The sequence below is a fragment of the Acidiphilium sp. 34-64-41 genome (assembly GCF_002282635.1).
Classification (GTDB): domain Bacteria; phylum Pseudomonadota; class Alphaproteobacteria; order Acetobacterales; family Acetobacteraceae; genus Acidiphilium; species Acidiphilium rubrum.
Genome location: NZ_NCJX01000001.1, coordinates 1 through 115343, shown reverse-complemented (window position 1 = coordinate 115343; position 115343 = coordinate 1). Strand labels below are relative to the sequence as shown.

The following is a 115343-nucleotide window of genomic DNA, read 5'->3' as shown; positions in this document are numbered from 1 at the left end:
CAGTTTTTTGCCGGTTCTACGCCGGCCGCGGCGGGCATGGCGGGATTATTCGACTTCGACCTCAGCGCGCTGCGGGCGTTGGCGGGGCTCGGTCTGGCGGCGGGTGAAATCGCCGGCGATGTCGGATAGTTCAACAAATTGGTCTGCCTGCCGACGCAGTTCATCGGCGATCATCGGCGGTGCGGTCTTGATAGTCGAGACCACCGATACGCGCACGCCGCGCCGTTGGACCGCTTCGACCAGGCGGCGGAAGTCGGAATCGCCGGAAAACAGGATCGCGTGGTCGATGTGCGGCGCCATTTCGAGCATATCGATCGCGAGTTCGATATCCATGTTGCCTTTGACCCGGCGCCGGCCTGCACCATCGGTGAATTCCTTGGCGGGCTTGGTCACCAATGTATAGCCGTTATAGGCTAGCCAGTCGGTCAAAGGTTTGAGCGGCGAATATTCTTCGGTGTCGAGCAGTGCGGAGTAGTAATACGCACGAATCAGGTTGACGTTACCAAAAAAATCGAGAAGTCGACGGTAATCGACGTCAAATCCCACGGCACGAGAGGCTGCGTAAAGATTGGCACCATCGATAAACAGAGCGGTCTTTTCGTGAGGGAGTAGACGCATGGGCGGAACCTTCCGAATCGCAGAAAATTTAAATATTCAAGTTGAATATCGATATGGTGGTCATTCGTTTACGCGAAACTGTCTTGAAGGTACAGGGTAGAAATAATGCTGCTGATCGCCATCGGTGCGAACCTGCCGGGCGCTGAGGGCGGTTCGCCGCGCACGACCTGCGATCAGGCGGTGCATGCGCTGCGAAACCTGCCGGACATTCGGTTCGTCGCTCTCTCGGGGTGGTACCGCAGCGCGCCGGTGCCACGCGACGATGGCCAGCCTGATTATTGCAACGGCGTCGTTCGGTTTGAGGGCGAGCCCGACCCCGCCTGGCTGCTGGCATCGCTTCATAAAATCGAGGCCGAATTCGGCCGCACGCGCAGTGTTGCCAATGCGGCCCGCACGCTCGATCTGGACTTGATCGACTGCAATGGCATCATTTGCACCGAGGCGTCCCTGGTGTTGCCCCACCCGCGTGCTCATTTGCGGCCGTTTGTGCTGCAACCTATTCTTGATATCGCGCCCGATTGGGTGCATCCTGACCTCGATTTGACGGCGGCCGCGCTGCTAGCGGCGCTGCCCCAGCCCGCTGCGGGGTCCATGATGCCGTGGTGATTGTTGCTGCGCATGAACTTCGGTTGCGCTGCAGCGTGCCGTCTGCTAGATATTTTGGTTGAAGTATTGGGTTATGCGCCGCTGAGCGCATGATAAATGGAGTTAGTTGTCATGGCACGCGTTACCGTCGAAGATTGCATCGAGCAGATCCCGAACCGGTTCGAATTGGTTTTGCTGGCCGCCCAGCGCGCCCGCAACCTCGCGCGCGGTGCCGCCATTACGATCGATCGTGACAACGATAAAAACCCTGTGGTCGCGCTGCGCGAGATTGCCGATGTTTCGGTCGATTTCGGCGGGCTGGAGCAGGATTTGATCAAATCGCTCTCGCGCGTGCCCGATCCGGAACCGATCGACGAGGAAGTGCAGGATCTTATTCCGACCGATCAGAATATTTTTGGCTTGCAGGACGTCTCCGCCGAGGAGGAAGCCGCAGCGCTTGCCGCCGAATCCGAGGAGATGACGTCCGAGGATATCGCGGCCGCGATCGAAGCGGAGCTTGGCGGCGGGCGTCCGCGCCGCTGATCCGAGCCCGCACTCAATGGCCGTGCGGCGCGCCGGGATGGGGTTGAACCAGCCCGCCGCCGCGCCGGATGGCATTGCGACCGGACCGGGCGTGTTTCACGACGCCGTCCTGCCCCTGCTGAGCCGGATTGGCAGTTATGATGCCAAGATCGATCCCGGCTTGATCGATCAGGCCTATACGATCGCCGCCGAGGCGCACGCCGCCCAGACCCGGGAAAACGGCGATCCTTATATTACCCATCCGCTCGCCGTCGCCGATATTCTGGCCGGCTACCGACTCGATGGCGACAGCATTATCACCGCCCTGCTGCACGATGTGATCGAGGATACCAAGGTCACGCTGCCGGCGCTGCAATCGCGGTTCGGTGCCGAGGTGGCCGGGCTGGTCGATGGCGTGACCAAGCTGACGCGCCTGGAACTGCAATCGGACCGCACGAAGCAGGCGGAAAATTTCCGCAAGCTGGTGCTTGCGATGAGCAAGGACATCAGGGTCCTGCTCGTCAAACTGGCGGATCGGCTGCACAATATGCGCACCATCCATTTCATGCGCGAGCCGGAGCGCCGGGCGCGCATTGCGCGCGAGACCATGGAAATCTATGCGCCGCTCGCCGAACGCATCGGCATGGACCGTGTGAAGACCGAACTGCAGAACCTGTCGTTCGCCGTGCTCGACCCGGAGGCTTATGATTCGATCCAGGCGCGGATGAATTTCCTCCGCGGTCAGGGTGCGGACGTGATCGACGAGGTGCGTGCCGAATTGCTGCGGATTTTTGCGGCCGCCGGTGTCGAGGTGATCGATATTTCCGGCCGTGAGAAATCGATCTTTTCGATCTGGGAGAAGATGCAGCGGCGCAATGTCGCGTTCGAGCAATTGTCCGACATCATGGCGTTCCGCATTCTGGTGCCGTCGCGCGAGCAATGTTATGTGGCGCTCGGTGCGATTCACGCCGCGTTCCCGGTGATCGCGGGCCGGTTCAAGGACTATATCTCGACGCCCAAGGCGAACCATTACCAGTCGCTGCATACCGGCGTCACCTTGCGCCACCCGCGCAATCAGAAGATCGAATTGCAGATCCGCACGCCGGACATGCACGCCATTGCGGAAAACGGCGTCGCTGCGCATTGGGTCTATAAGCAGGAAGACGCATCACCCGCCGACGTGAAGCAATTCCGCTGGGTGCAGGATTTGCTCGAGATTCTGGAGAACTCGGCGGCCCCCGATGAATTCCTGGAAAACACCAAGCTCGAACTCTATCAGGACCAGGTCTTCTGCTTCACGCCGAAGGGCCAGCTGATCCAGTTGCCGCGCGGGGCCACCGCGGTTGATTTTGCTTACGCGGTTCACTCGCAGATCGGCGATACCTGCGTCGGCGCGCGGATCAACGGAAGGTTGATGCCGCTGCGCTATGAATTGCAGAACGGCGATCAGGTCGAGATTCTCACCGCGCGCGGCGGCACGCCTTCGCCATCGTGGGAGCGCTTCGTCGTCACCGGCAAGGCGCGCGCGCGCATCCGCCGCTTTCTGGCCAGCCAGGTCCGCGAACAGAACCGCGATCAGGGCAAGGCGGCGCTGGCCAAGGCGTTTCGCCAGGATGGGGTGGATGGTTCGGAAAAAGTGCTGGACGGCGCTTTGAAAGCGCTGAAACAGGTCAGCCTCGATGATTTGTATGTCGCGGTCGGCACCGGCAATCTGGGCGCGAAGGACGTGGTGCAGGCGATCTACCCCGAACTGCGGGAAACCCGGCCCTCGCGCATCGTTCCTGGCATGCTCGCGCGCCCCGCCCGGCCGCCGGCACGCTCGAACGAACTGCCGCTGACCGGGTTGATCTCCGGCATGGAGGTTCACTACGCCGGCTGCTGCCATCCGCTGCCGGGCGATAAGATCGTTGGCATCATCGCGACCGGCAAGGGTGTGACGATCCACGCCCGCGACTGCATGACGCTGGAAACTTTCGCCACCACGCCGGAACGCTTCATCGATGTCGATTGGGATTACGCGCAGCTCGGCCAGGCGAAGGACGGCGGCAAGGATGGCGCTGGGCGCGACCGGCCGTTCACCGGGCGGATCAGCGTGATTGCCGCCAACGCCGCCAATGCGGTCGCCAACCTCGCCAATGCCGTCTCCAAGCAGGATGGCGCCATCGCGAATTTGAAGATCGTTCATCGCCAGCAGGACTTTTTCGAATGCCTCATGGATGTCGAAGTGCGCGACCTGCGGCACCTCTCGCAGGTGATTGCGGGGTTGCGGGCGGCGGGCGGGGTGGCGCAGGTGGATCGGGCGCGGACGTGAAGGGAAGGCGGGAAGACGTCTTTTTTGTAAAAAAGACGCAAAAAACTTTTGTTTGTTTGGTGTCGGGCTTTGCGGCGTTGTTGCCATGATTGTCGGCATTGGTTCCGACCTTTGTGATATCCGCCGGATCGAGGAGACGCTGGCTCGCTTCGGCGATCGGTTCACCGGGCGTATCTTCACCGCAATCGAGCAACGGCGCGCCGAACGCCGGCCGCATCAGCGCGCATCGAGCTACGCCAAGCGGTTTGCCGCCAAGGAAGCCTGCGCGAAGGCGCTTGGCACCGGGTTTCGGCGCGGCGTGTTTTTCTCCGACCTCGGCGTGATCAATCTGCCCTCCGGCCAACCCACCATGGCGCTCACCGGCGGGGCTGCGGTGCAGCTGGCGCGCTTGATTTTGCCGGGAAAGACGCCGTTTATCCATGTGTCGCTGACCGATGAATATCCCTACGCCTATGCGCATGTGATCATCGAGGCACGGGAAGGTACCTGAACCTATGATCGAGTATGAAACGGTGCCGGCGGTTTGCCGGCATTTCGACGTTTGCGGCGGCTGTACCGAGCAGGATGTGCCACCGGAGCGCTACGCCGCGGCCAAGCGGGCGGCGCTGGTGGAGGCGCTGGCGCATGCCGGCTACCCTGATGCGCCGATTGCACCGCTCCTGCTCATTCCGATGGGCACGCGCCGCCGAGTCGATTTCGCGGCGATGCGGGTTGCCGGCGCGGTTCGGCTCGGGTTTCACGCGGCGCGCTCGCGCGACGTGGTCGATATCACCGAATGCCCCCTGGCGCGGCCGGAGATTGCGGCCCTGATCGGCCCGCTGCGCGAGTTGCTTGGCAAGCTCGCCGGATTTCGCAAGACCGGCAGTGTGCTGATCAACGCGATCGATACCGGGCTCGATGTGTCGGTGGTGCTGGATGGCGAGGCGACGGCGGCGGATCGCTCCTGGCTGGTCGCTTTCGCCCGCGCCCACGGCCTTGCGCGCATCAGCCTGGGCGATGAACCCGTGCTCGTGGTGCATGCGATTACGCTGGATGTGGGCGGGTTGACCGTGGCACCGCCGCCGGGCGCTTTTCTGCAACCGACCCGCGAGGGTGAGGCTGCGATCCGCGCCGCCGTGATCGCCGGTCTGCCGGGCAGGCTGACCCGTAAATCCCGCATCGTGGAACTCTATGCCGGCATCGGCACGCTGACCGGTGCGATCGCCGCGCACGCGCGGGTTCATGGGGTCGAGGGCAGCAAACCGGCCTGCGCGGCCCTTGAAGCCGGCGCGCGGCTTGCCGGGCTGAGCGGTAAAATCACCGTCGAAACCCGCGATCTGGCGCGCCGGCCGGTGACCGCCAAGGAATTCGCCGGCGCCGCCGGGATTGTGCTCGACCCGCCGTTCGATGGCGCGGGGCCGCAGATGCGCGCGATCATCGAAGCGAAAATTCCGCGGGTGATCTATGTCAGTTGCAATCCCGAAGCGCTGGCGCGTGAGGCGAAATGGCTGCGCCAGGCTGGGTATGAGGTGCTGGCGGCCAGCCCGATCGATCAGTTTGCGGGGTCGGTGCATCTGGAGGCTGTGGTGGTGTTCGCGCTGGCGTGAGGAAGACTCTTCTTTTTTGTGAACAAAAAAGAAGCAAAAAAAACTTTGTTCATCTGGGCCGGTGGCGGTGAAAACGCCCGAGCCCCAGAGTCAAAAAGTTTTTTGCTTCTTTTTTACAAAAAAGAAGGACTTCCTTCCTACTGCCCAACCCCCAAGTTGCACCCGCCCGGTAACGGTGTTATCGCTGGATCATGAGCGAAACGGTCTTCCGTTCCGAGATTTGCATCCGCCACGCGGCTTTGTCGCTGCGTGCCGCGCTCGCGCTTCGACTTATTCACCCCTGGGCGTAATTCCGGGCTGAAACCCGGCGCGCACAGGGGAGCCAGAGTTCGAACGCCTGAAAACCAGCACCGAAGCGAGACCCGCCATGAGCATCAACCATCCTAATTTCGGCATGATTGCCGACGATCGCGTCATCATATTCGACACCACTTTGCGTGATGGCGAGCAATCGCCCGGTTTTTCGATGAATCTCGACGAAAAACTGCGCATGGCCGAGGCTTTGGCCGAGCTTGGGGTCGATGTCATTGAAGCCGGCTTTCCGATTGCGAGCATTGGCGATTTCGAGAGCGTGCAGCGCATTGCGCAGAGCATTCGCGGCCCGGTGATTACCGGCCTCGCGCGCTCCGGCCGCGATGATATCCTGCGCGCGGCCGAGGCGGTGAAGCCTGCGGAGCGCAAGCGCATCCATACCTTCATTTCCACCTCGCCGCTGCATATGAAGTATAAGCTGCGGATGGAACCGGACGCGGTGCTCGAAGCGGTCGGCCGATCGGTTGCGCTGGCGCGGGACTTTACCGACGATGTCGAATGGTCGGCCGAGGACGGCAGCCGGACCGAGCCCGATTTTCTGTGCCGCTGCGTCGAAGCCGCCATCAAGGCGGGGGCGACCACGATCAATATTCCCGATACTGTCGGGTATTCGGTGCCCGAGGATATCGCGCGCATTTTCACCATGCTGCGTACGCGCGTGCCGGGCGCCGATGACGTGATTTTTTCGACGCATAATCATAACGATCTTGGCCTCGCTGTTGCTAACACATTGGCCGCGGTGGGCGCCGGTGCCCGGCAGATTGAATGCACGATCAACGGGATCGGCGAGCGCGCCGGCAACGCAGCACTCGAAGAAGTGGTCATGGCGATCCGCACCCGGCATGACGCGGTGCCGTTCAACAACGGGATCGATAGTCCTAAAATTCTGCGGACGTCGAAGCTGCTTGCTGCAATCACCGGGTTCGATGTGCAGCCGAACAAGGCGATCGTGGGGCGCAACGCCTTCGCGCATGAAAGCGGCATTCACCAGGACGGCGTGCTGAAAAACGCCGCGACCTATGAAATCATGACGCCGGAATCGGTCGGTTGGCAAAAGACCAGCCTGGTGCTGGGCAAACACTCCGGCCGCGCCGCGTTCCGCGACAAGTTGCGCAGCCTTGGCTATGGCGAAGTTGGCGACAATGCGCTGAACGATGCGTTCCGCCGGTTCAAGGATCTCGCGGATCGCAAGAAGCTGGTTTATGACGAAGACATCACGGCGCTGTTCGATGAAACCGTGGTGCGCGAGCAGAGCCGGATCAAATTCATTTCGTTGCAGGTGTGGTCAGGCTCGAAGGCTCAGCCGCGCGCGGTGCTCGAACTCGAGGTCGATGGCGTGCTGCATGAACACGAGTCGCTGGGGGACGGGCCGGTCGATGCCACGTTTAACGCGATCCGCGCGATTGCGCCGCACGAGGCGGAGTTGCGCCTGTTCACGGTGGGCGCGGTGACCGAGGGCACCGATGCGCAGGCGCGCTGCGGTGTGCGGCTTGAGGAGGGCGGCAAGCTGGTTGACGGCCAGGGTGCGGATACCGACACGATCGTGGCGGCCGCGCGCGCCTATGTGCATGCGTTGAACAAGCTCATGGTCAAGCGCGCGCGGACCGAGCCCGCGGCGCTATCCGCCTGACAAAAACGCTTGCAGGGCGGCCAATGTTTCCTCCGGCGCTTCCTCGGCAAGGTAGTGGCCGGAGGGCATGGCGGCACCGCTGAGCGAGCCTGCGCAGTAGTCGCGCCAGATCGCCAGCGGCTCGTACAGTGCCCCGACCAACCCGCGCTCTCCCCAAAGAACCAGCGTGGGGCAGGCGATTTTCAAACCATTCGCGCGGCTGCCCCGATCGTGCTCCAGATCGATCGTGGCGGCGGCGCGATAATCCTCGCAGATCGCCACCACCGTCGCCGGGTTGGCGATGCAGTGCTGATAATCCGCCATGGCCGGTGGAGCGAATACCGCACCTGCCGTTTTGTGCCGGGCGCTCTGCGCCAGCAGCCAGGCGCCGGCATCGAGGTTGATCAACTCCTCCGGAAACGGATGGGGCTGGGCGAGAAAAAACCAGTGATAATACCCCATCGCGAAGCGCATGTCGGTGCGCTCGAAATGTTCTATGGTCGGAATGATATCCAGCATGGCCAGATGCCGCACCCGGGCCGGATGATCGAGTGTGAGCCGATGCGCGACGCGCGCGCCGCGATCGTGCCCGACCAGCGCGAAATCGCTGACTCCCAGATGATCGAGCAGGGCGATGATATCGCCGGCCATCGCCCGCTTCGCGTAGGGCGCATGATCGGTGGTGGCCGGCGGCTTGAAGGTCTCGCCGTAGCCGGTGATGTCTGGGCAGATCACGGTGAAATGCTCGGCCAGAGCCGGCGCGATCTTGTGCCAGATATAATGGGTCTGCGGCATGCCGTGCAGCATGACCAGGGCCGGTCCGCTGCCGTGGGTTCGCAGGCGGAAGGTTCGGCCATCATCGAGCGTGATGTGGCGGAGCGTGAAGGCATCGAACGGATCGGTCATTGCGGCCCCTGGCAGTTATTGTCGAACACGATGACATCGGCCGGAGAGTCCTGCAACGTGCGGCAGGGGGCGGCGGTGAACAGCGCGACCAGCCGTGGAACGAGGGCGCGGCTTGCGGCATCCACTTCGATATTCGCGATGATGACGCGATGGAATCGCGCGCTGTCGGCGGGCAGGGTAGGGGTGGCTGCGCGCACGATCTGCACCATGAGGCTCGAAGGGGCGGCGGCGATGAAGGGGCCGGGAATCCCGACCCCGTCGTTGCCGAACGGCACCAGAACCAGCGTGCCGGCACCCGCCAGCGCCGCCGCATCGCGTGCGGTGCGCGCTGCCGGCTGCATCGTCTGCGGCGCGATCGCCAGCCCGATGATCGCGGCGGCTTGGACCGCGATGACCAATGAAGCGAGCCGGGGCCGCTTGTGCAAACCCGCCGCCAGGGCGAGGCCGATATAGGGCAGGCCGAGCCAGACGTAGCGCACCTCGATCGGCGTGTTATCGAAGGCGGCGCCGAGTGCCAGCAGGCCCAGGGGCGGTGCGAGGATCAGGCTCACTACCAATTCACGATGGCGCGGTGCCAGCCGTGGCAGGCCATCGCGGATCACGATGATCGATAGCAGCAAGGTAAGCGAGCCGAGCGCCGCCGCGAGCGCGACCGACCACGGCGGCGGGGCATAGCGTGGTAACGCACCGAGCACGGCGCCTGCCTGATCACGACCAAGATCGATCAGCGCGCGTAACGGTTTGAATGCGTGAAACTGCCCCTTGCGGCTCTCCGCCTGCGCCAGAAAGAACCACGCACCGGCGGGGATGAACAAGCCGGCGCCGAGTGCTGGCAGCAGCGCCATGCCGGGACGGCGGCGGTTGATGATGGCGAACCATCCGAGGGCCGCAATCGTTGTGAAACTGGCGAGATAATTCGAGAAACAGGCGGCGCCGAGCGCGATTCCGCCGAGCAGCGCGATCGGGCGGGTTGGCTGTGCCGCGGCTTCCACCAGCAGCATGACGCCGGTGAGTGACAGCGCATCGGTCAGCGCGAAATTGCGCGCAACCACGCCGGTATAGGCAAAACCGTAGCACAGCACGGTCAGAACGATTACGAGGGATGGCGCCACGCCGAGGCGGCGGGCGACCCGCGCCAGAGTTGCCAGGGCCAGCAGCGTCAGGAGCACTGATAAGATGCGAAGTCGGAACAAATTGATTCCAACCAGATCGCGCCAGAACGACAAAAGCCAGAAATAGAGCGGTGGATGAACGTCGCCTCGGCGCAGTGCGCGGACGATTTCGAGCAGACTAGCATGGCCGTGATACCATCCGCGCAGTGCCGCAACGCGCACCGGCGCAATCGGCCAGTCCGGCCTGGCATGACCCGCGATGAGAAAGATGCTGTAATATTCGTCGTACTCGCCGCCACGGCACCAGGCGACGACCAGGAGAATGATTGCAGAAATGCCGATCGCCGTGGCGAGCGGAACCCGCGCATCGGATCGGGCGGCTTTCATAGCATGTCGCGCAGACGAAACCAGCTGGTGGCGAGCACTAGGCTCGGCATTCGCAGCATCGGGCCGCCTGGAAAGCGCGCGTGGGGGATTTGTGCGAATACGTCGAACCGCTCGGCCTGGCCTGCCACGGCCTCGCCGAGCAGCTTGCCGGCCAGCCCGGTCAAGGCGACGCCGTGGCCGGAAAATCCTTGCGCGAAGAGAATGTTTCGTCCGAGCCGCCCGAAATGCGGCAGCCGGTTGCGCGTGATCGCGACATTGCCGCCCCACACGTAATCGACCCGCGCATCGGCGAGTTGCGGAAATGCCCGCCTCGCGCGGCCCAGCATCGAGGCGGCGAGATTGGGGGGCGGCAGCGTCGAATACGATACACGGCCGCCGAACAGCATCCGGTCATCCGTACTGCGGCGAAAATAATCGAGCACGAAATTCAGATCGGCCACGGCTTCGTTGTTCGGGATCAGCGACTTTATGTCCGGCCGTGATTCGGTTGCAATGATGTAGGTGCCCACCGGCATCACATGGCCCGCGATCGGCCGCGAGAGCGTGCCCAGATAGGCATTGCCGCACAGCAGCAGGTAATCGGCACTCACCACGCCTTGCGGTGTAGTCAGCGTCACGCGCTCACCTTGACCGATTGCGCTGACGCGTGTGCCGGTGAAAATCTGCGCCCCCGCCGCCATCGCCGCATGGCCAAGCCCGAGGGTGTAGTTCAGCGGATGGATGTGTCCGGCGATCGGGTCGTGCAACGCGGCCTTGTAGCGCGGGCTGGCGAGCCGGGCCTGCAACGCTGACCCTTGCAGCAGGGTGAAACCCTCGGCGCCGAGTTCGTGAAGTTCTTGCTGCCAGTCTTGAAGTTCGCGGATCTGGCGCGGTTTGACGGCGGCATGCAGGTAGCCGCGCTGCGGCTCGCACGGGATGGCGAAGCGCGCGATCTGCGCGTGCAGCAGATCGACCGCATCCACCGTCATGTCCCACAGCGATCGTGCGGCACCCGCGCCCATCAGCCGGCGCACGGTGGTCTGGCCGGCGGCGAAGCCCGGCAGCGCCTGCCCGCCGTTGCGCCCGGAGGCACCAAATCCGATGTGCTGCGCTTCGAGCACCGCGACGCGGTAGCCGCGCTCGGCGAGATGCAGCGCTGCCGAACATCCCGTCATGCCGGCGCCGATGATTGCGACGTCGCAACGCAGATCGCCGGATAATGGCGCGGTCGTGGTTGGAAAGCGAGCCGTCGCCTCGTAGTAATTCGCCAGCGCCATGGCGTTCAGACGTTCAGCAGCAGATGTTCACGCTCCCAAGAGCTGATAACCCGCAAATATGTTTCGTATTCAAGACGTTTAACCGCAACGAATACCTGTACCAGCTTTTCGCCCAGAATATCGTTCAACGGGCGGGACTGCTCCATCATTTCCAGCGCGTGCGAAAGTTCGCGCGGCAGGCTGTACGGTTGCGAATAGGCCGATCCCTTGAACGGCGGTGTCGCACCCAATCCCTCGGTCATGCCGAGAAAGCCGCAGGCGAGCGAGGCGGCGAATGCGAGATAGGGGTTGGCATCCGCGCCGGGTACCCGGTTTTCGACCCGCATGGCTGAGGGTTCGCCGAACGGCACGCGCAAGCCGCAGGTGCGGTTGTCGTGCCCCCATTGCAGATTGATCGGTGCGTTGGAAAACCGCGTAAGCCGGCGGTAGGAATTCACGTTCGGTGCAAAAATCGGCATGATTGCTGGAATATATCTCTGCAATCCGCCGATGAAGGACAAGAACAGCGCGCTCGGTTTGCCATCGCGGTCGGCGAACAGGTTCTCACCGGTTTCGGCATCGACCACGCTTTGATGCACATGCATGGCACTGCCGGGCTCCTGGCCCATCGGCTTGGCCATGAACGTCGCGTAGATATCGTGGCGCAGCGCCACTTCGCGCACCGTGCGCTTGAACAGAAATACCTGATCGGCGCGGTTCAACGGGTCGCCATGCAGAAAATTGATCTCGACCTGTGCGGCACCTTCCTCGTGGATCAGCGTATCGAGGTCGAGTTCCTGGATCTCGCAGAAATCATACATCTCTTCGAACAGCGGATCGAATTCATTGACGGCATCGATCGAATAGGCCTGCCGGCCGGTTTCCTGGCGGCCGGACCGCCCGATCGGCGGCACCAACGGATAGTCGGGGTCGGTGTTGCGCCCGACCAGATAGAATTCAAGCTCCGGTGCCAGCACCGGTTTCCAGCCGCGCTCGGCGTAGAGCGACATCACTTGACGTAGGACTTGGCGTGGCGCGATCGGCACCGGTTTGCCGTTGGCATAATGGCAATCATGGATGATCTGCGCGGTCGGCTCATGCGCCCAGGGCACCAGGCGAACCGTCGAAGGATCGGCGATCAGTTTGATGTCGATGATCGCGGGATCGCTCAGAATATCATCCGGATCGTCGGGATATTCGCCGGTGACCGACTGGATGAAAACACTCTCGGGCAGGCGCGGTGCGCCGCCCTGGTGGAATTTCTGGGCCGGCATGATCTTGCCACGCGGAATGCCCGTGATATCGGGCACCAGGCACTCGACCTCGGTAATGCGATGTTCGTTGAACCATTCGATCAGATCGATCATATCAGCCTCGGATAGAAGCGACGCGCCCGGAATGGGCGCGCCGTCGTAATCGCTGTCAGTGTTGGCGCACCGCGGTCCAGATTGCGTTGAACGTCTGCAATTTCGTCCCTGCCAGCGCCGGCAGGAAATGCAGATACTTCATTTGCATGGCGTTCGGCTTGATCAGCGGTTTCTTGAGTTCATCGCTCAGCATCGGGCCGGCCGCAGCGTTCGGACTGCCATAGAGATTGTAGTTGGAAAGTTCGGCGCCCGCCTTGGCAGAGAGAATGAAGTTGATGAAATCATAGGCCAGTTTCGGGTCCGGCGCACTCTTTGGAATCGCCATGGTATCGACCCAGATCTCGCTGCCCTGTTTTGGCAGCAGATAGCCCGAATTCAGGCATGATTTGTCATCGTAACATTCAGCGACCGCACCATTGAACGTCATGCCGATTGCGATCGTACCCTTCTTGATCTGGCCCATCGCGGGGTCGCCGTCGACAAAGCCGGTGAAGTTCTTGCGCTTTTCGGTCTTTTCGATCAGCTTGGCTGCCTTGATCCACTCGCTTTTCTTGTTGCAGGTAAACCGGTAGCCCAGATAGGCGCAGGCGGCGCCGATGGTATCACGACCGGACCCACCCATCAGCGCGAACGGATAGCTCGGGTTCAGCTTCGGGTCGAACAGGACCGCCCAGCTTTCCGGCAGCGAGGTCACCTTGGTTTTCAGATAGCCGATGCCGGTCGTGCCCCATTGATAGGGCATTGTGTATTCATCGTTCGGGTCATAGGAAGGGTTCTGAAATTTCGCAGCGAGGTTGCGGAAGTTCGGGAGTTCCTTCTTGTCGAGTTTGGCGATCAGACCTTCATGGATCAGCTGCGGCACGTAATAGCTCGACGGCACGATGACATCGTATTGCGAATCACCACCCGCCTTCAGCTTCGCCGCCAGCGCCGAATTGGAATCGTAATAGGTCTGCACCACGGTGCAGCCGCAATGCGCCTCGTATTTTTTGATCAGCCCCTTGCCGATATAGTCCTGCCAGTTGAACAGGTAGAGCGTCTTGCCCGCCGCCTGTGCCGGCGGGGCCATTGCCATCGTGCCGGCGATCACACTGCCGATCAGGGCCACCGACCCTACGATTCTTTTGATGATGTCGCTACGGTATTTCATTGTTAGCCTCCTGTTGATCTGGTCGCTCAGTCGCCGGTGCGTGGCACGGTCTGCCGATCTTTTTGCCGGGTGAAACCATATTGCAATAGGCCGATGCCGATCACCGTGGCAATCATCAGCGTTGCGAGCGCATTGATGTCGGGCGAGATGCCTTTGCGGGCCACGGCGCTGTAGATATAGATCGGCAGCGTCGTGCTGCCCGGCCCCGCGGTGAAGTAGCTGATGGTGAAATCATCGATCGACAATGTGAACGCGAGCAGGAAGCCGCCGATGATCGCGGGGCGGATCACCGGCACCGTCAGATACAGGAACGATTGCCGGCCGTTGGCGTAGAGATCTTGCGACGCCTCGAACAAATTCGGGTCCAGCCCCGCCATGCGCGCGAATACGACGAGTGCGACATAGGGGGCCTGGAACGTCACATGGGCGATGCCCATGGTCAGTAGCCCTGCCGCGAACAGCCCGGTCGCCTTATGCATCAAATTGAAAAAGATCAGCTCCGATATGCCGAAAACCAGACTGGGCATGATGATCGGCGTATAGATGATCAGGCTCGGCAATGCCGCGGCAAACCCCGATCGGGCGCGGCTGCGAAAGCGGCTGAGGCCGAACCCCATCAATGTTCCGAGCGCGGTACCCAGGATCGATGATCCCAACGCCAGCGTCAGTGACCGGCGCAGTGCCGCCAGCACATCGGGCGCGTGCAGCAGATCGTTGTACCAGTGCAGACCCGCCGTGGTGCTGCCCGGTGCTGGCGCAAAGGAAAAGACCGCGATGAGCGCGAGCGGCGCATATAACAGTCCGTACACGGGCAGGCTGGTCAGCAATAGCGCGCGGCGGATCGGCGGCGCCAGGTTCTGGCTCATATCATGCTGCCTTCGGAACTGCCGAGGCGCTTGCTCATCACGCGGAATACGATCAGCCCCGCACAGGTGAAAATGAGCATGAAAATCGTCAGCGCCGCGCCGTAGGGCCAGTTTGGTGTGTCGAGAAACTGCGAGGCGATCAGCGAGCCGATCATCATCGATTTGCCGCCGCCCAGCAGCGTCGGCACGACGTAATCGCCGAACGCTGGAATCGCGACCAGGATGATCCCCGACAGCAGTCCGGGGATCGTCTGCGGGAATACAGCACTCCAGAACAATCGCCGCCCCGAGGCGTAGAGATCCCGCCCGGCCTCGACCAGGCTCCAATCGAGTTTTTCTGCCGCGGCATAGAGCGGCACGACCATGTAGGGCAGATAATTGTAGGTCAGGCCGATCTGCATTGCCAAAATCCCGGGCATCAGGCCGAGATGCGGCGGAATCAGCCCCGCGCCTTGCGCCAGATGCGACAGCGTGGAACCCGGCCCGAGCAACTCCATCCACGCATAGGTGCGCACGACCTGATTGGTCCATGACGGCAGGATGACGAACAGCAGCAGCAGCGGACGCAGCGCCGGCGGCCGCGTGATGATGAAGAACACCACCGGATAGGCCAGCAGAATCGTCAACCCCGCCGCCGATATCGCCTGCAACAGCGAGCGCAGGATCGTTGCGAGGTTATCCGGGCTCCACCCCAGAATCGAATACCCGGCGACTTCGCGCATTGGCTCGAGCGACAGCGGCAGATGCGGATTGCCGTAATTGCCGATCGAGAAAAACCCGATCCCGAGCAGGATCAGGCTCGGCAGCAGCAAGAATACCACGATCCAGAACAATCCGGGCCCGGCGGTCATCCAGAGTCGCCAGGCCCGTGCCAGCCGTTCCGCCCGCTCGGCGCTGCCCTGGATCGATGCGCCGCCGGTTATCGCGGACATGGCCAGCCTTGCTTCATCCGTCGATCAGCATGATGTTGGCGGGCTTGAGTTCCAGCACCACCCGCTCCCCCGGTCCCCAACTGCGCTCGGCGGCCTGGTTATTGGTGTCGAGCGCCAGAACGATCGCGCCGCCGGCCAGAGCGACATTGTATTGCGTGGACGCGCCCATGTAGATCGCCTCGCGCACGACGCCGGCAAACATGTTCGGGCGGTCGCGCGGCGCGTCGGCCTCGGGGTAGAGCCAGATTTTCTCGGGCCGGATCATCGCCGTCCGCTGCGTGGTGATCGGTGTTGCGATCGAGAGTGCGCCGATCGCGGTTTCGGCCATGTTGCCGGGCCGCGGCGTGAATTTCCAGATGTTCGACAGGCCGAGGAACTCCGCAACGAATACCGAGCGTGGCTGCTCGTAGACATCGAGCACGGGGCCGACCTGCAACATGCGGCCTTGTTCCATGACGGCAATGCGGTCGCTCATCACCAGCGCCTCATGCTGGTCGTGCGTGACGAAAATGAACGTCATGCCCAGGCGCTTTTGCATCCGCATCAGTTCGACCTGCAATTCCGCCCGCAATTTCGCATCGAGTGCCGAGAGCGGCTCATCGAGCAGGACGACCTCGGGCTCGTTCACCAGCGCGCGCGCCAGTGCTACGCGTTGGCGCTGGCCGCCGGACAGCTGTGCCGGGTTGCGCCGGGCGAACGCATCGATCTGCAACAGCGCCATGATCTGCTCGGTGCGCGCCAGGCGTTCTGGCTTTGCCACGCCGCGCATTCGCAGCCCAAATCCGATGTTCTCGGCGACCGACAGATGCGGAAACAGCGCGTAGGACTGAAACACCGTGTTCACCGGCCGCTTGTGCGGCGGAACGCTTTGCATCTCGCGCCCGGAGATCAGAATGCGTCCGGCATCCGGGGTTTCGAACCCGGCGATCATGCGAAGCAGGGTCGTCTTGCCGCAACCGGATGGCCCCAGCAGTGTGAAAAATTCACCCGCCTGAATGTCCAGATCGATCCGATCCACCGCGACCACGCCGCCGCCGAATACCCGACTGATGCTTTCGAGCCGGATCGCGCCGCGCGGCGCGATACCTGACGTTGGGGCCGATGACGTTGCGGCATCGGCCTGTCCTGCGATTCGCGGAAGCATGGCGGGCTCAGCCATGCGGGCTTCCGGGGGGCTGCCGGGGCGGCTCGGGCCGGTTCGGATCAGGTGGCACGCGCATCAAATCTCCCTGGCCACGTGCCGCGTCTCGCGGGTAGGTGGCGCTGTTCTCGTGCTGAGGTCGCTCCCTAGCGCGAAGCATCGCCAAAGTTTTCCGCATCGTCAAGAATAATCAACAATGCGCGAATGACCGTTTCGTGATCGCCGTCTTATCGCGCCTGACGCCCCCTGGCCGGCGAAATGATATTGCGCCGCCGCGTCAGCCTTAGTAAAGCTGTTGATTATTCTAAACGGCATCCTGGTGACGAGGAGAGTTCTGCATGCTGATCGGCGTTCCGAAGGAAATCAAGAATCATGAATACCGGGTTGGCCTGACGCCTGCCTCGGTGCGCGAACTCCGCACCCATGGTCATCAAATCCTGATCGAAACCGGTGCGGGCGAGGGCATCGGCATGGACGATGCCGCTTACGCCAAGGCTGGTGCTGAAATCGTGCCCGACGCCGCGAGCGTTTTCGCCCGCGCCGAAATGATCGTGAAGGTCAAGGAACCCCAGCCGGCCGAATGCAGACAATTGCGCCCCGGCCAGATCCTGTTCACCTATCTCCACCTCGCGCCGGACCCCGAGCAGGCTAAGCTGCTGATGCAGTCCGGTGTCATTGCGATCGCCTATGAAACCGTGACGGATGAACGCGGCCGCCTGCCGCTGCTGGCGCCGATGAGTGAAGTTGCCGGCCGCATGGCCGTGCAGGTTGGAGCGGTGTCGCTTCAAAAGGCCAACGGTGGCCTCGGCGTGCTGCTCGCCGGCGTGCCCGGTGTGCCGCCCGCGCGCGTGACAGTGCTGGGCGGCGGCGTGGTCGGCACCAACGCTGCGCGCATCGCTTTGGGCATGGGGGCGGATGTCACCATCATCGATAAATCGATCGGCCGCCTCGCCCAACTCGACGATCTGTATGGCCCGCATCTGAAAACTCTGTTCGCCACGGCCGAGGCGATCGAGGATGCGGTGTTCCACGCCGATCTCGTCATCGGCGCCGTGCTCGTACCCGGTGCTTCCGCGCCGAAGCTGGTGACGCGCGACATGCTCGGCCAGATGCGCCGGGGTGCCGTGCTGGTCGATGTCGCGATCGACCAAGGCGGCTGTTTCGAGACCAGCAAGCCCACCACGCATGATGATCCGACCTATATCGTTGATGGAATCGTGCATTATTGCGTCGCCAACATGCCAGGCGCGGTGCCCCGCACCTCCACTTTCGCCCTCGCGCAGGCGACCCTGCCGTACACGCTGAAACTGGCCGATCACGGCTGGAAAGCGGCGCTGCGCAGCGATCCGCATCTTCGCGCGGGGCTTAACGTGGCGGAAGGCCGTATCGTGCATCCGGCCGTTGCCACAGCACTGGGTGAAGTGGTTCTGACGGCGGATCTCGTGCTCGCGGCGGCCTGATCGGGCCGTGGACGAACGCATCGCGGGGTCCATGGAAGCCGGTCCCGAGGAAGTGGGGGTGGGCGCGCGGTTGAAACGGATGCGTCAGGTGTTCGGCTTGACGCAGCGCGAACTCGCACGGCGCGCCGGCGTCACCAACGGCGCCATCTCGCTGATCGAACAGGCGCGGGTCAGCCCTTCGATCTCTTCGCTCAAGAAAATCCTCGACGGTATTCCGATGTCGCTCGCGGAATTTTTCACGATCGATCTCGCAGCGCCCGAAGACGTGTTTTTCCGGGCGTCGGACCTTACTGAAATTGCGTTCGAGGATCAGATCTCGTTCCGGATGGTGGGCCGCCGCCTGAAGGAGCGCGCGCTGCAGATGCTGCACGAAACCTACCGCCCCGGTGCCGACACCGGCGAAGTGATGCTTCGCCACGATGGCGAGGAAGCGGGCGTGATCGTGCGTGGCCGCTTGTTGGTCACCGTGGGGGATCAGGAACAAGCGCTTGGCGCGGGCGATGCCTATTACTTCAAAAGCCGCATTCCGCACCGGTTTCGCAACCCGTTCGATGAATTATGTGAAGTCATCAGCGCGAATACGCCGCCCAGCTTTTGAAAAGGGAAGGGTAGAGAGGGCAAGCACTTCTTTTTTGTGAACAAAAAAGAAGCAAACAAAACTTTGTTGATCTGGGCCTGTGCCGGTTCAAACGCCCGTGCCCCAGATCACAGAAAGGTTTTTGCTGGTTTTTTTCAAAAAAGAAGCGCTTGCTTTGCCTTAAATACGAAATTGCTTGAACCAGAACCGATATGTTGATAAAACAGTAATAATGCTGTGTTTTCCGAACAAATATGACCGCGACGCGCATGCTGAGCTTCTGCGGCTTTGCGCGCGCATCGGCTACAGCCCGCACCGCTCCTGATCGTTTCAGCCCGGCGGCCGTTGTGCCGCTTGTTCAGCTCTAACATCGGAGTTATTTCATGCTCGATCATCTCGTTTCTACCGTCTCGGACAGTGATTTCAACTGGCAGGCGGCCGATGCCGCGCATCATCTTCACCCGTTTTCCGACCATAAATCCCTCCACCAGGGTAGAGTTCGGATCATCACGAGCGCTGAGGGCGTTTATCTGACCGATGATGTGGGTAACCGCATTCTCGATGGCATGGCCGGCCTCTGGTGTGTTGCAATCGGCTACGGCCGACAGGAACTGGTCGATGCCGCGGCCGCGCAGATGAAAACTCTGCCGTTTTACAATACGTTTTTCAAAACCGCGACCCGCCCGGTCATCAGCCTTGCCGAACGCCTTACGGCGATGGCCCCCGGCGATCTCAACCACGCTTTTTTTGCGTGTTCGGGGTCTGAAGCGGTCGATACCGCGCTGCGCATGGCCCGCACCTTCTGGATCACCAAGGGCCAGCCGTCCAAGCGCGTCATCATCGGCCGCGAATTCGGCTACCACGGTTCGACCACGCTGGGTGCCGCGGCGGGTGGTATGGTCGACATGCATCGCCAGGGCGCGGCCTTGCCGGATTTTGCTCATGTCATGCCGCCCTATTGGTATGGTTATGGCGGTCAGATGAGTCCGGAGGAATTCGGCCTCTATGCCGCACGCCAGGTCGAGGACAAAATCCGCGAAATCGGTGCCGAGAATGTTGCCGCCTTCATCGGCGAGCCGATCCAGGGGGCCGGCGGCGTCATCATCCCGCCCGAGACCTACTGGCCGGAAATTCAGCGGATCTGCCGCGCGCACGATATTCTGCTGATCGCCGATGAGGTCATCTGCGGGTTCGGGCGCACCGGGCGCATGTTCGGCAGCGAAACCTTCGGCATTACGCCCGACCTCATGACCCTCGCGAAAGGGATCACCTCGGGTTACATTCCGCTCTCCGCGGTCCTCGTGGGGGACCGCGTGGCGGATGTGCTGATCAATGATACGGGTGAATTCTATCACGGCTTCACGTATTCGGGCCATCCGGTCGCCTGCGCGGTTGCGCTTGCCAATCTTGATATTCTGGAATCCGAGCACCTTGCCGCTCGCGCCGAGGCCAGCGGCATCAAGCTGCGTGCCAAACTTATCGCGGCGCTGGGCGACCAGCCGATCATCGGCGAAATTCGTGGCACCGGGTTGATCGGCGCGATCGAACTCACCGCTGATCGGCGCACACGGCGGTTCTTCGAGAAGCGCGGTCGTGTCGGCGCGCTGTGCCGCGATCATTGTTTTTCTAACAATCTGGTGATGCGTGCGGTGCGCGATACCATGGTGTTCTCACCGCCGCTGACCATCACGGATGCCGAGATAGATGATCTGGTCGATCGGGCGACGACCGCCATCATGGCGACCCAGGCCGATGTCCGTTCCGAAATCCTTTGACGGACGCAATGGATATCGTGTCATCGCATGAAGACAGGCTCGCGCTGCTGGGGCAGAGCGAGCTGATCGAAGCCTTTATCATCGATGTCAACGGCGTGCCGCGCGGCAAATGGCTGCAACGCGACAAGGCTGCCGCGCTGTTAGGCGAGGGCATTGCGATCCCGCGTTCGGCCTATCTGCTCGACATCTGGGGCCGGGATATTGTCGAAGGCGGCATCGCGTTCGATACCGGCGACCCCGATGGCACCTGTATCGCCGTGCCGCACAGCGTCACCCGCATGCAATGGGCCGAAGGTCACGCGACCCAGGCGCTGCTGACCATGCGTGAAGCCAATGGCTCGCTGTTCTATGCGGACCCGCGCGGCGTTCTGGCCCGTGTGCTCGACCGTTACGCCGCCCAGGGGCTGACGCCGTCGGTTGGGGTCGAGCTCGAATTCTATCTGGTCGATCCCAACCGCACCGGCGGCCAGCGCATCGCTCCGCGCGGCGCCGATGAAAGTGCTTGGCGCGGCTGGCAGACCGATACGATGGGCCTGTGGGAAATCCACGATTATGAGCCGATCCTGCGCGACCTGCTGCGTGCCGCCTCTAGTCAGAGTATCGCGCTCGACACGTTGATCAGTGAAAACGGCCCGGGCCAGTTCGAAGTCACCCTGCGTTACGCACCGGATGCCATGCGCATCGCCGACGATGCGGTGCTGTTCAAGCGCGCGGTCAAGCAGATTGCCCGCAAGCACGGGCTCGCCGCCACCTTCATGGCCAAACCGTTCGGCAACTGGGCGGGCAGCGGTATGCATGTGCATATGTCGGTGCTTGATCGAAAGGATTTGAACATCTTTACCGGCGATGCCGAGAAGCCCAGCCCTGTTCTGTATCATGCGCTCGGCGGGCTGGTCGCTGCGATGCCCGATACCATGCTGGTGCTTGCCCCCCACGCCAACTCGTTCCGCCGCTTCGCGCCGGGCACGCACGCCCCCGTATTCGGTGACTGGGGGCACGACAACCGGCTTTCGGCCGTTCGCGTGATCAATGCTGAGCCGCGCGCCGCCCGGATTGAGCACCGCGTGGCCGGTGCCGATTGCAACCCTTACCTTGCCTTCGCCGGGATGCTTGGGGCCATGCTCGATGGAATTGCTGACCAAGCCGACCCCGGACCGGAATCGATCGGCGATAAAACCGGTGCGGCCGCGCCGAGGCTGCCGATTGCCTGGAGTGCCGCCACCGATCGCTTTGCCGGATCGGCCCGCAGCGCCGCCATTTTCGGCGCCGCGTTCCAGGGCATTTTTGCTGCCTGCAAACGCCAGGAAATCGATGAGTTCCGCCGGCGTATATCGGATGTCGAGTACGATGCCTATCTGAAAAATGCCTGACAATGCCAGCCATTGTCACGACATGACATAATAAGAAACCAAAACGACGCCAGGGACTTCAACCGTACAGGAGAGCAACGATGCGAACGGAGTTGAGAGCGAATTCACTGTCGTTTATCGAGTCGATCGTCATGGGTATCGCCGGCAGTGCGCCTGGCTATACCATCGCCGTGACCACCGCGGCGCTGATCGGCACCGCCGGATTTTTATCGCCGGGCAGCCTGATCATCTTCGCGGTGCCCATGCTGGGCATCGCCGTCGCCTACAAGGCGCTGACCAAGCGAATGGCCAACGCCGGGGCCGCCTATGAATGGACCACCCGCGTGTTCGGTCGGCTGTTCGGCTTCTTCTCGGGGTGGGCACTGCTGGTCGCCTCGATGGTGTTCATGGTCACCGGCAGCCTGCCGATTGCGACCTCCACCTTGAATTTCATTGCTCCCGCGCTGACCAAAAGCGTGCTCGCTACCACCAGCGTCGCAACGCTCTGGTTTCTGCTGATCGCCGTCGTGCTGATCGCCGGCATCAAACTGACCAGCAAAATCCAGCTGGTGATGAGCACGATCGAACTGGTCATCCTTGCGGTCGTGGCGATCGCTGCGTTCGTCCACGTTGCTGCGCACGGCGCGGTCAATCCGTTTTCATGGTCGTGGTTCGGCTTTCACTACACCGCCGGTGGGTTCGCCGCGACGGCTCTGGTCGTGGTGTTTTTCTACTGGGGGTGGGACGTGACAGCCAACCTCGCCGAAGAGACCAAGGACGCCGAAATCAACGCCGGCAACGGCGGCTTTGGCAGCGTGTTCGTTACCATTACCTACTATGTCGCCTTCACCCTCGCCGCGCTGCTGCTGTTCACGACCAAGGCGGCGCAAGGGTACAGCGACAACATCATCTACAACATCGCGGTGGCCTCGGGCCTCGGGCGTACCGGCGGTCTGATTGCCTCGATTGCCGTCATCCTCTCGTCGATTGCAACACTCGAGACGACGATGCTGCAATTCTCGCGCACCCTGTTCGCCATGGGCCGGGACGGCGCCCTCTCGCGCCACTTCGGCATGGTCGACGAACGTACCGAAACTCCGGTTCGTGCCATGTATCTGCTGATCGGCGTCGGCCTCGTTGTGCTGTGGGTCTCTTCGCTGATGCCCTCGATCAACGCGATCATCACCGACTCGGTCAATGCCATCGGAATCCAGGTGGCCTACTATTACGGTCTTGCCGGGCTCGTGGCGGCCTGGGTGATGCGCGATATTTACCGTGAATCGATCCCGTTATGGATCGGCCTGTGTCTGTTCCCCGCCCTCAGCGCCATTTTTCTGTTCGCCATGGGCCTCTACGCCATCACCACGTTCAATCTGGTGACCAATCTGGTCGGCATTGGTGGGCTCGTCGCGGGTATCATTTTCTTTCGCCCGACCCGCACCACGGCGGCCCCCGCCACAGCGTCGTAGAGTTGTGTCGGTGCTCGAGCAAAGCCAGGGGCCGCGACGCCCTTGGCCTTTTTCGACATCGGCGCGATCCGCCCGATCAGAACAGCGACATCTGCGTGCCTGGGCCTTGCGCGGGGAGGGGGCGGGCGAAGCGCGCGCAGTCGAGTGGGGGTGGTGTTTCGCTGAGGTTGAACTGTCGGGCGGCGCGCTTGAATCGTGCGGTGAGCAAATTGGCGTAGGGGCCGGTTCCCTTGAAACGGCTGGTGAAATTGGGGTCATTGAGCGCGCCGCCGCGGGTCTGGCGGATCAGGCTCAGGATGCGTGCGGCCCGATCCGGCATGGTGCGGTTCAGCCACTCTTCAAATAGCGCGCCGACTTCGTGAGGCAGGCGCAGCAGGATCGCGTTGGCGGAGGTGGCGCCGGCGCCGGCGGATGCTTCGAGGATGGCTTCAAGTTCGGCGTCGTTCAATCCGGGGATCATCGGTGCGGCGAGAACGCCGACGGGAATGCCGGCGCCCGCCAATCCGGTAACGGCGTCCAGCCGCCGGGCCGGGCTGGCGGCGCGGGGTTCCATGGCGCGGGCGAGGCGCGGATCGAGTGTGGTGATCGAAAGATGCACGCGGGCCAGATTGCGTGATGCCATGCGTTGTAGAATATCGACATCGCGCAGCACGCCGGCGGATTTGGTGATCACGCTCACCGGGTGATTGAACCGGTCCAGGACTTCGAGCACCGCGCGGGTCAGTTTCAACTGGCGTTCGACCGGCTGATACGGGTCGGTGTTGGAGCCGAGCACGATGGGGGAGGGGATATAGGATTTGCGCGACAACTCCCGTTCCAGCAGCGATGCGGCATCCGGCTTGAAAATCAGCTTGGTTTCGAAATCGAGGCCCGGCGAGAAGCCGAGATAGGCGTGGGTCGGCCTTGCGTAACAATAGATGCAGCCGTGTTCGCAGCCTCGGTACGGGTTGAGCCCGCGGTCGAAGCCCAGATCCGGGCTGTCGTTACGGCTGATGATCGACCGGGTGGCGTCGCGGATCAAAACGGTCGGTGCGGCGGGTTCCGCCTCGGCCAGGGTTTCCCACCCGTCATCGAATGAATCGCGATGGCTGGACTCAAACCGGTTGGCCGGGTCCTGCGTTGTGCCGCGTTTCTCGAATGCGGTATTCCGGGGAATGACTGTGGGTGCGTTCATGATATGTTCGGATCATACCATTGGAACAGTATCGAAAGTCAAGAACAAAATACGAACAAATCTGTTTCGCGGCTATCGAACTCCGGACGGCCAGAGCACCACGCGCAATGTCTGTAGAATGATCAGCAGATCCAATGGGATCGAGGCATTTTTCGCATAATACAGATCATAGCTCAGCTTGGAGCGCGCGTCGTCGAGCGAGGCACCATACGGGTAATTGATCTGCGCCCAGCCGGTCAGCCCGGCTTTCACAATGTGCCGTTCGTTGTACAGCGGCAGTTGGGCAGCCAGTTTGGCCGTGAATTCCGGCCGTTCCGGCCGCGGCCCGACGAAGGACATGTCGCCCCGCAGAATATTGAATAATTGCGGAATCTCATCGATCCTGGTGCGGCGCAGAAAATTGCCGACCCGGGTGATCCTTGGGTCTTTGGCGTCCGCCCATACCGCGCCCGCCGACTCAGCGTTCAACAGCATGGTCCGCAGTTTGAGAATCTTGAAATGCCGCATCCCCTTGGTCACTCTTGTTTGCGAATAGAACGGCGACCCCCGATCCTGCAGCCACACCGCCAGGATGCCGCCCAGCAGGAACGGCGAGGCGCAGACCAGGAGGACCAGGCTCACGGAAACATCGAGCCCGCGCTTCAGAACGCGGTCGAACATGGTGTAGGTGAAACCGTCCGAATATAGCAGCCAGGACAGATCGAGCCGCTTGATATCGATCCGGCGGATCTCGGTCTCTAGAAAACTCATGTATTGATAGATCGGATAACCGGCCATTTTGCAGTCGATCAATCGGTCCAGCGCCATGCCGCGCCGCTCGTCCGGCGCGATCACGATCTGATCCGCCCGTGTCCGCCGCGCCGCATCCAGGAACCCGCCGGGGGCCTGGATCACCCTTACCGCGCCGTCGTGTTCCAGCCGTGGATCGATAGCGCCGAACCCGGCATCGTGCACGAAGGTGACCTCGTAATGAAGATTGCGACCTTCGCTCTGCAGCATCCACCTCAAATCCCAGGCGCGCTTGCCCGCGCCGATTACCAGCAACCGGCGCTTCAGCAGCCCGGATTTGCGCAGTCGCAGAAACGCGAGCCGCGCTGCCACGCCGCAGCCGGTAAAGCAGATCGATGAAGCAACGAACAGCGGATCGGGCAGCGGCCGCGGCCAGTTGTGCTGGTTCACGCCCAGCAGCGTCGGCAGCATCAGAACCAGCGCGGACGTCACCAGCGTGCCGATTCCCACGACCAGCGGCAATCGCCGGATCGAGCGCCGGACCGCCAGGATCACGTCGCGTCGATACAGTCCCAGCGCATAGAGCGAAACCAGGTTGACAGCCGGATACAGCGCTAGGATCAGCCCGATTTGCAGTCCGGCGTGCGGCATCATCCCCGACACCGCGAACCATGCGGCGAAGGGCCAGACGAGCACGATGAGCCCGGCATCCAAGCAGAACATGATGGCGGCGGCGTTCATCGGCGCATGATCGCGTCGATCCCGGCATAAAAATGTCGAACGGGGGAAATCATCAACTGGGGCACAGTTCCAACCTTGCTGCGGACCAAACTCACTGATCCGCACCATGCCCGGATTTCGCTAACAAACAACTCAATTATCGCTGAAATCCCAGTTTCAACGCGCGATCCCAATTTCCGACCTTCAATTTCGTCCGTACGTATCCTCGAACCGCACGATGTCATCCTCGCCGAGATACGAACCCGACTGCACCTCGATCAGGGTCAGCGGAATCTTGCCTGGATTCTCCATCCGGTGAATACAGCCGAGGGGCAGATACAGGCTCTCGTTCTCGCGGATCAGATGCACCTCGGCATCACGCGTCACCAGCGCCGAACCGGCCACCACGACCCAGTGTTCCGCCCGATGAAAATGCTTCTGCAACGATAGTTTCGCCCCCGGCAGCACCACGATCCGCTTGACCTGAAACCGCTCGCCCAAAATCAGCGTCTCGTAGAAACCCCAGGGTCGATAGACCCTGGTGTGCGCCTCGGCTTCGGGCCGCTTGTCGCGTTTCAACCGCTCGACCACGCGCTTGACGTTCTGCGTCTGGCTGCGATGCGTCACCAGCACCGCATCGTTGGTGGTCACCACCACCACATCCTGCAAGCCCAGCACCGCCGTTACCGCCCCTTCGCTGCGGACGTAGCACCCGTCGGAATCCTCGATCACAGCATCGCCCATTGTCGCGTTGCCGCGCGCATCCTTGTCCGCAACCTCCCAGATCGCGGCCCATGATCCTACATCCGACCAGCCGAGCGCGGCCGGTACCACCGCCGCGTGATCGGTCTTCTCGGCGATCGCGTAATCGATGCTGATATCCGGCGCCGCGCTGAAACCCGCCGCATCCAGCCTGATGAAATCCAGATCGGGCTTGCGCGCGTCGAACGCTACCCGCACGGCGCGCGCTACCTCGGGCGCGTGTCGTTCGATCTCGGACAGCAGCGTGCGGGCGGTGGCCACGAACATCCCCGAATTCCAGAAATGCCGGCCATCCGCGAGCAGGTTCGCCGCCGTTGTCGCGTCCGGCTTCTCGACGAACCGCGCGATCCGGAATGCGCCCTGATGCCCGGCAAGCGCCTCGCCCTGCTCGATATAGCCATAGCCGGTTTCCGGCGCGCTCGGATGCATGCCGAACGTCAGGATGAATCCCTCGCGCGCGGCCTTCGCCGCGATCGCCAGCGCGTCCTGCAATGCCGCCAGATCCGCAATCGCGGCATCCGCCGCCATGATCCACAGCACTTGATCGGGATCGGCCTCGGCAATCAGCAGTGCCGCGGCGGTGATCGCCGGCACCGGTTCAAGCAGAATCCGCGCCCCGGCCGCGCCGGCTTCCCGCAATTGTTCCGCAACAATGAAGCGATGCTCCTCGTTCGCGACAACCACCGGCGGCGCAAACCCAGGCCCGGCAGCGCGCCCGGCGGTTTCCTGCAACATGGTCCTCAACCCCACCAGGGACCAGAACTGCTTGGGGTAGGCCTTGCGTGACACCGGCCATAACCGCGTGCCGGTTCCACCCGAGAGAATCACCGGTACGATCGTTTCGTTGTGCGTCACAGTCCCATCAGCCATGCAAATCCCCATCCATCACGAGCGCTTCATTGCCAGCGGACGTGCTTTGCGTCCAGCATGACGCGGGAGATTTCATGACCGCATCACAACAACCGCTGCATCTTGACGCATTGACCAGCGCCGCCCTGCGCGGCCTGCTCGACCAACGCCCGCTCGTGCTGCTGCCGCTCGGCAGCCAGGAAGATCAGGGTGCCCACGCGCCGATGGGGGATTTCCGGCTCGCTGCCATCATCGCCGGCCATACCGCGCGCCGCGCGACCGATACCGGTACGCTCACCCTGGTCGCCCCCACCCTGCCGTTCGGCGCAGCCGACCATTTCGGCGCCATCCCCGGCGGCCTCGCGCTCGCGCCTGCGACGTTTCGTGCGGTCCTGGCCGATCTGCTGGCGGATCTCCGCCGCAACGGGCTTACCCGCATCGTTATCCTCAACGGCCACGGCGGCAACGTGCCGCTGATCCACGAAGTCACCCTCGCCATCCGCCGCGCTGGCGGGCCGATCATCCCTTCGGTCTATCTCTGGAAAATCGCCCGCCGCCTGATGGAACGCCGCATCGGTCCGGCTGGCGAAAGGTTCGGGCACGGCGGCGAGCCCCTGGCCTCGATCACCCTGGCGTTGCGTCCCGATCACGCGAGGCCGGACCACGCTGTGCCGCCCGCCGCCGCGGCACGGGCGTTCGGTTGCCCGGTTGCCGGGTTCGGTGCCATCGCCTTCGAAGATATCGAGATCGACACGCCGCTCGAATACCCTGAAATCGCACCCAATTCGGCCACCGCCGACGCCACAAGGGCGACCGCCGCGCTCGGTGCCGCCGTGGTTGAAGATCTCGTCGCCCTGGTCGCGCGCTTTTGCGCCCACGCCGCCGCCCAGCCATGAGCCTCATACCCGCCTGGATTCCAGTCACGATTGCAGCCGCGCTGTTTCAGGTCTGGCGCACCGCCTTGCAAGCCCGGTTGCGCGGCACGCTCAGCCCCGGCGGTGCCGGCTTCGTGCGGTACCTGTATGCGCTGCCGGTCGATTACGCCCTGCTCGCAGCAACCCTCGCCGCGCTGGGAGCCGGCTTGCCATCGTTCGGTTGGAGCTTTGCCGCTCTCTGCCTGGTCGGCGGGATCGCTCAGATTTTTGGCACCAACCTGCTCATCATGGCTTTCGCGCACCGGAACTTCGTGGTCGGCACCGCCTACGCGAAGACCGAGGCTGCTCAGCTCGTCATCGTCTCGGTGCTGCTGTTCGGTGCCCACATCCCGGCTATCGCCATCATCGGCATCATGCTTGCGGTGGCCGGGGTTCTCGCGCTCTCGCTCGCCGGTCAGTCGATGGCGCCGCGCGCGCTGCTGCGCGCCTCCGTCCAACCCGCCGCCCTCTGTGGTCTTGGGTCCGGCTTCGCCTTCGCCATTACGGCCATCGTGCTGCGCAATGCGACCCTGGTGCTGCCCCCGACCACGCCCATCCTGCTGAAAGCCATGCTCGTCCTTGCCTTGGCCAACACGCTGCAAACCCTGGCCCAGGGCAGTTTCATGGCGATCCGCAGCCCTGTGGAGCTGCGCAAGACCCTGCTCATCTGGCGCCGCGCTGCGCCGATCGGCGTGCTATCGGCGCTTGGTTCCGGCTTCTGGTTCATCGGCTTCGCGCTCACCAACGTCGCTCTCGTGCGCGGCTTCGGCCAGATCGAAATCCTGTTCACCCTGGCGGTCGGCCATTTCTATTTGAAAGAGCGCACCAAACCCGGCGAAATCACCGGACTTGTCATGGTCGGCCTCGGCGTCATCATGATCGCCGCCGCCGGCATCGGGTGAGGTGCGGCCGGTCGGATCGCTGATCCCGGAAGGCGCTGTTCGTTATGGAATTTGCGTCCGTTCCGGGCGTGTATTTGCCGTCAACATGTCCTGTAGCGTGGTCGTCAGGTCGATGGTCGGCCGCCATCCGAGGATCCGGTCCGCTGCCGTGGCGTCGCCGAAGGCGCTGGGGATGTCGACGGGGCGTAGGCGGGCGGGGTCGATCTCGACCGTGATCGGGCGGTCGGCAGCACTGATCATGGTGTGCAGGATATCGCCGATCCGGCGGGGGGTGCCGGAGGCGAGGTTGAAGATGGCACCGGGCATGAGGTCGTTCGCATGTGCGATGGCCAGGGTGTAGGCGCGAACGATATCGCGCACGTCGAGGAAATCGCGCGCCGCATCCAGATTGCCGACCTTGATGACCGGCGGCTGCCTGCCGGCCATGATCGCCGCGATCTGGGCGGCGAAGGCGGCGATGACGAAGGCATCGGACTGGCCCGGACCGGTGTGGTTGAACGGGCGAAACCGGACCAGCCGCAGGCCGGATTCCGCCGCCATTGCACCCAGGGCGAGGTCGGCGGCGGCCTTGGTCGCGGCGTAGGTGTTCAGCGGTGCCAAGGCGGCGCTCTCATCGAGCGCGGTGCCGGCGCGGAAACTGCCGCCGTAGCATTCGGCACTGCCGACATGCACCATCAGGCAGTTCGGCGCCGTTTCGATGATTGCGCGGGCGACCGCGATGCTGCCGCCCAGATTGACGGCGAACGCCCGATCCGGTGCGAGGCGCGCGGCCGGCACTGAGGCGATGCCGGCCAGATGCACCACGGCATCCGGCCGCGCCTGCTCGATCATGCGGCGAACCGCGGCGGCATCGGTCACGTCCGCATCGCCCGGGATCAGGGCCGCAGCCGGCCACTTTGCCGCCAGCGCCGTGCGGAGATAGCCGCCGACGAAGCCGGTGCTGCCGGTGATCAGGATGCGATCGGGCGTCATGCCCGTGTCAGCGCGACAGGCGGGCGAGGTCTGCCTCGACCATTTCGGCGGCGAGTTGCTCGAGCGTGACGGTCGCTTTCCAGCCGAGTTTGCGCTCGGCCTTGGACGGGTCGCCCAGTAGCAGTTCGACCTCGGCCGGCCGCATCAGGGCCTGATCGGTACGGATATGATCGGCCATCGAAAGCCCGGCCGCAGCAAACGCCATTTCGCAGAAATCGGCGACGCGCATGGTGCGGCCTGTTGCGATGACGTAATCGTCCGCCTCGTCCTGCTGCAGCATCATCCACATCGCCTGTACATAATCGCGCGCGTGGCCCCAGTCGCGCTTTGCTTCGACATTGCCGAGCGTGAGGTGGTCCGTGAGGCCGAGCTTAATGCGGGCGACGGCGTCGGTGATGCGGCGGGTGACGAATTCAATGCCGCGCAGCGGGCTCTCGTGGTTGAATAGTATCCCTGAAGACGCATGCATCCCGAAGCTCTCGCGGTAGTTCACCGTCATCCAATGGGCATAGAGCTTGGCGGCGGCGTAGGGGCTGCGGGGATAGAACGGCGTGGTCTCGGACTGCGGGATCGCCTGGACCTTGCCGAACATTTCCGAGGAGGATGCCTGATAGAAGCGGGCTTGCGGCCGCGCGATGCGCACAGCTTCGAGCATGGTGACGGCGCCGAGGCCGGTCACCAGACCGGTGAGGGAGGGTTGCTGCCAGGAGGTGGCGACGAAACTCTGGGCGGCGAGATGATAGACCTCATCAGGCTCATAAGTCTGAACCGTGCGGATAAGGCTGCCAAGATCGGTCAGGTTGCCTTCGACCAGTTGAACGCGGTCGATGACGCCCAGCCAGCGTAGCCGCTCGCCGATCACATCGGATGACGCTGAGCGGCGCATCAGGCCAATCACTCGATAGCCCTTGCCGAGCAGAAATTCACTCAGGTAGGCGCCGTCCTGGCCTGTGATGCCGGTAATCAAGGCTGTCTTCATATTGGCTCCACTCGATCCTATGTATTGAACTCAGGTTAAAATCCGGTGCCGTTCTGGACGGAATTGGTCACGCTGGCTAGAGGGATGTGCTAGGGTAGGGTACCGTAACGCATAGTTAACAACTGAGGGCTTAATTTGAGTGAATCGAAACTATTGAAATGACAATTTGGATCGACATCGAAGATTTGCTGGTTCACTTCTACTCTACCAGCAGGCCGAGTGGCATTCAGCGTCTGTGTTTTGAGATTTATCGCGAGTTGTCGCGGAGTTATACCGAGGACCAACCGATCCGGTTCATCCGCCACTTGCCGAACGGGCGTGACTTCGAGGAAATTTACTGGCCGGACGTCGAACAGCATATTTCGAGCGCGGTGGCGAGCCAGCATGCCGCGGTTGAGCCAGCTCCGCCGCCAGTGGCGAGCGACACTTCGGCACCGGAACCTCCCAGCACCCCGCCGGTGTCATCCTTGCGGCAATGGGGCAGGCAATTGCCGGCCGATGTGCGTGCGCCGGTTGCCGCCTTCGTGCGGGCGCAGACCAACAGTGGTCAGGCGCTGCGGGCCAGCGTGCGGATGGCGCGTATGGCGCTGCGCGCCCAGCGGCATGCGGCGCGCGCATTACTTGATATTCTAAAGGGCGGGCGCCGTTGCGCCGGGCTCGGTGGCGGGGGCGCGCTGATGCCGGCGGCCGCACCTGTGCCATCGCCCATGCTGCAGCCTGCCAACGATGATCAATCGGCGGCAGTCATGGCACCTTCGAAGATCGTGAACGGGAGGCCGATCCAGCCCGAACCGGGGGATGTCATTCTGTCGATCGGCGCATCCTGGCCCGGCGGCTATTACGCGGCGATGATCGCGGCGGCGAAAGAGCAGTACGGCGTGCGGTTCGCGGTCATGATCTATGATCTGATCCCGCTGAACTGGCCGGAGTGGGCAGTAAAGGAGTTGCGGCGCCAGTTTATCGATTGGCTTGGCCCGATCATCGGGCTCGCGGATAATTTGTTCACTATTTCCAACGCTACGGCGGTCGATATCATCGCATTTGCCGAGCGGGAGGGAATAACGATCAATGTGCCGCAGATCGTACCGATCGGCGTGACGTTCCCCGATCGTACGCAGCTGCCCCCGATTCAGTTCCAGCCCTACGTGTTGTTCGTCTCCACCATCGAGACGCGCAAGAACCACATCCTGATGTTTCGCCTGTGGCGCCGCATGCTGAACAGCCTGCCGCGCGAACAGGTGCCGAATCTGGTGTTTGCCGGCAAGATTGGCTGGCTGACTCAGGATTTGATGGCGCAGATCGAGAATTCATCTTATCTCGAGGGGAAGCTCAAGATTGTCGAAAGCCCGAGCGATCGGGATCTGGCCTCGCTGTATCAGCATTGCCTGTTCACGGTGTTTCCCTCGTTTTATGAGGGTTGGGGCCTGCCGGTCACCGAGAGCCTAACTTTTGGCAAGACGGTGGCGGCATCGAACCGGGCATCGGTTCCGGAAGCGGGCAGTGATTTCTGCGTCTATTTCGATCCCGAGGACATGAGCGATGCGTATCGTGTGATCACGCAGCTCATTCTGGAACCCGAGCGGGTTGCGGTGCTGGAAGCCAGGATCGCCCGCGAATTTTATCCGCCGTCATGGGCCGATAGTGCTGCGGCGATTATCGCAGCGATGGAGTCAGGCGTAGCCCAGCCGGTTGATGCTATGGTGCCGTCGCGCGTAGCGTCACTGTCGCGGACAGATTGATCCGCTGGGTTATCGGGCCTGATTGCATTTGCGGTGCGGCGACCTTCATGCGTGCCGCCATCATGACCGGGCGGAATGGCGATTGCGTGGTTAAGGCAAGTTTGGTGATCGCGATCACGTGATCACCGAGCGACCCTGCCGTTGCATCGGCTTCGGCGCGCATTTGGGTTACTGCATCCGTGATCGCTGCGGCGCGGGTTTCGCGGGCGGCGCTTTGGCTCAATGTCGCCCCGATCGACTCGAGAGCTATGCCTTTGTCCTGCAACATGCCGATCATGTGGCGTAGTTCCTTCGCCTGATCGGAGCCGGGTGGCGCGGCGAGACGCAGATCGATTGTCTGGCTGGCATGCCAGGCGGCCTGTTTCGGATCAGCGGGATAGACCTCGTATGCGCCGGTGGTGGCGTGCAGCGCCTTGATCGGTGTCGTCGCGGCCAGTGCGGCGGCCACGGTGCGGTTGACCGCCGATTGTGCGGCGGCGGCGGTTTTCGCGGTTGTCTGCGCGGCCATTGTGGCCACAATGACATCCGGCGCATGGCTGGCCTCACCGGTGACGGACAGGGTGAGTTCAGTGGTGGCGCGGGTGCCTGCGGCCTGAGCACGCGGGATCTGGCCGCACGCCGCGGCACCTGCCGCGATGAGTGCTGCGATGGCGGATGGGGACATCAAGGTTCGCAATGACATGGCAAGAGAATTACCGATCCTGCCGTGGAATGCCATAGGCCGCGCGCTGATCTTGCAAATTAGACATCCGGTACAAAAAGCGTAGTCGAACGGATTGGGTCAATCTGCTTGGTTCATCGGCGCGGTTTGGCGAATAACGATGGGGAGTCATGGACGGACCAGGGATCACGGCCGGTGCCTTCGGGCGCTTCGAAGCAGATGCGCTCGCGCCAACGCCGGGATTCGCAGCGTTTCGGCGCTGAACCCTACGAGGTCAGCACGTGTATCGCCATGCTGGCCTCGCCGGATCGCACCCGGTTTGGCAGGGTCAATCAAGGCAGTCTGCACGCTTGGCTGCGGGCGCAGTCGTTCGGCCTGCTGGATGCCTGGGCGATGACGCTGGGCGCGGACCAACTGGGTCTCGCTGATCTGATTGCGGTGTTGGCGGCGGCGCGGATCATCGTGATCGATGATCCGGCGCAGGCGGCGTCGCTCGGTTTCTGCGATCCGGGCGCATTGGTGCTTGAGCTTGGGATCGATGGCTGGACCGACTCCGCGATCGGCGCGGTTGCCCGCCTGTTCGGCCTGGAATGGCGATTGATTGCCGCCGGCCCGCCGCGGTATCCGGTAAAAGCGAGGTTGCCGCTCGGGACGCCTCAAATGCTGCGGACCGAGGTGGATATCGGCGCGCTGGATATGGCACTGTCGGACAGTGGAGCGATCGGCTGACGGACACGCTGTTTTTTGCGCGTAGCAAAGGGTACATGCTTTCCGCTTTGCCTCGTCACCGTCCTTCCGAGCGCCCGGCACGGGCCGCGATCTCTTGACTTTTTCATGATTTATCGAGATATGAGTAAACGTTGGCGAGGCAAAACGCGCCGACTCATTCATGCCTGATCCGGTCGTTTCATGAGGCCGGTCGCAGCCCTCTTATCCGAACTGGTCGTCCATTTGCCCGAATCTGAACATTTCGAAGCCTCGATTTCGCAGCCTGCGGATGCTGATGAGCATGCGGCAGCACCCGATGATGCGAACGAAACGCCTGAGAGCGACGCTGTTGTTGAGGCGGCCGGTTTCGCAGCACTCGGCCTGTCCGAGCCGGTTCTGAAGGCGCTGGTCGAGAAAGGCTATCTCTCGCCGACGCCGATCCAGGCACAGGCGATTCCCATGGTGCTGATGGGGCGCGATGTGCTGGGCTGCGCGCAGACCGGCACCGGCAAGACGGCGAGTTTCACTTTGCCGATGCTCGATATTTTATCGGGTTCGCGGGCACGGGCGCGGATGCCCCGGTCGTTGATCCTGGAGCCGACGCGCGAGCTTGCCCTGCAGGTTGCCGAGAACTTCGTTCAGTATGGGAAACACCTGAAGTTGACCCATGCCTTGCTGATCGGCGGCGAGAGCATGGGTGAGCAGCGCGATGTGCTGACCCGCGGCGTCGATGTGCTGATCGCGACACCGGGGCGGCTGATTGATATTTTTGATCGCGGCGGCCTGCTGCTCTCCGATGTGCGGGTGCTGGTGATCGACGAGGCGGACCGGATGCTCGACATGGGCTTTATCCCGGATGTCGAGCGGATCGTGTCGCTTCTGCCCAAGCCGCGCCAGACGCTGTTTTTCTCGGCGACGATGGCGCCCGAAATCAAGCGGCTGGCTGACGCGTTTTTGTGGAACCCAAAGGAAATCACGGTCTCGAAACCGGCGTCGGTTGCGACCACGATTACCGAGGGGCTGTTTCTGGTAGCGACCCAGGACAAGCGCGAGGCATTGCGCCGCCTGGTGGCGACCGAGGATGTGCAGAACGCCCTGGTGTTCTGTAATCGGAAGCGCGATGTCGATATCCTTTATAAGTCATTGACTCGGCACAAGTTTTCTGCCGGCCAGCTGCATGGCGACATGCCGCAATCGGCGCGGTTCGCTACACTCGAGGCGTTCAAGGCCGGCGACATCCGGTTGCTGGTCTGTTCGGATGTGGCGGCGCGCGGTATCGACATCGGTGGTTTGTCGCATGTGTTCAACTTCGACGTACCGCATCATGCCGAGGATTATGTTCATCGTATCGGCCGTACCGGCCGCGCCGGACTTGAGGGGCGCGCCCTGACGCTGGCGACACCGGAAGACCGTCTGGCGGTCGAGGCGATCGAGAAACTGACGGGGCATGCGATACCGCCGCTGGTGGTGGAGGGGCTCGACCCTGTTGAATGGGCGGAGTCGGACAAGCGTGGCCGCCGTCGTGGCCGCACTGCGCCGCCGGCGCCGCCGAAATCTTCGTCGCGTCGGACGGCCTCGGTACCCGCGCCAGAGTCTCGGGCCGCGCCGGAGCGCGACGAAGCACGTCCTGTGGCGCGTGAGAATGTTCGGTCGGCCCGTGGGGCGGGTCGCGATGCGGCGCGTGACGCGCCGCGCGACTTTGGCCGAAACGTCCGGCGTGGGCGGGATGGCGAGACGGGCGAGGAGCGGGGCGTCGTCGTGGGATTTGGCGACGATATTCCCGCTTTCATGCAGATCCGGCGGCGTGCCGGCGCCCCAACGCCCGATCCGATCGAGCCCACCGGTTTCGATGACGACGGCACCGATAATGACGATACGGAGATCGCAGCGTGAACGAGATGCGCAAGCCGGCGGGGCCAGAACCGAAAAATTTGGTGAAAAAGGGTGGATTCACCACGTTTGACTGGTCCGACCCGTTTCACCTCGACACGCAGCTGACCGAGGATGAACGTGCGATTCGCGATGCCGCACACGAATATTGTCAGGAAAAACTGTTCCCGCGCGTGCTGCGTGCGTTTCGCGATGAACAATTCGATCGGGCGATGGTGTCCGAAATGGGCGAGATGGGGTTTCTGGGAGCAACGCTCGCGAGCCATGGCTGCGCTGATGTCTCCTATGTCGCTTACGGTTTGATTTCGCGCGAGGTTGAGCGCGTCGACAGCGGCTATCGCTCGGTGTTTTCGGTGCAGTCTTCGCTGGTGATGTATCCGATCGCGGCGTTCGGGTCGGAGTCGCAGAAAGACAAATACCTGCCGAAACTGCGCAGCGGCGAATGGGTTGGCTGTTTCGGCCTGACTGAGCCGGACGCCGGCTCTGACCCCGGTTCGATGCGGACACGGGCTAGAAAAGTCGACGGCGGCTATTTGCTCAACGGTTCGAAGACCTGGATCAGCAACGCGCCGATTGCGGATGTGGCGTTGGTCTGGGCGAAGGACGACGCGGGGATCATCCGCGGCTTTCTGGTGGACCGGGGTAGCAAAGGGTTCGAGACGCCGAAAATCGAGGGCAAGTTTTCGCTGCGCGCCTCGGTGACCGGCATGCTCATGATGGCCGATGTGTTCGTGCCGGATGACCATATGCTGCCAGGCGTGAAGGGGTTGCGCGGCCCGTTTTCGTGCCTGAACAACGCGCGCTACGGCATTGCGTGGGGCTCGCTGGGGGCTGCCGAGTTCTGCTGGCACGCGGCCCGGCAATATACGCTCGATCGCCAGATGTTCGGCCGACCACTGGCTGGTACGCAACTGGTTCAGAAGAAACTCGCCGATATGCAGACCGAGATTACGCTGGGTTTGCAAGGCGCGCTGCGGCTGGGCCGGTTGCTCGATGCCGGCGAGGCGGCGCCCGAGATGATATCGCTGATGAAGCGCAACAACTGCGGCAAGGCGCTCGATATCGCCAGGCTGTCACGCGACATGCATGGCGGCAATGGCATCGTCGATGAGTATCACGTTATCCGCCACATGATGAATTTGGAGACCGTGAACACCTATGAGGGCGCGCACGACGTGCACGCCCTGATCCTCGGCCGCGCGCAGACCGGATTGTCGGCGTTTTAGCTACCTGCGTGCCGCTGGTTGGCGGCTTTGCATCGGGCGGCCTCGTCGCGGCGTCATGAGCTGAGACGGTGGTCTGATTCGGTCCGTTTGCGGTTGACGACCAGATCCGGGGCCGACGTCGCGTCGCCGTCAAACACTGGTACGCGCTCGCCGGCAATGAGGCCAAGGTAGGTGTCATCCGACAGGGACATTTCTTTCAGCGCCAGCGTCCGGCCGGGGATCCCGCGATGCTCTTCGAGCAGGCACCCCATCAGGACGGTCTGGACATCAAGGCCCGGATAATCCTTCGGCTGCGCGATCTCGCGGAATCCCATGCGCTTGTAAAAGGTGGTGTGGTTTTTGGTTACAGCGGCAAAGATCACATCGGCTTGGAAATGCAGGATCAAGTAACCGGCGACATGGTATAAACCAAGAACAAGAGCGAGGTTTTTAGCGTGGACCGGGCTGCGTGCCAAGCGCGTGATCTCGACGGCATTGGTCCCGTAACCTTGATTGGCCCGCTGCTTGAGGAATGTTTCGATTTCAGTTTTGAACATGGCTGAGGCGGGGAGCTGGCCGCACTCTTCGTCGGAGTTCGAATGGTCCAGCAAGCAAACCCGGACGGAGGCGGCCGGTTGCCCGCCGAGATATATGACCAGTGACCGACTCGATGCCCGGGAATCATGCGAATCGGCAAACAGTTTGACCTCGCGTGGTTGAAGGTAGCCCGCCGCCAGATAGGCGTCGTAACGAAGCCGTTGGGCCTCGTGATAGCCATTTTCGTTGACCACCAGCCGAGCTGTGATACCATCGGATGCTTTGTTATTTTTGACGAGCGGTGCAGCTTCACTCTGCCAGCCAAGCCCGACAATCGATCCGTCCATCGGTAACCTCCGTTTGAAAGATTGGGAAATGAGCAATAAAAAGCGCAGATTAATCAAATGTAAAGAAGGTAAAGTGCTCAATGTCCTGGTTATTTGAATCGAGACTTTTTGTAAGAGATCCCTTTGGAAGAATAAGTTTTTGCGTAAATTATTATATTTTTTTGTACTTTTAAGTAGACGGATGTCGTCCAAGATTTTTTCTTTGGACGTCGTTCCGTCCGAGCTTAGATTGTTGATTTCGCGAGAAAATTTCGGCGTCCGCATCCGATTGACTCGCGGTGCTTGTATACTCGGTGCGACGGTCGCAACTGCGATTGAACTTGAATTTAACAATAAAATTCATCTCCAATATGCTGGATACTATTTTATTGCTTTAATTCTAAATTATTTCATTTTGTTCTTGTTTACAACAATCTGGGTAAATAAAAATACCAGCGATAACTCCTTCATAAAACTAAAATATATTTTCAATCTCTTTATATTTACATTGGGTAGCTTCTGGTCATTCTATTTGGTTTCAATTATCCAAATATCCCCAGCTGCTCAGCAATCGCTGATACTGAGTATCATGATCGGTTTGATATCAACAACGATATCATCGGGACCATTATCATCAACGCTGATGTTTTGGTTGCCGCTGACGATCGGCTTGTTCTGCGCCATCTATGTTTCAGGGCACCTCGATAGTGTGGCATTCGTTGTTTCAATCTCGTGCTACACGTCGCTCGTATTTTTCACGATGGTCTTTTTAAATCGCAAAATGCTCGAGCGGAGCGTGAACGAAATCAATCTGGCGCAGACAGGTGAGACCATTCGCATTCTCCTGCGCGATTTCGAGGAAAATGCCAGCGACTGGCTTTGGGAAACTGATACCAAAGGTGAGATCAAGCATGTCTCGCCCCGGTTCGCCGAAGTGGCGCGCCAGCCTCAATCCGCCATACGGGGCGATTTACTCGCTTTCATGGCGGGCACCGATCAGACTTTACAGCAGGTGCGTCCTGCCGAAGGTGATGTGTTCGAGCCGCTGCGCCGGCGCATGATCACGCGCAAACCGTTCCGCGATATGGTCATGCCGGTCAATATGGGCGGCGAACGCCGCTGGTGGTCGATGACCGGCAAGCCGATCGAGGACTCCAGCGGTCGTTTCATCGGTTATCGTGGCGTCGGCTCGGATGTAACCGCTGTGCATCGCTCGCGCGAGCGAATCGCGTATCTTGCGCGGCACGATAGCCTGACCGATCTCGCCAACCGCACCGAGTTCAACAGCGCGCTAAGTCTGCTGTTGTCCGAGGGCGCTGAGCCGAACGTGGCGCTGCTGTGCCTCGATCTCGATCAGTTCAAGGCGGTGAATGACAGTTATGGCCACGGCCTCGGTGATTCGGTGCTGCGCGCTGTTGCGCATCGCATCCGCGGGGCGATCCGGGATCGCGATGTCGCGGCGCGGCTCGGCGGCGATGAATTCTCGATCCTGCTGCCCGCGGATGATGAGTTCGAGGCGACCGCAATCGCCGACCGGGTCATCGATCGTGTCTCCCGACCCTATAAATTCGACGGCGTTACCGTCGAAATCGGGGTCAGCATCGGCATCGCCCTGGCGCCGCGCGACGGTCGGACGCCGGAAGTGCTCTATCGGAATGCGGACCTCGCCTTGTACCGCGCGAAGGATGCCGGGCGCGGCACTTGGCGATTGTTCGACCCGACGATGGATCGCCAGTTGCAGGACCGCCGTGGGCTGCAACGCGACATCAAGAGTGCGCTGCGCGACGATCAGCTTTTCGTCGAGTTCCAGCCGGTTGTTGCGCTGTCGACTCGGTCGATCGTCGGGCTCGAGGCGCTGGTGCGGTGGAAGCACCCCGATCGGGGGATCATTCCCCCGGGTGAGTTCATCGAAATCGCCGAGCGCACCGGGCTGATCGGCGCGATCACTGCATTCGTGCTGGCCGAATCCGCTGCGCTGGCGGCACAGTTGCCAGGTTTCATGGCAATCGCTGTCAATCTGTCGCCTTTGCACCTGCGCGAAGCGTGGCTCGTTGATCAGGTGTCCGAGATCATCCAACAGGCCGGCGTGGCACCCGACCGGATTGAATTCGAGGTTACCGAGACAGCCGTGCTCGAGACCGAAGGCCGCACGATCGATAATCTGCATCGCTTGCGCGCGCTCGGTTGCCGCATCGCGATTGACGATTTCGGTACCGGCTATTCCTCGCTTGCCACGCTGTCGCGCTTTCCGTTCGACCGGTTGAAGATCGATCGTAGTTTTATCAACGATCTGGAACACAACGCCGCCGATGCACCGATCGTCAAGGCGATCATCGACCTCAGCCAGACCATGGGTCTACGCGTGACCGCCGAAGGCGTAGAAACTGAACGGCAGGCAGCCATTTTGACGCTGTATCAGTGCAACGAAATCCAGGGGTTCCTCTATTCGCCCCCCGTCCTCAAGGCGCAGGTGTTGCAGCTATTCGAATCAGGCCGCACGGTTACCGGTCTGGGCATTGGATGCGTCGAGCCTGAGCCGATTGTGCGGCAAGCAATGCGATCCAGGCGAGCAGAGCAGCCAATGCCGCAGCACAGCTCACTCGAATGAACGGCGGGCGGTAGAAGAACCGTACGCGGCTCGACCCTTCGGGAAGCGGAATCGACTGAAACATTGTCTGGGCTGGCGTGATCGCCACCGAGTGGCCAGCAACGGTGGCGCGCCAACCCGGATAGAACGCTTCCAGCCGCGTTAGCCGCGATGCCGTGGTGCAATCGGCATCCACCGCATCGATACCCAACGGCGTCAGGTGGCAGGCTGGGCCTGCCGTGAACAGGGGGTGCGGATCGGCGAGCCGGTAGATGCGCATCACCCGGTTGTGGAACACGAGGGGCGGCCGGTCGGGCGGTTCCGTCACCAGGCGCAGCAACGGCGCATGCGGCGGCGTGATGCCGCCGATCGCGAGCGCGGGTGGTGCATCGATCCGGAACGAACCCAACCAGAGCGCTACGGCAGACCCGCTCGCATGCGTGAAATGGTATGTCAGCGGCGTATCGTGCGGCACGGCCAGCGGCCGATCGAGCGGGATCGGCAGGTAGTGGTTGTCGCGCGCCGTCGCCAGATCGGCGTGGCCTGTCGCGCAGACTGTGCCGGCGCAGAGTTTTAACCGGAGTACGCCGCGCGCAGCCCCCTGATAGGTGCCGATCAGCGCATCCACCCGATCGATCTGATGCACGGCGACGGTCCCCGCCGGGATGACGCCGTCGAGCACGCCGCCGGCCGCGAGTTGGAACGGCACCTGGCCAACGGTCGTTACCGGCAGGGGTGCCTGCTCGATGAACGGATCCTGACCGGGCGGTGTGAGCACGTATTTGACCCCGATCGCTTGATATGCTGCCAGATGCCGCCGCAGTTCCGCGCTCTGATCGGGTGGGATGACCGAGCGTTGCGGCCGGATGAACACGCCGTTCCGCAATGCGGCGGCGGCGCGCGGTAGCAGAACACAGCCGATGCTGCGGGCTTGCGAGCCGGTGAACATCACGACATCGGCATACGGATCGAGATGGCGGTGTATATAGTCGTTCCAGGCGGCCGGCACGGGCAGCTCGTTCTCATCGATCGCGGCGAGCCCGTAGGCCGCCGGGTAGTTCGGACCGAACGGTTGCAGCGAGTAGAACCGTGCGAGCCCAAGATGGCGCTGCAGATAGGTCACGCCGCGCAGGTCGATCGTGCCGTGGACCGGTGCGGCGAGCTGGCTGAGGCCGGCCGTCGCGAAACCGTCGGTGCCGATGATCGCAGCGAGCATCAGCGCCGCGACTCGGCTGGGGCGGCGGGTCAGCATGAAGCCGGCGCCGATCGCGAGGATCAGCTCAGCGCCGGTGGCCCCGATCGCGAAGCCGGGCATGGCCGTGCCCGGGGCAAACCAGGCGTACAGACTGACCAAGGCCGGCGCCACCGCGATCACCACGATCGCAAGGCTGAGCGCGATCAGGCATCGGATCGCGCGCCGATCCATCGCGCCGCAGGTCTGCCAGGTGTCGACCGTGATCGCGAGCAGCGTGAAACACGCGAGTTCCATCGCGGGGCCGCAGAACCGGACGGCATTGGTTTGGCCCATCAGCGGGATCTGATCGATCAGCCACACCGCCGGCGGAAAACCCCAGATCCGCAGTTGCCAGATCAGGATATAGCCCGCGAGCAGGCGCACCAGACCCTGTCGCCTTCCGGGACGCACGATGGCGGCCAACGCCATACAACTCGCCAGCGGACCGAACCAGCCGCCAAGCTGATTCCAGCAAGACGTGATCAAATTCGACAGGACCGGCGAGACGCCCGCGGGGACGGGTGCGCCGACCGGCCCGTAGATGAAAGGAAACAATTGCAGCGGTGCACCGGGCGGCAGCAGCCAGAGCCAGCTGTATAAATCGGCGTGCTGACCCAGATACGACAGCCGCACATATTGAAAGAACGGCACCACCAAGGGCAGGGTCAGCGCCAGCCCGATCCCGCCGCCGAGCGCAACCTTGCCGGCGAACCGCGCGCGCGCCGCGCCAAGCGTGGCGAACCGCCAGATCGTCCACACCGCTGCAAGCGTCCCGTCGGCATAGGCGACTTCTGGGTAGCCTCCGTAAATCGAATAGGCGAGCGCAAGCGGAATCAGGCCCCAACCCAGGGCGCGACCATCGCGTGCGGCGCGCTGCGCCCGCTCGATGCCGAGCAACAGCAGCGGTGCGAACGGCAGCGGACCCATCACGTGCGGCACCAGAAAGAAGGTTGCCGAGAGCGCGTAGGCGCTTCCGGCGAGGTATGCCGCCAGACGCGTGAACCGGAGTTCAATCAGCAGCGCGTAGAAGAATAGCCCGCACAGGATCTGGATCACGAGTTTGAGAACGAGCCAGCCCTGCCAAAATTTGAGCAAAAGAACGAAGGGCAAGAAAAACGAGAGGGTCTGCATTTCGGCGGCGAGGGGCATACCGACCCCGCTAAAGGGGTTCCACCAGGGTATGCTGCCCGATAGCCAGTCCTTGGCGCTGAGCATGCCGAGCGGTTGCGTGATCAGTCCGATCGTCGGGTCAAGCCATCCCGGTGCGGCGAGCAAGAGCCGGTGGCCCATCGACCGGGTCAGGAACATTGCGAATAGGGCGGGATCATTGTTGATCACGCCAAACAGCACGGGCGCGTTGACCAGGAATGGCAGGATCACCAGGAACGCGACAGGCAAGCGATGCCGACCGAAACACAACCCTCCAGACATTTTAAAGCCCCTCATCGCGCCGTTGTGCCCTGGCGCTCCGTTGCGGGCAATCCGGCTTCGCAGCGCAACCGGCGTCGGCTAGGATGATGTATGATTTCAGATCGCGCCGCGGGCGCAACCCCCGCCATGGCGCAATGGTTCGCGGCGAAGGCCGAATACCCGGACGCGCTGATTTTTTTCCGGATGGGCGATTTTTACGAATTATTCTTCGACGATGCCGAAGCGGCATCCGCGGCGCTCGATATTGCGCTCACCGCCCGCGGCACCCACCAGGGCGAGCCGATCCGGATGTGCGGCGTGCCGGCGGCGCAACGCGATGTCTATCTGACCCGTCTGGTCCGGCGCGGCTTTCGTGTGGCGATTGCCGAGCAGATCGAGGCACCGGCGGCAGCCCGCGCGCGCGCCGCCAAATCATCCGGCGGCAAGGCGCTGATCGAGCGCGCCGTGGTCCGGCTGATCACGCCCGGTACCATCACCGAAGAGGCATTGCTCGAGTCCGGCCGGTCCAGCCTGCTGGTCTCGTTGGCGCATGACGCCAGACAGATCGGTCTCGCATGGATCGACGTCTCGACGGCTTCGTTCGAAACCGCGCTGATCGAGCGCAGTGAGCTGCCGGCATTGCTCGCGCGGCTCGACCCCGCCGAGATTTTGAGCGCGGAGTTGGACGGTCTGGGCGCGCTGGCCGGGCGGCGTGCCGAGGCGGAGGGCTTGCCCGGGCCGGATGCGGCCCGCCGCTACATCGCGCGGCTGTTCGGCGTTGCCTCGCTCGATGCGTTCGGGGCGTTCTCGGATCTCGAGGCGCAGGCGGCGGCGGTGGCGCTGCGCTATGTCGAGCGCAGCCAGGGCGGCAGCCTGCCGCGGATCGGGCATCCGGTCCGCCAGAGCGAGGCCGGGCTGCTGGTGATGGACGCAGCGACGCGCGCCAGCCTCGATCTGTTGCGTACCCGCGATGGCAGCGAGGCGGGCAGCCTGTTCGGCGCGATCCGGCGCACCGTCAGCGCGGCCGGCGCGCGGCATCTGGCCCAATGGATCGCCGGGCCGCTCGATGCGATCGAACCGTTGCGCGCGCGGCAAGCCGGCTGGCAAAGCCTGCTGGTGGTGCCGGATGGCCTGAGCGCGATCCGCACCGCGCTGCGCGGCGTGCCCGATCTGGCCCGCGCCCTCGCGCGGCTCAGCCTGGCCGCCGGCAAATCCGGCCGCCTGGCCCCGCGCGATCTGGCGCAGGTGCGCGATGCGATGGCGGCGGCAGCCGACTTGCGCGCGGCATTGCCGGCCGCCTGTGGCGAAGCGGCGCATCCGCTTGCGGCCGATGCGGCGGCGCTCGATCCATCGGCCGATCTTGCGCAGTTGCTGCGCCGCGCCTTGGTGGACGCCCCGCCGCAACGTGTGGGCGAGGCGCCGTCGATCGCCAGCGGTTTCGATGGCGAACTCGATGCCGAGCGCCGCCTGCGCGACGATACCAGGCAGGTCATCGCCGCCCTGCAGACCGAGCTCGCGATGCGGTATGGCGTTGCCAGCCTGAAAGTGCGGCACCATCATCAACTCGGCTATGTGCTCGAAGCACCGTCGAGCGCGGTCGAAGCGCTGCGCGCCTTTCCCGAACTGGTGCTGCGCCAGGGGCTGGCCGCGGCGGCGCGGTTCACCCAACCCGAACTCTCCGATCTCGATCGTCGGATCGCCGAGGCGCATGATCGCGCGGCGGCGCGTGAGGCGTTGATACTCGATCATCTGCTGCGCCAGGTCATTGCACGCGAGGATGCTCTGGCCGCCTGTGCCGCCGCGTTGGCCCGGCTCGATGCGCTGCAATCGGCCGCCAGCCTGGCGCAATCCGGACGCTGGAACGCGCCCAGCCTGACCACGGATCATGATTTCATGATCGAAGCCGGCCGCCATCCGGTCGTAGAGGCGGCGCTGCCGCCCGGGGCGCGCTACATCGCCAACGATGCGGATTTATCGCCCGACCGCCGGCTGATGCTGCTCACCGGGCCCAATATGGCCGGGAAATCGACATTCCTGCGCCAGAACGCCCTGATGATCGTGCTCGCCCAGGCCGGCTTGCCCGTACCGGCGGCCTCAGCGCGGATCGGGTTGGTCGATCGTCTGTTCTCACGCGTCGGCGCGGCGGATGATCTGGCGGCCGGGCGCTCGACCTTCATGGTCGAAATGATCGAAACCGCCGCCATTTTGCATCAGGCCGGCCCGCGCAGCTTCGTGATCATCGATGAGATCGGCCGGGGTACCGGCACGCGCGATGGTCTCGCGATCGCGCAGGCGGTGCTGGAGGCGTTGCACGGCCAGATCCGGTGCCGAACCATTTTCGCGACACATTTTCATGATCTGGTTCAGCTGGGTGCGGCGCTGCCACGGCTGCGCCCCTGCACAATGCGGGTGAAATCATGGCGCGGCGAGGTGGTGTTTTTGCATGAGGTAATCGAAGGTGCTGCGGAGCGCAGCTGGGGTGTGCATGTCGCGAAGCTCGCCGGTGTGCCGGACGGCGTGGTGCGCAGGGCCGATATGCTGTTGCGCGCGGCCGAGCGCTCACGCCCTGGCGATCAGGCGCTGCCGCTGTTTGTGGGGCTCGAACCGGCACCGCCCCCTGTGGTTGAGGAGGCTTCGATCTGGCGTGACGCGCTGGCCGCCGCGGCGCCCGATCAACTGACGCCGCGCCAGGCGCTCGACCTGATTTATGCGTGGCGACGAAAGTTTCTTGGCGATGGCCCGCAAGGCGCGGTAGAGAATGAATGACATGTCAGATCTCATCAACCAGCCCCGCTTCGCCTCGGGTGGCCTGCCGCACTCTCAAAGCGACACGAACGGCGCTGCGCGCGATGACGCACCAGTTGACCGACCCGATATCGCTGCCGCCCTGCAGTCGCTGATCCCGCAGGGGACGACGCCGCCGCGCGATGCGGCGCTCGGCCTGTTTCGCCGCCAACTCGGCCGGTTGCAGGCCCATGTGCAGACCCGGTTCGAGCGCGGTGACCTTGGCGGCCTCGTCGCGGCAAGGCTGCTTTCCGGCTTGATGGACGAGTTTATTGCGGCGCTGATCGGGTATGCGCTGGCGTTGCTGCCGATCGAGCCGGACGACCGGCTCGCCGTCGCCGCAACCGGCGGCTACGGTCGCGCCACGCTTGCGCCGTTCAGCGACATCGATCTGCTGTTCCTGACCGACCATGAGCCTTCGGCGCGGGTCGAACGCGCGGTCGAGTTCATCCTGTACTTCCTGTGGGATCTGGGCCTCAAGGTCGGTCACGCCACGCGCTCCACCGCCGATTGCCTGACCGAGGCGCAAGGCGACATCACGATCCGCACCTCGCTGCTCGATGCCCGCTGCATCGCCGGCGATCGCGCCCTGTTCGCGCATTTCCAGATCGCCTTCCGCGCCGATTGCGCCGAGGGCAGCCCGGCCGGCTATATCGCCGCGAAGCAGGAAGAGCGCGCGGCAAGGCACAAGCGGTTCGGCGACACGCCCTTCATGGTCGAGCCCAACATCAAGGAAGGCAAGGGCGGCCTGCGCGACCTTCAGACGCTGTACTGGGTTGCCCGCTACGTGTTCGGCACCTTCGCAATGACCGAGCTGGTGGGCCCGACCGCGCCCGGCGGCGGTATTCTCAGCGAAACCGAGGCGCGGGCCTGCAAACGGGCGTGGGATTATCTGTGGACCGTGCGGTTTCACCTTCATTACGTCGCGGGCCGCGCCGAGGAGCGCCTCACCTTCGATCTGCAGCCGGTGATCGGCGCGCGCATGGGCTACACGCGTCACGGCCGGCAGGACGGCGTGGAACGTTTCATGCGCCACTATTTCCTGGTGGTTCGCGAGGTTGCGCGTGTTACCGGCGTGCTGGAACCCGCGGTCATCCGCGCAGCCCTTGGGCCACCCGCAATTGCGGCGGCGACCGATTCGGAACTGGCCGATGCCGGCTTCGTCCTCGCCGACGGCAGGATTTTGTTCGCGCCGGGCCGCGAGCCGATGGCCGAGCCGCTGCAATTGTTCCGTATTCTGCGCTTTGCGCGCGACCGCGCGCTGGCGCTGCACCCGCTGGCTTTGCGCGCAATGATCCGCGGTGCGCGACGAACCGCCGAGTTGCGCGGCAATCCGGCCGCGGCGGCGTTGTTTCTTGATCTGCTGTGCGGCGCGACCGAACCCGCCTCCGATGGTGCGACCTGGCTGACCATCCTCAACGAAACCGGCGCCCTGGGGCGCTATCTGCCCGACTGGCGCCGCATCGTCGGCCAGATGCAGTTCGATTCCTATCATGTCTACACGGTCGACATGCATACGATCCACGCGATCAGCGTGCTCAACGCGGTTGAGCGGGGGGATCTGTCGGAAACGCTGCCGGTCGCCAGCGGCATCGCGCAGCATCTGCAATCCCGCCGCGCCTTGTATGTCGCGCTGCTCATCCACGATATCGCGAAGGGCAGGGGGGGCGACCATTCCGAAATCGGCGCCGAACTCGCCCTGAGCATCGGCCCGGCGCTGGGTCTCGAGCCTGAGGAGACCGAAATGGTCTCCTGGTTGGTGCTGCATCACCTGCTGCTGAGCCAGACCGCGTTTTCCCGCGATATCGATGACCCGAAGACCATTCTCGATGTGGCGGATGTGGTGCAGTCGCCCGAACGCCTCCGCCTGCTCCTGATCCTGACCTGCGCAGATATCCGCGCCGTGTCGCCCAAGGTGTGGAACGGTTGGAAGGCCACCTTGCTGCGCGAAATTTACGCCCGTGTCGCCGAGGTGCTCGAAGGCGGGCTGGCCACCACCGAGCGGGATGTTCGGGTCGCTCGCGTCAAGCAAATGGTCGGTGAATCGCTCGCCGATTGGTCGGCCGCCGATCGCGAGCAGTTTCTGGGCATGGGCTATCCCGGCTATTGGCTGGGCTTCGACCCTGACAGCATCGCCCGCCATGGCCGCCTGATCCGCGATGCCCGCATTCGCAACCTGCCGCTGGTGGTGGCAACGATCCCCCTGCCAGCCCGTGCCGTGACCGAGGTCGTGGTCTATACCGCCGATCATGCAGGTCTATTCAGCCGGATCGCCGGGGCGCTCGCGGTCGCCGGCGCTTCGATCGTCGATGCGCGTATCCACACGATGACCGATGGCATGGCACTCGATACGTTCTGGATCCAGGATGCCGGGGGCGGACCGCTCGATGCGCCACACCGGCTAGCGCGCGTCTCCGCTCTGATTGAACAGGTGCTGTCCGGCCGGTTGCGGCTTTCAGCCGAAATTCGCAAGGCCGGCCGCACCGTGGTGGGCGGGCGGATGCGTGCGATCCATGTGCCGCCGCGTGTGGTGGTCGATAACAGCGCATCGAATCGCCATACCGTGATTGAGGTAAACGGCCGCGACCGGCCTGGACTGCTGCACGATGTCACGGCGGCGATCAGCGGGCAGGGGCTGCAGATCGCCTCGGCCCACATCACTACATACGGCGTTCGCGCGGTCGACGTGTTCTACGTCAAGGACGTGTTTGGCCTGAAGGTGGAAAACGAACGCAAACTGGCCCAGTTGCGCAGCGCGCTGATTGCCTCGCTGGCCGACCGGCCGGAGGATGCAGCGCGCGATCGCGCAGCAGTTTAAACGGAGCGAACGAAGGTGGCGCGGCTCTGTTTCGCGTCACACCAACGAACCGCCCGCTTGCCTCATGCGCGCGGGCGCTCGCTCGGTCATCCCCTGCTTGTCGAATGTGCCAATCCGCGCTAGGTGCCGCCGCTGTACTCCTGCGTCCGTCTGGGCGCGGGGCGATGAGTTTGGCTAGGCGCGGGCGTGGTGGAATTGGTAGACACGCCAGATTTAGGTTCTGGTGGCGTGAGCTGTGGGGGTTCAAATCCCTCCGCCCGTATGAATGAAGGCTCCGCAAGGTGCTGCGATACCGAGGCCGTGGTTCATCGCGGCGATCACAAGATGGCGTAACGTAAGGATTTTGTTGGACATGCAGGTTACCGAAACGCTGACCGATGGGCTGAAGCGCAACTTCACCGTGGTCATTCCCGGCAGCGATTTGAGCGAAAAGCGCGACAAGCGCCTCGCCGAATTGTCAAAGACGATGCAGATGCCGGGGTTTCGTCCGGGCAAGGTGCCGCTGTCGATGGTGCGCAAGCGCTTCGGCGAGGCCGTCGCCGCCGAGGTGCTCGAAGCCTCGGTGAACGATGCCACCGATAAAATGATGGCCGAGCGCAGTCTGCGCCCCGCGGTGTCGCCCAAGGTTGAAGTCGTCAACGCTGGCACCGAGGCCGATCTTGAGTTCAAGATCGAAATGGAAGTACTGCCGGACGTGACGCTGCCCGACCTCAAATCGCTGACGCTGACCCGTCCGGTCGCGCCGGTTACCGATGCCGAAGTCGACGAGGCGATTGCCAAATTCGCCGATCAGCGCGCGACTCTGGTGCCCGTTGAAGAGGTTCGCCCGGCAGTGAGCGGAGATGTCGTGACGGTCGATTTCCTGGGCAAGCTCGAGGGCACGCCGTTCGACGGCGGGGCCGCGCAGGATTCTGACGTTGAAATCGGTGGTTCCGGCTTCATTCCCGGATTCGCCGAGCAGATCGAGGGCATGTCGGTCGGCGAGGAGAAAGTCATCAATGTGACGTTCCCGACCGAATATCATGCCGCCAATTTGGCGGGCAAAGATGTCACGTTCGACATCACGGTGAAGGCGTTGAAACAGAAGACCCCGGTCGTGATCGACGATGCGTTCGCCGAGACCAACGGCTTTGAAACTCTCGAGGAATTCCGTAAATTCTTCAAGGATCGGCTCGAACAGCAGCGCTCCGGCGCCAGCCGCATGAAGGTGAAGCGCGCCCTGCTCGATGAACTTGCCAAGCAGGCCGATTTTGCCGCGCCGGAAACCTTGGTTGAGGCGGAATTCGCCGAAATCTGGCGCCAGGTCGAGGCCGAACGGGCCGGCGGACGGCTCGATGCGGAAGATGCCGCCAAGGACGAAGAGACATTGCGCGCCGAATATCGCGCCATCGCGGATCGACGGGTACGACTCGGCCTTCTCGTTGCCGAGATCGGCCGCAGCACCAATGTTCAGGTAACAGAGCAGGACCTGCGTCGCGCGATGATTAACGAAATGCAGCAATTCCCTGGCCAGGAAAAGATGATCATCGATTTCTACCAGAAAAATCCCCGCGCGATGGATCGTCTGCGCGGGCCGATTTTTGAGGATAAAGTGGTGGATCACGCGCTCGAACTCGCCACCGTGACCGACCAGGAAGTCACGACCGAGGTGTTGTTCGCCGACGACGAAGAGTGATCCGCCCCAGCATGGGGGGTTTACGACAGCCCGATCTCGGCTCATCTTAAAAACCTGCGATCATGGTTCCGGCCTCGGTGAGGCGGAACCACGACCGGCAGGAGTGGATTTTCATGCGGGCGCGGTCATCCCGGCCCGCGACCAGGAGACAGACGCCGATGGACCGCGATCCGACCGAATACTACATGAACAGCCTGGTGCCGATGGTCGTCGAACAGACCGCCCGCGGTGAACGCTCCTACGATATTTTCTCGCGCCTGCTCAAAGAGCGTATCATTTTCCTCACCGGCACCGTCTACGACCAGGTCGGCTCACTGATCTCGGCGCAGTTGCTGTTTCTGGAGAGTGAAAACCCGTCGAAGGATATTTCCTTCTATATCAATAGTCCGGGCGGCGTTGTTTCGGCCGGCCTCGCGATTTATGACACGATGCAATACATCAAATCGCCGGTTTCGACGGTGTGTATCGGTCAGGCGGCATCGATGGGCAGCCTGCTGCTCGCCGCAGGCGAGAAGGGCAAGCGCTACGCTCTGCCGAATTCACGCATCATGGTGCATCAGCCCTCGGGTGGCGCCCAGGGGCAGGCCGCCGATATCGAAATTCAGGCCCGCGAGATCCTGACGCTGCGCCGGCGCCTGAACGATATCTATGTGACGCACACGGGTCAGACGCTCGAGGATATCGAGAGCGCGCTGGAGCGTGACCGCTTCATGTCGGCCGATGAGGCGAAGGTTTTCGGCCTGGTGGATGAGGTGATGGCGCATAAACCCACCGGCCCGTCCGACTCCGCAAGCAAGGATGCCAAGAAAGAGGCGGCCTGATCGCGCATTGCTGACGCGGCTGTGTTGCATTCCTGCGACACGCCGCATCAGAATGCTTGTATGATCCCGAGTTGGGGTCTAGTCTTCCCGCGATGATTAAAGCGCCACACTTCCTGGGGCGCTGCTGGAGCGTCGATGAGCACTAAGTCCGGAGATTCGAAGAACACATTATATTGCTCGTTCTGCGGCAAGTCGCAGCATGAAGTGATCAAGCTGATCGCGGGACCGACCGTATTCATCTGCAATGAATGCGTCGAACTGTGCATGGATATCATTCGCGAGGACAACCGGACGCACCTGGTCAAAACCCGCGACGGCGTCCCGACGCCGCGCGAGATCTGCAAGGTGCTCGATGACTATGTGATCGGCCAGGACCAGGCGAAGAAGGTTCTGAGCGTCGCGGTCCACAACCATTACAAGCGTCTGGCCCACGCCCAGAAGAACAACGACATCGAGATCGCCAAGTCGAACATTCTGCTGCTCGGCCCGACCGGTTCCGGCAAAACCCTGCTGGCACAGACTCTGGCGCGGATTCTCGATGTTCCGTTCACCATGGCGGATGCGACCACGCTGACCGAAGCGGGTTACGTGGGTGAGGATGTCGAGAACATCATCCTCAAGCTGCTGCAGGCGGCGGACTACAATGTCGAGCGGGCGCAGCGCGGCATCGTCTATATTGATGAAGTCGACAAGATCAGCCGCAAATCGGACAATCCCTCAATTACCCGGGATGTATCGGGCGAGGGTGTGCAACAGGCCCTGTTGAAAATCATGGAAGGCACCGTTGCCTCGGTGCCGCCGCAGGGCGGGCGCAAGCACCCGCAGCAGGAATTCCTCCAGGTCGATACCACCAACATCCTGTTCATCTGCGGCGGTGCCTTTTCCGGCCTCGAAAAGATCATTTCCCAGCGCGGCAAGGGGTCGGGCATCGGCTTCGGTGCCGATGTGCGCGATCCGAGTGAGCGGCGCACGGGGGCGGTGCTGCGCGAGGTTGAGCCTGAGGATCTGCTCAAGTTCGGCCTGATCCCCGAGTTCATCGGTCGTCTACCGGTCGTCGCCACGCTCGAGGATCTGGACGAGGTGGCGTTGATCGAGATTTTGAGCAAGCCGAAGAATGCGTTGGTCAAGCAATATGGCCGGTTGTTCGAGATGGAAGGCGTCAAGCTCAATTTCACCGAAGACGCGCTCCGCGTCGTCGCCTCACGCGCCATTCAGCGCAAGACCGGCGCCCGCGGTCTGCGGTCGATCATGGAGCAGATCTTGCTGGCCACCATGTTCGATCTTCCGGGGCTCGACAGTGTCGAAGAGGTGGTGATCAATGGCGAGGTGGCCGAAGGTCGGGCCGAGCCACTGTTCATCCACGGCAAAGAACGGGCCGAGACCGCTTCTTGATCGGTAAGCCGGCTGTCCAGCACCGGTACGTCGACGGCAATGGGCCGGCATGCGGGGCCCGGCGAGGTGAATGCTGTTGCGTTAACGAAAACCTAACCCCATATCGCCTATGTGGCCGGATCAACCGGCACCGTTCCCTGTGCCGCAGTCGGGCAGGGATCGTGGCTTACGAAAGGTAGTCTGATGTCAGAGACCAATCCCAAGAAAACCAAGCCTGCGGGTGCGAAAGCAAAGCTGCCCGTGGTGATCGCCGGTGAAGCGCTGTCGGTGTTGCCGTTGCGCGATATCGTTGTGTTTCCTCATATGATCGTGCCGCTGTTCGTCGGCCGTGAAAAATCGGTCCGCGCTCTCGAGGGCGTGATGAAGGAGGACAAGCAGATCCTCCTGGTTGCCCAGCGTAATGCGCAGCAGGACGATCCCGCTGCGTCCGACATCTACGACGTCGGCACTGTGTCCACAGTGTTGCAATTGCTGAAACTGCCGGACGGCACGGTCAAGGTGCTGGTCGAGGGTGTGCGTCGGGCTCGGATCACCGGCTACAACGAAATCGACAGCCATTTCGAGGTTCTGGCCGAGACGCTCGACGATATCGTCGATCACTCCAAGGAAACTGAGGGGCTGGCGCGCGGCGTGGTGACCCAGTTCGAGCAATATATCAAGCTGAACAAAAAGATCGCGCCGGAGGTGCTGGTATCGATCAACCAGATCGACGATTCCTCGAAGCTGGCCGATACGATTGCGAGCCATCTCGGCCTGAAGATTTCCGACAAGCAGGAATTGCTGGAAACCGCCTCGGTCGCCGAGCGGCTTGAGCGCGTGTTCGCCCATATGGAAGCCGAAATCGGTGTTCTGCAGGTCGAAAAGCGCATCCGCAACCGGGTCAAGCGCCAGATGGAGAAGACCCAGCGCGAATATTACCTCAACGAGCAACTCAAGGCGATCCAGAAGGAATTGGGCGAGGGCGAGGAAGGCAAGGACGAAACCGCCGAGCTCGAGGAAAAGATCAAGACGCTCAAGCTGACCAAGGAAGCCCGTGAAAAGGCGACCGCCGAGCTGAAAAAACTCAAGACGATGAGCCCGATGAGCGCGGAAGCGACCGTCGTGCGCAACTATCTCGACTGGTTGCTGGACATCCCGTGGAAAAAGCGTGCGAAGATCAAGAACGACGTGATCGAGGCCGAGCGGGTGCTCGACGGCGATCATTACGGGCTTGAGAAGGTCAAGGAACGCATCATCGAGTATCTGGCCGTGCAGTCGCGCAGTCCGAAGCTGCGCGGGCCGATTCTGTGCCTGGTCGGGCCTCCTGGTGTCGGCAAAACCTCGCTCGGCAAGTCGATCGCGAAAGCGACGGGGCGTAATTTCGTGCGGATGTCGCTGGGCGGCATGCGCGATGAGGCGGAAATCCGCGGTCATCGCCGGACCTATATCGGCTCGATGCCCGGTAAGGTCATTCAGGGCATGAAGAAGGCAAAAACTTCCAACCCGTTGTTCCTGCTCGATGAAATCGACAAGCTCGGCGCAGATTGGCGGGGCGATCCGACCTCGGCCTTGCTCGAAGTACTCGATCCCGAACAGAACGCGACGTTCAATGATCACTATCTGGAGGTCGATTACGATCTGTCGGACGTGATGTTCGTGACCACGGCCAATTCCCTGCGGATGCCGCAACCGCTGCTCGACCGCATGGAGATCATTCGCATCCCCGGCTATACCGAGGATGAAAAGGTCGAGATCGCGAAGCGCCATCTGGTCGAAAAACAGGCCGAAGCGCATGGGCTGAAGCAAGGCGAGTGGTCGGTCTCGGATGACGCGATACGCGAATTGATCCGCGCGCAAATCGGTCAAGGAAATCGTCACCAAGAAAGTGACCAAGGTAGCTGTGACCGCGAAGAATCTCGAAGCGTTTGCCGGTGTGCCGCGATTCCGCTTCGGCGAGACCGAGGCGGAGGATATGGTGGGTGTCGTGACCGGCCTTGCCTGGACCGAAGTGGGCGGCGAAATTCTGACGATCGAAAGCGTGCTGCTGCCCGGCAAGGGCAATGTCAAGCAGACCGGCAAGCTCGGCGATGTGATGCAGGAGAGTGTTTCGGCCGCGATTTCCTACATCCGGTCACGCTCGATCAGCTTCGGCATCAAGCCGCCACTGTTCGAGAAACGTGACATTCATGTGCATGTTCCGGAAGGTGCCACCCCCAAGGATGGTCCGTCCGCCGGCATTGCCATGGCCGTGTCGATTATTTCTGCCTTGACCGGCGTGCCGGTGCGCAAGGATATCGCCATGACCGGCGAAATCACGCTGCGCGGCAGGGTTTTGCCGATCGGCGGGTTGAAGGAGAAGCTGCTGGCTGCCCTGCGTGCTGGCATCACCACGGTCCTGATTCCGAAGGACAACGAGAAAGATCTTGCCGAGATTCCAGACAATGTCAAAAAATCGTTGAAAATCATCCCTGTATCCCATGTGGATGACGTGATTGCGCAAGCGTTGGTGCGGAAGCTCGAACCGATCGAGTGGGAAGAGCCGGTCGAGCCGATCGCGCAGCGCCCAGCCGAGACTGTCGGGACCGCATTGCCACATTGAGCTAGGCGCATGAAAGCCAGCAAAAAAAGCTGGCTTAAATGACTGTCATGGGGCCGGTTTCTGCTTCGTCTTCGTTGACGAGTGTGAACCGGCCCTTCTAGTGTGCGACCACCGAATCGGACGCAGTACATCATGGGCAGGGCTACTCCTGCCCGGTCAGAGTGCTGTTTAATTTTACAACTGGGAGACCACCCCGTGAATAAAATGGATCTAGTCGCCGACGTGGCGGAACAGACCGATCTTTCCAAAGCCAAGGCGACCGAGGTCGTCGACGCTGTGTTCGCCGCTATCGAATCTGCATTGAAGCAGAAGCAGGAAGTGCGCCTGGTGGGCTTTGGAACGTTCGGCACTGCTGAGCGCAAGGCCGGCATCGGCCGTAATCCGCGCACCGGCGAAGAAATCAAAATCCCAGCGTCGACATCCGTGCGGTTTAAGCCCGGCAAGACCCTGAAAGACGCTGTCAACTAATCGGATAACTTCTGGCTGGATAAGCCGGCAGTCCTAATTCTATGCTCACGAAGTCAAAACGGCGGCGCTGCACTCAGCAGGCCGTCTTTTCGGGCGGTTAGCTCAGCGGTAGAGCGTCTCGTTTACACCGAGAGGGTCGGCGGTTCGATCCCGTCACCGCCCATACGATTATTGTTACTCCTTGACATATCTGGACTCAGCCTGACGCATCGTTCATCTTCCGGATGGATGCGAGAAAGGTTGCATCCCCATCTCTCCATCGTGATCAACTCAATGGAGGATTCCATATGCTGAAAACCATCAAACCGCTGCTGGCCCTGGGACTCGTTCTCGGGTTGGCCGCTTGCGGCAACACGCCCGGTAGCCGCGCGTTAAGCGGGGGTGTGCTCGGTGCCGGTGCAGGCGCGGGCATTTCCGCCCTTACTGGCGGTAAGCCTGCTACCGGTGCTCTGATCGGCGGCGGTGCCGGCGCCATCGGTGGTGCGGTCACCGCGCCGTAAGTTTCCGGTCCCGCTTGACGCCTCCAGGTCGGCGCGTTACGAGCACGCCAACGACGCGGGTGTAGCTCAGTTGGTTAGAGCGCCGGCCTGTCACGCCGGAGGTCGCGGGTTCGAGCCCCGTCACTCGCGCCAGTTTTTGGTTTAGTGACAACTATCTTTTGCTTAATGCTGATGGATCACGTTCGGAGGAAGGACGTATCGATGCGCGCAAGCGGGCTTGACCTGTTGCATGCGCGATACGACAAGTGGAAAGCAGACGATGCTGGGCGTCGGTAATCGCGCGTTAGGCGATACGGGCGTAATCTTGGGGCATGACAAAGGCGGACCGCGATGCAGCCGAGCTTGATGAACTATTTTCCGATCCTGGTTTTCCTCGGCATTGCGGGCTTGATTGGCGCGGCGTTCGTGATCGGCTCCCTGCTGGTGGCCCGGCAGAATCCCTACGGCGAAAAACTCAGCGCTTACGAATGCGGGTTCGAGCCGTTCGGCGATGCCCGCCGCAAATTCGACGTTCGCTATTACCTGGTCGCCATCCTGTTCATTATTTTCGATGTCGAGGTTGCGTTCCTGTTTCCCTGGGCCGTGAGCCTGTCGCATATCGGCATGCTCGGCTTCTGGTCGATGACGGGGTTCCTCGCAATTCTCGTGGTCGGGTTTATCTATGAATGGCGCAAGGGCGCTCTCGACTGGGAATAGACGGTCGGCAATAAGCCCAGACGCTCCACGCCACGCGGCGCCGGGAGATCACGCAGGATTATGGTTATTGGCCGGATAGCGGTCTGATCGGAAAGCATGAGATGAACGCCGTGCAGCAACCCGAAATCGCCTGGAACCGCGAAGCGCTCGCGCCCGGTGCCGAACAGGACGCGGTGATCCGCGGTATCACCGGTGAAATCGCCGGCAAAGGGTTTGTAGTCGCCAATCTCGATAAATTGGTGAACTGGGCCCGCACCGGCAGCCTATGGCCGATGACGTTCGGTCTCGCCTGCTGCGCCGTTGAGATGATCCATGCCTATATGCCGCGCTGGGACCTCGACCGATTCGGCATCATCCCGCGCAATTCGCCGCGGCAGAGCGATGTCATGATCGTCGCCGGCACGCTGACCAACAAAATGGCGCCCGCCCTGCGCAAAGTGTACGATCAGATGCCCGAGCCAAGGTGGGTCATCTCGATGGGCAGCTGCGCCAATGGCGGCGGCTACTATCATTTTTCCTACTCGGTGGTGCGCGGCTGCGACCGGATCGTGCCGGTCGATATTTACGTGCCCGGCTGCCCGCCGACCGCCGAGGCGCTGGTCTACGGCATCATGCAGCTCCAGAAAAAAATCCGCCGCACCGGGACGATTTTCCGTGAGTGACGCCACCACACCAGAGGTATCCGCACCCGACGCCCCGGCGCTTGATCCGTTCGCGGTGGCGCTTGGCACCCTGCCGGGCGTGACGTCGGTGATCATGGAGCGTGACGAGCGAATCCTGCACGCGAATCGCGGCGATCTGGCAGCCTTGATGACCGTACTGCGCCATGATGCCCGATTCGCCTTCGAGCAATGCATGGATGTGTGCGGCGTCGACTGGCCGCAGCGCGAAGAGCGGTTCGATGTTGTCTATAATTTGTTGTCGGTGACGCGGAACGACCGGCTGCGGGTGATCGTCAGCACCGATGAAACCGCCTCGGTCCCCAGCGTCACCGGAATCTGGCCGGGTACCGCCTGGTGGGAGCGCGAAGTGTTCGATCTGTTCGGCGTCACTTTCGATGGTCTGGCCGATCATCGGCGGATCGTGTCGGACTATGGGTTCGAAGGCCATCCGCTCCGCAAGGATTTCCCGCTTACCGGTCATGTCGAACTCCGCTACGATGAAGAGCAGAAGCGCGTGGTCTATGAAAAAGTCGCGTTGACCCAGGAGTTCCGCAATTTCGACTTCCTCTCGCCCTGGGAAGCCATGACCACGCTGCCCGGCGATGAAAAAGCGCATCGGCCGGCAACGAGCGCGCCGGCGGTGAAGCCATGAGCGGCGGATTGCACGAGGCGGCCCCCGGCCGGGCGTTGCGGACGCTCGATCTCGAACGCCATACCGTCAATGTCGGGCCGCAGCATCCGGCGACGCACGGCGTGCTGCGGCTGATCATGGAACTCGAGGGCGAAACGGTCACCCGCGCCGATCCGCACATCGGCCTGCTGCATCGCGGCACCGAGAAATTGATCGAGTACAAATCCTACCTCCAGGCGGTGCCGTATTTCGACCGGCTCGATTACGTCTCGCCGATGTGCTGCGAACATGCCTTTGCGCTGGCCACCGAAAAACTGCTGGGCATCACTGTGCCGGATCGGGGGCAGTGGATTCGGGTATTATTCTCCGAAATTACCCGCGTCTTGAACCATCTGCTCACGATCGTGCATCTGGCGCTCGATATCGGTGCCCAGTCACCCAGTCTGTGGGGCTACGAAGAGCGCGAGAAGCTGCTGACCTTCCACGAGGCGGTCTCAGGCGCGCGGTTCCACGCCAATTACTTCCGCCCTGGCGGCGTTTCGAAGGATCTGCCGGCCGGACTCGCCGACGAAATCTGGGCTTGGAGCGAAACCTTCCCGAAATTCCTCGCCGATCTGCAGAATTTGCTGAACGATAACCGCATCTTTCGCCAGCGCCTGGTCGATATCGGCATCATCTCCGCCGAGGACGCGCTAGGCATGGGGTTCTCCGGACCCAACCTCCGCGCCGCCGGCATCGCGTGGGATCTGCGCCGCGCGCAGCCATACGATAAATATGGCGAGGTCGAGTTCGATATTCCGGTCGGCCGCCATGGCGATTGTTTCGATCGGTATCTCGTCCGCATCAATGAAATGGGCGAGAGCCTCAAAATCATTCGCCAGGCGTTACAGAAAATGCCGCAGGGCCCCGTGAAGGTGCAGGACAACAAGATCACCCCGCCAAAGCGCGCTGAAATGAAGCGCTCGATGGAGGCGCTGATCCATCATTTCAAACTCTATACCGAAGGCTACCATGTGCCGGCGGGCACCACCTATACGGCGGTGGAAGCTCCCAAGGGCGAGTTCGGCGTGTATCTGATCGCGGATGGTACGAACCACCCCTACCGCTGCAAGATCCGCGCGACCGGGTTTTCGCATTTGCAGGCGCTTGAAATGATGTCGAAAGGCCATTTGCTGGCCGATGCCATCGCGGTACTCGGTTCGATCGATATCGTGTTCGGCGAAGTGGACCGCTAAGCGATGAACGACATGACGACCGAAACCTTCAGCTTCGACGATGTGAGCGAGGCAAAAATTCCGGGCATCATCGCCAAATACCCAGCCGGACGGCAGGCGAGCGCGGTGATGCCGCTGCTTGATCTGGTACAGCGGCAGATGGCCCGCCTGACTGATCACGCCTGGGTGCCGCGCGCGGCGATGGACGTTGTCGCCGATCGCCTCGCGATGCCGCGGATGCGCGTGTATGAGGTCGCGACCTTCTACACCATGTTCCACCTCAAGCCGGTGCAGAAATTCCACCTCCAGGTCTGCACCACCACGCCGTGCTGGCTGCGCGGGTCGGATGCGGTGCTCGATGCCTGCCGGCACGCCGTCGCCACCCATGGCGACATGTTCAGCATGGAAGAGCTTGAATGCGTTGGCGCCTGCGTCAACGCGCCGGTGCTGGTGATCAACGATGATTACTATGAAGACCTCGACGGCGCGCGCACCGAAGCCCTGCTCGAAGCCTTCCGGCGCGGCGACGCGCCGAAACCCGGCTCGACCATCGGCCGGCAGAATTCGGCGCCGGAAGGCGGCCGCACCACCCTGTTCGCCGATGTGACCAAGCACGACACCGGAGCAGATTCCTGATGCTGAGCGACAAGGACCGGATTTTCACCAATCTCTACGGCATCCATGATTGGCGCCTCGCCGGTGCCCGGGCCCGCGGCGACTGGGATGGCACGGCGGATATTCTGGCGCGCGGTCGCGATGCGATCATCGAAGAGGTCGGGCTGAAATGGTCGTTCATGCCGAAAGCGAGCGATGGCCGGCCGAGCTATCTGGTGGTCAACGCCGATGAGAGCGAGCCCGGTACCTGCAAGGATCGCGATATCATCCGCCATGATCCCCACAAGCTGGTCGAAGGCTGCCTGATCGCGAGTTTCGCAATGGGCGCGCACCAGGCGTTCATTTATATTCGGGGCGAATATTACAACGAATACCTGCACCTGCAGGCAGCCGTCGATGAAGCGCGCGAGGCCGGGCTGATCGGGCCTGATGCCTGCGGTTCGGGATGGGCGTTCGACATCACGATCCATCGTGGCGGCGGTGCTTACATCTGCGGCGAGGAGTCGGCTTTGCTTGAGAGCCTGGAGGGCAAGAAAGGCCTGCCGCGCATGAAGCCGCCGTTCCCGGCGGCGATGGGCGTGTATGGCTGCCCGACTACCGTGAACAATGTCGAATCGATATCCTGCGTCTCGACCATTCTGCGCCGGGGGGCGGGTTGGTTTTCCGCACTCGGCCGGCCGAAGAATTCGGGCACCAAGCTCTACTGCATCTCCGGCCACGTCAATAAACCCTGCACGGTCGAGGACGAACTCGGCCTGCCGCTGCGCGATTTGATCGAGCGCCACGCTGGCGGCGTGCGCGGCGGATGGGATAATCTGCTCGCGGTGATCCCGGGTGGGTCCTCGGTTCCGATGATCCCGAAATCGGTCTGCGACACCGTGCTGATGGATTTCGACAGCCTGCGCGAAGCCGGCAGCAGCCTCGGCACGGCCGCGGTGATCGTGATGGATAAATCGACCGATCTGATCCGCGCGATCGCCCGGATATCGGCCTTCTACAAGCATGAAAGCTGCGGCCAGTGCACGCCGTGTCGCGAGGGCACCGGCTGGTTGATGCGGATGATGAACCGCATGTCCGAAGGCCGCGCGGAATTTGCCGAGATCGACCTGATGGAACAGATCACCAAGCAACTCGAAGGTCATACGATCTGCATGCTGGCCGATGCCGCGGCATGGCCGATCCAGGGCCTGCTGCGCCATTTCCGCCCGGTGGTCGAACAGCGGATCGCGGACTACAAGGCGCGCACGGCACCAAAAATCGCAGCGGAATGACGGAGTTCGGCCATGCAGCACAGTGAATTGAACGAAGCCCTGCAGATCGCCTCATCCGACATCTCCGATTCGGTGTTCGAGATGGTCAAGCTGGAGCGGGTCAGCTTCAACGACGCCGGCATGGCCGGCGCGCGGTTTACCGATGTCAACATGTCCGGCGTGACGTTCCACGCAGTCGATCTGTCCGGCGCGCGGATCGAGGATGCGCTGCTGCCAGGCATGGTGGTCACGGACGCCAATATGTCCGGCGCCCGCTTCCAGGACGTCTCGCTGGCCGGCGCCGTCATCGATCAGGTCGATCTGTCTGGCGTGATGATTTCCAACTGCACGCTGGCGGGCATGAAGATTGACGGCATCGAGGTCGAAAAACTGCTCGCCGCCTACCGGAGCCAGCGCTGATGCCCAAGGTTACCGTCGACGGGATCGAACTCGAAGTTCCCAACGGCTTCACCGTGCTGCAGGCCGCCGAGGCCGCTGGCAAGGAAATTCCGCGTTTCTGCTACCACGATCGGCTGTCGATCGCCGGTAACTGCCGGATGTGCCTGGTCGAAATTGAAAAAATGCCGAAGCCGGTGGCCTCCTGCGGTCAGCCGGTCGGCGAGGGCATGGTGATTTTCACCGATACCGAAAAAGTGCGTCAGTCACGCCGCAACGTGATGGAATTCCTGCTGATCAACCACCCGCTCGACTGCCCGATCTGCGACCAGGGCGGCGAGTGCGATCTGCAAGATGAGGCGGTCGGTTACGGCCGCGATCACACGCGCTATCACGAAAACAAGCGCGCGGTGACCGACAAGAATTTCGGCCCGCTGGTCAAAACCGTGATGACCCGCTGCATTCAGTGCACGCGCTGCGTGCGGTTTCTCTCCGAAGTCGCCGGTGTACCCGAACTGGGTGCCACCTCGCGCGGCGAAACCATGGAAATCACCAATTATGTCGAGCGCGGCCTGACCTCGGAATTATCTGGCAATATCATCGATCTCTGCCCGGTCGGCGCGCTGACCGCCAAGCCCTACGCCTTCATTGCCCGCACCTGGGAACTTCGCAAGACCGACAGTATCGATGTGTTCGACGCCGTTGGCACCAATATCCGCATCGATGCCCGCGGCAGCGAAGTGCTGCGCGTGCTGCCGCGCATCAATGATGCGGTGAACGAGGAATGGCTGGCCGATAAATCGCGATTCGCGATCGACGGGCTGAAGCGCAAACGGCTCGATCGGCCATGGATCAGGCAGAACGGCAAATTGCAGCCGGCGACCTGGGATGCCGCGCTGTCCGCCGTGGCAGCGCGGCTGAACGGTGCCGAACCCGGGCGGATCGGCGCGATCGCCGGCAATCTGTGCGATGCCGAGAGCATGATGGCGCTGAAGGATCTGCTGGTCGGGCTCGGTTCGCCCAATCTCGATTGCCGCCAGGATGGTGCTGCGCTCGATGCCGGCAACCGTGCTTTCTATCTGTTCAACACCACGATCGAGGGGATCGACGAGGCAGACGCCGTGCTGTTCGTCGGCGTCGATCCGCGCCGCGAAGCGCCGGTGCTGAATGCGCGCATCCGCCGCCGCTGGGTTGAAAACACCGGTTTCGTCGCCGGCCTGATCGGGCCGTACGCCGATATCGCCTACGGCTGCACCCATCTGGGCGAGGATGGCGCGGCGTTGCGCGCGCTGCTCGATCCCGCGCATGAGTTTACCGTGAAGCTGGCGGCGGCGAAGAAGCCCCTGGTGATCATCGGCCAACAGGCGCTCGCCCGGCCAGATGGTGCGGCGGTATTCGCCGCCTGTTGGCAAATTGCCGAGGCCGCCGGGGCGCTGACCGCTGACTGGCAGGGTTTCAACGTGCTACATAACGCGGCAGCGCGGGTCGGCGGGCTCGATCTTGGGTTCGTGCCGGCTGACGGCGGCAAGGATATCGCCCGCATGGTGGCGGGCGGGGTCGATGTGCTGTGGCTGCTCGGTGCCGATGAAATCGACATGGCCGCACTGCCGCCGGATGTTTTCGTGATCTATCAGGGGCATCACGGCGATCGGGGCGCGGCGCGTGCCGATATCATTCTGCCCGGCGCCGCCTATACCGAAAAGCCCGGCACCTACGTCAACACCGAAGGGCGCGTGCAACTCGCCCAGCGCGCGATTTTCCCACCCGGCGAAGCGCGCGAGGATTGGACCATTCTGCGTGCCGTCAGCGCCCTGGTCGGCAAGCCGCTGCCTTATGACGATATCGAGACGCTGCGCCGGCGGATGGGCGAGGCGAACCCGGTGTTCGCCAGCCCCGATACGGTGCGTCGCATCGCACCTCAGGTGGGTCTGACACCGAAGGGCGACAGCGGCCAACTGAGCGATGCGAAATTCACCGCGGCCTTCGCCACCTATTACCAGACCGACCCGATCAGCCGCGCCAGCCCGACTATGGCGAAATGCGTGACCGACATCCTGCCCCCTGCCATGCCCGCACCTGTGCAGCAGGCGGCGGAGTAGGGGCATGGCAACCGGATTTTTCGCTACCGATTTCGGCATCCTGATCCTGACCCTGCTGAAATCCCTCGCGTTGATCGTCCCGCTGCTGATCGGCGTCGCCTACCTGACCTATGCGGAACGCAAGGTGCTGGCCGCCGTGCAACTCCGCAAAGGCCCCAACGTCACCGGACCGTTCGGCCTGTGGCAGCCCTTCGCGGATGCGATCAAAATGCTGTTCAAGGAAACCATCATCCCTGACGGCTCCAATCGCTACCTGTTCCTGTTCGCCCCGGTCATCACCTTCGGCCTTGCCATCATCGCCTGGGCGGTCATCCCGGTGAACGACCATTGGGCGATCGCCAACATCAATGTCGGCATGCTCTATCTGTTCGCCATCTCCTCCCTCGGCGTCTATGGCGTGATCATCGCGGGTTGGGCGAGCAATTCGAAATTCGCCTTCCTGGGTGCGATGCGCAGTGCCGCGCAAATGGTCAGCTACGAGGTCTCGATCGGCCTGGTGATCCTGTCGGTCCTGGTCTGCACCGGCAGCCTCAACCTCAACGCCATCGTGCTCGCCCAGCGCCACATCTGGTTCGCCATCCCGCTGCTGCCTATGCTGGTCGTATTCTTCATCTCCGGCCTGGCCGAGACCAACCGCGCCCCGTTCGATCTGCCGGAAGGCGAGAGCGAAATCGTCGCCGGCTTCTTCGTCGAGTACAGCGCCATGAGCTTCGCGCTGTTCTTCCTCGGCGAATACGCGAACATGATCCTGATGAGCGGTATGACCACCATCCTGTTCCTCGGTGGCTGGCTCTCGCCCATCCCATTCATCCCCTTCACCTGGGTGCCCGGCCCGATCTGGTTCAGCCTCAAAGTCGCGGTCTGCCTGTTCGTATTCCTCTGGGTACGCGCGACCCTGCCGCGGTTCCGCTACGACCAACTCATGCAACTCGGCTGGAAAGTGTTCCTGCCACTCTCGCTCGGCTGGCTGGTGCTCACGGCGAGCGCACTCGAGATTTTCGGATGGTTGCCCCATGCTTGAGCCAGGGAAAAGAGAAGGCTTCTTTTTTGTAAAAAAGAAGCAAAAAACTTTTATTCGCTGGGGCACGGGCGCTGTCACGTGCACAGTCCCAATTCACGAAAGTTTTTTTGCTTCTTTTTTTACAAAAAAAGAAGTCCTTCTCCCTTCGCTATTCTGGAAGCATCCTCAATGCCCCTGCTAGACCGCACCGCCCGCAGCTTCCTGCTGCTGGAAATCCTCTCCGGCATGGCGATCACCTTGCGCTATTTCTTCAAGCGCAAAGCGACGCTGAATTACCCATACGAAAAAAACGCGATCAGCCCGCGCTTCAAGGGCGAGCACGCGCTGCGCCGGTATCCCAATGGCGAGGAACGCTGCATCGCCTGCAAATTATGCGAAGCGATCTGCCCGGCCCAGGCCATCACCATCGAGGCCGAACCCCGCGCCGATGGCTCGCGCCGCACCACGCGCTACGATATCGACATGACGAAATGCATATATTGTGGCCTATGCGAGGAAGCCTGCCCGGTCGATGCGATCGTCGAAGGCCCGAATTTCGAATTCGCGACCGAAACCCGCGAGGAACTGCTCTATGACAAGGCGAAACTGCTCGACAATGGCGATCGCTGGGAACCCGAACTGGCCAAGCGCCTCGAACTCGATGCGCCGTATCGGTAAACCCAGCGCATGATCTCCGCCATCGCATTCTACGTGTTCGCCGGCATCCTGCTCGCTTCGGCCTGCATGGTGATCACCGCGCGCAACCCGGTGCATTCGGTCCTGTTCCTCATCCTCGCCTTCATCAACGCCGCCGCCCTGTTCGTGTTGGCCGGTGCAGAATTCCTCGCCATGGTCTTAGTCATCGTCTATGTCGGCGCGGTCGCCGTGCTGTTCCTGTTCGTCGTGATGATGCTGGATGTCGATTTCGCCGCCCTGCGCGAAGGCTTCCAGCGCTACGCACCGCTCGGCCTGACCATCGGCTTCATCCTGATGGTCGAAATCGGCCTCACCGCGATCAACTGGACCATCGCCCCGGCGGCGCATCTCGCCACGCTGGTGCCCACCCCCGAACATCTTGCCAATACCAACGCAATCGGCGACCTGATCTACACGCGCTACATGTTCGCCTTCGAACTGGTCGCGCTGCTGCTGCTGGTCGCCATGGTTGGTGCCATCGTGCTGACCCACACCGATCGGCGCGGCCCGCGCCGTCAGAACATCCACAGCCAGCACGATCGGACGATCGCGCAGACCCTGACCATGGTGAACATGAAACTCGGCGATGGTTCGCGCCAGATCACGCCGGCCGCGACCAAAGCCGAACCCGACAAGGAGACCGCGCAATGAGCATCGGCCTCGCGCATTATCTGGTCGTCGCCGGCCTGTTGCTGATCATCGGCATTTTCGGGATTTTCCTGAACCGCAAGAACGTCATCGTCATCATGATGTCGATCGAGTTGATCCTCCTGGCGGCCAACATCAATTTCGTCGCGTTTTCGGCCGCGCTGCACGACATGATGGGCCAGGTGTTCACCATGTTCGTGCTCTCGGTCGCGGCGGCCGAGGCTGCGATCGGCCTTGCCATCGTGGTCGTATATTTCCGCAATCGCGGCTCGATCGAGGTCGAAGACGTCACGTTGATGAAGGGCTGATATGTTCACCGCCATTGCCGTTCTGGCCCCGCTCGCCGGCGCCTTGCTCGCCGCCCTGTTCCGCCCCTTCGCCGGCCGCACGCTGGCCGTCGGCGCCAGCGTCGTTTCCCTGATCATCGCCGCCGCGGCCGGCATCATCACCGATTATCGCCATCTCGTGCTGCACCTGCCGGATCATCTGGTGATGCTCGGCACCTGGATAAACGTCGCCCAGTTCACCCCGCACTGGGCGCTGCGCCAGGATACGCTGTCGCTGGTGATGGTCGGCATGGTCACGGTTGTGTCCGCGCTGATCCATATCTATAGCGTCGGTTACATGGCGCATGATCGTACCGAGCCGCGCTTTTTCGTCTACATCTCGCTGTTCACCTTCGCCATGCTGATGCTGGTCACCGCCAACAACCTGGTCCAGCTGTTCTTCGGCTGGGAAGGTGTGGGCCTGATGTCCTATCTGTTGATCGGCTACTGGTACGACCGCGCCGCCGCCAATGCGGCCGCGATCAAGGCGTTCATCGTCAACCGCGTCGGTGATCTGTTCTTTGCGGTCGGCATCGCGCTCACCTGGCTGCAATTCCACAGCGTCAGTTTCGACACCATCTTCGCCGCGGTGCCGCAGGCGCGCAGTGCGACGTATCATCTGTTCGGTGCCGATCTGCCGGTGCTCGAAGTCATCGCGATCCTGCTGTTCATCGGGGCCATGGGCAAATCCGCCCAGCTGTTCCTGCACACCTGGCTCGCCGATGCGATGGAGGGCCCGACGCCGATTTCCGCGCTGATCCATGCCGCCACGATGGTCACCGCCGGCGTGTTCATGACCGTGCGGATGACACCGCTGATCGATGCTGCACCGGTTGCCCTGCAGGTGATCACCATCATCGGTGCCGCCACCGCGTTTTTTGCCGCGACGATCGGCTGCGTGCAGAACGACATCAAGCGCATCATCGCCTATTCGACCTGTTCGCAGCTCGGTTACATGTTCATCGCGGTTGGCGTCGGCGCGGCCCCGGCGGCGATGTTTCACCTGATCAACCACGCCTTCTTCAAGGCGCTGCTGTTCCTCGGCGCCGGTTCGGTGATCCATGCGCTGGCCGATGAGCAGGACGTGCGCAAAATGGGCGGCCTGTGGCGCACGCTGCCGATCACCTATGTCACCATGTGGTTCGGCTCATTGGCCCTGGCCGCGATTCCGCCGTTCTCGGGGTTCTTCTCGAAGGATGCCATTCTTGCCGCCGCCTTTGCCGAGCATACCTCAACCTCGTTGTTCGCCTGGCTCGCCGGCTCGCTCGGCGCCGGGCTGACCGCCTTCTATATCGTGCGGCTGATGCTGCTGGTGTTTCACGGCAAACCGCGCGGCCCGGCCGATACCATGGCCCACGCCCATGAAAGCCCGGCCGTGATGCTGGCACCGCTGGTGGTGCTCGCAATCGGCGCGCTGGCCAGCGGCTTTCTGCTCGCGCCCCGCTTCATCGGCAAGGCGTTCGTCGCCTTCTGGGGCACCAGCATCGCCGAGCCGCACCACGCCGCCGTGATGCACGCGCTCGATGGCATTCCCGCGTGGGGTGCCGAACTGCCGCTGCTACTCGCCATCGCGGGCATCGGCGTTGCCTATTGGTTCTACGAACTCAGCCCCGCCATGCCCGGCAAGCTCGCGAACGCGATGCCCGGGCTGTATCAATTCGTCCTCAACAAATGGTATTTCGATGAAGCCTATGATGCGATGTTCGTCCGCCCCGCGCTGCGGCTGGCCCGCCTGATCTGGCGCGTCGGTGATGACGAGGTGATCGACGGCGTGCCCTCCGGCCTCGCGCGACTGACCAGCGAGGCATCGGGACAGGCGGTGCGCCTGCAAAGCGGCTCGATCGCGATTTACGGCTTCATCATGCTGATCGGCCTGATGGTGCTGGTCACCGTGTTCCTGCTGGCGCGGTGAGGAGATCGAAATGATGAGCTTTCCCATCCTATCGCTGATGACCTGGCTGCCGCTGATCGGTGCCGCGCTGATGTTCATCCCCCAGGGCAGCGACGCCGCCAGCGCGCGCAACGCGCGCTGGATCGCGCTCTGGACCAGCCTGATCGTCCTGGTTCTGGCTGCTATCACGCTGGTCGATTTCAACCCGGGCATCCACGGGTTTCAGTTCACCGAAACCGCCGCATGGATTCCGCAATTCCATATCGCCTACCGGCTCGGCCTCGATGGCATCAGCCTGTTCTTCGTCGCCCTCAGCGCCCTGCTGACACCGATCGCGATACTGGCAAGCTGGCGCGAAACGCGCCGGGTGCGTGACTACATGGCTGCCTTTCTGTTGCTGGAGACCATGACGATCGGCATGTTCTCGGCACTCGACTTCCTGATGTTCTATATTTTCTTCGAAGCCGTGCTGATCCCGATGTATCTGATCATCGGCGTCTGGGGCGGCGAGCGGCGCATCCATGCCGCGATCAAGTTTTTCATCTTCACGCTCGCCGGCTCGTTGCCGATGCTGCTGGCGCTGGTGTGGATGTGGCATCACGCCGGCACCACCGACATGATCACGCTGATGCGCACGCCGATCCCGCCGCATATCCAGGATTGGCTGTTCATCGCATTCCTTGCCTCGTTCGGCGTCAAGGCCGCGGTCTGGCCGCTGCACACCTGGCTGCCCGATGCCTATGGCGAAGCGCCGCTGCCCGGCACCATCATGCTCGCCGCGGTACTCTCGAAAATGGGCGCCTACGGCTTCCTGCGCTTCTCGCTGCCGATGCTGCCGCAGGCCTCGGCTTATTTCGCGCCGCTGATGTTCGCCCTCGGCATCATGGGGGTTATCTACATCTCCTTCGCCGCCCTGGCGCAGACCGATATGAAACGCATGATCGCCTATTCCTCGGTCGCCCATATGGGGCTCATCGTCGTCGGCATTTTCACCTTTACCGTCATCGGCATCGAAGGCGCGCTGTTCCAGATGGTCTCGCACGGGCTGGTGATCGCCGCCCTGTTCCTCTGCGTCGGCATTTTGCTGGCGCGCGGCCATTCGCTGCGGCTCGACCAGTTGGGCGGGCTTGCCACCCGCATGCCGGTCTTTGCCGCGTTCCTGATGTTCTTCGTGATGGCCAATGTCGGCCTGCCCGGCACATCCGGCTTCGTTGGTGAAATCCTGGTGATGATCGGCGCCATTCAGATCAATTTCTGGGTCGCCTTCCTTACGGGCACCGGCATGATCCTGAGCGTGATGTATATGCTGGTCATGGTCCGCCGCGTGTTGTTCGACCATGCCCGCAGCATCGCGAATGCGGTGATGAGCGATCTGTCGGCGAAGGAATGGCTCATGCTGGCGCCGCTCGCGATCCTGGTGCTCGGCCTCGGATTCATTCCGAGCGGCTTGACGGCGGCGTTTCACACGGCAGTGACCGATCTGGTGCATGCTCATCTCGCTGCCATGTCGCCCCTGTCCCATCTCGCGATGGCCAAACCATGAGCGCCCCGATGACGATTTTCGATACGATGCTCCCTATCCTGTTTCTCGCGCTCGCCGCCATGGTCATGTTGATGTCGGGCGTGTTCAGCCGGCGCGATCATAGTTTCGCGATCACCGGTGCGGCGATCGTGCTGTTCGCCATCACCGCGCGCCTGATGTTCGCGGCCCCTGATGGCACGATTTTCCATGGTCTGTTCATCACCAACGATTTCACCCGCTTTGCCGATCTGCTGGTGTTGATGGGGGCCGCCGGCGCATTGTCGCTCTCTGTCGCGTTCAACCAGCGCACCGGCATCACGCGGTTCGAGTACCCGGTGCTGATCGTCTTCGCGGTCATCGGCATGGTCGTGCTGATCTCGGCGGGCGATCTACTCACCCTCTATCTCGGCTTCGAACTGATGTCGTTGGCACTCTACGTGCTAGCGGCCTTCGCGCGGTACAATCTGCGCTCATCGGAAGCCGGTCTGAAATACTTCATCCTGGGCGCGCTCTCGTCGGGCATCCTGCTATACGGCATTTCGCTGGTCTATGGGTTTTCCGGCACCACCGAATTCACCGGCATCGCGCGGGCCTTTACCGGCAGCGCCAGCGCCTCGCTTGGTTCCACGATCGGCATCGTGTTCGTCCTGGTCGGCCTCGGCTTCAAGATATCGGCGGCGCCATTTCACATGTGGACGCCCGATGTCTATGAAGGCGCGCCCAGTTCGGTCACCGCGTTTTTCGCGACCGCGCCGAAAGTCGCGGTATTCGCGCTGCTGCTGCGGGTGATGCTCGGCCCGTTCGCACCGCTGTTCGCGCAATGGCAGGATCTGGTGCAGATCCTTGCCGCCGCCTCCATGATCATCGGCGCGCTCGGCGCGATCGGCCAGAGCAACATCAAGCGCCTGATGGCCTATTCTTCGATCGGCCATATGGGTTACGCGCTGATGGGCCTCGCCGCCGGCTCGCTGATCGGCGTGCGCGCCACGCTGATTTATCTGGCAATTTATGTCGTCATGTCGCTCGGCACCTTCGGCTGCATCATCGCGATGTCGCGCAAGGGCCGCCCGGTGGAACGCATCGCCGATCTCGCCGGCATGGCGAGCGAAGATGGCCGCTATGCTCTGGTCCTCGCGATCATGATGTGGTCGATGGCCGGCATCCCGCCGCTTTCGGGATTTTTCGGCAAGTTCTATGTCTTCGCCGCCGCGATCGATGCGCATCTGAACGCGCTCGCGGTCATCGGCATCATCACCAGCGTCATCGCCGCTTTCTACTATCTGCGTGTCATCAAGGTGATGTATTTCGATGCCGGCTCGCCCGGCTTCGATAAGCGCACCGCCGGTATCAACCTCGTCATCGGCGTGAGCGCGATCGCAACGGTGCTGTTCGTATTCTACCCGTCGCCGCTCTCCACCGTCTCGTCGCTGGCGGCCCATGCCTTGTTTCCGAGCCAGGGATTTTGACGCCATTTGCCCCGTGGCGGATCGAACAATTCGAAACGCTCGCCTCAACGTCTGATCTCTGCGCCGAACGCGCTCGCGCCGGCGAAGCCGATCGCCTGCTGATCATCGCGGCAAGCCAGACCGCCGGGCGCGGCCGGGCAGGGCGCGTGTGGTCTTCGCCGCCCGGCAATTTCTACGCCTCGGCCCTGCTCCGCCCCGGCATCCCCGCCGCCGAGGGCGGTCTGTTCGCACTGTTGGCCGGACTGTCGCTGCTCGAAGCGATCGAGCAAGCCAGCGGTACCGATGCCGTGCTCCGACTGAAATGGCCGAATGACATCACCGCAGGTGCTGCAAAACTTGCCGGCATCCTGCTCGATGCCACGATCGAAGCCGGCCGGATCGCGACATTGGTGATCGGCTTCGGCGTCAATCTCGCGTTCGCGCCCGAAATCCCCGGCCGCGCGACAACGAGCCTCGCAGCGTTCGGCCTGAGGCATGCTCTGGATGATCTGGCCGGCTTCCTTTGCGGTCGCATCGACCACTGGCAGGCAGACATGACCGCCGATGCCGGCGCAAATCTCCGCGCCGCCTGGCTCGTCCGCGCCCACCCGATCGGTTCGACCATCAGCATCGACGCCGGTCGCCTGACGGGCGAATTCGCCGGCATTGACGTGGACGGCAGTTTGCTGCTCCGACAGGGCGAGCAGGTCACAATCATCCGCAGCGGCGATGTCGCCCTGTTGTGACGCATAGCGAGAGCCAAACCGCATGAAACTGGTAATTGACGCCGGGAATACCAATATCGTGTTTGCTGTGCACGACGGCATCGCTTGGCGCGGCACCTGGCGCATCGCAACCGATGCGCAACGCACCTCCGATGAATACGGCGTCTGGCTCGGCTTCCTGTTGGAGCGAAACGGTATCGCCATCGCCGATCTGAGCCGGGCAATCATCGGCACCGTGGTGCCGGCCGCACTCTATCACCTGCGCCGGCTCTGCCGCGACTGGTTCGGCATCGAGCCGCTGATCGCCAGCGCCGGGCTCGATTGGGGATTCACGATTGCGGTGGATAACCCGAACGAAGTCGGCGCCGATCGTCTGCTGAACGCGCTCGCCGCCCACCAGACCTATGGCGGCCCGTTGATCGTGGTTGATTTCGGCACGGCAACCACGTTCGACGTGGTAGACGCATCCGGCGCCTATATCGGCGGTGCCATCGCGCCCGGCATCAACCTCTCCGTCGAGGCGCTGCACCAGGCGGCCGCCCGCCTGCCGCGCATCGGCATCGGCCGGCCGCAGCGGGTGATCGGCACATCGACCATCCCGGCCATGCGGTCGGGTATCTATTGGGGCTATGTCGGGCTGGTCGAAGGCCTGATCACGCGGATCGAAGCCGAATACGGCCGACCCATGAAAACCATCGCGACCGGCGGCCTCGCCCCGCTCATCGCCGAGGGCAGCCCCCGCATCGAACGCACCGACCCGGATTTGACCCTTGAAGGGTTGCGCCTGCTCAGCCTGCGCAACCCCGCCCCGCCATTGCGCAACCGCGAGCCTGACAACGACTGATGATGAAAGATCGATACGAATGAACCAAACTTCCAAAGGCCAGATCACGTCGGGCCTGACCTTCACACCGCTCGGCGGCACCGGCGAGATCGGCATGAACCTGAACGTCTACGGGCTCGACGATGCCTTGCTCGTGGTCGATTGCGGCATGGGCTTCGCAGGGCCCGAAGCGCCGGAAGCCGAACTGCTGGTCCCCGATCCCGCGTTCCTGAAAGCCAATCGCGAGCGCATCCGCGGCCTCGTGATCACCCATGCCCATGAAGACCATATCGGCGGCATCGCCCGCATCTGGGACAGTCTGCGCTGCCCGATCTACGCGACGCCCTTCACCGCCGCGTTGATCCGCTACCGCCTGAGCGAAGCCGGGCTGCTGCGCACGGTGCAGATCCACGAAATCAAGCCGGGCACTGGCTTCGAGATTGCGCCGTTCTCGCTGCAATACATCCGCATGGCGCACTCAACGCCGGAAGCCCAGGCGCTGGCCATCACCACACGCCTCGGAACCATCCTGCACACTGGCGACTGGAAACTCGACCCCGAACCCCTGGTCGGCCCTCCGACCGATGAAGCCGCCCTGCAGGCGCTGGGCGACAAGGGCGTGCTGGCGATGATTTCAGACAGCACCAACGCCCAGGTCGAAGGTCATTCCGGCTCCGAAGCCACCGTGCGCAAAAGCATGACCGCGCTGATCGCCGGGCTGAAGGGCAGGGTGGTCGTCACCTGCTTCTCCAGCAACATCGCCCGAATCGACACCGTGGTGAAAGCCGCCCTGGCGGCCGATCGCCATGTGGCGCTGGTCGGCCGCAGCCTCGCCAAATATGTCGAGGCGGCTCAGGAAGTCGGCTACCTGCAGGACCTGCCCGATTTCGTGCCCGAGGACGAAGCCGGCCGTATCCCCGACGATAATCTGCTCATCCTCGCTACCGGCAGCCAGGGCGAAAAACGCTCGGCACTCGCCCGGATCGCGGCCGATACCCACCGCAACATCGCGCTGGGCGAAGGCGACACCGTGATTTTCTCATCGCGCCAGATCCCCGGCAACGAACGCGCAATCGGTGCGGTGCAGGACGATCTGGTCCGCGCCGGCGTCAATGTCATGACCGCGGACGACCATATGGTGCATGTCTCCGGCCACCCGGCGCGCGATGAACTCCGCCGTCTCTATCGTCTGGTCCGCCCGAAATACATCATCCCGACCCATGGTGAATGGCGCCACATGGCCGCACAGGCCGACCTTGCCGAAGCCGAAGGCATCAGCACGCTGTTGCTGGAAGATGGCGATGTCGTCCGCCTCGGGCCGGGCGAACCCGAAGTCGTCGATTCGGTGCCGGTCGGCCGCCTCGCGGTCGATGGTGATCGCCTGGTCCCGATGCAGGGCGGGGTGATGGCTGCCCGCCGACGCATGATGTTCAACGGCGTCGTGGTCGGCAGTATCGCGGTCGATAAATCCGGTCGCGTCAAAGGCGGCGCCCAGATCACCGCACCCGGTCTGTTCGAGGCGGATGATACCGCGCTCGGCGCGCTGGAAGCCGATTTCGTCGCGAGTTTCGAGGAGCTTCCCGCCAGCCTCCGCACCGATCGCGGGTCGGTCAAGGAAGCGGCCCAGGCTGCTTTGCGTCGCGTGCTCGGCCGCCGATTCGGCAAGCGCCCGATGGTTGATGTTCACGTCATTCAGGTCGGGTGATCGAAAAATAGGCGGTTGACGATTGCATAATTTGGAACGGCCTACTTAATATGCAAATATCGTCTGGATGTGCATTTTTTATGAATAATCCGCCCTGATTTAACTTTACGTGAGCGATGCTGCGATGCATCATGCGTCATAGAGTGAAGGTTGGTTCTTTACTCTGCCGTGTGACTGGCGTTTCCTCCCTGAACTTGGCCCGCTGGCCCTATGGTCGGCGGGCTTTTTTCTGGCCATAATCCAAATACATGAACAAGACACGCGAATTGACGGATCTGACCGCCTGCCGCGCGCTCTTCGCGCTCTGGGTGTTCGCCTATCACGCCAACCTCCATGCGCAGTTCAGCCGCTGGCTGGGGCCGCTCGGTGCCGTGATCGATCACGGTTATCTCGGCGTCGATGGTTTTTTTGTCCTCTCAGGTTTTATCCTCACCCGGGTGGACAATAAAATTCCGCTCACAAGGCAAGGGCTGCTGCACTTCTGGGGCAAGCGACTCGCCCGGCTCTACCCGGTGCACCTCGCGGTCATCGTACTGCTCGGCGCCATTTTCATCGGTGGTGTCGCCATCGGCATCACGCCGCGCCATCCCTACCGGTTCGGAACCCTGGCGCTAATCGAAAACCTGGCGCTGGTCCAAAGCTGGGGCGGCCTGCACCATTGGACATGGAACTACCCCTCCTGGTCGATCAGCACGGAATGGGCGGGCTATCTGCTGTTTCCGTTTATGGTCGCAAGTCTTGCGATATTTTTCAATCTCGCCGTCGTCGCCGCCATGCCGCTGTGTTTTTTCATCCTCTGCGTGGTGGCCTTTGTCTATCACGGCCTGAATCTCACCTTCGCCGCTTCGATGCTGCGCTTCTTTCCCGAATTCATCGCCGGCATGGCAACCGTCACTATCGTGCCGATGCTGGCCGATGAAGCTTCCGGCATCACGATCGGCCTGATCGGCGCCGCCCTGGCCGCTGGCTTCGCCTGGGCCGGTCACGATGCCTCGACCGTTTTCGGCCTCTGGCTGATGATCTACGGCTTTGCCATGCAGGGCGACGCCGAGCGCACCGCCTATCTTGGCCGCATCAAGCCGCTGCGTGCGCTCGGCATCATGTCCTATTCCTTCTATATGAGCTTCGCTCCGGCGGAACTGGTCACCGCGCAACTGTTCCGCCGCCTCGCCATCGCGCCCGCCCATGCGCCATTGCCCTATACCGCACTGCTCGCGCTGCTCACGCTGGGTCTCGGGATCGTGCTGCACGTGCTGATCGAAAAGCCCGCCCGCGTCGCGCTCAACCGCCGGCTTGACCCAGCAAGGGCCGAGGCTCTGGCCGAGGGCTCCGTGCCGCTGTAGGAGAACGGGCTTCAACACTCGTTCAGGACATCGCATGCGCCTCTCCCGCTCGCTCATCCCCACCATCAAGGAAACCCCCGCCGAGGCACAGATCGTCTCGCATCGGTTGATGCTGCGCGCCGGGCTGATCCGCCAGCAATCCTCCGGCATCTACGCCTGGTTGCCGGCCGGGCTGCGGGTGCTGCACAATATCGCGAACATCGTCCGCGCCGAGCAGGCACGGGCTGGGGCGCAGGAAATCCTGATGCCGACCATCCAATCCGCCGACCTCTGGCGCGAGAGCGGCCGCTACGATGCCTACGGCCCTGAAATGCTCCGTATCCGCGACCGCCACGACCGTGAGATGCTCTATGGCCCGACCAACGAGGAAATGCTCACCGCGATCATGCGCGACAGCGTGCAGTCATACCGCGACCTGCCGCAGATGCTCTATCAAATCCAGTGGAAGTTCCGCGACGAAGTCCGCCCCCGCTTCGGCGTCCTGCGCGGTCGCGAATTCTACATGAAGGACGGCTACAGCTTCGATACCGACTACGCCAGCGCCGAATCATCATACCGCCGTATGATGCTTGCATACATGCGAACGTTCCAACGGATGGGTGTACGCGCGGTACCGATGCGTGCGGATACCGGACCTATTGGGGGCGACCTGAGCCACGAGTTCCACATCCTGGCACCAACCGGAGAAAGTGGAATTTTCTACGATTCCGATTTTGAGCACATGGATTGGGTTAGGGCGCTTCCTGGCTATGATAACCCGAAAGACATCGATGCGTTTTATACTGATATAACAAATACTTACGCTGCCACTGACGAAAAGCATGACCTCACCGCCTGGGCTAAAGTGCCTGAAATTCGGCGCCGTGAGGGCCGCGGCATCGAAGTCGGCCAGATCTTCTACTTCGGCACCAAATACAGCGAAAAAATGGGTTTCTCCGTCGTCGGCCCAGACGGCGCAAAAATCCACCCCGAAATGGGAAGCTACGGCATTGGCGTCTCCCGCCTCACCGGCGCCATCATCGAAGCCAGCCACGACGATGCCGGCATCATCTGGCCCGACGCCGTCGCCCCCTTCCACACCGCCATCCTCAACCTCCGCCAGGGCGACGCCAACACAGACAAGCTCTCCGAACAGCTCTATTACGAACTAGGTGACGACGCTCTATACGATGACCGCCCAGTCCGCGCAGGTGAAAAATTTGCCGACGCCGACCTGATGGGCCACCCCTGGCAAGTCATTGTCGGCCCCCGAGGTGCCCCCAGCGGCAAATTCCAAGTAAAACGTCGCTGTACCGGCCAGATTGTCGAACATTCGGTTGAAGGCGTGCAGAACAAATACAGACGCGCGAATGAAAGAGTTAAGATGTCGATTAAAGAGTTGTTCGGGACGCCGACCTAATGTTCAACGCCTTCGAGCGCCGCGTCGCCTTCCGCTACCTGCGCGCCCGCAAGGGCGAGCGCTTCGTCTCGATCATCGCGATTTTTTCACTGATCGGCATCGCGCTCGGCGTTGCCACGCTGATCATCGTGATGAGCGTGATGAACGGCTTCCGCCAGGAACTGCTCGGTCAGATCCTCGGGCTGAACGGCGACATCGGCGTCTACGGCGCCGGCGGCAACATCAGCCAGTACGATGCGGCGGCCGGCAAGCTGATGAAAATCCCCGGCGTGATCAGCGCCATCCCGATCGTGCAGGGCGAAGTGCTGATGACCGGTCCGCACGGCGGCGCCATCGGCGGCATGGCGCGCGGCATCCAACCGCAGGGCATCGCCCAGCTGCGCACCGTGTCGCGTCACATCGTCGCAGGCTCGCTCAGCAATTTTTCGGGTAACGATATCGCGATCGGAGCCGGCGTCGGCACCCAGCTCGGCATTGCGGTCGGCGGCACCATCACCCTGGTCCTGCCGCAGGGCAACGCCACCATCATCGGCACGATTCCGCGCATCGAAAGCTTCCACGTCAGCGCCATTTTCCAGACCGGCATGGCGCAATACGATTCGAGCTTCGTCTTCCTGCCATTTCAATCCGCGCAAACCCTGTTCCGCACGCCGAACGCCGCGACCCAGATCCAGCTGTTCGTGAAAAACCCGGACAAGGATGGCCCGATCAAGGCGGCGATCCCCGGCGTGCTGTCCGGCACCCCGGTCAACATCGTCGACTGGCAGGACAGCAACAACGCCTTCTTCGCTGCGGTCAACGTCGAACGCAACGTCATGTTCCTGATCCTGACGCTGATCATCATCGTTGCGGTGTTCAACGTCGTGTCCTCGATGATCATGATGGTGAAGGACAAAACCGCCGACATCGCTATTCTGCGCACCATGGGTGCGTCGTCCGGCTCGGTGCTGCGCATCTTCTTCATGGTCGGCGCCTCGGTCGGTGTCATCGGCACCGCGATCGGGTTCATCCTTGGCGTGGTATTCTGCGCCTATATCGAGCAGATCCGACTGTTCATCCAGAACATTACCGGCACCCAGCTCTTCAATCCCACGGTCTATTATCTGGAATCACTCCCCGCGCAGCTCGAATGGCGCCAGGTGATCGAGGTGGTCATCCTCGCCATCGCCCTGTCCTTCGCCGCCACCATCTACCCAAGCTGGCGCGCCGCCCGCACCGACCCCGTGGAGGCCCTGCGCCATGAGTGAAATCCTCAACCTCGCGCATCTGGTCCGCACCTTCCACGGCGAGGGAGAGGATCTGCACATTCTGCGCGGTGCCGACCTCACGCTGCAAGGCGGTGAAATCGTCGCCCTGGTGGCACCCTCCGGCTCGGGCAAATCAACCCTGCTGCATCTCGCCGGCCTGCTCGAAAGCCCGGATTCCGGCACCATCCGCATCGGCGGCATCGATACCGCACGCCTGTCCGATTCCGAAAAGACCAGGCTAAGGCGTGATGAAATCGGTTTCGTCTACCAGGCGCACCATCTGCTCGCCGAATTCACCGCGCTCGAAAACATTGCCATTCCGCAGTTGATCGCGGGCGTTGCCAACAAAGCCGCCGCAGCGCGCAGCCTGAAACTGCTCGAAGCCTTCGGCCTTGCCAACCGCGCCAATCATCTGCCCGGCAAACTCTCCGGCGGCGAACGCCAGCGCGTCGCCATCGCGCGCGCCATGGCCAACGCGCCCAAGCTCCTGCTGGCCGATGAACCCACCGGCAATCTCGATGTCGCCACCGCCGACATCGTGTTCGGCGAATTGCTGCGCGTGGTGCGCAGCGAAAACGTCGCCGCCCTCATCGCCACCCACAACCCCGACCTCGCCGCACGGATGGACCGCGTGGTCGTCCTGCGCGAAGGTTTGCTGGTCGCATCATAACCGACGGAGGAAACATCATGGCAGACCTCGACCGCAGCGCCGCAATGGTGCTCGACCTGATCCGGCTTTCCGGCGCACCCACCACCGACGCGCTGAGCCCCGCAGACGCGCGCCTCGCCTACCGCAACGCCCGCTTCGCCCTGAGCCCGGAAGCCCCGGCGCTGGCCGAGGTGCGCGACCTTTCGGCCCAGGGCCGCACCGGCCCGATCCCGATGCGCCTGTACCGCGATGGCACCAACCCTGCCCCCCGCGCCGGCCTGGTCTATTTCCACGGCGGCGGCTGGGTGATCGGCGATCTCGATACGCATGATGTCGTCTGCCGCCAGCTTGCCCAGCGTACCGGCGCCGTCGTCATTTCGGTCGATTACCGCATGGGGCCGGAACATAAATTCCCGGCCGCGGTCGAAGACGCGATCGATGCGACATCCTGGATCGCGGGCAACGCGCCCGATCTCGGCATCGACCCGCACCGCCTCGCGGTCGGCGGCGACAGCGCCGGCGGCAACCTCGCCGCCGTCGTCGCGATCGATGCGCGCAACAACCACGGCCCCGCCATCGGCCTGCAAGCCCTGATCTACCCCTCGGTCGCCCTCGCCATGACCACGCAGAGCCACGAGGATTTCGCCGAAGGCTACGGCCTCACCCGCGCCTCCATGCTCTATTTCCGCGGCCACTACCTCCGCTCCGAAGCCGACAAACAAGATTGGCGCGCCTCGCCCACGCGCGCCGCCCACCACGAAAACCTGCCCCCCACCCTGATCATCACCGCCGGGTTCGACCCGCTGCGCGACGAGGCGGAAGACTACGCCCGCATGCTGGTCGCGTCCGGCGTGCCCGTCACCGTCAAGCGCTTCCCCGGCCAGATCCACGGCTTCATCACCATGGGCCGCATCATCCCCGAAGCGACCGACGCGATCAACGAAATCGCGGATGCCATGGCCGCCCGTGGCCTCTGAGCCGAAACCGCGCAACCGCTGGCGCGCCCTGATCTTCCGCGGCTACGACGTCGCGGTCGATGCGGTGATCATCGGCGTCATCCCGTTGATGCTGATCGCCCTGGGCTTTGCCTTCGTCGAAGCCATCATCACCACCATCCAACTCTTCCCCCAACTACGCCCCGCCAGCGTCGATGCCTTCGAACTCCGCACCCTGGTCGAACGCATCCTCGACGTCGTCATCCTGATCGAATTGTTCAACACCTTCATGGATTACGCCCGCACCCGCCGCATCCGCCTCTCGACCCTGCTCGACGTCACCATTGTGTTCTCCCTGCGCGAAATCCTGATCAAACTCTACGCCCAGACCTTCTCCTCGCGCGATCTGGTGGCACTGTGTATTCTGGTGATCGTTTTGGTGATTGCGCGGAGTATTACAATCAAGGTGTCTCCGGCTTTAAGTAAGGAAGGGTAGCAGTTCTTTTTTTTAAAAAAGAACCAAAAAACTTTTATTAGTTTGCTCCGAGGCGCTCACTCGCCACAGCCTCCGCCCCAGAGTCAAAAAGTTTTTTGCTTCTTTTTTACAAAAAAGAAGCCTTCCCTTTCTTACCCCTCAACACTCTCCCGCCGCATCTCCAACTCCAACCACTCCGCCTCCAGCACGCCCATCCGCTCATGCAACCCCGCCAGCGCCGTCATATTCGCCTGAAACTGCTCCGGCCGCTTGGTAAACAACTCGGTATCCGCAAACGTCGCTTCCAGCGTATCGATTCTGCCCTGAACCCCGGCAATCTCCTCGTTCAGCGCCTTCAACCGATGCCGATCCTTAAACGAAAACGCGGCCTTCTCGCTCACCCGCTTCGCCACCGGCCCAGCCTTGCGCACCGTCGCCGCCTCGCGCACCCGCTCACCGCGCTGCGCCAGCATGTCCGAATACCCGCCGGCATACTCCACCCAGCGCCCATCCCCTTCCGCCGCCAGGGTCGACGTCGCGATCCGATCCAGAAAATCACGATCATGGCTGACCAGCAGAATCGTCCCCGCATAATCGCTCAGCATGTCCTGCAATATATCCAGCGTCTCCAAATCCAAATCATTGGTCGGCTCATCCAGGATCAGCAAATTCGAAGGCTTCGCCAATATCGCCGCCAGCAGCAACCGCCCGCGCTCACCGCCCGAAAGCGTGCCCACCGGCGTGCGCGCCTGCTCCGGCCGGAACAGAAAATCCTTCATATACCCGATCACATGGCGCGATTCCCCGCCCACCTCGACCAGATCGCTCTTGCCTCCGGTCAGCGTATCCGCCAGCGTCCGCGCCGGATCCAGCGCCGCCCGCTGCTGATCCAGCGTCGCCACCGCCAGATTGGTCCCGATCTTGATACTCCCCGCATCCGGCTGGTCCTGCCCGGTCAGCAACCGCAGCAGCGTGGTCTTGCCCGCACCGTTCGGCCCGACAATCCCCAGCCGATCGCCCCGCAACACCCGCAACGTCAAATCCCGAATGATCACCTGATCGCCGAACGATTTATCGATCGCCTTGGCATCCATCACGATCTTGCCCGAAAGCGAGGCAGCACTGGCACTCACCTGCAATTCGCGCGTGTCGCGCTTCTCCTCGCGTTTCTTCTCCCGCAGCCCGGCCAACTCCGCCACCCGCCGCACATTGCGCTTGCGCCGCGCGGTCACGCCATAGCGCATCCAATCTTCCTCGCGCACAATCTCGCGGGCCAGCTTCTGCGCATCCCGCGCCTCCTGCTCGAACACCTCGTCGCGCCAGGCCTCGAAATGCGAAAACCCCCGATCGATCCGGTTCGTCCGCCCCCGATCCAGCCAGACGATGCTGCGCGACACCTTCTCCAGCAACCGCCGGTCATGGCTGATCAGCACAATCCCCGCCCGCGACCCGCGCAACTCCGCCTCCAGCCATTCGATCGCCGGCAGATCCAAATGATTGGTTGGCTCATCGAGCAGCAGCACATCCGGCGCCGGCGCCAGCACCTTCGCAATCGCCGCCCGCCGTGCCTCGCCGCCCGAAAGCCGCCCCGTGGTCTCCGCCCCGCTCAACCCCAGCTGATCCAGCAACCCCCGCGCCCGGTGCCCATCGGTCTCCGCATCCAGCCCATCCATCACATAATCGAGCACGGTCGCAAACGCCGACAAATCCGGCTCCTGCGGCAGATACCGCAACGTCGCCCCCGGTTGCAGAAACCGCGACCCGCCATCGGCACTGATCATATCCGCCGCGATCTTCAGCAAAGTCGACTTGCCCGACCCGTTCCGCCCGACCAGACAAATCCGCTCGCCCGCCCCCACGCCAATCTCCGCCCCATCGAGCAAGGGCGATGCGCCGAGCGCGAGCCGGATATTCTGTAACGCCAATAAGGGAGGAGCCATGGCCGCGTTGTGGCCAATCGCGCCCGATGTGGCAAGCTTCGCACAGAGTTGGTAAGTCCCCTGCCATGCTCCGCCTCACCGAAATCATCCTCCCACTCGATCATGACGATGCTGCCCTCGCCGCCGCCGTCGCCGCGCGTCTTGCCCCGGCCATCGTGCAGCATTTCACGGTGTTCCGCCGCGCGATCGATGCCCGCCGCAAAGCCGCGATCCGCCTGACCTACACGATCGACGCATCGGTCGCGGATGAAACCGCAGCCCCCACCCACGCCCATATCCGCCCTACGCCCGATACCAGCTACCAACCACCCCCGGCCAAAATGGCCCGCTCCCGCCCGATCGTGATCGGCACCGGCCCCTGCGGCATCTTCGCCGCCCTCATCCTGGCCCAGGCCGGCCTGCGCCCGATCATCCTCGAACGCGGCAAGCTGGTCCGCGAACGCACCAAGGATACCTGGGCGCTCTGGCGGCGCGGCATCCTCACCCCTGAATCCAACGTCCAGTTCGGCGAGGGCGGGGCAGGGACCTTCTCCGACGGCAAGCTCTACAGCCAGATCAGCGACCCCAACCACCTCGGCCGCAAAGTTCTCACCGAATTCGTCGCCGCCGGCGCCCCGCCCGAAATCCTCTATGTCGCCCACCCCCATATCGGCACCTTCCGCCTGGTCGGCATGGTCGAGACCATGCGCGCCACCATCGAACGCCTCGGCGGCGAATACCGCTTCGGCGCCAAAGTCACCGGCCTGCTGATCGACCAACACCCCCGCCGCGCCCGCGGCGTCGTGCTCGAATCCGGCGAAACCCTCTCCGCCGACCACATCATCCTCGCCATCGGCCACTCCGCGCGCGACACCTTCGAACTGCTGCGCGACAGCGCCGTGCATCTCGACCCGAAACCCTTCTCGATCGGCTTTCGCATCGAGCACCCGCAATCGCTGATCGACCACGCCCGCTACGGCAGCTTCGCCGGCAACCCAATCCTCGGCGCGGCCGACTACAAACTGGTCCACCACGCCAACAACGGCCGCAGCGTCTACAGTTTCTGCATGTGCCCCGGCGGCACCGTCGTCGCCGCCACCTCCGAGCCCGGCCGCGTCGTCACCAACGGCATGAGCCAATATTCCCGCAACGAACGCAACGCCAACGCCGGCATCGTCGTCGGCATCACCCCGGCCGATTATCCCAACGCCGATGGCGGCGATATCCTCGCCGGCATGGCATTCCAGCGCAGCCTCGAATCCCAGGCCTACATCGCCGGCGGCAGCACCTACCACGCCCCCGGCCAACTGGTCGGCGACTTCCTGGCCAACCGCGCCTCAACCACCCTGGGCGATGTCACCCCCAGCTACAAACCCGGCGTCCACCTGACCAACCTCGCCGCCTGCCTGCCCGACTACGCCATCGAAGCCATCCGCGAAGCCATCCCCCACTTCGCCAAAAAAATCCCCGGCTTCGACCGCGCCGACGCCATCCTCACCGGCGTCGAAACACGCACCTCCGCCCCCATCCGCATCACCCGCGGCAAAGACGGCCAAAGCCTCAACACCCCCGGCCTGTTCCCCGCCGGCGAAGGCGCCGGCTACGCCGGCGGCATCCTCTCCGCCGGAGTCGACGGCATCCGCGCGGCCGAAGCGGTGATGCGTGCGGGGTCAGGGCTAAGTGACTGAAGGCAGGGAAGGCTTCTTTTTTGTAAAAAAGAAGCAAAAAACTTTCTTTAGTTTGGTATGACAGCGTTTGTCCGGCCCGCAGTAAGTCGCGGAGGTCCTATTTTGATTTTGTGACTTTAGGCGAAATGGACTATTTTACTTCAGAATTAGCGTTTAAGAGGCATCGGGAGCGATCAGAACCGATATGTCTTGCGATCGACACAGTATTACCCCCCGATCACCACCACCACCGGCACATGATCCGAAGGCTGCACCTTATCGCGCTCCCCCTTCGCGACCACCACCGACTCCAGCCGCTCGCTCACCCGCGGCGATACCAGCGCGTGATCGATCCGCAATCCCCTATCCCGCTGCCACGCGCCGGCCTGATAATCCCAGAACGTATAGAGCGTCTCGGTCGGATGTAGCGCGCGCAACGCGTCCGTCAGCCCCAGCCAGATCAGCGCGCGAAACGCCGCGCAGCTTTCCGGGCGAACCAGCGCATCGGTCGCGGCAAGCGCGCCCTTGGCGTAATCGGCGTCGGTCGGGCACACATTATAATCGCCGGCCAGCATGAAATCACGATCGGCATCGAGCAGCCCTGCCGCATGGTCGTGCAGCTTGCCCATCCAGTCCAGCTTGGCGCGAAACCCCTCGTCACCGCCGGAATTGCCGTTCGGCAAATAAAGATTGCCCACGATGAGGTCGCGCAACTCCACCTCGATATAGCGTGAGGCAGAACCCTCCGCCTCACCGGGCAGGGCGCGCTCGCGGATGTCCACCGCTTCGCGCGATAACACCGCGACACCATTATACGATTTCTGCCCGACGATCGCGGCTCGATACCCCGCCGCCTCGAACACATCGCCCGGAAATTGATGCGCCTCGCATTTGATCTCCTGCATAAGCAGCAGGTCTGGCTGTTCGCGGGTCAGGAAATCGGCGACCAGCGCCGCCCGGGTCCGCACCGAATTGACGTTCCAGGTTGCGATCTTCATCGGAACCCCGGTTCAATCGACCGAAAAAGACGTGCCGCACCCGCAGGAGGTCTTCGCATTCGGATTGCCCACCGCGAAATACGATCCCATCAGCGTATCCTTGTAGTCGAGTTCGGCGCCGTCGAGCAGATCAAGGCTGGCCGGATCGACCACCACTTTCGCGCCATCCCGCTCGACCAGGTAATCCTCGGCGTCGATCGCGCCGGTCAGGTCGAATTTATACTGAAACCCGTTGCAGCCGCCCGCCAGCACTTCGACTCGCAGCGCAAGCGTGCCAGCCTCACCGGCCATGATGGTGGCGATGCGCGCCGCCGCGCTGTCGCTGATTTTGAATCGGTCCATGGTTTCGCTCATGCACTCTATATAGGCGCGCCACGCCGTCCCGACCAGCGCGATCGCCAAGGCTGTTTTTCGAAAAAACGGACGTCCTGCACATCCGTGATCCCCTGACTTGGAGAGCAGCGCGCACTCCTGTAAGCCACGCCCATGCTCGCGCCCTACGCTTCCCACGCCGCCGCCTCGCGCGGCCGCCAGTTCCCCGAACCCGAAAGCGCCACCCGCAGCGCCTTTCAGCGTGACCGCGATCGCGTGCTCCACTCCAACGCCTTCCGCAAGCTGCAATACAAAACCCAGGTCTTCGTCATCCACGAGGGCGATTTCTACCGCACCCGCCTGACCCACAGCCTCGAAGTCGCCCAGATCGCCCGCAGCATCGCCCGTGGCCTCGCCCTCGATGAAGACCTCACCGAAACCCTCGCCCTCGCGCACGACCTCGGTCATCCGCCGTTCGGCCATGCCGGTGAGGCCGGGTTGAACACCGCGCTCGCCGCCCATGGCGGGTTCGACCACAACGCCCAGAGCCTGCGCAGCCTGACCTTGCTCGAACGCCGCTATCCCGGGTTCGATGGGTTGAACCTCACGTGGGAATCCCTCGAAGGCATCGCCAAGCACAACGGGCCGGTGTCGGCGCCGCCCGCCTATATCGCGGCGTTCGACGCGGGCTACAAGCTCGACCTGAGCCGCCAGGCCGCCGCCGAGGCGCAGGTCGCTGCCCTGGCGGACGACATCGCCTACCACGCCCATGATATCGACGATGGGTTGCGCGCCGGCCTGTTCGACATCGACGATCTGGCAACCCTGCCCGTGGTCGGCGCCATGCTGGCCGAGGCGCGCGCCCTTACCAGCGATCCGCGCCGCGTCCGCGCCCATATGGTGCGCCAGACCATCGGCGTCTTCGTGGGTGGCGCGCTGACCGAAAGCCGCCGGCGCCTGGCCGCGCTGCAACCGGCATCGGCCGATGATATCCGCGCCGCCGATCATCCGGTGATTGGGTTCGCGGCCGATCTCGCGGCGGCCAACCAGGCGATCCGCACCTTTCTGTATGCCCGCATGTACCGCCACTGGCGGGTCAACCGCATGACCCACAAGGTCGAGGGTGTGGTGCGCGACATGGCAACCCTGTTTCTCGATCGTCCCGATCTGCTGCGCAACGACTGGCGCGACCGCGCCGCCGCGCCGCACACGGAGGCAACGGCCGCCGCCGTGCGCGACTACATTGCCGGCATGACCGATCGTTTCGCGCTCGACGAGCATCGCCGCCTGACCGACCCCACCGCTGCCGCCTGAAGGTTCCCATGTCCGATAATCTGTTCGCCGATCTGCGCATCCTGGTGCTCGACACGGTCACCGCCCTTTATCCGGATCTGGCGCCCGACTCCCTCGCGCGCATCGAAATCACCCCGACGCGCGAAGCCGCGCATGGCGATGTCGCAACCAACGCCGCGCTGATCGCCGCCAAGCCCCTCGGCCTCAAGCCGCGCGCCATCGCGGATGCGCTCGCCGCCGCGCTGCTGACCCGCGCCTTCGTCACCAAAGCCGAACCCGCCGGCCCAGGGTTCGTCAACCTCACCCTCGCACCGGCGGCGTGGCAGGCGCAGATCCCCACCATCCTGCACACCGGCGAGGCGTTCGGGGCCGGCACGCTGGGGCAGGGGGCCAAGGTCAACGTCGAATACGTCTCCGCCAACCCGACCGGTCCGCTCACCGTCGGCCATTGCCGCGGTGCCGTGGTGGGTGATGCTCTGGCCAATCTGCTCGCCAAGGCCGGCTACGATGTGACGCGCGAATACTACATCAACGACGCCGGCGCCCAGGTTATCGCGCTGGCCTGGTCGGTCTATTGGCGCTACCTGCAAGCCCTTGGCACCACCATGACCGAAGCCGATTTCGCCGCCGCGACGCCGACCGGCCTGCAATATCCCGGCGATTATCTGGTACCGCTCGGCGCACAACTCGCCGCCGCCCATGGCGATGCGCTCGCCGGCCCCGGCCGCACCGTCGCCGACTCCACACTCTGGCTCGACACCGTGCGCAGCTTCGCCGTCGCCGCCATGATGGATCTGGTCCGCGACGATCTCGCCGCCCTGAACGTGCGCCACGATGTCTTCACCAGCGAAGCCGCCTTGATCGCCGGCGGCGGCGTCATCCGTGCCGAAGCCGCCCTGCGCGCCCGCGGCCTGCTCTACGAGGGCATTCTCGAACCCCCCAAAGGCAAAACCCCCGAGGATTGGGAACCCCGCGAACAAACCCTGTTCCGCGCCACCGATTTCGGCGACGACGTCGATCGCCCGGTCCGCAAATCCGACGGCTCGAACACCTATTTCTTCAACGACATCGCCAACCACGCCGATAAAATGGCGCGCGGCTTCGATCAGATGATCGATGTCTGGGGTGCCGATCACGGCGGCTACGTCAAACGTATGCAATCCGCCGTCCGCGCCCTGTCGGGCAACGGGCCCGCGCAACTCGACATCGTGCTCTGCCAGATCGTCCGCGTCCTGAAGGACGGCGTGCCGATGCGTATGAGCAAACGCGCCGGCACCTATATCGAGCTGGCGGACCTAATCGACGCGGTCGGCCCGGATGTCGTCCGCTTCATCATGCTGATGCGCAAATCGGACGCGCAGATGGAGTTCGACCTCGATGCCGCGGTCGCCCAGACCCGCGAAAACCCGGTGTTCTATGTCCAGTACGCCCACGCCCGCTGCCGCTCGGTCCTGCGCGCGGCGGCAACCACGCCCGAACTGGGCGACACCTCGGATGCCGGCCTCGCCACCGCCGATCTCGCATCGCTCACCGCACCCGAAGAACTCGCCCTGATCCGCCGGCTCGCCGCCTGGCCGCGCCTGATCGAAGCCGCGGCCATCGCGCGTGAGGCGCACCGAATCGGATTTTTCCTGTATGATCTCGCGGGTGATTTCCACGCGCTGTGGAACGCGGGCCGCACCGAAGCCAGTTTGCGGTTCATCCAGGCCGAAGCCCCCGGGCCGACCCGCGCCCGGCTCGCTCTGGTCGCCGCAACGGCGGTGGTCATCCGCTCCGGCCTCGCGGTGATGGGGGTGGCCCCGGCCGAGGAGATGCGCTGAAAGGAACTGCGTGATGGAAGACCCCGAGATCGACATTCCGCCCTACGCCTCGCCACGCCTGCGCGCACGCGGCGTCGACCCCGAGACCAAGCGCATGGCAATCATCGCCGGCGGGCTCGGTGTCGGCATCATCGCCCTCGCCCTGATCTGGAGCGGCATCCACACCGGGCTCGGCCCGCCGCCGGTGATCAAACCGCCGCCCGGCCCGATGCGCACGGCGCCGGTCAATCCCGGCGGCCTGCAGGTGCCCGGCGCGCATGAACAGATCATGTCGGGCGAGGTCGCCTCCGGCCCACCCGAACTGGCGCCCGCATCCCCCGCGCCGGATTTCTCGAAACTCGACCAGGAGGCGGCAGCGGCAAAACCTGCCCCGCCAGCACCGCCCACGCCGAAGCAAGCCCCGCCCGCCGTTGCCAGCGCCCTGCCGCTGCCCCCGCCGGCACCGCCGCCCGATCAAGCCGCCACCGCGCCGGCACAGGCCGCCCAAAGCATTCTGCCGCCGATCACGCCACCCACCCAGGCCACCGGCTCCGGTCCCTATGCCGTGCAGCTCGGCGCGCTCGACAGCATGGCCAAGGCCAACCAGGCCTGGCAGACCCTGGTCGCCCGCGTGCCGGATATCCTGGGCAACCAGAAGCCCGTCGTCGTTCCAGGCACCGTCCACGGCAAGGTGTTCTACCGCCTGCGGCTTGCTGGTTTCGCCAATGCCGCCGCCGCCGGCGGGTTCTGCGATCGGCTGAAATCGCGCGGCGTCACCTGCTACATCCCGAAGTGACCTGCCCATGAAAGCCGCCATCATCGGCATCGCCGGCCCCAGCCTGACCGATCCGGAGCGCGCCCTGCTCGCCGAATTCCCGCCCACGGGCGTCATCCTGTTCGGCCGCAACATCGTCTCGCCGCCGCAACTCGCCGCGTTGGTGGCCGATCTCCGAACCGCCCTGCCGCCCGAAGCCGTGCTGATGGTCGATCAGGAAGGCGGCCGCGTCGCCCGCCTGCGCGCGCCGCACTGGCCGGACCTGCCGGCCGCCGCCACGCTCGGTGCCCTGTTCGCAACCGACCCCGAAGCCGCCCGCAACGCCGCCCGCGCCCATGGTGCCGCCCTCGGCGCCATCGCGCGCGATGCCGGGTTCGACATCGTCACCGCCCCCGTGCTCGACGTCCCAACCCCGGGTGCCGACGCCGTGATCGGCGATCGCGCGATCAGCACCGACCCCGTCGCGGTCGGCGCGCTCGGTGCCGATATCGCCTGGGGCCTGTTGTTCCAGGGCATTCAGCCCGTCATGAAGCACCTCCCCGGTCACGGCCGCGCCACGCTCGACAGCCACCACGCCCTGCCGCGCATCGACGCCACCGCGCTCGATACCGATTTCGCCCCCTTCGCCGCCAATCGCAGCCTGCCCTGGGGCATGACCGCCCATATCGTCTACACGGCGCTCGATCCTGAAAACCCCGCCACCTTTTCGCGCCGCATCATCACCGAGATCATCCGCACCCGCATCGGCTTCACCGGCATCCTGGTCAGCGACGATCTGGCGATGGGCGCGCTCACCGGCCCACCGCAGCACCGCGCCGTCCGCGCGCTCGAAGCGGGGTGCGACATCGCGCTGTTCTGCCCCGGCACGCTCGATGCCAACCGCGCCGTCCTCGCCGCCATCCCCGATCTCGACCCGGCCCTGATCCCCCGGTTGAAGGCGACCCAGACGTCATGAACAACGACCTGATCCGCAGCATCGCCATCGGGGTCTGCGCCTCCGTGCTGGCCATCGTGCTGCACGAACTCGCCCACGGCTTCACCGCCCTGGCGATGGGCGATCACACTGCCCAGCGCGAAGGCCGGCTTTCGCTCAACCCGCTGCGCCATATCGACCGGGTCGGCACCATTATCCTGCCCGCCGTGCTGATCGCGTTCCAACTCCTGACCATCGGCCGGATCGCCTATATGTTCGGCTGGGCAAAACCGGTCCCGATCGACCCATCCGGTTTCCGCAACCCCCGCCGCGGCATGGCGATCGTCGCGGCCGCCGGTCCCGCCTCGAATTTCCTGCTCGCGCTGATCTCCGCCTTCATCCTCGCCGCCATCGGCACCCGGGGCATCATCGCCGATTTCCTGTTCTATTTCCTGCTGTTCAACATCCTGCTCGGCCTGTTCAACCTCGTCCCGCTGCCGCCGTTCGATGGCGGGCGGATCATGGTCGGCATCCTGCCGCTCGCCGCCGCCCGCGCGCTCGCTCAGGTCGAACGCCTCGGTATTCTGGTCATCCTGTTCCTGGTGTTCATCCTGCCCGCGGCACTCGGTCAGTTCGGCATCCATTTCAACCCGGTGTCGGACGTGCTCGACCATTGGGTGCCCCGCGTCGCCACCGAATTTTTGCATGTCGCGGGTGTGCATGCCGGCTACTGAACCCGCGCCGACCGAGGCGTTCATCGTCCAGCTCGAAGGCTTTGAGGGCCCGCTCGACCTGCTGCTCGACCTCGCGCGCAGCCAGAAGCTCGATCTCGCTGGCATCTCGATCCTTGCGCTGGTCGATCAATATCTCGCGATCATCGAAGGCGCGCGCAAAATCCGCCTCGAACTCGCGGCCGACTGGCTGGTCATGGCCGCCTGGCTCGCCTGGCTGAAATCGCGCCTGCTGCTGCCCGACCCCGAAGCGATCGAGGAGGCCGAAATCACCGCGGACATTCTGGCCGACCGCCTGCGCGCGCTCGAAGCCATCCGCGCCGGCGCCGCCTGGTTGGGCGCACGCCCCCAACTCGGTCACGATGTCTTCGCGCGCGGCATGCCGGAAGATTTCACCGAATTCGATCGCTCACGCCTGAAGCTCGATCTGCCGGCGCTGCTCTCCGCCTATCTCGCGGCCCGCCGCCGCTCGGGCGCCAAGCGCCAGTACCGCCCCAAGCCGGTCATCTACTGGACCGTGCAACAGGCGCTGGAACGGCTGAACCGGCTGATCGGCAGCGTGCCGGACTGGTCGGACCTCACGCAGTTCCTGCCCGAAGCGCCGCAATCGCCCCTCGGCCAGCGCGCCGCCCTGTCCAGCACGCTGCTCGCCAGCCTCGAACTGGCCCGCAACGGCGTGCTCAGCCTGCGCCAGGACGCCGATTTCGCGCCGATCATGGTCCGCCAGGGTGCCCAGCATGAGTGATCTCAACACCGCCCGCCCCCACGCCGAACGCCTGCTCGAGGCGGTGATTTTCGCGAGCCGCGACCCCGTGCCGCTGCGCACCCTCGCAACGTTGCTGCCCGACGCCGCCGATCTCGATGCCGTGCTCGCCGCCATCCGCGCCCGCCACGCCGGCGGCGGCTTCGAGCTGTGCGACATCGGCTCCGGCGTGATGTTCCGATCCGCCCCCGACCTCGCGTCCGACCTCCGGCGCGTCGTCGAAGTGCCGCGCCGCCTGCCGCGCGCCGCGATGGAAACCCTCGCCGTCATCGCCTTCCACCAGCCGATCACCCGCGCCGAAATCGAAGATTTGCGCGGCGTCAGCCTGTCGCAGAACACGCTCGATGCTCTGCTCGAAGCCGATCTGGTCGCCCCCGCCGGCTACAAGGAGGCCCCAGGCCGCCCCGCGCTCTGGGCCACCACGCCGCATTTCCTGATCCAGTTCGGCCTGAAATCGCTGCGCGACCTGCCCCGCCGGACCGATCTGCTGGTCGAACCCACCGCCCCCGTCACCGAGCCGATGCCCCCCGATCCTTGACCTGCCGCGCGTCTCTGCTAGCAAACGCCTCGATCACAGTGGATTGTTATGCTCGGATTTTCCTGGTCAGAATTATTGGTCATCATGATGGTGGCGCTGGTCGTCATCGGCCCGAAGGATCTGCCGGTGGCAATCCGCACGGCCAGTGCTGCCATCCGCAAGATGCGCGGCCTCGCCAATGAGTTCCAGGGTCATGTGCAGGATCTGATGCGCGAGGCCGATCTCGCGGATGTCGGCAACGACCTGCGCAGCCTGCGCAATTTCGACCTCGGCAGCCTCGCTGAACGCCACATCGACCCGGATGGCGACCTCCGCCACGCCTTCGACCCCGCCAGCGGCGACCCGCACGATATGACCACGCCGATGATCGGCGCCGATGCGGTCGAAACCCACGACGCCGAACCGCCGATCGATGCGCCGGCCTTCATCCCGCCCAACGAGGCCCGCCACCGCCCGGTGCCTGCGTTCATTCCCCCCGGCACGCGTCTCTGGTAAACGCGGACCATGGATATCGACCAGACCCCGGCGGATGCGCCGCACGATCCGATCCACGACAAGGAAATGCCCCTGCTCGACCACCTTGCCGAGCTGCGCAAGCGCTTGCTGTGGTCCGCGGTTGCCTTCCTGGTCGCGTTTCTGGTCTCCTACTATTTCGCAAAAGACGTCTATTATTTCCTGGCTCAGCCGCTCGTCCACATCATGGAAGAGCGCGGCCAGAAGCCCGAACTGATCTATACCGCGCTCTACGAGGCGTTCTTCACCTATGTGAAAGTGGCCGTCTTCTCCGCCGCCTTCGTGTCCTTCCCGGTGATCGCGACCCAGATCTGGCTATTCATCGCCCCCGGTCTGTACCGCTCGGAAAAACGTGCCTTCCTGCCGTTCCTGTTCGCCACCCCCATCCTGTTCTTCGCCGGCGGCGCGCTTGCCTATTACGTGATCTTCCCGAACGCTTGGCGCTTCTTCCTTAGCTTTCAGACCAGCCCGGCCAACCACCAATTCTCGATCGACGTGCTGCCAAAAGTCTCCGACTACCTCAATCTCGTAATGAAACTGATCTTCGCCTTCGGCCTGTGCTTCGAACTGCCGGTCCTGCTCACCCTGCTCGGCCGCGTCGGCATCGTCACCGCCGCCGGCCTGAAAAAATACCGCCGCTACGCCTACGTCGGCTGCTTCATCGTCGCCGCCATCCTGACCCCACCCGACGTCTTCACCATGACCGGCCTCGCGATACCGCTGATCGCTTTGTTCGAAATCTCGATTTTTGCGGTCAAAATGGTGCAGCCGAAGAGCGTGGTCGTGGATGAGTAGGAAGCAAGCGCTTCTTTTTGAAAAAAGAAGCAAAAACTTTTCTTAATTACAAAGAGTTTTTTGGTTCTTTTTTGCAAAAAAGAACCGCTTCCTTTCCCTTCCTCACCTTGGACCGATCATCGAATGCATGACCTGAAGGCCATCCGCGAAAATTCCGCAGACTTCGACGCCTCGTTGGCCCGTCGAGGGCTGGACAACAGGAAGGCGATTGTCGGTGAAATTCTGTCCAAGGACGCCGAACTTCGAAAGAAAGTCCAAGCGTTTCAGGAACTGGAATCGCAGCGTAACGCCAATGCGAAACAAATCGGCAACGCGAAGCGGTCAGGCGCAGATGTGACGCTGCTTCAGAAAGAAGCCGACGAGATCAAGAGAGCGTTTGAATCGCAGGGCTACGATTGTCACCTCCTACAAGAAGGTTTGAACGATCGTATACAAGACCTTCCCAACATCCTCGACCCCGACGTCCCGGACGGTCCCGACGAAACCGCCAACGTCGAACAATCTCGCTTCGGCCAGATCAAGAACTTCGAATCCCCGCCCCGCCAGCATTTCGAACTCGGCGAAGCGCTCGGCCTGATGGATTTCGCCACCGCCGGCAAAATCGCCGGCAGCCGCTTCACCATCCTGCGCGGCAATCTCGCGCGGCTCGAACGTGCCCTCGGCCAGTTCATGCTCGATCTGCACACCACCGAGCACGGCTACACCGAAATCGCGCCGCCGCTGATGGTCAACCAGGAGGCGATGTTCGGCACCGGCCAGTTGCCGAAATTCGAGGCGGATTTGTTCAAGACCACCGATGGTCGCTACCTCATCCCCACCGCCGAGGTGCCGCTGACCAACATCGCCGCCGGCGAGATCATCGACGTTGCGAAATTGCCGCTCCGTTTCACCGCCCTCACCCCGTCCTTCCGCTCCGAAGCAGGTTCCGCCGGGCGCGACACCCGCGGCATGCTGCGCCAGCACCAATTCTGGAAGGTCGAAATGGTCTCGATCACCACGCCCGAGACGAGCGCGGATGAACATGAGCGCATGACCAGGTGCGCCGAAACCGTGCTCGAACGCCTCGATCTGCCCTATCGCCGCATGCTACTCTGCGCCGGCGATACCGGCTTCGCCGCCGCGAAAACCTACGATCTCGAAGTCTGGCTGCCGGGGCAGGGGATGTATCGCGAAATCTCCTCCTGCTCGAACTGCCACGCCTTCCAGGCCCGGCGGATGAACGCGCGCTACCGCCCCGCGCAATCCGGCCCGAAGCCGGCCAAACCCGACTTCGTCCACACGCTGAACGGTTCCGGCGTCGCGGTCGGCCGCGCCTTGATCGCCGTGCTGGAAAACTATCAGAACAGCGACGGCAGCATCACGATTCCCGAGGCGCTGCGATCCTACATGGGTGGCAAAAGCCGGATCGGGTCGGGGGCTGTTTAGGAAGACAAGGGCTTCTTTTTTGTAAAAAAGAAGCAAAAAACTTTCTGACTCTGGGGCACGGGCGTTTTCACCGGCACGGGCCCAAATTAATAAAGTTTTTTTTGCTTCTTTTTTGTTCACAAAAAAGAAGACCCTTCCCTTAAGCTTTGCCATTCATTTCGCCGCCGACCAAAACGCTTGACAAACGCCCCTCAGCGCAATACATTCATATAATAGAATATCTTGCGGCCCAGGAGTCAGCAACGATGATCAACCGCCCCGAGGTTCTGCCGTTCTACGATCCGGCCACCAGCACGATCAGCTACATCGTGATCGACCCCGCGAGCCATCACGCGGCGGTCGTCGATTCCGTGCTCGACTACGATCCCAAAGCCGGCCGCGTCTCGACCAACTCGGCCGATGCGCTGATCGATGCGGTTCGCACGCGTGACCTGACGATCGATTGGATCATCGAGACCCATGTCCACGCCGATCATTTTTCCGCCGCCCGCTACCTCCAAAAACATCTCGGCCGCGGCGTCATCGGCATCGGCGACCATATCGCGCCGGTGCAGAGCAATTTCGCCGATATTTTCGACCTCGGCCCCGATTTCGCGACCGATGGCCGCCAGTTCGATCACCTTTTCAAAGACCACGAAACATTCGCGATCGGCACCATCCCGGCCGAGGCCATCTACACGCCGGGCCACACGCCGGCCTGCATGTCCTACCACATCGGCGATGCGGTCTTCGTAGGCGATACCCTGTTCATGCCCGATTACGGCACCGCCCGCTGCGATTTCCCGGGTGGCGATGCCCATGCGCTCTACCATTCGGTACAAACCCTGTTCGCTCTGCCGCCCGAAACCCGGGTATTCACCGCGCATGATTACCAGCCCGGCGGCCGCGCACCCGCCTGGGAAAGCACGATCGGTGCGCAGCGCGCCCATAACGTCCAGATCCACACCGGCATCAGCGAGGCCGATTTCGTCGCGATGCGCGAAAAACGCGATGCAACGCTACCGGCGCCGGTGCTGATCCTGCCCTCGCTCCAGGTCAACATCCGCGGCGGCGACCTGCCGGATCCGTCCGGAAACGGCCGGCGCTATCTGAAAATCCCGTTGAACACCCTCTGATCGGCGTCCCATGCTGCTGCCACCACCCCTACCAACCGCCTTCACCCCGCTGCTGTCGCTCACCGGCGGCCTGATGATCGGTGCCGCCGCCGGTCTGCTGTGGCTCGGCATCGCCCGCATCGCCGGGATCAGCGGCATCGTCGGCGGCGTGGTCGAACGCGTCGAGCGCGACTGGCGCCTTGCCTTCATCTCCGGCGTCCTGCTCGCCGGTATCCTGGCGCGCGGCCTCGGTCTGGCCCCCGCCATCCATCTGCAAGGCTCGCTCCCGCTGCTGGTCGGTGCGGGCCTGCTGGTCGGTGTCGGCACCGCGCTCGGCGGCGGCTGCACCTCCGGCCACGGCATCTGCGGCCTCTCACGCCTGTCGCCGCGCTCGATGGTGGCAACTGCCTGTTTCATGATCATCGCCTTCGCGGTCGTCTTCCTGACCCGCTCGATCGGAAGCCTCTGATGCGCCGCACCCTGGTTGCCTTCCTCGCCGGCCTCATCTTCGGCGCCGGGCTTCTCGTCTCACGCATGGCGGACCCGGCCAAGGTTTTGAATTTTCTCGATCTCACCGCCCATTGGGACCCGAGCCTCGCCTTCGTGATGGCCGGCGGTGTCGTGGTGGCGAGCCTTGCCTTCGCGGTGGCGCGCCGGCGCAGCCACCCGTGGTTCGGCACGCAGTTCCCCACTCTGCCCTATGGCGGCATTACCGCGAGGCTGGTGATCGGCGCGGGATTGTTCGGCATCGGCTGGGGCTTGGTCGGCCTATGCCCCGGACCAGCACTGGTCGCGCTCGCGATCCATCCGTTGCGAGTCGCTCCGTTCGTCATCGCCATGATCGCCGGATTATGGATCGTCCGCCTGCTCAGCGCCCGCCGCGTTCAATCGGCAGCGGCTGCGCGGTCGGAATCGCTCGTGCAGAACAGCCGGTAGATCAGCCCGACCACATCGCGCGCGGCATCACTGCCCAGCGCATAATAAATCGTCCGCGAATCGCGCCGCGTCGTCACCAACCCATCCTGACGCAGCCGCGCCAATTGCTGCGAAAGATGCGCCTGGCGTATCCCCAGCTCACGCTCCAACTGCCCGACCGAGGCCTCGCCATGCGTCAGATGGCACAGCACCATCAACCGATGGGGATTGGCGATGCACCGCAAAAACTGCGCCGCAATCGTCGCACTGCTGGTCATGGCATGGAGTTCGATACTGTCGTCCTTAACGGCATGATTGGTCCGCGCAGTCTTCAAATCATTGGGTAGGGCTGCATGACCCATCGGCTTTCCCCATATTCCCGATCGCGAAATAATTAATCACTATGATCTGATTAAACATGCTTTGGCAAGACTTAGACAAAAAAACAAAACAACCGATTGACTGCGTCTATCAAACGCCACTCGTTGCCCGGCCTGCCCCGGGGTGAAGCACCCTAAGCGCCGATCAACCCTAGCTCAGGGCTGGATGCCTCGGCGTGAAACTTCCGCGGAATCCGCCCGGCGCCGCGCGCATCGAACCCCGCCCCCACCGCCGCCGCCATCGCGCCGGCCATCCGCACCGGATCATGCGCGCGCGCGATCGCCGTGTTCAGCAGCACGGCATCGCACCCCAACTCCATCGCCTGCGCCGCGTCGGACGCGGTGCCGATCCCGGCATCCAGCACCACCGGTACGGCGCTCTGCGCGCAGATCCGCTCGATATTATAAGGGTTCGCAATCCCCAGCCCCGAGCCGATCGGCGAGCCCAGCGGCATCACCGCCGCCGCGCCGACATCCGCGAGCTTGCGGCACAGCACCGGATCATCGGTGCAATACGGCAGCACGACAAACCCGGCCTTCACCAATGCTGCGGTTCCCTGGAGCAGGAACTCGGCATCCGGATACAACGTCTCCCGATCACCGATGATTTCGAGCTTGATCCAGTTGGTCTCCAGCGCCTCGCGCGCCAGTTCCGCCGTCAGCACCGCATCGCGCACCGTCGCGCACCCGGCGGTGTTGGGCAGCAGCCGAAACCGCCCACCCAATTCATCGAGCAACGACCCGCCATACGCATCGAGGCTGATCCGCCGGATCGCCACCGTCACCAGCGAAGGCGCCGCCGCCTCCAACGCATCGAGCAGAGTGAGCTGATTGGGATACCCGGCGGTCCCCATGAACAGCCGCGAGCCAAGCGCCACACCGGCAATCTCGAGCCCCGCCATGTCAGCCACCTCCCACCGCCCGCACGATCTCGACCTGATCGCCCGCGCTCAACGCCGTGCTGCCCCAGGCCGATTTCGGCACCAGCGTCTCGTTCAGCGCCACCGCCAGCCCCTTGGTCTCATCCAACCCCTTGGCCGCCAGCAATGCCGCAACCGTCGGCGCGAACGGCTCGAACGCGCCGTTTACCCGGATATCATCATCGTTCATGCCGCACTCCTCAGCCGATCGAATCGCGCCGCACCAAACGCGGTAATCCGCGGATCGACCACACCGTCGATCATCGTCGCCGCCATCGCCGCCGCCGTCACTGGCGTCAGCAGAATCCCGTTGCGATGATGCCCGGTGCAGAACATCAGGCCGGGCAGGGCGCTCGGCCCCAGCACCGGCGCATCGTCGCGCGACCCCGGCCGAAACCCAACCCAGGTCTCAATCACCGGCAATTCCTCGATCCCCGGCACCGCCCGCCACGCGCCATCGAGCAACGAATACAGCCCGCCGGCCGTCATCCGATCATCGAACCCGCGCTCCTCGACCGTCGCGCCCACCACCAGCCGGCCATCCGCCCGCGGCACCAAATAAGCCTTGGGCGCCCAGATCACATGGCGCACCAGCGGATCGGCTGGGTTCATCTGCACCGCGAGCATCTGCCCCTTCACCGGACGGATCGGCGGCCGCGCGATCGGCAGCTCAACACCACCCGACCACGCCCCGGCGGCCAGCACCACCACATCCGCCGGATGAAACGTCTCACCGACCACCACGCCGGAAGCCCGCCCCTGCGCCATCTCGACCCGCGCCACCGTCGCCTGTTCATGCAGCACGCCACCCGCGCGGCGAAACGCCTCGGCCAGTGCGGCCACCAACGCCCGATTATCGACCTGAATATCGTCCGGCGAAAACACCGCCCCGGCCAGTTGCGGCGCCAGATACGGCTCGCGCTCGCGCGCCTCACCCGGCGTCAGCCACGCCAGATCGATGCCCTGGCTACGCTGGAACGCCATGTCATGCCGCAGTCGCGCGGCATCGTCGCGATTGAGCGCGATCAGCATCGTGCCCTCGCGCCGCAACCCGACCGAACGCCCCGCTGCTGCCTCGACCTCGGCCGCGAAATCCGGCCACAGCGCGAGCGACGCACGGTTGAGCACCCCCAGCGCCGCCTCACCCGGCTCGGCCTCGCACGCCGCCGCCAGCATTCCCGCCGCGGCATGACTCGCACCCCGCCCCACGGTATCGCGCTCGAACAACGCAACCGAGACCCCGCGCTGCGCCAACCGCCAGCCCAGCGCCAGCCCGATCACCCCGCCGCCAATGATAGCGACCCGCATCGGCTCAGTCCGCCGCGGCCTCGTCGACATAGATCTTGCTGCCCGCCTCGCGGAACTCGGCCGATTTCTGCTCAAGCCCGGCCATCCGCTCGCTGTCCTCGCGAATATCGTGCGAGATTTTCATCGAGCAGAATTTCGGCCCGCACATCGAGCAGAAATGCGCCACTTTATGCGCATCCTTCGGCAGGGTCTCATCGTGATACTGTTTCGCGGTATCCGGATCGAGCCCAAGATTGAACTGATCCTGCCAGCGAAACTCGAACCGCGCCCGGCTTACCGCATCATCGCGCAATTTCGCCGAAGGATGCCCCTTGGCCAGATCCGCCGCATGCGCCGCCAGCCGGTATGTCATCACACCGACCTTCACGTCATCACGGTTCGGCAGCCCCAGATGCTCCTTGGGCGTCACATAGCAAAGCATCGCGGTGCCGAACCAGCCGATCATCGCCGCCCCGATCGCCGAGGTGATATGGTCATACCCCGGTGCGATATCGGTGGTCAGCGGCCCGAGCGTATAGAACGGCGCCTCGTGACAAACCTTCAACTGCCGCTCCATATTCTCCTTGATCTTGTGCATCGGCACATGACCCGGCCCTTCGATCATCACCTGGCAACCCTTCGCCCAGGCCCGCTTGGTCAATTCGCCCAGCGTGTCCAACTCGGCGAACTGCGCCGCATCATTGGCATCCGCGATCGATCCCGGCCGCAACCCGTCGCCCAACGAGAACGACACATCATACTTGCGCATGATGTCGCAGATCTCATCGAAATGCGTGTACAGGAAACTCTCCTGGTGATGCGCCAGGCACCACCGCGCCATGATCGACCCGCCACGCGACACAATCCCGGTCACCCGCTTCGCCGTCAGCGGCACATAGGCCAGCCGCACCCCGGCATGGATCGTGAAATAATCCACCCCTTGTTCCGCCTGCTCGATCAGCGTGTCGCGAAACACCTCCCACGAGAGCTTGTCCGGATCTCCACCCACCTTCTCCAGCGCCTGATACAGCGGCACCGTCCCGATCGGCACCGGCGCGTTCCGCATGATCCATGAGCGGATGTTATGAATGTTCCGCCCGGTCGACAGATCCATAACAGTATCGCCACCCCAGCGGATCGCCCAGACCAGCTTCTCTACCTCATCCGCCGCACCCGACGTCACCGCCGAATTGCCGATATTGGCATTGATCTTGACCAGGAAGTTCCGTCCGATGATCACGGGTTCCAACTCGGGGTGATTGATATTCGCCGGAATAATCGCCCGCCCCGCCGCAATCTCGGACCGCACGAATTCCGGCGTGGTGAACTCCGGAATCGCCGCCCCGAAATCCTCGCCATCCGCCCGCCGCTCGGCTGCACCCTCAGCCGCCTTGGCGCGCCCGAGATTCTCCCGATGCGCGACATAGATCATCTCTTCGGTAATCACTCCGGCGCGCGCGAACTCGTACTGCGTCACCATCTTGCCATCGCGACCGGCCAGCACCGCGCGCTCGGCCGGGCAGGGCGGCACCAGCCGATCGGCCGGCGCGAACCCATTATCCTCCGGCTTGACCGCGCGTGGCGCCACGGTCTCAAACCCGCGCCCGGCCAGCCACGCCCCGCGCACCTGCGGCAATCCCGCGTCCAGATCGAGCGAAAAATGCGGATCGGTGAACGGGCCGGACGTATCATATAGCCGGAACGGCGGCTCGTTCGCGGTCGGGTGCAAATCCACCTCCCGGAACGGCACAGCAATATCCGGCCGGCCTTCGGGCGAAGAGAACACCTTGCGCGACCCCGAAATCGGGCCCGTGGTCACGATGGCTGGCTTGGTCTGGACGTTCATGGCGCGTTCCTCAACAAAATGAGGGGCGACGCAGCGGCGATCGGTGCAACAAAGGCAAATCCCGTCCCTCCGCCGGCGCAACCCGGATCAGGTTCAAAGAGTTGCCAGACAAACCCGGCTCTCAGCGCAACGGCGCACCCCTCGGAATAGTCCCAGACTGATTTGATCGCCCCGCAATGTCAACCCATCACCGCGCGCCCTGGTGCCGGTTCCAAGACTCGCCGCAGATCGATTCATCGTCTGTTCATTTTTCACAGGCACACTGAGATCCATCAGACGACAAAACCGCGCCTGTCGGACACCCAGAAACGGCATTTCGGTGCCTCGAACCACGATTGGGCCGCATATGATTGGACTCATCCCGTTCCTGGTCGATCGTTTCACGACCAGCCATTGTGGCGGCGATGCACGGCAAACGATCCTGACCGCCTGCGGTCAGCCGCCCGATTTCGAATTCAACATCGCCCAGACCTACGATGACGATCTCTGCCGCACCGTCATCACCGCCATGGCCGCCCGCACCGGCCTGACCGTGCCCGATCTATACGACCGTCTCGGGGTCTTCTTCCTCGATTGGCTCGCAGAAAACCTCGGCAGCCTGTTTGTCGGCGCCGAGGACACCGCGTCGTTCCTGATGCGCCTGCCCATCGTCTACAACAGTTTCGCCGGCACCGCGCGCGGCTCCGGCCTGCAAGGCGCGTTCGAAGTCGTCTCGGTCCGCCCCAACGGCGACCATCTGCGCGTCACTTATCAGTCCCAGGCGCGCTTCGCCGGGTTCTACGCCAGCTTCATGCGCGCCGTCGCTGCCCACTTCAAGCAACCGATCGCCATCAACATCCTCGCCGGCGATCTCGATTCGCCGTTCTGCGTGTTCGATGTCGCGGCGCTGCCGGTTCATCCAACTCCGCCATCGGCGCGACAAATCTATGCGCGCGACCAACCGGAGGTGATCCTTTGCCATGGTGATTGATCAACAAGCCACCGTCCCCGCGCTCAAATCGGCCGAAATCGAAGACATCTGCCGCCAACTCTGCACCCTCACCGGCGAGATCGGACCCAGCCGCGTCACGACCGACAGTTCGCATCCGCTGGTCCAGAAATTCGCCCTCGCCGCCAATTTCTCGCTTGATGTCGCACGCCGCGCCGTCCGCGCGTCGACCGAGGCGATCCAGGAACTCCACAAAATCCACCGCATTGCCCGCATCGGCAGTTGGCGGGTCATCGTCGCGGGACGCTACACGACCTGGTCGGACGAAATGCACAGCCTGTTCGGCGATACACAGCACGCCGTCGTCCCCGGCTTCGCTACACTGACGCAGTTGCTCGCGCTCCCCGACCGGGCCGATTTCGAAGCGGCCTTCGCCTCGGTGATCGAAACCGGGCAGGGCACCACGATCGAATCCCGCGCCGGCGACGCGATCGGCGCAGATCGCTGGTTCTGGACCGACATGCAGCCCGAATTCGACGATCAAGGTGCCGTGTTCGCCGTGCGCGGCATCTGCCAGGAAATCACCGAACGGAAATCCGCCTTTGAGCGGATCCGCCATCTCGCGCGCCACGATCCACTGACCGGTCTGGCCAACCGCGCCCATCTCAGCGAAAGACTCGAACTGTTCTTGGCCGAGGCGTCCCGCCGGCGCGAATCGGTCGCCGTCCTCTGTTTCGATCTCGATGGTTTCAAATCCGTCAACGATCTCTACGGCCATGCCGCCGGCGACGATGTGCTGCGCGAAATGGCCCGCCGCCTCGCCTGCCACGTCCGAGAGACCGATCTGGTGGCCCGCATCGGCGGCGATGAATTCGTCGTGGTTCAGGCGCTTGGCCAGCAACCCGAAGCGGCGCAAAGCCTCGCCCGGCGCCTGCTCGAAGATGTCATGGGCACCATGATCCTCAAGGGGCGGGCCGAAATTGCACTCTCGACCTCGATCGGAATTGCCTATTACCCGGCCGATGCCAAAACCGCCGACGATCTGCTCGGTCGAGCCAACCGCGCCCTCTACTGGGTCAAGAACGCAGGCCGCAACAATTTTGCGGCCTACGACCCCGCAATGGAGCACGAACACCAGGACCGCCGCAAACTCGAGCACGATCTGCGCCTCGCCTTGCAGCGCGGCGAGTTCTCGCTGGTCTATCAGCCCATGCTCTGCGCCCGGCTCGATCAGTTCATGGGCTTCGAAGCCCTGCTCCGCTGGAACAGCCCGGTGCATGGATCGGTCCCGCCCGACATCTTCATCGGCATCGCCGAATCCATCGGAATCATGGGGTCGTTGGGTGCCTGGGTCCTGCGTACCGCTTGTGCCGAAGCCGCGCGATGGCAAAATCCGTTGAAAATCGCCGTCAACGTCTCGCCAATTCAGGTCCAGCAGGGCAACCTCGCCGAAACCGTCTCCGAAATCCTCGCCACCACCGGCCTCGCACCTGAACGCCTCGAAATCGAGGTCACTGAATCCCTGCTGATCCGCCATCCCGAACGCGCCCTTGCCACGCTGCGCGCCATTAAGGCCCTCGGTGTCCGTATCGCGATGGATGATTTCGGCACCGGCTACTCCTCGCTCGCCACGCTCCGGGCGTTCCCGTTCGACAAGCTCAAAGTCGATCGCAGTTTCGTCCGCGACCTCCGCGAGGGTTCGGAATCGATGGCGATCATCAACGCAATCCTCGGCCTCGGCCGCGGCCTGCGCCTGCCGGTGGTGGTCGAGGGTGTCGAAACCGAATTACAGGCTGCCCTTCTGCGCCGCTGCGGTGCCGATGAAATGCAAGGCTATCTGCTCGGCCGTCCGCTGCCGATCGACCAGTTCAAAACCATCACCGCCGCGCGCCGCGCTATCCGTAGGACCGCCGCATCATGGCAACTCCATGCCTGATCCGGGGCAGGGCAGGGTGGCCGAATAAGAGCGAGCCAGACGCATCATTTCGCGCTTCAGGACACAGACCCTGCCGGCTCGTTCTGCACCACCACCATCCCACCGGCGGACCGCGCCGAAACCCGCTTTGCCAGGCCTGACGGATGGAGTAAGAATCGATCCCGTGAATATGGTACTGCCACGCCCGGTCCGCATTCCGGTCGAAATCGTGTTCGATTTCGTCTGCCCCTGGTGTTATCTCGGCGTCCATCGCTTTGCCCGCATGCGCCTCCGCCGCCGCGACCTCGCCATCCACCCCATCTGGCGGCCGTTCCTCCTCAATCCGGACATGCCGCGCAACGGCATCAGCCGCACGGATTATGCCGCCCGCAAGTTCGGCGATGAAGAACGCGCCCGCCGCTTCTACGCCGCCATTACCGACATCGCCGCCGTCGAAGGCCTGCACGTCGATTTCGCGCGCATCCGCCGTACCCCCAGCAGCATCGATGCCCACCGCCTCGTCCGTTTCGCCGAGCCCGCCGGTGCCGCCGAAGCCCTGATTCTCGCGATCTTCCACGCCTATTTCCACAATGGCACCGATATCGGACAGACCGAAGCCCTGGTCGAGATCGCCGCCGAAACCGGGCTCGATCCCGTCGCGGCGCGGTCCTTCCTGCTGTCGGATCAGGCGGTCGATCAGGTCCACGCCGACAATCTCTACGCCCACCGCCTCGGCATCAACGGCGTCCCGTGTTTCGTGGTCGATGGTTCGGCCGCGATCGCCGGCGCCCAGGAACCCGACGTGCTGGAACGCCTGATCGAACTCGCCAATTGCGATGCGACCCCGTTCTGACCAACCCAATTCGTCGGCAAGCCGCCCGCCCATCTTCCGCCGCCGCCGCCCGCGTGGCACAACACCACCATGAAACGCCGCACCCTCCTCGCCACCGCCCCGCTCGCTCTCGCCCTCGCACCCTCGGCGCAAGCCGCTGATTTCACGGGATTCCTGTCAGGCCTCGGCGCCCGCGCCCGTCAGCAAGGCGTGCCGAACAGCATCATCGACCAGGCGCTGGGCGGCCTCACGCCCAACCAGCGCGTCATCCATCTCGATGGCCATCAGCCCGAATTCACCCTCACCTGGGCGCAATACAGTGCCCGCGTTGTCACCGAAGCCCGCATCCGCGACGGTCAGGCGAAGCGCGAACAACTCAGCCAGGTGCTCGCCGCCATCCGCACCCGCTTCGGCGTTGCCGCCGATCCCATCATGGGCATCTGGGGCATCGAGACCGATTTCGGCGTCATCCAGGGCAATTTCCAGGTGATCGACTCGCTCGCCACCCTCGCCTGGTTCCGCCAGAGCCCCTATTTCGGCAACGAGGCGATCGCCGCGATGAAAATCGCCGCCCGCGGCGATGCGCCGCTGCCCCGTCTGATCGGCTCCTGGGCCGGCGCCATGGGCCAGCCGCAATTCATGCCCAGCGTCTATCTCACCACGGCGGTCAATTTCACCGGCCGCGGCACCCCGAATATCTGGACCAACGTGCCCGACACCATGGCCTCGATCGCGAATTATTTGCACAAGGCACGCTGGGTACCCGGCCTGCCGTCGAGCGAACCGGTCCTGATCCCGCCCGGCTTCAATGCCGGCCTGGCCGGACGCCAGCACCGCCTGCCGCTCGCCCGCTGGCAGGCACTCGGCGTGCATCGCCTCGCCAATGCCGCCCGGCTGTCGCCCGCCACCGAAGCCTCGCTGCTCCTGCCCGATGGCCCGACCGGCGCCGCCTATCTGGCCTACGCCAATTTCGAGTCCATCCGCCGCTACAACCCCTCGGATCTCTACGCCCTTGCGGTCAGCGAACTCGGGCGATCGATCGCGGCATGAACCGCGCCGCCTGCCTCCCGCTGCTGGCCGCGCTTGCCCTGAGCGGCTGTATCCACAAACGCATCCGCCCCGGCCCGCCGCCGACCGGCGCGCATTACCTGATCGGCAACCCCTATCAGGCCGATGGCGAATGGCACTACCCGCGCGCGGTCGATGCCTATGACCGCACCGGCCTCGCCACCATCATCCCGCCCGGCCATGACGCGGCAACGACCGATGGCGAAGCCTACGACCCCGAAGGTTTGATGGCGCAAAGCCCGATCCTGCCGCTGCCCTCGCTGGTCCGCGTCACCAATCTGGTCAACGGCCGCACCCTCACCGTCCGCGTTAACGATCGTGGCCCCGCCACCGCCGGCCGCATCCTCGCCGTCAGCCGCAAAGTCGCTTCCCTCCTTGCGTTTCCCGCCACCGGCGTGGTCGAAATGCGCGTCACCCTGCTCGCCGGCCGCTCCGCCGCGCTGCAAACCGCACTCGGCGCCGGACCGCATCTCACCGCCGCACCGGTCGCCGGCGTGCAATCCAGCGCCCTGCCACCGCCCCCCGGCGCCGCCGGCAGCGCGGGCCCGATCACCCACGCCGCCAGCGCACCCATTTCCAACCCAACGCAAACCACCGCGAACGCGCCACTGTCGGGCGTCGTCCACGCCGTCCCGCCCGATCCCGGCCCGCTCTATGTCGAAATCGCCGGCTTCGGCACCGGCGGCGATGCCCAACAAATCCTCTATCGCCTCGCGGGCATGCCGGGCAGCGTCGTGCCGCAACCGCGCGAAGGCCGCACGCTCTACGCCGTCAAACTCGGCCCCTACCATAGCGTCGCCACCGCCGACGCCGCGCTGCACGAAGTCCTCGCCCGCGGCATCCCCGACCCCGAAATCATCGTGCATTGACCATCCGGATCAGGCCCGGCAGCTTCATCACGTTCGAGGGCGGTGAAGCCGTCGGCAAATCCACCCAGATCGCCCGCCTCGCCGCCACCCTGCGCGCCGCCGGCCACAGCGTCGTCCTCACCCGCGAACCCGGCGGCACGCAAGGCGCCGAAGCCATCCGCGCCGTCATGCTCGATCCCGCCACCAGCCTCGCCCCGCTGGCCGACACGCTCCTGGTCTTCGCCGCCCGCGCCGACCACGTTGCCACACTGATCCGCCCGGCCCTCGCCCGCGGCGACATCGTCCTGTGCGACCGCTTCACCGATTCCACCATGGCCTACCAGGGCTACGGCCTCGGCATCGACCACGCGATTATCGCAACCCTCACCAGCATGATCGGCCTGACCCCCGACCTCACCCTGATCCTCGAAACCCCACCGGCCATCGCCGCCGCCCGCCTCGCCGCCCGCGCCGCCACGCCCGACCGCTACGAACGCTTCGATGCCAATTTCACAACCCGCGTCGCCGCCGGCTTCCACGCCATCGCCGCGACCCACCCCGCCCGCTGCGCCCTGATCGATGCGTCCGGCCCGATCGAGTCCATCGCCGCCACCATCGCCGCCACCATCACCCAACGCCTCGCGCCATGATCGCCCCGCGCGCCAACCCCGCCCTGCTCGGCCAGGACCGCGCGATCGCCGAACTCCACCGCGCCGCGTCCGGCCCGCGCCTGCACCACGCCTGGCTGATCGCCGGCCCGCCCGGCATCGGCAAAGCCACCCTCGCTTACCGCTTCGCCCGCTGGCTGCTCGCCGGCGCCACCACGCCCGACCTGTCGCTCCCGCCCACCAACCCTGTCTTCCGCCGCGTCGCCGTCGCCTCCCACGCCGATCTCCTCGTCATCGAACGCCGCTACGACGAGAAAAAAAAGCGCATGCAGGGCGAAATCGTGGTCGAAACCGTCGCCCAGGCCGGCAAATTCCTCCGCCTCACACCGGGGGAGGGCGGCTGGCGCGTCGTCATCGTCGATGGCGCGGAAGCCCTCAACCGCAACGCCGCCAACGCTTTGCTGAAACTCCTCGAAGAACCCCCGCCGCGCGCCATCTGGCTCCTGGTCTGCCACGCCCCCGGCCGCCTGCTCCCCACCATCCGCAGCCGCTGCCGCCTGCTCGATGTCGCCCCGCTCGACCCCGCCACCATCCAAACCCTGCTCGCCGCCGCCCAGCCCGACCTCACGCCCGACCGCGCCACCCGCCTCGCCACCCTCGCCGAAGGCTCGATCGGCCGCGCCATCGCCCTCGCCGCATCCGATGGCCTGGCCCTGGCCGGCCTGGTCGATGAAGCCCTCACCACCGCCATCACCCCCAGCCGCGCCGCCGCCATCGCCGATGCCATCGCCCGCCTCGAAGACGGTTTCGCCACCTTCACCGACCTGCTCCGCACCGGCCTCGCCGCCGCCACCCGCGCCCAAGCCCGCGCCCAACCCTCACCAGCGCTTGATCACCAGGTCAGCCTCTGGCAGGAGTTTGGCCGCATCCAAGCCGAAGTCGAAGGCCTGAACCTCGACCCGCGCGCCGCCATCATCACCATCCTGCACCAGCTAAGGCCCTCATGACCAAGCGTTTCTACATCACCACCCCGATCTATTACGTCAACGGCGCGCCCCACATCGGCCACGCCTATTCCTCGATCGCGGCCGATGTCATGGCCCGCTTCAAACGCCTCGATGGCTACGACGTCTTTTTCCTCACCGGCACCGACGAACACGGCCAGAAAATCGAAAAAGCCGCGAACGATGCCGGCATCAGCCCCCAGCACCTCGCCGATCGCAACAGCGACGCCTTCCGCGCCATGGCCGCCGCGGTCAACCTCTCCAACACCGATTTCATCCGCACCACCGAACCCCGCCACCAGGCCGCCTGCGCCGCCATGTGGCAAGCGCTCGATGCCGCCGGCGCGATCGAACTCGGCCATTACGAAGGCTGGTACGCCACCCGCGACGAAGCCTTCTACAACGAGGACGAACTCACCACCGCGCCCGACGGCACCAAACGCTCCCCCTACGGCGCCCCGGTCGAATGGGTCCGCGAACCCTCATATTTCTTCAAACTCAGCGCCTTCCAGGACCGCCTGCTCGCCCTCTACGAAACCAACCCCGAATTCATCCAGCCCGCCTCCAGCCGCAACGAAGTGCTCAGCTTCGTCCGCTCCGGCCTGCGCGATATCTCGATCAGCCGCACCAGCTTCACCTGGGGCGTGCCTGTGCCCGTTGCGCCCGGGCAGGGCGCACCAGGTGAAACTGTGCCCGGCCACGTCATGTACGTCTGGATCGACGCCCTCACCAACTACCTCACCGCCCTCGGCTACCCCGACCTCACCGCCCCCAACATGGCGTTCTGGCCCGCCGACATCCACCTCGTCGGCAAGGAAATCACCCGCTTCCACGCCATCTACTGGCCCGCCATGCTCATGGCCGCCAACCTGCCCCTGCCCAAACGCGTCTTCGGCCACGGCTGGTGGGTGGTCGATGGCGAAAAAATGTCCAAATCCCTCGGCAACGCCCTCGAAATCCAACCCCTCGTCACCGAATTCGGCATCGATGCCATCCGCTTCTTCCTCCTCCGCGAAATCCCCTTCGGCAATGATGGCGATGTCTCACGCCGCGCCATCATCACCCGCCTGAACACCGAACTCGCCAACGGCCTCGGCAACCTTGCCCAGCGCACCCTCAGCTTCATCGCGAAAAACGCCGGCGCCGCCATCCCCGCCGCCGGCCCCGCCACCGAAGCCGATCACGCACTCACCACCATCGCCGAAACCCTCCCCACCCGCGTCCGCGCCGCAATGGACCGCCTCGCCTACCAGGAAGCCCTCGAGGAAATCTGGAAACTCATCCGCGCCGCCAACGCCTATATCGACCACGAACAACCCTGGGCACTCCGCAAAACCAACCCCACCCGCATGGCCCACGTCCTCCGCACCCTCTGCGAAACCCTCCGCATCGCCGCCATCCTGCTCCAACCCTTCATGCCCGAAACCATGGCGAAACTGCTCGACCAACTGGCAATCCCCCCCACCGCCCGCACCTTCGCCGCCCTCGAAACCCACCTCACCGAAGCCACCCCACTCCCAACCCCCACCGGCCTCTTCCCCCGCTTCACCGAACCGGACGCATGAAAAAACCCCGCGCGGCCCAAACGCCACGCGGTCCCAACCCTCAAAATCTCAATGAAAACCTGGTAGCGGCGGGCGGATTTGAACCACCGACCAAGAGATTATGATTCTCCTGCTCTACCGCTGAGCTACGCCGCCAACCGGTGGCGCCGAGGTAGCGCCCACCGCCAAACCTGTCAATCAGCCCCCATCCCATCAAACCAACCCGAAAGCCAAATCCTCCCATTCCGGATTGCCCGCCTCGATCAACGCAAGCTTCCCCCGCCGCGATCCCGTTTTAAGCCGCGTCTCCCGCGCGATCGCGCCTTCCATCGAACCCCACATCTCGAACCACACCAACATCCGGCACCCATACCGCGCCGTAAAACCCGAACCCTCCCCACCCCGATGCTGCGCCACCCGCCGCACCAGATCAGACGTAACCCCCACATAAATCGTCCCATTCCGCCGATTCGCCATCATATAAACCGCCGGCTGCCGCTCCACTCTCATCCCACCCCCACCCCGTCATCGCGAGCGCAGCGCCGCGATCCAACCCCGCCACCACCCAGCACCCGAAACCAAGGCAGGCCAGAACAAACAAGCCGCTCTCCCTTGCAAGAAACAATCAAACACGCCCCGCCCAACCCGTCACCTACCCCCGTCATCGCGAGCGCAGCGCCGCGATCCAGCCCCGCCACAACCCAGCACCAGAAACCAAGGAAGGGCAGGGCAGGGGAAGCAAGCCGTTCTTTCTTGAAAGAAAGAACCAAAGAACTTTTGAACGCCTGACAACCCACCCCACCCCACCCCACACCGTCATGAAGCGCGGCAATCCGCCCCCCACCACCCCAACCCCCACAACAAATCCCCGAACACCCAACCCGCCCGGCCCGGCGACTCCACCCCACCCGCACGCCGTCATTGCGAGCGAAGCGCGGCAATCCAGCCCTCCACCACCCCAGCCCCAACAACAAACCCCCGAACACCCAACCCGCCCAGCCCGGCGACTCCACCCCACCCCACCCCCACCCCGTCATTGCGAGCGAAGCGCGGCAATCCAGCCCCGCACCACCCCAAAACTCACAACAAAGCCACGAACAACCAAGCCGTTCTTTCTTGAAAGAAAGAACCAAAGAACTTTTGAACCCCACAACCCAAGCGCGACCAGGCCATCCACAACCCAAAACTGAAATCCCTTAACAAACCGTCTCAAAACCAATTGCCGCGCCCCCCAACCATGGGCTAAACCCGCATCTCCGGCGTCGACGACTCACTGACAACCCATCCGGAAGCCCTGACCTTGGATACGTGGACATAAAAAATGAAACTCGCCTGCGTCGCCATCGTCAAAAACGAAGAACGCCACATCGCGGAATGGATCGCCTACCAATTCGCCATCGGCTTCGACACCGTCATCCTGCTCGACAATCAATCGACCGACGCCACCCCGGATTGCGCCCGCGCCTTCGCCCCCTCGCACGACATCCGCGTGCTCGACTGGCACAGCACCAACCCCGACTATCAGCTTCGCGCCTACGAACACGCCGTCCAAACCTTCGGCACCGAATTCACCTGGATGGCCTTCTTCGATACCGATGAATATCTGGTGATCGACCCACCGTTCGACCTCCGCGCCATCCTGAACCTCTGGGCCGATATCGCAGCCATCGGCATCCCCTGGGCCATGTTCGGCTCGTCCCGCCACAACGAGCGGCCAACCGGCCTCCTGATCGAAGATTTCGTCTACCGCTCCGAATCCGGCTTCGGCCCCAACCGCCATATCAAATCCATCATCCGGCCCGATCGTATGCTGCGCTGCGAAAACGCTCACAGCTTCAAAATCGCAGGGAACTATCACAGCCTCGCCGGCACGCCCCTCAACTTCAGCCAGGATGGCCTGCTGACCAATGAACCCGACTACACCCTGGGAAAACTTCACCACTACTTCACCCGCTCGCGCGACCACTGGGCCGAGAAAATGCAACGCGGCTACCACGATACCACCCGCGAAGCCTCCGAATTCGAAACCTACGACCGCAACGAAATCTTCGACGACACCGCCGCCCGCCACGCTCCGCAAGTCCGCGAAATCCTCGATGGCCTCACTATACCAACGGCCGACCTGACCACGTCATTGCGAGCGCAGCGCGGCAATCCATCCCCCCACACGCCCGCTCTCGAAATGACGAACGAACAAGCAAGCTCTACTTTCTTGCAAGAAAGTAGCAAAGAACTCTTAAACCCATCCCTGGACCCATGCCACCGCCCCGGCACCTGGGCACTTCAGACTGAATTCGGCACCTTGCTGACGTGGAACGCCGCCGACGAAACCATTTCTCATTGCCGCCCTGACAACCTCGCTGGTCACCAACTCATATTCTGGCGCTGCGCGACCATCAGCGATCTGGTGACCAGCCACAATGGCCACTTTAAACCGCTCGATCCACTATCCGGCCAAATTGTCCAACAACCGGCTAACCAATCCGTCGAAATTATGCCCGGCGAACGCGATGGCCAAATCGCATTCAAACTCAACAACGGCGGATTTCTATCAGCTCGCCCGGCGGCATCACCGCTCGAAGCCGGCACCGTTAATGCGCATGTCATGCACTGCCACGCATGGGAATGCTTCACACCGATAAAACCGCCAACTACCAACCCAATCTCTAACGGGCACGCGCCTGATGGCCAAAAGTGCATAGAAAAACAAACACGGACAAAAGCCCTGCCCAATCCACTTTATCCATCAGGATTTGTGATTGGCTGGGAGCCGGCATTGCTGGGCAATTGCCTGTCATCCTACGCAAATCTGTTCGCTTTTTCAGAACGGACAGGTATCCCAACCGGATATCAGCAATTGCAAAATCTCGACAAGGTCATCGAGACTAAGAACGACGAACTTCAGAACTATTCACCAAAACCTAGCTTTGAACGCGAAAAATTTAGAATTGTAAGTGACTATATAAATCTAATTCTCCAAGATGATGTCGACACATTATATCGTCGTGTGTTCAGCCTAAACATAAAGGATATCAAACATCGGAGTGATATCAGCGGCGAAATAGTCTTTTTGACCTATGCGCCAGAATTCAAAGATCTCGCTTTATATGAAGACGACCTTAGAGATTTCTGTAATCGAGGCAATGGGGTCGTCATGCGCGGCGCGTACTGGTACCAGTACCACGATATGCGCGACTTAGTGGAAGCAGGACGCTCATTGCGCCGCCTACTCTCCATCAAGCACATCGACGGAGCCGAGCATCGCAGACAACTAATGGATGTCGAACGAGATGTCGTATCTATTGGAATTCATATGCGACGTGGCAAGGATTACGAAGACTGGATAAATGGAGAATTTTACTTTGGAATTGAAGATTATTTACGCGTTATGTCAGCAATCCATCAGGATTTAGCAGACGTACCGCACCGTTTTTATGTTTGTTCTGATATTAAAATGGATGAACTCGTGTTCGCCTGCTTGCCTGCTTGCTATGTCGCGGCTTCGCTTGAGGACGATTTCTCGGCGCTCGCGAAATGCGACTACGTGGTCGGCCCTCCAAGCACATTCGGTACTTGGTCCGCCTTTCTAGGATCAGGAAGACGAATCATTCTTACTAAAGAGCGTTTAAAAAATATCGAGGGCTGGCGTCCAATAATTGAGCATTCCGTCGATGTAATATATCCTACTGGTGCTTATTTGCCAAATGACGAACGGCAAGGACCGATATAGGTAATAACGCAGACATGGGGTAAAGGTTTAGACGCACGGACTTGAACGATGTTACAAGACTGAGGTTCTAAAGTTATCAAATATTTGACAAAAGGAGTGGTCATGAATGTTGTGGTGGACGAAAAACGGCCAGATTTGGGTGGAAACTTGCGGCATGGTGATTTCGGAACGTGGTGTCCGGAATTGTGGCGGGTATTGATCGAGCTATACGGCATACGCACAATGCTAGATGTTGGCTGTGGGGAAGGGCACACAGTGGCTTTTTTCAATCGTCTCGGAGTCTATGGCGTCGGAGTAGACGGACTTGAGACGAATGTAAGGCGTGCAGTATTTCCTATCGCTGTTCATGATTTAACGCTTGCTCCATTTATTATGCCGGTAGATTTAGTATGGAGCTCTGAGGTAGCCGAGCACATACCGGAGACCTGTGTTGATAATTACTTGCAAAGCTTAGCTAACGGTCGAGTTGTCGCTATGACGCACGCGTTGCCTGGCCAAACCGGTCACAGCCACGTGAACTGCCAGCCACCTGAATACTGGATATCGGCGATGAAACGGTATGGATATTCAGCGTCTGGTGGAACGCAGTTTTTTCGTGATTTGGCCATCAAGGCGGGCGGAGGACATTACTTTGCCAATTCCGGAATGGTATTCCTTCGTGATTAACAGACTTATTTAGAGTGTCTACCTAATTTTGTTATATAACATGGATACCAAAAATGAAGCCATATTTTAAAATATATTCTATTTTAACAGAAAATGTTTTTTCGTTGCCGCCTCATATTTGAAATGAATAAGTATCGGTTCTCGTTGGTAGCCTGTGCTCGTTGGGAGTCCAGGTATGTGGTTGAGTGGATTTGCTACCATAGGAGCATTGGCTTCAATCACATATATTTATATTGTAATGACGACGAGCCAACTGAACTATACGAAACACTCTTGCCGTTTCTGATAGGTGAAAATCCATTTGTTACATTTATGTATTACT

Annotated in this window: 102 protein-coding genes, 4 tRNA genes, 1 pseudogene and 1 riboswitch (1 of these 108 running past the window's edge); of the genes and pseudogenes, 77 read left to right on the top strand and 30 right to left on the bottom strand. The window is 62.9% G+C overall.

Annotated elements, in window-relative coordinates; genetic code table 11:
• Both B7X49_RS00535 and B7X49_RS00530 read right to left on the bottom strand, forming a co-directional pair.
• Nucleotides 1-38, bottom strand: the 5' portion of a protein-coding gene (locus B7X49_RS00535; RefSeq protein ID WP_286702364.1) for a uracil-DNA glycosylase. Its footprint begins 598 nt before the window's first position; 38 of the gene's 636 nt are visible here — the first part of the coding sequence; the start codon lies at nt 36-38; the stop codon falls past the left edge of the window.
• 7 nt (nt 39-45) lie between these two features.
• Nucleotides 46-618 (bottom strand): NYN domain-containing protein, encoded by a 573-nt coding sequence (locus tag B7X49_RS00530; protein WP_029311328.1) that lies wholly within the window; start codon nt 616-618, stop codon nt 46-48.
• Between the two features lie 105 nt (nt 619-723).
• Between B7X49_RS00530 and folK the strand changes: the two genes are divergently transcribed.
• The 6 genes from folK (at nt 724) to B7X49_RS00500 (ending at nt 7564) form a co-directional block, all read left to right on the top strand.
• Nucleotides 724-1224, top strand: coding sequence for a 2-amino-4-hydroxy-6-hydroxymethyldihydropteridine diphosphokinase (folK, locus tag B7X49_RS00525; protein ID WP_286702363.1), 501 nt, complete (start codon nt 724-726; stop codon nt 1222-1224).
• A 111-nt stretch (nt 1225-1335) separates the two neighbouring features.
• Nucleotides 1336-1746, top strand: coding sequence for a DNA-directed RNA polymerase subunit omega (gene rpoZ / locus B7X49_RS00520; RefSeq protein WP_029311326.1), 411 nt, complete (start codon nt 1336-1338; stop codon nt 1744-1746).
• 37 nt (nt 1747-1783) lie between these two features.
• Nucleotides 1784-4036: a bifunctional (p)ppGpp synthetase/guanosine-3',5'-bis(diphosphate) 3'-pyrophosphohydrolase gene (locus B7X49_RS00515; RefSeq protein ID WP_286837716.1), complete on the top strand. Its 2253-nt coding sequence runs from the start codon at nt 1784-1786 to the stop codon at nt 4034-4036.
• Nucleotides 4037-4121: 85 nt separating this feature from the next.
• Nucleotides 4122-4526 carry a holo-ACP synthase gene (gene acpS / locus B7X49_RS00510; RefSeq protein WP_029311324.1) on the top strand — a complete coding sequence of 135 codons (405 nt, stop codon included), beginning with the start codon at nt 4122-4124 and terminating at the stop codon, nt 4524-4526.
• Nucleotides 4527-4530: 4 nt separating this feature from the next.
• The gene (locus B7X49_RS00505) at nt 4531-5622 is read left to right on the top strand and encodes a class I SAM-dependent RNA methyltransferase (protein WP_286702362.1); all 1092 of its coding nucleotides are present in this window, start codon (nt 4531-4533) and stop codon (nt 5620-5622) included.
• Nucleotides 5623-5989: 367 nt separating this feature from the next.
• A complete protein-coding gene (locus B7X49_RS00500; RefSeq protein WP_286702361.1) occupies nt 5990-7564 on the top strand; it encodes a 2-isopropylmalate synthase in 1575 nt (524 codons plus the stop codon).
• On the opposite strand, the gene B7X49_RS00495 is transcribed toward B7X49_RS00500, so the two are convergent.
• From B7X49_RS00495 to B7X49_RS00460, 8 genes are read right to left on the bottom strand one after another with little or no spacing between them, the layout of a single operon-like run.
• On the bottom strand, nt 7553-8449 hold the full coding sequence (locus tag B7X49_RS00495; protein WP_286702360.1) for an alpha/beta fold hydrolase: 897 nt from the start codon (nt 8447-8449) through the stop codon (nt 7553-7555). The genes B7X49_RS00500 and B7X49_RS00495 overlap by 12 nt on opposite strands.
• A complete protein-coding gene (locus B7X49_RS00490; RefSeq protein ID WP_286702359.1) occupies nt 8446-9948 on the bottom strand; it encodes a glycosyltransferase family 39 protein in 1503 nt (500 codons plus the stop codon). The genes B7X49_RS00495 and B7X49_RS00490 overlap by 4 nt, the downstream gene beginning before the upstream one ends.
• The gene (locus B7X49_RS00485) at nt 9945-11204 is read right to left on the bottom strand and encodes an FAD-binding oxidoreductase (RefSeq protein WP_286702358.1); all 1260 of its coding nucleotides are present in this window, start codon (nt 11202-11204) and stop codon (nt 9945-9947) included. Before B7X49_RS00485 ends, B7X49_RS00490 begins: the two co-directional genes overlap by 4 nt.
• A gap of 5 nt (nt 11205-11209) precedes the next feature.
• Nucleotides 11210-12550, bottom strand: coding sequence for a glutamine synthetase family protein (locus B7X49_RS00480; protein WP_286702357.1), 1341 nt, complete (start codon nt 12548-12550; stop codon nt 11210-11212).
• A gap of 55 nt (nt 12551-12605) precedes the next feature.
• Nucleotides 12606-13700, bottom strand: coding sequence for a spermidine/putrescine ABC transporter substrate-binding protein (locus tag B7X49_RS00475; protein WP_286702356.1), 1095 nt, complete (start codon nt 13698-13700; stop codon nt 12606-12608).
• Between the two features lie 26 nt (nt 13701-13726).
• A complete protein-coding gene (locus tag B7X49_RS00470) occupies nt 13727-14566 on the bottom strand; it encodes an ABC transporter permease (RefSeq protein WP_286702355.1) in 840 nt (279 codons plus the stop codon).
• Nucleotides 14563-15498, bottom strand: a complete 936-nt coding sequence (locus B7X49_RS00465) for an ABC transporter permease (protein WP_029311315.1) — start codon at nt 15496-15498, stop codon at nt 14563-14565. Before B7X49_RS00465 ends, B7X49_RS00470 begins: the two co-directional genes overlap by 4 nt.
• 13 nt (nt 15499-15511) lie before the next feature.
• Nucleotides 15512-16657, bottom strand: a complete 1146-nt coding sequence (locus B7X49_RS00460; RefSeq protein WP_286702354.1) for an ABC transporter ATP-binding protein — start codon at nt 16655-16657, stop codon at nt 15512-15514.
• Between the two features lie 320 nt (nt 16658-16977).
• Between B7X49_RS00460 and ald the strand changes: the two genes are divergently transcribed.
• Together ald and B7X49_RS00450 are read left to right on the top strand one after the other, a co-directional pair.
• A complete protein-coding gene (gene ald / locus B7X49_RS00455; protein ID WP_286702353.1) occupies nt 16978-18099 on the top strand; it encodes an alanine dehydrogenase in 1122 nt (373 codons plus the stop codon).
• 31 nt (nt 18100-18130) lie between these two features.
• Nucleotides 18131-18697, top strand: coding sequence for a cupin domain-containing protein (locus B7X49_RS00450; RefSeq protein ID WP_286702429.1), 567 nt, complete (start codon nt 18131-18133; stop codon nt 18695-18697).
• 134 nt (nt 18698-18831) lie between these two features.
• Here the strand turns inward: B7X49_RS00450 and B7X49_RS00445 are convergent, their stop codons facing one another.
• The gene (locus B7X49_RS00445; RefSeq protein ID WP_286702352.1) at nt 18832-19071 is read right to left on the bottom strand and encodes a hypothetical protein; all 240 of its coding nucleotides are present in this window, start codon (nt 19069-19071) and stop codon (nt 18832-18834) included.
• Between B7X49_RS00445 and B7X49_RS00440 the strand changes: the two genes are divergently transcribed.
• The 3 genes from B7X49_RS00440 (at nt 19060) to B7X49_RS00430 (ending at nt 23269) form a co-directional block, all read left to right on the top strand.
• Nucleotides 19060-20451: an aspartate aminotransferase family protein gene (locus B7X49_RS00440; protein WP_286702351.1), complete on the top strand. Its 1392-nt coding sequence runs from the start codon at nt 19060-19062 to the stop codon at nt 20449-20451. The two genes, B7X49_RS00445 and B7X49_RS00440, sit on opposite strands and share 12 nt — an antisense overlap.
• 8 nt (nt 20452-20459) lie before the next feature.
• Complete coding sequence (locus tag B7X49_RS00435; protein ID WP_286837417.1) at nt 20460-21821, top strand: glutamine synthetase family protein; 1362 nt, start codon at nt 20460-20462, stop codon at nt 21819-21821.
• A gap of 80 nt (nt 21822-21901) precedes the next feature.
• Nucleotides 21902-23269, top strand: a complete 1368-nt coding sequence (locus B7X49_RS00430; protein ID WP_029311309.1) for an APC family permease — start codon at nt 21902-21904, stop codon at nt 23267-23269.
• A gap of 76 nt (nt 23270-23345) precedes the next feature.
• Here the strand turns inward: B7X49_RS00430 and B7X49_RS00425 are convergent, their stop codons facing one another.
• The 3 genes from B7X49_RS00425 to B7X49_RS00415 form a co-directional block, all read right to left on the bottom strand.
• Nucleotides 23346-24443 carry a PA0069 family radical SAM protein gene (locus B7X49_RS00425; protein WP_286702349.1) on the bottom strand — a complete coding sequence of 366 codons (1098 nt, stop codon included), beginning with the start codon at nt 24441-24443 and terminating at the stop codon, nt 23346-23348.
• Nucleotides 24444-24515: 72 nt separating this feature from the next.
• Complete coding sequence (locus B7X49_RS00420; protein WP_286702348.1) at nt 24516-25913, bottom strand: TIGR03013 family XrtA/PEP-CTERM system glycosyltransferase; 1398 nt, start codon at nt 25911-25913, stop codon at nt 24516-24518.
• Between the two features lie 183 nt (nt 25914-26096).
• Complete coding sequence (locus B7X49_RS00415) at nt 26097-27524, bottom strand: mannose-1-phosphate guanylyltransferase/mannose-6-phosphate isomerase (protein WP_286837398.1); 1428 nt, start codon at nt 27522-27524, stop codon at nt 26097-26099.
• Nucleotides 27525-27598: 74 nt separating this feature from the next.
• On the opposite strand from B7X49_RS00415, the gene B7X49_RS00410 reads away from it, so the two are divergent.
• The gene (locus B7X49_RS00410; RefSeq protein WP_286702346.1) at nt 27599-28399 is read left to right on the top strand and encodes a creatininase family protein; all 801 of its coding nucleotides are present in this window, start codon (nt 27599-27601) and stop codon (nt 28397-28399) included.
• Entirely contained in the window at nt 28396-29319 is a 924-nt protein-coding gene (locus B7X49_RS00405; RefSeq protein ID WP_286702345.1) for a DMT family transporter, read from the top strand. The genes B7X49_RS00410 and B7X49_RS00405 overlap by 4 nt, the downstream gene beginning before the upstream one ends.
• 42 nt (nt 29320-29361) lie before the next feature.
• On the opposite strand, the gene B7X49_RS00400 is transcribed toward B7X49_RS00405, so the two are convergent.
• Together B7X49_RS00400 and B7X49_RS00395 are read right to left on the bottom strand one after the other, a co-directional pair.
• Nucleotides 29362-30291 carry a GDP-mannose 4,6-dehydratase gene (locus B7X49_RS00400; protein WP_286702344.1) on the bottom strand — a complete coding sequence of 310 codons (930 nt, stop codon included), beginning with the start codon at nt 30289-30291 and terminating at the stop codon, nt 29362-29364.
• 7 nt (nt 30292-30298) lie between these two features.
• Complete coding sequence (locus B7X49_RS00395; RefSeq protein ID WP_029311302.1) at nt 30299-31270, bottom strand: GDP-mannose 4,6-dehydratase; 972 nt, start codon at nt 31268-31270, stop codon at nt 30299-30301.
• 257 nt (nt 31271-31527) lie between these two features.
• On the opposite strand from B7X49_RS00395, the gene B7X49_RS00390 reads away from it, so the two are divergent.
• Nucleotides 31528-33009 carry a glycosyltransferase family 1 protein gene (locus B7X49_RS00390; RefSeq protein ID WP_286837375.1) on the top strand — a complete coding sequence of 494 codons (1482 nt, stop codon included), beginning with the start codon at nt 31528-31530 and terminating at the stop codon, nt 33007-33009.
• Here B7X49_RS00390 and B7X49_RS00385 read toward each other — a convergent pair.
• Entirely contained in the window at nt 32966-33673 is a 708-nt protein-coding gene (locus tag B7X49_RS00385) for an SIMPL domain-containing protein (protein WP_286702342.1), read from the bottom strand. The two genes, B7X49_RS00390 and B7X49_RS00385, sit on opposite strands and share 44 nt — an antisense overlap.
• 216 nt (nt 33674-33889) lie before the next feature.
• Here B7X49_RS00385 and B7X49_RS00380 point away from each other — a divergent pair, with 216 nt between their 5' ends.
• From B7X49_RS00380 to B7X49_RS00370, 3 genes are all read left to right on the top strand, one after another.
• Nucleotides 33890-34399 carry a hypothetical protein gene (locus tag B7X49_RS00380; protein ID WP_286702341.1) on the top strand — a complete coding sequence of 170 codons (510 nt, stop codon included), beginning with the start codon at nt 33890-33892 and terminating at the stop codon, nt 34397-34399.
• 180 nt (nt 34400-34579) lie between these two features.
• The gene (locus B7X49_RS00375) at nt 34580-36271 is read left to right on the top strand and encodes a DEAD/DEAH box helicase (protein ID WP_286702340.1); all 1692 of its coding nucleotides are present in this window, start codon (nt 34580-34582) and stop codon (nt 36269-36271) included.
• Nucleotides 36272-36276: 5 nt separating this feature from the next.
• Nucleotides 36277-37494, top strand: a complete 1218-nt coding sequence (locus B7X49_RS00370) for an acyl-CoA dehydrogenase (protein WP_286702428.1) — start codon at nt 36277-36279, stop codon at nt 37492-37494.
• 53 nt (nt 37495-37547) lie between these two features.
• On the opposite strand, the gene B7X49_RS00365 is transcribed toward B7X49_RS00370, so the two are convergent.
• Nucleotides 37548-38357 (bottom strand): N-acyl amino acid synthase FeeM domain-containing protein, encoded by an 810-nt coding sequence (locus B7X49_RS00365; protein ID WP_286702339.1) that lies wholly within the window; start codon nt 38355-38357, stop codon nt 37548-37550.
• Between the two features lie 181 nt (nt 38358-38538).
• On the opposite strand from B7X49_RS00365, the gene B7X49_RS00360 reads away from it, so the two are divergent.
• On the top strand, nt 38539-40944 hold the full coding sequence (locus B7X49_RS00360; protein WP_286837359.1) for a bifunctional diguanylate cyclase/phosphodiesterase: 2406 nt from the start codon (nt 38539-38541) through the stop codon (nt 40942-40944).
• Here the strand turns inward: B7X49_RS00360 and B7X49_RS00355 are convergent.
• The gene (locus B7X49_RS00355; protein ID WP_286702337.1) at nt 40838-43555 is read right to left on the bottom strand and encodes a YfhO family protein; all 2718 of its coding nucleotides are present in this window, start codon (nt 43553-43555) and stop codon (nt 40838-40840) included. The genes B7X49_RS00360 and B7X49_RS00355 overlap by 107 nt on opposite strands.
• 123 nt (nt 43556-43678) lie before the next feature.
• Here B7X49_RS00355 and mutS point away from each other — a divergent pair, with 123 nt between their 5' ends.
• The 35 genes and pseudogenes from mutS (at nt 43679) to B7X49_RS00180 (ending at nt 81016) form a co-directional block, all read left to right on the top strand.
• Nucleotides 43679-46333, top strand: a complete 2655-nt coding sequence (mutS, locus tag B7X49_RS00350) for a DNA mismatch repair protein MutS (protein WP_286702336.1) — start codon at nt 43679-43681, stop codon at nt 46331-46333.
• Nucleotides 46326-49169, top strand: a complete 2844-nt coding sequence (locus tag B7X49_RS00345) for a [protein-PII] uridylyltransferase (protein ID WP_286702335.1) — start codon at nt 46326-46328, stop codon at nt 49167-49169. Before mutS ends, B7X49_RS00345 begins: the two co-directional genes overlap by 8 nt.
• Before the next feature lie 180 nt (nt 49170-49349).
• A tRNA-Leu gene (locus B7X49_RS00340) sits at nt 49350-49431 on the top strand.
• Between the two features lie 90 nt (nt 49432-49521).
• On the top strand, nt 49522-50844 hold the full coding sequence (tig, locus tag B7X49_RS00335) for a trigger factor (RefSeq protein ID WP_286837326.1): 1323 nt from the start codon (nt 49522-49524) through the stop codon (nt 50842-50844).
• A gap of 158 nt (nt 50845-51002) precedes the next feature.
• Nucleotides 51003-51665 carry an ATP-dependent Clp endopeptidase proteolytic subunit ClpP gene (clpP, locus tag B7X49_RS00330; RefSeq protein ID WP_029311289.1) on the top strand — a complete coding sequence of 221 codons (663 nt, stop codon included), beginning with the start codon at nt 51003-51005 and terminating at the stop codon, nt 51663-51665.
• Nucleotides 51666-51800: 135 nt separating this feature from the next.
• Complete coding sequence (clpX, locus tag B7X49_RS00325) at nt 51801-53057, top strand: ATP-dependent Clp protease ATP-binding subunit ClpX (protein ID WP_029311288.1); 1257 nt, start codon at nt 51801-51803, stop codon at nt 53055-53057.
• Nucleotides 53058-53240: 183 nt separating this feature from the next.
• Nucleotides 53241-55635: pseudogene (gene lon, locus B7X49_RS00320) on the top strand (endopeptidase La).
• Nucleotides 55636-55839: 204 nt separating this feature from the next.
• On the top strand, nt 55840-56103 hold the full coding sequence (locus B7X49_RS00315) for an HU family DNA-binding protein (RefSeq protein ID WP_029311286.1): 264 nt from the start codon (nt 55840-55842) through the stop codon (nt 56101-56103).
• Nucleotides 56104-56194: 91 nt separating this feature from the next.
• Nucleotides 56195-56266: transfer RNA gene (locus B7X49_RS00310), tRNA-Val, on the top strand.
• Between the two features lie 124 nt (nt 56267-56390).
• Entirely contained in the window at nt 56391-56603 is a 213-nt protein-coding gene (locus tag B7X49_RS00305) for a hypothetical protein (protein WP_029311285.1), read from the top strand.
• 55 nt (nt 56604-56658) lie between these two features.
• A tRNA-Asp gene (locus B7X49_RS00300) sits at nt 56659-56735 on the top strand.
• Nucleotides 56736-56933: 198 nt separating this feature from the next.
• Nucleotides 56934-57299 (top strand): NADH-quinone oxidoreductase subunit A, encoded by a 366-nt coding sequence (locus B7X49_RS00295; protein ID WP_286702333.1) that lies wholly within the window; start codon nt 56934-56936, stop codon nt 57297-57299.
• Nucleotides 57300-57400: 101 nt separating this feature from the next.
• Nucleotides 57401-57961 (top strand): NADH-quinone oxidoreductase subunit B family protein, encoded by a 561-nt coding sequence (locus tag B7X49_RS00290; RefSeq protein ID WP_029311283.1) that lies wholly within the window; start codon nt 57401-57403, stop codon nt 57959-57961.
• On the top strand, nt 57954-58613 hold the full coding sequence (locus tag B7X49_RS00285) for an NADH-quinone oxidoreductase subunit C (protein ID WP_408735553.1): 660 nt from the start codon (nt 57954-57956) through the stop codon (nt 58611-58613). Before B7X49_RS00290 ends, B7X49_RS00285 begins: the two co-directional genes overlap by 8 nt.
• The gene (locus B7X49_RS00280; protein ID WP_286702332.1) at nt 58610-59827 is read left to right on the top strand and encodes an NADH-quinone oxidoreductase subunit D; all 1218 of its coding nucleotides are present in this window, start codon (nt 58610-58612) and stop codon (nt 59825-59827) included. The genes B7X49_RS00285 and B7X49_RS00280 overlap by 4 nt, the downstream gene beginning before the upstream one ends.
• Nucleotides 59828-59830: 3 nt before the next feature.
• Nucleotides 59831-60442, top strand: a complete 612-nt coding sequence (locus B7X49_RS00275; protein WP_029311280.1) for an NAD(P)H-dependent oxidoreductase subunit E — start codon at nt 59831-59833, stop codon at nt 60440-60442.
• Nucleotides 60442-61692: an NADH-quinone oxidoreductase subunit NuoF gene (gene nuoF, locus B7X49_RS00270; protein ID WP_286837285.1), complete on the top strand. Its 1251-nt coding sequence runs from the start codon at nt 60442-60444 to the stop codon at nt 61690-61692. The genes B7X49_RS00275 and nuoF overlap by 1 nt, the downstream gene beginning before the upstream one ends.
• Before the next feature lie 12 nt (nt 61693-61704).
• Nucleotides 61705-62091 carry a pentapeptide repeat-containing protein gene (locus B7X49_RS00265; RefSeq protein WP_051657245.1) on the top strand — a complete coding sequence of 129 codons (387 nt, stop codon included), beginning with the start codon at nt 61705-61707 and terminating at the stop codon, nt 62089-62091.
• Nucleotides 62091-64166, top strand: coding sequence for an NADH-quinone oxidoreductase subunit NuoG (gene nuoG, locus B7X49_RS00260; RefSeq protein ID WP_286702330.1), 2076 nt, complete (start codon nt 62091-62093; stop codon nt 64164-64166). Before B7X49_RS00265 ends, nuoG begins: the two co-directional genes overlap by 1 nt.
• 4 nt (nt 64167-64170) lie before the next feature.
• Complete coding sequence (nuoH, locus tag B7X49_RS00255; RefSeq protein ID WP_286702329.1) at nt 64171-65187, top strand: NADH-quinone oxidoreductase subunit NuoH; 1017 nt, start codon at nt 64171-64173, stop codon at nt 65185-65187.
• A 168-nt stretch (nt 65188-65355) separates the two neighbouring features.
• Nucleotides 65356-65844 carry an NADH-quinone oxidoreductase subunit NuoI gene (gene nuoI, locus B7X49_RS00250; RefSeq protein ID WP_286702328.1) on the top strand — a complete coding sequence of 163 codons (489 nt, stop codon included), beginning with the start codon at nt 65356-65358 and terminating at the stop codon, nt 65842-65844.
• A gap of 9 nt (nt 65845-65853) precedes the next feature.
• Entirely contained in the window at nt 65854-66513 is a 660-nt protein-coding gene (locus B7X49_RS00245) for an NADH-quinone oxidoreductase subunit J (RefSeq protein WP_286702327.1), read from the top strand.
• Nucleotides 66510-66818, top strand: coding sequence for an NADH-quinone oxidoreductase subunit NuoK (gene nuoK / locus B7X49_RS00240; RefSeq protein WP_029311273.1), 309 nt, complete (start codon nt 66510-66512; stop codon nt 66816-66818). The genes B7X49_RS00245 and nuoK overlap by 4 nt, the downstream gene beginning before the upstream one ends.
• 1 nt (nt 66819) lies before the next feature.
• Entirely contained in the window at nt 66820-68748 is a 1929-nt protein-coding gene (gene nuoL / locus B7X49_RS00235; RefSeq protein WP_286702326.1) for an NADH-quinone oxidoreductase subunit L, read from the top strand.
• 13 nt (nt 68749-68761) lie between these two features.
• Nucleotides 68762-70270, top strand: coding sequence for an NADH-quinone oxidoreductase subunit M (locus B7X49_RS00230; RefSeq protein WP_286702325.1), 1509 nt, complete (start codon nt 68762-68764; stop codon nt 70268-70270).
• Nucleotides 70267-71715, top strand: a complete 1449-nt coding sequence (gene nuoN / locus B7X49_RS00225; protein ID WP_286702324.1) for an NADH-quinone oxidoreductase subunit NuoN — start codon at nt 70267-70269, stop codon at nt 71713-71715. Before B7X49_RS00230 ends, nuoN begins: the two co-directional genes overlap by 4 nt.
• Nucleotides 71712-72440 carry a biotin--[acetyl-CoA-carboxylase] ligase gene (locus tag B7X49_RS00220; RefSeq protein ID WP_286702323.1) on the top strand — a complete coding sequence of 243 codons (729 nt, stop codon included), beginning with the start codon at nt 71712-71714 and terminating at the stop codon, nt 72438-72440. Before nuoN ends, B7X49_RS00220 begins: the two co-directional genes overlap by 4 nt.
• Before the next feature lie 22 nt (nt 72441-72462).
• Nucleotides 72463-73263: a type III pantothenate kinase gene (locus B7X49_RS00215; protein WP_029311268.1), complete on the top strand. Its 801-nt coding sequence runs from the start codon at nt 72463-72465 to the stop codon at nt 73261-73263.
• A gap of 19 nt (nt 73264-73282) precedes the next feature.
• Nucleotides 73283-74947: a ribonuclease J gene (locus B7X49_RS00210; protein WP_029311267.1), complete on the top strand. Its 1665-nt coding sequence runs from the start codon at nt 73283-73285 to the stop codon at nt 74945-74947.
• 248 nt (nt 74948-75195) lie between these two features.
• Complete coding sequence (locus B7X49_RS00205; RefSeq protein WP_286702322.1) at nt 75196-76290, top strand: acyltransferase; 1095 nt, start codon at nt 75196-75198, stop codon at nt 76288-76290.
• Nucleotides 76291-76324: 34 nt separating this feature from the next.
• Complete coding sequence (gene proS / locus B7X49_RS00200) at nt 76325-77689, top strand: proline--tRNA ligase (RefSeq protein WP_286702321.1); 1365 nt, start codon at nt 76325-76327, stop codon at nt 77687-77689.
• Complete coding sequence (locus B7X49_RS00195) at nt 77689-78936, top strand: lipoprotein-releasing ABC transporter permease subunit (RefSeq protein WP_286702320.1); 1248 nt, start codon at nt 77689-77691, stop codon at nt 78934-78936. Before proS ends, B7X49_RS00195 begins: the two co-directional genes overlap by 1 nt.
• A complete protein-coding gene (locus tag B7X49_RS00190; protein ID WP_286702319.1) occupies nt 78929-79606 on the top strand; it encodes an ABC transporter ATP-binding protein in 678 nt (225 codons plus the stop codon). Before B7X49_RS00195 ends, B7X49_RS00190 begins: the two co-directional genes overlap by 8 nt.
• A 17-nt stretch (nt 79607-79623) precedes the next feature.
• Nucleotides 79624-80562 (top strand): alpha/beta hydrolase, encoded by a 939-nt coding sequence (locus B7X49_RS00185; protein WP_286702318.1) that lies wholly within the window; start codon nt 79624-79626, stop codon nt 80560-80562.
• The gene (locus B7X49_RS00180) at nt 80552-81016 is read left to right on the top strand and encodes a phosphate-starvation-inducible PsiE family protein (RefSeq protein ID WP_286702317.1); all 465 of its coding nucleotides are present in this window, start codon (nt 80552-80554) and stop codon (nt 81014-81016) included. The genes B7X49_RS00185 and B7X49_RS00180 overlap by 11 nt, the downstream gene beginning before the upstream one ends.
• A 131-nt stretch (nt 81017-81147) precedes the next feature.
• Here the strand turns inward: B7X49_RS00180 and B7X49_RS00175 are convergent, their stop codons facing one another.
• Nucleotides 81148-82935 (bottom strand): ABC-F family ATP-binding cassette domain-containing protein, encoded by a 1788-nt coding sequence (locus B7X49_RS00175; protein WP_286702316.1) that lies wholly within the window; start codon nt 82933-82935, stop codon nt 81148-81150.
• A gap of 65 nt (nt 82936-83000) precedes the next feature.
• Here B7X49_RS00175 and B7X49_RS00170 point away from each other — a divergent pair, with 65 nt between their 5' ends.
• Entirely contained in the window at nt 83001-84602 is a 1602-nt protein-coding gene (locus B7X49_RS00170; RefSeq protein WP_286702315.1) for an NAD(P)/FAD-dependent oxidoreductase, read from the top strand.
• Nucleotides 84603-84808: 206 nt separating this feature from the next.
• Here B7X49_RS00170 and B7X49_RS00165 read toward each other — a convergent pair whose 3' ends face one another.
• Nucleotides 84809-85579, bottom strand: a complete 771-nt coding sequence (locus B7X49_RS00165; protein ID WP_286702314.1) for an exodeoxyribonuclease III — start codon at nt 85577-85579, stop codon at nt 84809-84811.
• A gap of 12 nt (nt 85580-85591) precedes the next feature.
• Nucleotides 85592-85921: a HesB/IscA family protein gene (locus tag B7X49_RS00160; RefSeq protein WP_408735552.1), complete on the bottom strand. Its 330-nt coding sequence runs from the start codon at nt 85919-85921 to the stop codon at nt 85592-85594.
• Nucleotides 85922-86065: 144 nt separating this feature from the next.
• Between B7X49_RS00160 and B7X49_RS00155 the strand changes: the two genes are divergently transcribed.
• The 13 genes from B7X49_RS00155 (at nt 86066) to B7X49_RS00095 (ending at nt 97466) form a co-directional block, all read left to right on the top strand.
• Nucleotides 86066-87205: a deoxyguanosinetriphosphate triphosphohydrolase gene (locus tag B7X49_RS00155; protein ID WP_286702313.1), complete on the top strand. Its 1140-nt coding sequence runs from the start codon at nt 86066-86068 to the stop codon at nt 87203-87205.
• A gap of 8 nt (nt 87206-87213) precedes the next feature.
• A complete protein-coding gene (locus B7X49_RS00150) occupies nt 87214-89004 on the top strand; it encodes an arginine--tRNA ligase (protein WP_286702312.1) in 1791 nt (596 codons plus the stop codon).
• A 13-nt stretch (nt 89005-89017) separates the two neighbouring features.
• Nucleotides 89018-89779: an SPOR domain-containing protein gene (locus B7X49_RS00145; protein ID WP_286702311.1), complete on the top strand. Its 762-nt coding sequence runs from the start codon at nt 89018-89020 to the stop codon at nt 89777-89779.
• Nucleotides 89780-89786: 7 nt separating this feature from the next.
• Complete coding sequence (gene nagZ / locus B7X49_RS00140; protein WP_286702310.1) at nt 89787-90713, top strand: beta-N-acetylhexosaminidase; 927 nt, start codon at nt 89787-89789, stop codon at nt 90711-90713.
• Nucleotides 90710-91405, top strand: a complete 696-nt coding sequence (locus tag B7X49_RS00135; RefSeq protein ID WP_029311251.1) for a site-2 protease family protein — start codon at nt 90710-90712, stop codon at nt 91403-91405. The genes nagZ and B7X49_RS00135 overlap by 4 nt, the downstream gene beginning before the upstream one ends.
• Complete coding sequence (locus B7X49_RS00130) at nt 91392-92147, top strand: ScpA family protein (RefSeq protein ID WP_286702309.1); 756 nt, start codon at nt 91392-91394, stop codon at nt 92145-92147. Before B7X49_RS00135 ends, B7X49_RS00130 begins: the two co-directional genes overlap by 14 nt.
• Complete coding sequence (gene scpB, locus B7X49_RS00125; protein WP_286702308.1) at nt 92140-92703, top strand: SMC-Scp complex subunit ScpB; 564 nt, start codon at nt 92140-92142, stop codon at nt 92701-92703. The genes B7X49_RS00130 and scpB overlap by 8 nt, the downstream gene beginning before the upstream one ends.
• A gap of 48 nt (nt 92704-92751) precedes the next feature.
• Complete coding sequence (gene tatB, locus B7X49_RS00120) at nt 92752-93198, top strand: Sec-independent protein translocase protein TatB (protein ID WP_286702307.1); 447 nt, start codon at nt 92752-92754, stop codon at nt 93196-93198.
• Between the two features lie 9 nt (nt 93199-93207).
• Nucleotides 93208-94011, top strand: coding sequence for a twin-arginine translocase subunit TatC (tatC, locus tag B7X49_RS00115; protein ID WP_286702306.1), 804 nt, complete (start codon nt 93208-93210; stop codon nt 94009-94011).
• 123 nt (nt 94012-94134) lie between these two features.
• Complete coding sequence (gene serS / locus B7X49_RS00110) at nt 94135-95436, top strand: serine--tRNA ligase (protein WP_286702305.1); 1302 nt, start codon at nt 94135-94137, stop codon at nt 95434-95436.
• Between the two features lie 245 nt (nt 95437-95681).
• Nucleotides 95682-96551, top strand: coding sequence for an MBL fold metallo-hydrolase (locus B7X49_RS00105; protein WP_286702304.1), 870 nt, complete (start codon nt 95682-95684; stop codon nt 96549-96551).
• Nucleotides 96552-96561: 10 nt separating this feature from the next.
• Nucleotides 96562-96999: a YeeE/YedE family protein gene (locus tag B7X49_RS00100; RefSeq protein ID WP_286702303.1), complete on the top strand. Its 438-nt coding sequence runs from the start codon at nt 96562-96564 to the stop codon at nt 96997-96999.
• On the top strand, nt 96999-97466 hold the full coding sequence (locus B7X49_RS00095) for a DUF6691 family protein (protein WP_286702302.1): 468 nt from the start codon (nt 96999-97001) through the stop codon (nt 97464-97466). Before B7X49_RS00100 ends, B7X49_RS00095 begins: the two co-directional genes overlap by 1 nt.
• Here B7X49_RS00095 and B7X49_RS00090 read toward each other — a convergent pair.
• The 5 genes from B7X49_RS00090 to thiC form a co-directional block, all read right to left on the bottom strand.
• Nucleotides 97415-97807, bottom strand: a complete 393-nt coding sequence (locus B7X49_RS00090) for a metalloregulator ArsR/SmtB family transcription factor (protein ID WP_286702301.1) — start codon at nt 97805-97807, stop codon at nt 97415-97417. The two genes, B7X49_RS00095 and B7X49_RS00090, sit on opposite strands and share 52 nt — an antisense overlap.
• Nucleotides 97808-97959: 152 nt before the next feature.
• Nucleotides 97960-98727, bottom strand: a complete 768-nt coding sequence (locus B7X49_RS00085) for a thiazole synthase (protein ID WP_286702300.1) — start codon at nt 98725-98727, stop codon at nt 97960-97962.
• A 1-nt stretch (nt 98728) separates the two neighbouring features.
• Nucleotides 98729-98935, bottom strand: a complete 207-nt coding sequence (gene thiS, locus B7X49_RS00080) for a sulfur carrier protein ThiS (RefSeq protein ID WP_029313720.1) — start codon at nt 98933-98935, stop codon at nt 98729-98731.
• Nucleotides 98932-100053, bottom strand: coding sequence for a glycine oxidase ThiO (thiO, locus tag B7X49_RS00075; protein ID WP_286702299.1), 1122 nt, complete (start codon nt 100051-100053; stop codon nt 98932-98934). Before thiO ends, thiS begins: the two co-directional genes overlap by 4 nt.
• Before the next feature lie 4 nt (nt 100054-100057).
• On the bottom strand, nt 100058-101878 hold the full coding sequence (gene thiC, locus B7X49_RS00070; RefSeq protein ID WP_286702298.1) for a phosphomethylpyrimidine synthase ThiC: 1821 nt from the start codon (nt 101876-101878) through the stop codon (nt 100058-100060).
• Nucleotides 101879-101925: 47 nt separating this feature from the next.
• Nucleotides 101926-102030, bottom strand: a riboswitch (TPP riboswitch).
• Between the two features lie 194 nt (nt 102031-102224).
• Between thiC and B7X49_RS00065 the strand changes: the two genes are divergently transcribed.
• The 8 genes from B7X49_RS00065 (at nt 102225) to metG (ending at nt 110646) form a co-directional block, all read left to right on the top strand.
• A complete protein-coding gene (locus B7X49_RS00065; RefSeq protein ID WP_286702297.1) occupies nt 102225-102848 on the top strand; it encodes a heme NO-binding domain-containing protein in 624 nt (207 codons plus the stop codon).
• Nucleotides 102838-104742 carry a bifunctional diguanylate cyclase/phosphodiesterase gene (locus tag B7X49_RS00060; RefSeq protein WP_286702296.1) on the top strand — a complete coding sequence of 635 codons (1905 nt, stop codon included), beginning with the start codon at nt 102838-102840 and terminating at the stop codon, nt 104740-104742. Before B7X49_RS00065 ends, B7X49_RS00060 begins: the two co-directional genes overlap by 11 nt.
• 169 nt (nt 104743-104911) lie before the next feature.
• The gene (locus B7X49_RS00055; protein ID WP_286702424.1) at nt 104912-105574 is read left to right on the top strand and encodes a DsbA family oxidoreductase; all 663 of its coding nucleotides are present in this window, start codon (nt 104912-104914) and stop codon (nt 105572-105574) included.
• A 69-nt stretch (nt 105575-105643) separates the two neighbouring features.
• The gene (locus B7X49_RS00050) at nt 105644-106603 is read left to right on the top strand and encodes a lytic transglycosylase domain-containing protein (RefSeq protein ID WP_286702295.1); all 960 of its coding nucleotides are present in this window, start codon (nt 105644-105646) and stop codon (nt 106601-106603) included.
• Entirely contained in the window at nt 106600-107490 is an 891-nt protein-coding gene (locus B7X49_RS00045; RefSeq protein WP_286702294.1) for an SPOR domain-containing protein, read from the top strand. The genes B7X49_RS00050 and B7X49_RS00045 overlap by 4 nt, the downstream gene beginning before the upstream one ends.
• Nucleotides 107487-108119, top strand: coding sequence for a dTMP kinase (gene tmk, locus B7X49_RS00040; RefSeq protein WP_286702293.1), 633 nt, complete (start codon nt 107487-107489; stop codon nt 108117-108119). The genes B7X49_RS00045 and tmk overlap by 4 nt, the downstream gene beginning before the upstream one ends.
• Entirely contained in the window at nt 108116-109084 is a 969-nt protein-coding gene (locus tag B7X49_RS00035) for a DNA polymerase III subunit delta' (protein WP_286702292.1), read from the top strand. The genes tmk and B7X49_RS00035 overlap by 4 nt, the downstream gene beginning before the upstream one ends.
• The gene (metG, locus tag B7X49_RS00030; protein WP_286702291.1) at nt 109081-110646 is read left to right on the top strand and encodes a methionine--tRNA ligase; all 1566 of its coding nucleotides are present in this window, start codon (nt 109081-109083) and stop codon (nt 110644-110646) included. The genes B7X49_RS00035 and metG overlap by 4 nt, the downstream gene beginning before the upstream one ends.
• Nucleotides 110647-110706: 60 nt before the next feature.
• On the opposite strand, the gene B7X49_RS00025 is transcribed toward metG, so the two are convergent.
• The 3 genes from B7X49_RS00025 to B7X49_RS00015 all read right to left on the bottom strand — a co-directional run bounded on the left by B7X49_RS00025 (nt 110707) and on the right by B7X49_RS00015 (nt 111802).
• A tRNA-Met gene (locus tag B7X49_RS00025) sits at nt 110707-110781 on the bottom strand.
• 57 nt (nt 110782-110838) lie between these two features.
• Nucleotides 110839-111105 (bottom strand): GIY-YIG nuclease family protein, encoded by a 267-nt coding sequence (locus B7X49_RS00020; protein ID WP_286837034.1) that lies wholly within the window; start codon nt 111103-111105, stop codon nt 110839-110841.
• A 553-nt stretch (nt 111106-111658) separates the two neighbouring features.
• Nucleotides 111659-111802 carry a hypothetical protein gene (locus B7X49_RS00015; RefSeq protein ID WP_286702289.1) on the bottom strand — a complete coding sequence of 48 codons (144 nt, stop codon included), beginning with the start codon at nt 111800-111802 and terminating at the stop codon, nt 111659-111661.
• 144 nt (nt 111803-111946) lie between these two features.
• Here B7X49_RS00015 and B7X49_RS00010 point away from each other — a divergent pair, with 144 nt between their 5' ends.
• Both B7X49_RS00010 and B7X49_RS00005 read left to right on the top strand, forming a co-directional pair.
• The gene (locus tag B7X49_RS00010) at nt 111947-114355 is read left to right on the top strand and encodes a glycosyltransferase family 2 protein (protein ID WP_286702288.1); all 2409 of its coding nucleotides are present in this window, start codon (nt 111947-111949) and stop codon (nt 114353-114355) included.
• Nucleotides 114356-114457: 102 nt separating this feature from the next.
• Complete coding sequence (locus B7X49_RS00005; RefSeq protein ID WP_286702287.1) at nt 114458-115021, top strand: bifunctional 2-polyprenyl-6-hydroxyphenol methylase/3-demethylubiquinol 3-O-methyltransferase UbiG; 564 nt, start codon at nt 114458-114460, stop codon at nt 115019-115021.
• Nucleotides 115022-115343 lie beyond the last annotated feature (322 nt).

Bases quoted from the DNA above. Each gene is read 5' to 3' on its own strand.
- B7X49_RS00530 (WP_029311328.1), bottom strand. From the start codon at position 618: ATGCGTCTACTCCCTCACGAAAAGACCGCTCTGTTTATCGATGGTGCC.
- folK (WP_286702363.1), top strand. From the start codon at position 724: ATGCTGCTGATCGCCATCGGTGCGAACCTGCCGGGCGCTGAGGGCGGT.
- rpoZ (WP_029311326.1), top strand. From the start codon at position 1,336: ATGGCACGCGTTACCGTCGAAGATTGCATCGAGCAGATCCCGAACCGG.
- B7X49_RS00515 (WP_286837716.1), top strand. From the start codon at position 1,784: ATGGGGTTGAACCAGCCCGCCGCCGCGCCGGATGGCATTGCGACCGGA.
- acpS (WP_029311324.1), top strand. From the start codon at position 4,122: ATGATTGTCGGCATTGGTTCCGACCTTTGTGATATCCGCCGGATCGAG.
- B7X49_RS00505 (WP_286702362.1), top strand. From the start codon at position 4,531: ATGATCGAGTATGAAACGGTGCCGGCGGTTTGCCGGCATTTCGACGTT.
- B7X49_RS00500 (WP_286702361.1), top strand. From the start codon at position 5,990: ATGAGCATCAACCATCCTAATTTCGGCATGATTGCCGACGATCGCGTC.
- B7X49_RS00495 (WP_286702360.1), bottom strand. From the start codon at position 8,449: ATGACCGATCCGTTCGATGCCTTCACGCTCCGCCACATCACGCTCGAT.
- B7X49_RS00490 (WP_286702359.1), bottom strand. From the start codon at position 9,948: ATGAAAGCCGCCCGATCCGATGCGCGGGTTCCGCTCGCCACGGCGATC.
- B7X49_RS00485 (WP_286702358.1), bottom strand. From the start codon at position 11,204: ATGGCGCTGGCGAATTACTACGAGGCGACGGCTCGCTTTCCAACCACG.
- B7X49_RS00480 (WP_286702357.1), bottom strand. From the start codon at position 12,550: ATGATCGATCTGATCGAATGGTTCAACGAACATCGCATTACCGAGGTC.
- B7X49_RS00475 (WP_286702356.1), bottom strand. From the start codon at position 13,700: ATGAAATACCGTAGCGACATCATCAAAAGAATCGTAGGGTCGGTGGCC.
- B7X49_RS00470 (WP_286702355.1), bottom strand. From the start codon at position 14,566: ATGAGCCAGAACCTGGCGCCGCCGATCCGCCGCGCGCTATTGCTGACC.
- B7X49_RS00465 (WP_029311315.1), bottom strand. From the start codon at position 15,498: ATGTCCGCGATAACCGGCGGCGCATCGATCCAGGGCAGCGCCGAGCGG.
- B7X49_RS00460 (WP_286702354.1), bottom strand. From the start codon at position 16,657: ATGGCTGAGCCCGCCATGCTTCCGCGAATCGCAGGACAGGCCGATGCC.
- ald (WP_286702353.1), top strand. From the start codon at position 16,978: ATGCTGATCGGCGTTCCGAAGGAAATCAAGAATCATGAATACCGGGTT.
- B7X49_RS00450 (WP_286702429.1), top strand. From the start codon at position 18,131: ATGGAAGCCGGTCCCGAGGAAGTGGGGGTGGGCGCGCGGTTGAAACGG.
- B7X49_RS00440 (WP_286702351.1), top strand. From the start codon at position 19,060: ATGCTCGATCATCTCGTTTCTACCGTCTCGGACAGTGATTTCAACTGG.
- B7X49_RS00445 (WP_286702352.1), bottom strand. From the start codon at position 19,071: ATGATCGAGCATGAAATAACTCCGATGTTAGAGCTGAACAAGCGGCAC.
- B7X49_RS00435 (WP_286837417.1), top strand. From the start codon at position 20,460: ATGGATATCGTGTCATCGCATGAAGACAGGCTCGCGCTGCTGGGGCAG.
- B7X49_RS00430 (WP_029311309.1), top strand. From the start codon at position 21,902: ATGCGAACGGAGTTGAGAGCGAATTCACTGTCGTTTATCGAGTCGATC.
- B7X49_RS00425 (WP_286702349.1), bottom strand. From the start codon at position 24,443: ATGAACGCACCCACAGTCATTCCCCGGAATACCGCATTCGAGAAACGC.
- B7X49_RS00420 (WP_286702348.1), bottom strand. From the start codon at position 25,913: ATGAACGCCGCCGCCATCATGTTCTGCTTGGATGCCGGGCTCATCGTG.
- B7X49_RS00415 (WP_286837398.1), bottom strand. From the start codon at position 27,524: ATGGCTGATGGGACTGTGACGCACAACGAAACGATCGTACCGGTGATT.
- B7X49_RS00410 (WP_286702346.1), top strand. From the start codon at position 27,599: ATGACCGCATCACAACAACCGCTGCATCTTGACGCATTGACCAGCGCC.
- B7X49_RS00405 (WP_286702345.1), top strand. From the start codon at position 28,396: ATGAGCCTCATACCCGCCTGGATTCCAGTCACGATTGCAGCCGCGCTG.
- B7X49_RS00400 (WP_286702344.1), bottom strand. From the start codon at position 30,291: ATGACGCCCGATCGCATCCTGATCACCGGCAGCACCGGCTTCGTCGGC.
- B7X49_RS00395 (WP_029311302.1), bottom strand. From the start codon at position 31,270: ATGAAGACAGCCTTGATTACCGGCATCACAGGCCAGGACGGCGCCTAC.
- B7X49_RS00385 (WP_286702342.1), bottom strand. From the start codon at position 33,673: ATGTCCCCATCCGCCATCGCAGCACTCATCGCGGCAGGTGCCGCGGCG.
- B7X49_RS00380 (WP_286702341.1), top strand. From the start codon at position 33,890: ATGCGCTCGCGCCAACGCCGGGATTCGCAGCGTTTCGGCGCTGAACCC.
- B7X49_RS00375 (WP_286702340.1), top strand. From the start codon at position 34,580: ATGAGGCCGGTCGCAGCCCTCTTATCCGAACTGGTCGTCCATTTGCCC.
- B7X49_RS00370 (WP_286702428.1), top strand. From the start codon at position 36,277: ATGCGCAAGCCGGCGGGGCCAGAACCGAAAAATTTGGTGAAAAAGGGT.
- B7X49_RS00365 (WP_286702339.1), bottom strand. From the start codon at position 38,357: ATGGACGGATCGATTGTCGGGCTTGGCTGGCAGAGTGAAGCTGCACCG.
- B7X49_RS00360 (WP_286837359.1), top strand. From the start codon at position 38,539: ATGTCGTCCAAGATTTTTTCTTTGGACGTCGTTCCGTCCGAGCTTAGA.
- mutS (WP_286702336.1), top strand. From the start codon at position 43,679: ATGATTTCAGATCGCGCCGCGGGCGCAACCCCCGCCATGGCGCAATGG.
- B7X49_RS00345 (WP_286702335.1), top strand. From the start codon at position 46,326: ATGAATGACATGTCAGATCTCATCAACCAGCCCCGCTTCGCCTCGGGT.
- tig (WP_286837326.1), top strand. From the start codon at position 49,522: ATGCAGGTTACCGAAACGCTGACCGATGGGCTGAAGCGCAACTTCACC.
- clpP (WP_029311289.1), top strand. From the start codon at position 51,003: ATGGACCGCGATCCGACCGAATACTACATGAACAGCCTGGTGCCGATG.
- clpX (WP_029311288.1), top strand. From the start codon at position 51,801: ATGAGCACTAAGTCCGGAGATTCGAAGAACACATTATATTGCTCGTTC.
- B7X49_RS00315 (WP_029311286.1), top strand. From the start codon at position 55,840: ATGGATCTAGTCGCCGACGTGGCGGAACAGACCGATCTTTCCAAAGCC.
- B7X49_RS00305 (WP_029311285.1), top strand. From the start codon at position 56,391: ATGCTGAAAACCATCAAACCGCTGCTGGCCCTGGGACTCGTTCTCGGG.
- B7X49_RS00295 (WP_286702333.1), top strand. From the start codon at position 56,934: ATGCAGCCGAGCTTGATGAACTATTTTCCGATCCTGGTTTTCCTCGGC.
- B7X49_RS00290 (WP_029311283.1), top strand. From the start codon at position 57,401: ATGAACGCCGTGCAGCAACCCGAAATCGCCTGGAACCGCGAAGCGCTC.
- B7X49_RS00280 (WP_286702332.1), top strand. From the start codon at position 58,610: ATGAGCGGCGGATTGCACGAGGCGGCCCCCGGCCGGGCGTTGCGGACG.
- B7X49_RS00275 (WP_029311280.1), top strand. From the start codon at position 59,831: ATGAACGACATGACGACCGAAACCTTCAGCTTCGACGATGTGAGCGAG.
- nuoF (WP_286837285.1), top strand. From the start codon at position 60,442: ATGCTGAGCGACAAGGACCGGATTTTCACCAATCTCTACGGCATCCAT.
- B7X49_RS00265 (WP_051657245.1), top strand. From the start codon at position 61,705: ATGCAGCACAGTGAATTGAACGAAGCCCTGCAGATCGCCTCATCCGAC.
- nuoG (WP_286702330.1), top strand. From the start codon at position 62,091: ATGCCCAAGGTTACCGTCGACGGGATCGAACTCGAAGTTCCCAACGGC.
- nuoH (WP_286702329.1), top strand. From the start codon at position 64,171: ATGGCAACCGGATTTTTCGCTACCGATTTCGGCATCCTGATCCTGACC.
- nuoI (WP_286702328.1), top strand. From the start codon at position 65,356: ATGCCCCTGCTAGACCGCACCGCCCGCAGCTTCCTGCTGCTGGAAATC.
- B7X49_RS00245 (WP_286702327.1), top strand. From the start codon at position 65,854: ATGATCTCCGCCATCGCATTCTACGTGTTCGCCGGCATCCTGCTCGCT.
- nuoK (WP_029311273.1), top strand. From the start codon at position 66,510: ATGAGCATCGGCCTCGCGCATTATCTGGTCGTCGCCGGCCTGTTGCTG.
- nuoL (WP_286702326.1), top strand. From the start codon at position 66,820: ATGTTCACCGCCATTGCCGTTCTGGCCCCGCTCGCCGGCGCCTTGCTC.
- B7X49_RS00230 (WP_286702325.1), top strand. From the start codon at position 68,762: ATGAGCTTTCCCATCCTATCGCTGATGACCTGGCTGCCGCTGATCGGT.
- nuoN (WP_286702324.1), top strand. From the start codon at position 70,267: ATGAGCGCCCCGATGACGATTTTCGATACGATGCTCCCTATCCTGTTT.
- B7X49_RS00215 (WP_029311268.1), top strand. From the start codon at position 72,463: ATGAAACTGGTAATTGACGCCGGGAATACCAATATCGTGTTTGCTGTG.
- B7X49_RS00210 (WP_029311267.1), top strand. From the start codon at position 73,283: ATGAACCAAACTTCCAAAGGCCAGATCACGTCGGGCCTGACCTTCACA.
- B7X49_RS00205 (WP_286702322.1), top strand. From the start codon at position 75,196: ATGAACAAGACACGCGAATTGACGGATCTGACCGCCTGCCGCGCGCTC.
- proS (WP_286702321.1), top strand. From the start codon at position 76,325: ATGCGCCTCTCCCGCTCGCTCATCCCCACCATCAAGGAAACCCCCGCC.
- B7X49_RS00195 (WP_286702320.1), top strand. From the start codon at position 77,689: ATGTTCAACGCCTTCGAGCGCCGCGTCGCCTTCCGCTACCTGCGCGCC.
- B7X49_RS00190 (WP_286702319.1), top strand. From the start codon at position 78,929: ATGAGTGAAATCCTCAACCTCGCGCATCTGGTCCGCACCTTCCACGGC.
- B7X49_RS00185 (WP_286702318.1), top strand. From the start codon at position 79,624: ATGGCAGACCTCGACCGCAGCGCCGCAATGGTGCTCGACCTGATCCGG.
- B7X49_RS00175 (WP_286702316.1), bottom strand. From the start codon at position 82,935: ATGGCTCCTCCCTTATTGGCGTTACAGAATATCCGGCTCGCGCTCGGC.
- B7X49_RS00170 (WP_286702315.1), top strand. From the start codon at position 83,001: ATGCTCCGCCTCACCGAAATCATCCTCCCACTCGATCATGACGATGCT.
- B7X49_RS00165 (WP_286702314.1), bottom strand. From the start codon at position 85,579: ATGAAGATCGCAACCTGGAACGTCAATTCGGTGCGGACCCGGGCGGCG.
- B7X49_RS00160 (WP_408735552.1), bottom strand. From the start codon at position 85,921: ATGGACCGATTCAAAATCAGCGACAGCGCGGCGGCGCGCATCGCCACC.
- B7X49_RS00155 (WP_286702313.1), top strand. From the start codon at position 86,066: ATGCTCGCGCCCTACGCTTCCCACGCCGCCGCCTCGCGCGGCCGCCAG.
- B7X49_RS00150 (WP_286702312.1), top strand. From the start codon at position 87,214: ATGTCCGATAATCTGTTCGCCGATCTGCGCATCCTGGTGCTCGACACG.
- B7X49_RS00145 (WP_286702311.1), top strand. From the start codon at position 89,018: ATGGAAGACCCCGAGATCGACATTCCGCCCTACGCCTCGCCACGCCTG.
- nagZ (WP_286702310.1), top strand. From the start codon at position 89,787: ATGAAAGCCGCCATCATCGGCATCGCCGGCCCCAGCCTGACCGATCCG.
- B7X49_RS00135 (WP_029311251.1), top strand. From the start codon at position 90,710: ATGAACAACGACCTGATCCGCAGCATCGCCATCGGGGTCTGCGCCTCC.
- B7X49_RS00130 (WP_286702309.1), top strand. From the start codon at position 91,392: ATGCCGGCTACTGAACCCGCGCCGACCGAGGCGTTCATCGTCCAGCTC.
- scpB (WP_286702308.1), top strand. From the start codon at position 92,140: ATGAGTGATCTCAACACCGCCCGCCCCCACGCCGAACGCCTGCTCGAG.
- tatB (WP_286702307.1), top strand. From the start codon at position 92,752: ATGCTCGGATTTTCCTGGTCAGAATTATTGGTCATCATGATGGTGGCG.
- tatC (WP_286702306.1), top strand. From the start codon at position 93,208: ATGGATATCGACCAGACCCCGGCGGATGCGCCGCACGATCCGATCCAC.
- serS (WP_286702305.1), top strand. From the start codon at position 94,135: ATGCATGACCTGAAGGCCATCCGCGAAAATTCCGCAGACTTCGACGCC.
- B7X49_RS00105 (WP_286702304.1), top strand. From the start codon at position 95,682: ATGATCAACCGCCCCGAGGTTCTGCCGTTCTACGATCCGGCCACCAGC.
- B7X49_RS00100 (WP_286702303.1), top strand. From the start codon at position 96,562: ATGCTGCTGCCACCACCCCTACCAACCGCCTTCACCCCGCTGCTGTCG.
- B7X49_RS00095 (WP_286702302.1), top strand. From the start codon at position 96,999: ATGCGCCGCACCCTGGTTGCCTTCCTCGCCGGCCTCATCTTCGGCGCC.
- B7X49_RS00090 (WP_286702301.1), bottom strand. From the start codon at position 97,807: ATGGGTCATGCAGCCCTACCCAATGATTTGAAGACTGCGCGGACCAAT.
- B7X49_RS00085 (WP_286702300.1), bottom strand. From the start codon at position 98,727: ATGGCGGGGCTCGAGATTGCCGGTGTGGCGCTTGGCTCGCGGCTGTTC.
- thiS (WP_029313720.1), bottom strand. From the start codon at position 98,935: ATGAACGATGATGATATCCGGGTAAACGGCGCGTTCGAGCCGTTCGCG.
- thiO (WP_286702299.1), bottom strand. From the start codon at position 100,053: ATGCGGGTCGCTATCATTGGCGGCGGGGTGATCGGGCTGGCGCTGGGC.
- thiC (WP_286702298.1), bottom strand. From the start codon at position 101,878: ATGAACGTCCAGACCAAGCCAGCCATCGTGACCACGGGCCCGATTTCG.
- B7X49_RS00065 (WP_286702297.1), top strand. From the start codon at position 102,225: ATGATTGGACTCATCCCGTTCCTGGTCGATCGTTTCACGACCAGCCAT.
- B7X49_RS00060 (WP_286702296.1), top strand. From the start codon at position 102,838: ATGGTGATTGATCAACAAGCCACCGTCCCCGCGCTCAAATCGGCCGAA.
- B7X49_RS00055 (WP_286702424.1), top strand. From the start codon at position 104,912: ATGGTACTGCCACGCCCGGTCCGCATTCCGGTCGAAATCGTGTTCGAT.
- B7X49_RS00050 (WP_286702295.1), top strand. From the start codon at position 105,644: ATGAAACGCCGCACCCTCCTCGCCACCGCCCCGCTCGCTCTCGCCCTC.
- B7X49_RS00045 (WP_286702294.1), top strand. From the start codon at position 106,600: ATGAACCGCGCCGCCTGCCTCCCGCTGCTGGCCGCGCTTGCCCTGAGC.
- B7X49_RS00035 (WP_286702292.1), top strand. From the start codon at position 108,116: ATGATCGCCCCGCGCGCCAACCCCGCCCTGCTCGGCCAGGACCGCGCG.
- metG (WP_286702291.1), top strand. From the start codon at position 109,081: ATGACCAAGCGTTTCTACATCACCACCCCGATCTATTACGTCAACGGC.
- B7X49_RS00020 (WP_286837034.1), bottom strand. From the start codon at position 111,105: ATGATGGCGAATCGGCGGAATGGGACGATTTATGTGGGGGTTACGTCT.
- B7X49_RS00010 (WP_286702288.1), top strand. From the start codon at position 111,947: ATGAAACTCGCCTGCGTCGCCATCGTCAAAAACGAAGAACGCCACATC.
- B7X49_RS00005 (WP_286702287.1), top strand. From the start codon at position 114,458: ATGAATGTTGTGGTGGACGAAAAACGGCCAGATTTGGGTGGAAACTTG.